At 63.1% G+C, this 115,343-nt stretch carries 111 protein-coding genes (2 of these 111 running past the window's edge); 46 read left to right on the top strand and 65 right to left on the bottom strand.

The genetic code is table 11. The annotated features are described in order from the left end of the window. From nirB to AC3WQS_RS07730, 3 genes are all read right to left on the bottom strand, one after another. Positions 1-1,067: the beginning of a nitrite reductase large subunit NirB gene (gene nirB, locus AC3WQS_RS07740; protein ID WP_477994306.1), read on the bottom strand. 1,435 nt of this gene lie to the left of the window's left edge; 1,067 of the gene's 2,502 nt are visible here — the first part of the coding sequence; its start codon is at positions 1,065-1,067; its stop codon lies off the left edge, out of view. Positions 1,068-1,116: 49 nt separating this feature from the next. Further along, positions 1,117-2,517 (bottom strand): MFS transporter, encoded by a 1,401-nt coding sequence (locus AC3WQS_RS07735; RefSeq protein ID WP_085989607.1) that lies wholly within the window; start codon positions 2,515-2,517, stop codon positions 1,117-1,119. A gap of 113 nt (positions 2,518-2,630) precedes the next feature. After that, complete coding sequence (locus tag AC3WQS_RS07730) at positions 2,631-3,893, bottom strand: MFS transporter (RefSeq protein ID WP_019747810.1); 1,263 nt, start codon at positions 3,891-3,893, stop codon at positions 2,631-2,633. 93 nt (positions 3,894-3,986) lie between these two features. Between AC3WQS_RS07730 and AC3WQS_RS07725 the strand changes: the two genes are divergently transcribed. Further along, the gene (locus AC3WQS_RS07725) at positions 3,987-4,667 is read left to right on the top strand and encodes a FadR/GntR family transcriptional regulator (RefSeq protein ID WP_336504751.1); all 681 of its coding nucleotides are present in this window, start codon (positions 3,987-3,989) and stop codon (positions 4,665-4,667) included. On the opposite strand, the gene AC3WQS_RS07720 is transcribed toward AC3WQS_RS07725, so the two are convergent. From AC3WQS_RS07720 to AC3WQS_RS07710, 3 genes are read right to left on the bottom strand one after another with little or no spacing between them, the layout of a single operon-like run. Next, the gene (locus AC3WQS_RS07720) at positions 4,664-5,518 is read right to left on the bottom strand and encodes a TIGR02569 family protein (RefSeq protein ID WP_007731227.1); all 855 of its coding nucleotides are present in this window, start codon (positions 5,516-5,518) and stop codon (positions 4,664-4,666) included. The genes AC3WQS_RS07725 and AC3WQS_RS07720 overlap by 4 nt on opposite strands. 45 nt (positions 5,519-5,563) lie before the next feature. Next, complete coding sequence (gene moeZ / locus AC3WQS_RS07715) at positions 5,564-6,751, bottom strand: adenylyltransferase/sulfurtransferase MoeZ (RefSeq protein ID WP_019747808.1); 1,188 nt, start codon at positions 6,749-6,751, stop codon at positions 5,564-5,566. Between the two features lie 47 nt (positions 6,752-6,798). Next, positions 6,799-7,845, bottom strand: a complete 1,047-nt coding sequence (locus tag AC3WQS_RS07710) for a DUF3152 domain-containing protein (protein WP_153212496.1) — start codon at positions 7,843-7,845, stop codon at positions 6,799-6,801. A 329-nt stretch (positions 7,846-8,174) separates the two neighbouring features. Here AC3WQS_RS07710 and fasR point away from each other — a divergent pair, with 329 nt between their 5' ends. Beyond that, entirely contained in the window at positions 8,175-8,846 is a 672-nt protein-coding gene (gene fasR, locus AC3WQS_RS07705; RefSeq protein WP_003942309.1) for an HTH-type transcriptional activator FasR, read from the top strand. A 69-nt stretch (positions 8,847-8,915) separates the two neighbouring features. On the opposite strand, the gene AC3WQS_RS07700 is transcribed toward fasR, so the two are convergent. Next, positions 8,916-9,146, bottom strand: a complete 231-nt coding sequence (locus AC3WQS_RS07700; protein ID WP_003942312.1) for a DUF3107 domain-containing protein — start codon at positions 9,144-9,146, stop codon at positions 8,916-8,918. Between the two features lie 107 nt (positions 9,147-9,253). Beyond that, complete coding sequence (locus AC3WQS_RS07695) at positions 9,254-9,949, bottom strand: ferritin-like fold-containing protein (protein WP_029255047.1); 696 nt, start codon at positions 9,947-9,949, stop codon at positions 9,254-9,256. A 400-nt stretch (positions 9,950-10,349) separates the two neighbouring features. Here AC3WQS_RS07695 and AC3WQS_RS07690 point away from each other — a divergent pair, with 400 nt between their 5' ends. Continuing rightward, positions 10,350-11,954, top strand: a complete 1,605-nt coding sequence (locus tag AC3WQS_RS07690; protein WP_446696447.1) for a DEAD/DEAH box helicase — start codon at positions 10,350-10,352, stop codon at positions 11,952-11,954. A 9-nt stretch (positions 11,955-11,963) separates the two neighbouring features. Beyond that, on the top strand, positions 11,964-13,166 hold the full coding sequence (locus AC3WQS_RS07685) for an Rv3212 family protein (protein WP_446696165.1): 1,203 nt from the start codon (positions 11,964-11,966) through the stop codon (positions 13,164-13,166). A gap of 15 nt (positions 13,167-13,181) precedes the next feature. Here the strand turns inward: AC3WQS_RS07685 and AC3WQS_RS07680 are convergent, their stop codons facing one another. Further along, entirely contained in the window at positions 13,182-13,979 is a 798-nt protein-coding gene (locus AC3WQS_RS07680; protein ID WP_003940948.1) for a ParA family protein, read from the bottom strand. A gap of 71 nt (positions 13,980-14,050) precedes the next feature. On the opposite strand from AC3WQS_RS07680, the gene AC3WQS_RS07675 reads away from it, so the two are divergent. Both AC3WQS_RS07675 and AC3WQS_RS07670 read left to right on the top strand, forming a co-directional pair. Further along, positions 14,051-14,674 carry an acid phosphatase gene (locus tag AC3WQS_RS07675; protein ID WP_019747801.1) on the top strand — a complete coding sequence of 208 codons (624 nt, stop codon included), beginning with the start codon at positions 14,051-14,053 and terminating at the stop codon, positions 14,672-14,674. 17 nt (positions 14,675-14,691) lie between these two features. Then, positions 14,692-15,171 (top strand): GNAT family N-acetyltransferase, encoded by a 480-nt coding sequence (locus AC3WQS_RS07670; protein ID WP_003940724.1) that lies wholly within the window; start codon positions 14,692-14,694, stop codon positions 15,169-15,171. Positions 15,172-15,197: 26 nt separating this feature from the next. On the opposite strand, the gene AC3WQS_RS07665 is transcribed toward AC3WQS_RS07670, so the two are convergent. Next, positions 15,198-15,668: a membrane protein gene (locus tag AC3WQS_RS07665; RefSeq protein WP_019747799.1), complete on the bottom strand. Its 471-nt coding sequence runs from the start codon at positions 15,666-15,668 to the stop codon at positions 15,198-15,200. A gap of 41 nt (positions 15,669-15,709) precedes the next feature. Between AC3WQS_RS07665 and AC3WQS_RS07660 the strand changes: the two genes are divergently transcribed. Both AC3WQS_RS07660 and AC3WQS_RS07655 read left to right on the top strand, forming a co-directional pair. Beyond that, entirely contained in the window at positions 15,710-16,666 is a 957-nt protein-coding gene (locus AC3WQS_RS07660) for a diacylglycerol/lipid kinase family protein (RefSeq protein WP_019747798.1), read from the top strand. 255 nt (positions 16,667-16,921) lie between these two features. Then, positions 16,922-17,176: a WhiB family transcriptional regulator gene (locus AC3WQS_RS07655; protein ID WP_003940950.1), complete on the top strand. Its 255-nt coding sequence runs from the start codon at positions 16,922-16,924 to the stop codon at positions 17,174-17,176. Positions 17,177-17,295: 119 nt separating this feature from the next. Here AC3WQS_RS07655 and AC3WQS_RS07650 read toward each other — a convergent pair whose 3' ends face one another. Continuing rightward, positions 17,296-18,798 carry a sensor histidine kinase gene (locus tag AC3WQS_RS07650; RefSeq protein WP_019747797.1) on the bottom strand — a complete coding sequence of 501 codons (1,503 nt, stop codon included), beginning with the start codon at positions 18,796-18,798 and terminating at the stop codon, positions 17,296-17,298. Positions 18,799-18,806: 8 nt separating this feature from the next. Beyond that, a complete protein-coding gene (locus AC3WQS_RS07645) occupies positions 18,807-19,022 on the bottom strand; it encodes a biotin/lipoyl-binding carrier protein (RefSeq protein ID WP_007731208.1) in 216 nt (71 codons plus the stop codon). Positions 19,023-19,158: 136 nt separating this feature from the next. On the opposite strand from AC3WQS_RS07645, the gene AC3WQS_RS07640 reads away from it, so the two are divergent. After that, the gene (locus AC3WQS_RS07640) at positions 19,159-19,233 is read left to right on the top strand and encodes a 50S ribosomal protein bL37 (RefSeq protein ID WP_022597109.1); all 75 of its coding nucleotides are present in this window, start codon (positions 19,159-19,161) and stop codon (positions 19,231-19,233) included. 103 nt (positions 19,234-19,336) lie between these two features. On the opposite strand, the gene rsrA is transcribed toward AC3WQS_RS07640, so the two are convergent. Together rsrA and AC3WQS_RS07630 are read right to left on the bottom strand one after the other, a co-directional pair. Beyond that, positions 19,337-19,618 (bottom strand): mycothiol system anti-sigma-R factor, encoded by a 282-nt coding sequence (rsrA, locus tag AC3WQS_RS07635; RefSeq protein ID WP_003940722.1) that lies wholly within the window; start codon positions 19,616-19,618, stop codon positions 19,337-19,339. Then, entirely contained in the window at positions 19,615-20,313 is a 699-nt protein-coding gene (locus AC3WQS_RS07630) for a sigma-70 family RNA polymerase sigma factor (RefSeq protein ID WP_019747795.1), read from the bottom strand. The genes rsrA and AC3WQS_RS07630 overlap by 4 nt, the downstream gene beginning before the upstream one ends. 207 nt (positions 20,314-20,520) lie before the next feature. On the opposite strand from AC3WQS_RS07630, the gene ybaK reads away from it, so the two are divergent. Together ybaK and AC3WQS_RS07620 are read left to right on the top strand one after the other, a co-directional pair. Beyond that, entirely contained in the window at positions 20,521-21,015 is a 495-nt protein-coding gene (gene ybaK / locus AC3WQS_RS07625; protein WP_031330963.1) for a Cys-tRNA(Pro) deacylase, read from the top strand. Between the two features lie 24 nt (positions 21,016-21,039). Continuing rightward, positions 21,040-21,753 (top strand): SIMPL domain-containing protein, encoded by a 714-nt coding sequence (locus tag AC3WQS_RS07620; protein WP_021332569.1) that lies wholly within the window; start codon positions 21,040-21,042, stop codon positions 21,751-21,753. A 3-nt stretch (positions 21,754-21,756) separates the two neighbouring features. On the opposite strand, the gene AC3WQS_RS07615 is transcribed toward AC3WQS_RS07620, so the two are convergent. Beyond that, on the bottom strand, positions 21,757-22,509 hold the full coding sequence (locus AC3WQS_RS07615) for an SOS response-associated peptidase (protein WP_070386889.1): 753 nt from the start codon (positions 22,507-22,509) through the stop codon (positions 21,757-21,759). Positions 22,510-22,558: 49 nt separating this feature from the next. Here AC3WQS_RS07615 and aroA point away from each other — a divergent pair, with 49 nt between their 5' ends. Both aroA and rsgA read left to right on the top strand, forming a co-directional pair. Then, entirely contained in the window at positions 22,559-23,872 is a 1,314-nt protein-coding gene (gene aroA, locus AC3WQS_RS07610; protein WP_020969225.1) for a 3-phosphoshikimate 1-carboxyvinyltransferase, read from the top strand. Next, entirely contained in the window at positions 23,821-24,858 is a 1,038-nt protein-coding gene (rsgA, locus tag AC3WQS_RS07605) for a ribosome small subunit-dependent GTPase A (RefSeq protein WP_007731200.1), read from the top strand. The genes aroA and rsgA overlap by 52 nt, the downstream gene beginning before the upstream one ends. A gap of 92 nt (positions 24,859-24,950) precedes the next feature. Here rsgA and AC3WQS_RS07600 read toward each other — a convergent pair whose 3' ends face one another. The 6 genes from AC3WQS_RS07600 to AC3WQS_RS07575 all read right to left on the bottom strand — a co-directional run bounded on the left by AC3WQS_RS07600 (position 24,951) and on the right by AC3WQS_RS07575 (position 31,181). After that, on the bottom strand, positions 24,951-26,192 hold the full coding sequence (locus AC3WQS_RS07600; RefSeq protein WP_019747790.1) for a fatty acid desaturase family protein: 1,242 nt from the start codon (positions 26,190-26,192) through the stop codon (positions 24,951-24,953). 138 nt (positions 26,193-26,330) lie between these two features. Beyond that, positions 26,331-27,593 (bottom strand): fatty acid desaturase family protein, encoded by a 1,263-nt coding sequence (locus AC3WQS_RS07595; RefSeq protein WP_020907111.1) that lies wholly within the window; start codon positions 27,591-27,593, stop codon positions 26,331-26,333. Positions 27,594-27,617: 24 nt separating this feature from the next. Next, entirely contained in the window at positions 27,618-28,736 is a 1,119-nt protein-coding gene (locus AC3WQS_RS07590; protein WP_492712691.1) for a ferredoxin reductase, read from the bottom strand. 92 nt (positions 28,737-28,828) lie between these two features. Continuing rightward, a complete protein-coding gene (locus tag AC3WQS_RS07585; protein ID WP_020969223.1) occupies positions 28,829-29,329 on the bottom strand; it encodes a DUF6912 family protein in 501 nt (166 codons plus the stop codon). 23 nt (positions 29,330-29,352) lie between these two features. Continuing rightward, positions 29,353-30,762, bottom strand: a complete 1,410-nt coding sequence (locus tag AC3WQS_RS07580; RefSeq protein WP_003940935.1) for a WS/DGAT/MGAT family O-acyltransferase — start codon at positions 30,760-30,762, stop codon at positions 29,353-29,355. After that, on the bottom strand, positions 30,756-31,181 hold the full coding sequence (locus AC3WQS_RS07575; protein WP_099697343.1) for an HAD-IA family hydrolase: 426 nt from the start codon (positions 31,179-31,181) through the stop codon (positions 30,756-30,758). Before AC3WQS_RS07575 ends, AC3WQS_RS07580 begins: the two co-directional genes overlap by 7 nt. Before the next feature lie 55 nt (positions 31,182-31,236). On the opposite strand from AC3WQS_RS07575, the gene AC3WQS_RS07570 reads away from it, so the two are divergent. Further along, complete coding sequence (locus AC3WQS_RS07570; protein ID WP_046379867.1) at positions 31,237-31,830, top strand: Rv3235 family protein; 594 nt, start codon at positions 31,237-31,239, stop codon at positions 31,828-31,830. A gap of 52 nt (positions 31,831-31,882) precedes the next feature. Here AC3WQS_RS07570 and secA read toward each other — a convergent pair whose 3' ends face one another. The 18 genes from secA to AC3WQS_RS07480 form a co-directional block, all read right to left on the bottom strand. Next, positions 31,883-34,726, bottom strand: a complete 2,844-nt coding sequence (gene secA, locus AC3WQS_RS07565) for a preprotein translocase subunit SecA (RefSeq protein ID WP_046378336.1) — start codon at positions 34,724-34,726, stop codon at positions 31,883-31,885. A 130-nt stretch (positions 34,727-34,856) separates the two neighbouring features. Then, positions 34,857-35,537 (bottom strand): ribosome hibernation-promoting factor, HPF/YfiA family, encoded by a 681-nt coding sequence (gene hpf, locus AC3WQS_RS07560; RefSeq protein WP_003940893.1) that lies wholly within the window; start codon positions 35,535-35,537, stop codon positions 34,857-34,859. Positions 35,538-35,712: 175 nt separating this feature from the next. Beyond that, positions 35,713-36,444 (bottom strand): ComF family protein, encoded by a 732-nt coding sequence (locus AC3WQS_RS07555; protein WP_355332465.1) that lies wholly within the window; start codon positions 36,442-36,444, stop codon positions 35,713-35,715. Positions 36,445-36,495: 51 nt separating this feature from the next. After that, entirely contained in the window at positions 36,496-38,274 is a 1,779-nt protein-coding gene (gene lpqB, locus AC3WQS_RS07550; RefSeq protein ID WP_019747782.1) for an MtrAB system accessory lipoprotein LpqB, read from the bottom strand. Beyond that, positions 38,271-40,010, bottom strand: a complete 1,740-nt coding sequence (gene mtrB, locus AC3WQS_RS07545) for an MtrAB system histidine kinase MtrB (protein WP_019747781.1) — start codon at positions 40,008-40,010, stop codon at positions 38,271-38,273. Before mtrB ends, lpqB begins: the two co-directional genes overlap by 4 nt. Then, positions 40,007-40,684, bottom strand: coding sequence for an MtrAB system response regulator MtrA (gene mtrA / locus AC3WQS_RS07540; protein WP_003941013.1), 678 nt, complete (start codon positions 40,682-40,684; stop codon positions 40,007-40,009). The genes mtrB and mtrA overlap by 4 nt, the downstream gene beginning before the upstream one ends. Before the next feature lie 116 nt (positions 40,685-40,800). Beyond that, positions 40,801-41,442 (bottom strand): dTMP kinase, encoded by a 642-nt coding sequence (locus tag AC3WQS_RS07535; protein ID WP_019747780.1) that lies wholly within the window; start codon positions 41,440-41,442, stop codon positions 40,801-40,803. Between the two features lie 80 nt (positions 41,443-41,522). After that, positions 41,523-43,001 carry an adenosylhomocysteinase gene (gene ahcY, locus AC3WQS_RS07530; protein ID WP_021332564.1) on the bottom strand — a complete coding sequence of 493 codons (1,479 nt, stop codon included), beginning with the start codon at positions 42,999-43,001 and terminating at the stop codon, positions 41,523-41,525. Positions 43,002-43,061: 60 nt separating this feature from the next. Beyond that, complete coding sequence (locus AC3WQS_RS07525; protein WP_021332563.1) at positions 43,062-43,703, bottom strand: TetR/AcrR family transcriptional regulator; 642 nt, start codon at positions 43,701-43,703, stop codon at positions 43,062-43,064. A 48-nt stretch (positions 43,704-43,751) separates the two neighbouring features. Further along, positions 43,752-43,934, bottom strand: a complete 183-nt coding sequence (locus AC3WQS_RS07520; protein ID WP_003940894.1) for a rubredoxin — start codon at positions 43,932-43,934, stop codon at positions 43,752-43,754. Continuing rightward, the gene (locus AC3WQS_RS07515) at positions 43,931-44,116 is read right to left on the bottom strand and encodes a rubredoxin (RefSeq protein WP_492713527.1); all 186 of its coding nucleotides are present in this window, start codon (positions 44,114-44,116) and stop codon (positions 43,931-43,933) included. The genes AC3WQS_RS07520 and AC3WQS_RS07515 overlap by 4 nt, the downstream gene beginning before the upstream one ends. Continuing rightward, positions 44,116-45,342, bottom strand: a complete 1,227-nt coding sequence (locus tag AC3WQS_RS07510; RefSeq protein ID WP_492713526.1) for an alkane 1-monooxygenase — start codon at positions 45,340-45,342, stop codon at positions 44,116-44,118. Before AC3WQS_RS07510 ends, AC3WQS_RS07515 begins: the two co-directional genes overlap by 1 nt. Positions 45,343-45,453: 111 nt before the next feature. Continuing rightward, the gene (locus AC3WQS_RS07505) at positions 45,454-46,950 is read right to left on the bottom strand and encodes an amino acid permease (protein ID WP_019747776.1); all 1,497 of its coding nucleotides are present in this window, start codon (positions 46,948-46,950) and stop codon (positions 45,454-45,456) included. A gap of 86 nt (positions 46,951-47,036) precedes the next feature. After that, positions 47,037-47,996: a cation diffusion facilitator family transporter gene (locus AC3WQS_RS07500; protein WP_019747775.1), complete on the bottom strand. Its 960-nt coding sequence runs from the start codon at positions 47,994-47,996 to the stop codon at positions 47,037-47,039. A gap of 28 nt (positions 47,997-48,024) precedes the next feature. Then, positions 48,025-49,287 (bottom strand): mannose-6-phosphate isomerase, class I, encoded by a 1,263-nt coding sequence (manA, locus tag AC3WQS_RS07495; protein ID WP_492713525.1) that lies wholly within the window; start codon positions 49,285-49,287, stop codon positions 48,025-48,027. Further along, complete coding sequence (locus AC3WQS_RS07490) at positions 49,288-50,382, bottom strand: tobH protein (protein ID WP_211917015.1); 1,095 nt, start codon at positions 50,380-50,382, stop codon at positions 49,288-49,290. A gap of 163 nt (positions 50,383-50,545) precedes the next feature. Then, complete coding sequence (locus AC3WQS_RS07485) at positions 50,546-51,919, bottom strand: phosphomannomutase/phosphoglucomutase (RefSeq protein WP_492713524.1); 1,374 nt, start codon at positions 51,917-51,919, stop codon at positions 50,546-50,548. A gap of 127 nt (positions 51,920-52,046) precedes the next feature. Further along, positions 52,047-52,433 carry a DUF3499 domain-containing protein gene (locus AC3WQS_RS07480; RefSeq protein WP_007731177.1) on the bottom strand — a complete coding sequence of 129 codons (387 nt, stop codon included), beginning with the start codon at positions 52,431-52,433 and terminating at the stop codon, positions 52,047-52,049. An 80-nt stretch (positions 52,434-52,513) separates the two neighbouring features. Here AC3WQS_RS07480 and AC3WQS_RS07475 point away from each other — a divergent pair, with 80 nt between their 5' ends. Next, positions 52,514-53,002, top strand: a complete 489-nt coding sequence (locus AC3WQS_RS07475; RefSeq protein ID WP_003940797.1) for a metallopeptidase family protein — start codon at positions 52,514-52,516, stop codon at positions 53,000-53,002. Positions 53,003-53,157: 155 nt separating this feature from the next. On the opposite strand, the gene AC3WQS_RS07470 is transcribed toward AC3WQS_RS07475, so the two are convergent. Continuing rightward, positions 53,158-53,436 carry a WhiB family transcriptional regulator gene (locus tag AC3WQS_RS07470; RefSeq protein ID WP_020907098.1) on the bottom strand — a complete coding sequence of 93 codons (279 nt, stop codon included), beginning with the start codon at positions 53,434-53,436 and terminating at the stop codon, positions 53,158-53,160. A 380-nt stretch (positions 53,437-53,816) separates the two neighbouring features. Here AC3WQS_RS07470 and cofD point away from each other — a divergent pair, with 380 nt between their 5' ends. From cofD to AC3WQS_RS07455, 3 genes are read left to right on the top strand one after another with little or no spacing between them, the layout of a single operon-like run. After that, on the top strand, positions 53,817-54,809 hold the full coding sequence (gene cofD, locus AC3WQS_RS07465; protein WP_492713523.1) for a 2-phospho-L-lactate transferase: 993 nt from the start codon (positions 53,817-53,819) through the stop codon (positions 54,807-54,809). Next, the gene (locus AC3WQS_RS07460; protein ID WP_070386883.1) at positions 54,806-56,191 is read left to right on the top strand and encodes a coenzyme F420-0:L-glutamate ligase; all 1,386 of its coding nucleotides are present in this window, start codon (positions 54,806-54,808) and stop codon (positions 56,189-56,191) included. The genes cofD and AC3WQS_RS07460 overlap by 4 nt, the downstream gene beginning before the upstream one ends. Positions 56,192-56,194: 3 nt before the next feature. Further along, positions 56,195-56,755 (top strand): NUDIX hydrolase, encoded by a 561-nt coding sequence (locus AC3WQS_RS07455; protein WP_019747768.1) that lies wholly within the window; start codon positions 56,195-56,197, stop codon positions 56,753-56,755. On the opposite strand, the gene AC3WQS_RS07450 is transcribed toward AC3WQS_RS07455, so the two are convergent. The 4 genes from AC3WQS_RS07450 to rfbD are packed head-to-tail and all read right to left on the bottom strand — an operon-like array spanning position 56,746 to position 60,425. Beyond that, complete coding sequence (locus tag AC3WQS_RS07450) at positions 56,746-57,516, bottom strand: SGNH/GDSL hydrolase family protein (RefSeq protein WP_019747767.1); 771 nt, start codon at positions 57,514-57,516, stop codon at positions 56,746-56,748. The two genes, AC3WQS_RS07455 and AC3WQS_RS07450, sit on opposite strands and share 10 nt — an antisense overlap. Before the next feature lie 32 nt (positions 57,517-57,548). After that, the gene (gene manB / locus AC3WQS_RS07445) at positions 57,549-58,631 is read right to left on the bottom strand and encodes a mannose-1-phosphate guanylyltransferase (protein ID WP_019747766.1); all 1,083 of its coding nucleotides are present in this window, start codon (positions 58,629-58,631) and stop codon (positions 57,549-57,551) included. Continuing rightward, complete coding sequence (locus AC3WQS_RS07440) at positions 58,628-59,542, bottom strand: glycosyltransferase family 2 protein (protein ID WP_019747765.1); 915 nt, start codon at positions 59,540-59,542, stop codon at positions 58,628-58,630. The genes manB and AC3WQS_RS07440 overlap by 4 nt, the downstream gene beginning before the upstream one ends. Positions 59,543-59,585: 43 nt before the next feature. Continuing rightward, the gene (gene rfbD, locus AC3WQS_RS07435) at positions 59,586-60,425 is read right to left on the bottom strand and encodes a dTDP-4-dehydrorhamnose reductase (protein WP_020907092.1); all 840 of its coding nucleotides are present in this window, start codon (positions 60,423-60,425) and stop codon (positions 59,586-59,588) included. Between the two features lie 66 nt (positions 60,426-60,491). Between rfbD and AC3WQS_RS07430 the strand changes: the two genes are divergently transcribed. Beyond that, a complete protein-coding gene (locus tag AC3WQS_RS07430; RefSeq protein ID WP_473242978.1) occupies positions 60,492-62,024 on the top strand; it encodes an LCP family protein in 1,533 nt (510 codons plus the stop codon). A gap of 53 nt (positions 62,025-62,077) precedes the next feature. Continuing rightward, complete coding sequence (locus AC3WQS_RS07425) at positions 62,078-62,791, top strand: TIGR03089 family protein (protein ID WP_019747762.1); 714 nt, start codon at positions 62,078-62,080, stop codon at positions 62,789-62,791. Between the two features lie 3 nt (positions 62,792-62,794). Here AC3WQS_RS07425 and AC3WQS_RS07420 read toward each other — a convergent pair whose 3' ends face one another. The 7 genes from AC3WQS_RS07420 to AC3WQS_RS07390 all read right to left on the bottom strand — a co-directional run bounded on the left by AC3WQS_RS07420 (position 62,795) and on the right by AC3WQS_RS07390 (position 70,205). Then, the gene (locus tag AC3WQS_RS07420; protein WP_031333156.1) at positions 62,795-65,245 is read right to left on the bottom strand and encodes an ABC transporter permease; all 2,451 of its coding nucleotides are present in this window, start codon (positions 65,243-65,245) and stop codon (positions 62,795-62,797) included. Then, entirely contained in the window at positions 65,242-66,039 is a 798-nt protein-coding gene (locus AC3WQS_RS07415) for an ABC transporter ATP-binding protein (RefSeq protein WP_021343705.1), read from the bottom strand. The genes AC3WQS_RS07420 and AC3WQS_RS07415 overlap by 4 nt, the downstream gene beginning before the upstream one ends. Before the next feature lie 134 nt (positions 66,040-66,173). Then, positions 66,174-66,866, bottom strand: a complete 693-nt coding sequence (locus AC3WQS_RS07410; RefSeq protein WP_019747759.1) for a response regulator — start codon at positions 66,864-66,866, stop codon at positions 66,174-66,176. 35 nt (positions 66,867-66,901) lie between these two features. Further along, positions 66,902-68,089, bottom strand: a complete 1,188-nt coding sequence (locus AC3WQS_RS07405; protein WP_019747758.1) for a sensor histidine kinase — start codon at positions 68,087-68,089, stop codon at positions 66,902-66,904. Positions 68,090-68,124: 35 nt separating this feature from the next. Beyond that, positions 68,125-68,502 carry a hypothetical protein gene (locus AC3WQS_RS07400; RefSeq protein WP_020907086.1) on the bottom strand — a complete coding sequence of 126 codons (378 nt, stop codon included), beginning with the start codon at positions 68,500-68,502 and terminating at the stop codon, positions 68,125-68,127. Between the two features lie 7 nt (positions 68,503-68,509). After that, complete coding sequence (gene purE / locus AC3WQS_RS07395) at positions 68,510-69,022, bottom strand: 5-(carboxyamino)imidazole ribonucleotide mutase (protein WP_047890252.1); 513 nt, start codon at positions 69,020-69,022, stop codon at positions 68,510-68,512. Beyond that, positions 69,006-70,205, bottom strand: a complete 1,200-nt coding sequence (locus AC3WQS_RS07390) for a 5-(carboxyamino)imidazole ribonucleotide synthase (protein WP_020907084.1) — start codon at positions 70,203-70,205, stop codon at positions 69,006-69,008. The genes purE and AC3WQS_RS07390 overlap by 17 nt, the downstream gene beginning before the upstream one ends. 191 nt (positions 70,206-70,396) lie before the next feature. Here AC3WQS_RS07390 and AC3WQS_RS07385 point away from each other — a divergent pair, with 191 nt between their 5' ends. Next, entirely contained in the window at positions 70,397-71,014 is a 618-nt protein-coding gene (locus AC3WQS_RS07385) for a GtrA family protein (protein WP_021332550.1), read from the top strand. 26 nt (positions 71,015-71,040) lie between these two features. Here the strand turns inward: AC3WQS_RS07385 and AC3WQS_RS07380 are convergent, their stop codons facing one another. The 5 genes from AC3WQS_RS07380 to AC3WQS_RS07360 form a co-directional block, all read right to left on the bottom strand. Further along, complete coding sequence (locus AC3WQS_RS07380; RefSeq protein WP_019747754.1) at positions 71,041-72,363, bottom strand: sensor histidine kinase; 1,323 nt, start codon at positions 72,361-72,363, stop codon at positions 71,041-71,043. A 26-nt stretch (positions 72,364-72,389) separates the two neighbouring features. After that, positions 72,390-73,070 carry a response regulator transcription factor gene (locus AC3WQS_RS07375; RefSeq protein WP_003940916.1) on the bottom strand — a complete coding sequence of 227 codons (681 nt, stop codon included), beginning with the start codon at positions 73,068-73,070 and terminating at the stop codon, positions 72,390-72,392. A 37-nt stretch (positions 73,071-73,107) separates the two neighbouring features. Continuing rightward, the gene (locus AC3WQS_RS07370; protein WP_021343702.1) at positions 73,108-73,674 is read right to left on the bottom strand and encodes a PH domain-containing protein; all 567 of its coding nucleotides are present in this window, start codon (positions 73,672-73,674) and stop codon (positions 73,108-73,110) included. Positions 73,675-73,748: 74 nt separating this feature from the next. Then, a complete protein-coding gene (locus tag AC3WQS_RS07365) occupies positions 73,749-74,324 on the bottom strand; it encodes an HdeD family acid-resistance protein (protein ID WP_003941007.1) in 576 nt (191 codons plus the stop codon). Positions 74,325-74,442: 118 nt separating this feature from the next. Further along, positions 74,443-75,297, bottom strand: a complete 855-nt coding sequence (locus tag AC3WQS_RS07360; RefSeq protein WP_020907080.1) for a biotin--[acetyl-CoA-carboxylase] ligase — start codon at positions 75,295-75,297, stop codon at positions 74,443-74,445. A gap of 115 nt (positions 75,298-75,412) precedes the next feature. Here AC3WQS_RS07360 and AC3WQS_RS07355 point away from each other — a divergent pair, with 115 nt between their 5' ends. Genes AC3WQS_RS07355 through AC3WQS_RS07345 form a run of 3 tightly spaced genes read left to right on the top strand, consistent with a single transcriptional unit; the run spans position 75,413 to position 78,048 of the window. Then, positions 75,413-77,053 carry an acyl-CoA carboxylase subunit beta gene (locus AC3WQS_RS07355; protein WP_003940853.1) on the top strand — a complete coding sequence of 547 codons (1,641 nt, stop codon included), beginning with the start codon at positions 75,413-75,415 and terminating at the stop codon, positions 77,051-77,053. Next, entirely contained in the window at positions 77,050-77,391 is a 342-nt protein-coding gene (locus tag AC3WQS_RS07350; RefSeq protein WP_019747751.1) for an acyl-CoA carboxylase subunit epsilon, read from the top strand. The genes AC3WQS_RS07355 and AC3WQS_RS07350 overlap by 4 nt, the downstream gene beginning before the upstream one ends. 15 nt (positions 77,392-77,406) lie before the next feature. Then, a complete protein-coding gene (locus AC3WQS_RS07345) occupies positions 77,407-78,048 on the top strand; it encodes a Maf family protein (RefSeq protein WP_492712086.1) in 642 nt (213 codons plus the stop codon). A gap of 123 nt (positions 78,049-78,171) precedes the next feature. Here the strand turns inward: AC3WQS_RS07345 and AC3WQS_RS07340 are convergent, their stop codons facing one another. Continuing rightward, positions 78,172-79,476 carry an HNH endonuclease signature motif containing protein gene (locus AC3WQS_RS07340; protein WP_492712087.1) on the bottom strand — a complete coding sequence of 435 codons (1,305 nt, stop codon included), beginning with the start codon at positions 79,474-79,476 and terminating at the stop codon, positions 78,172-78,174. 63 nt (positions 79,477-79,539) lie between these two features. Continuing rightward, positions 79,540-81,237, bottom strand: coding sequence for an MFS transporter (locus AC3WQS_RS07335; protein WP_492712088.1), 1,698 nt, complete (start codon positions 81,235-81,237; stop codon positions 79,540-79,542). A gap of 150 nt (positions 81,238-81,387) precedes the next feature. Here AC3WQS_RS07335 and AC3WQS_RS07330 point away from each other — a divergent pair, with 150 nt between their 5' ends. From AC3WQS_RS07330 to AC3WQS_RS07290, 9 genes are all read left to right on the top strand, one after another. Then, positions 81,388-82,881: a condensation domain-containing protein gene (locus AC3WQS_RS07330; RefSeq protein ID WP_020907077.1), complete on the top strand. Its 1,494-nt coding sequence runs from the start codon at positions 81,388-81,390 to the stop codon at positions 82,879-82,881. Next, complete coding sequence (locus AC3WQS_RS07325; RefSeq protein ID WP_020907076.1) at positions 82,881-84,344, top strand: condensation domain-containing protein; 1,464 nt, start codon at positions 82,881-82,883, stop codon at positions 84,342-84,344. Before AC3WQS_RS07330 ends, AC3WQS_RS07325 begins: the two co-directional genes overlap by 1 nt. 118 nt (positions 84,345-84,462) lie before the next feature. Next, positions 84,463-85,368, top strand: a complete 906-nt coding sequence (locus AC3WQS_RS07320; protein ID WP_019747746.1) for a sulfurtransferase — start codon at positions 84,463-84,465, stop codon at positions 85,366-85,368. After that, a complete protein-coding gene (locus AC3WQS_RS07315) occupies positions 85,365-85,781 on the top strand; it encodes a SufE family protein (RefSeq protein ID WP_019747745.1) in 417 nt (138 codons plus the stop codon). The genes AC3WQS_RS07320 and AC3WQS_RS07315 overlap by 4 nt, the downstream gene beginning before the upstream one ends. Positions 85,782-85,785: 4 nt before the next feature. Continuing rightward, positions 85,786-87,186 (top strand): condensation domain-containing protein, encoded by a 1,401-nt coding sequence (locus AC3WQS_RS07310; protein ID WP_046378325.1) that lies wholly within the window; start codon positions 85,786-85,788, stop codon positions 87,184-87,186. Positions 87,187-87,324: 138 nt separating this feature from the next. Beyond that, on the top strand, positions 87,325-89,121 hold the full coding sequence (locus tag AC3WQS_RS07305) for an acetyl/propionyl/methylcrotonyl-CoA carboxylase subunit alpha (RefSeq protein ID WP_019747743.1): 1,797 nt from the start codon (positions 87,325-87,327) through the stop codon (positions 89,119-89,121). Between the two features lie 76 nt (positions 89,122-89,197). After that, positions 89,198-89,623, top strand: coding sequence for a DUF1707 SHOCT-like domain-containing protein (locus AC3WQS_RS07300; protein ID WP_029255031.1), 426 nt, complete (start codon positions 89,198-89,200; stop codon positions 89,621-89,623). Further along, a complete protein-coding gene (locus tag AC3WQS_RS07295; protein WP_492712091.1) occupies positions 89,623-89,973 on the top strand; it encodes a hypothetical protein in 351 nt (116 codons plus the stop codon). Before AC3WQS_RS07300 ends, AC3WQS_RS07295 begins: the two co-directional genes overlap by 1 nt. Then, entirely contained in the window at positions 89,970-90,332 is a 363-nt protein-coding gene (locus AC3WQS_RS07290) for a VanZ family protein (RefSeq protein ID WP_020969195.1), read from the top strand. The genes AC3WQS_RS07295 and AC3WQS_RS07290 overlap by 4 nt, the downstream gene beginning before the upstream one ends. Here AC3WQS_RS07290 and AC3WQS_RS07285 read toward each other — a convergent pair whose 3' ends face one another. Beyond that, positions 90,333-91,133, bottom strand: a complete 801-nt coding sequence (locus tag AC3WQS_RS07285) for a tyrosine-protein phosphatase (RefSeq protein WP_492712092.1) — start codon at positions 91,131-91,133, stop codon at positions 90,333-90,335. It lies immediately after the preceding gene. A 116-nt stretch (positions 91,134-91,249) separates the two neighbouring features. Here AC3WQS_RS07285 and uraD point away from each other — a divergent pair, with 116 nt between their 5' ends. The 6 genes from uraD to AC3WQS_RS07255 all read left to right on the top strand — a co-directional run bounded on the left by uraD (position 91,250) and on the right by AC3WQS_RS07255 (position 97,968). After that, entirely contained in the window at positions 91,250-91,768 is a 519-nt protein-coding gene (gene uraD / locus AC3WQS_RS07280) for a 2-oxo-4-hydroxy-4-carboxy-5-ureidoimidazoline decarboxylase (RefSeq protein ID WP_020969193.1), read from the top strand. Further along, the gene (uraH, locus tag AC3WQS_RS07275; RefSeq protein WP_492712093.1) at positions 91,765-92,094 is read left to right on the top strand and encodes a hydroxyisourate hydrolase; all 330 of its coding nucleotides are present in this window, start codon (positions 91,765-91,767) and stop codon (positions 92,092-92,094) included. Before uraD ends, uraH begins: the two co-directional genes overlap by 4 nt. Positions 92,095-92,158: 64 nt before the next feature. Continuing rightward, positions 92,159-93,076: a factor-independent urate hydroxylase gene (pucL, locus tag AC3WQS_RS07270; protein ID WP_024487453.1), complete on the top strand. Its 918-nt coding sequence runs from the start codon at positions 92,159-92,161 to the stop codon at positions 93,074-93,076. A 53-nt stretch (positions 93,077-93,129) separates the two neighbouring features. After that, the gene (locus AC3WQS_RS07265; protein ID WP_232816936.1) at positions 93,130-94,443 is read left to right on the top strand and encodes an 8-oxoguanine deaminase; all 1,314 of its coding nucleotides are present in this window, start codon (positions 93,130-93,132) and stop codon (positions 94,441-94,443) included. A gap of 7 nt (positions 94,444-94,450) precedes the next feature. After that, positions 94,451-95,260 (top strand): FAD binding domain-containing protein, encoded by an 810-nt coding sequence (locus AC3WQS_RS07260; protein WP_492712095.1) that lies wholly within the window; start codon positions 94,451-94,453, stop codon positions 95,258-95,260. Then, positions 95,257-97,968, top strand: coding sequence for a molybdopterin-dependent oxidoreductase (locus AC3WQS_RS07255; RefSeq protein WP_492712096.1), 2,712 nt, complete (start codon positions 95,257-95,259; stop codon positions 97,966-97,968). The genes AC3WQS_RS07260 and AC3WQS_RS07255 overlap by 4 nt, the downstream gene beginning before the upstream one ends. Here AC3WQS_RS07255 and lat read toward each other — a convergent pair. Together lat and AC3WQS_RS07245 are read right to left on the bottom strand one after the other, a co-directional pair. Then, positions 97,965-99,293 (bottom strand): L-lysine 6-transaminase, encoded by a 1,329-nt coding sequence (lat, locus tag AC3WQS_RS07250; protein WP_492712097.1) that lies wholly within the window; start codon positions 99,291-99,293, stop codon positions 97,965-97,967. The two genes, AC3WQS_RS07255 and lat, sit on opposite strands and share 4 nt — an antisense overlap. Before the next feature lie 66 nt (positions 99,294-99,359). Next, positions 99,360-99,824: an Lrp/AsnC family transcriptional regulator gene (locus AC3WQS_RS07245; RefSeq protein ID WP_019747732.1), complete on the bottom strand. Its 465-nt coding sequence runs from the start codon at positions 99,822-99,824 to the stop codon at positions 99,360-99,362. A gap of 30 nt (positions 99,825-99,854) precedes the next feature. Here AC3WQS_RS07245 and hglS point away from each other — a divergent pair, with 30 nt between their 5' ends. After that, the gene (gene hglS, locus AC3WQS_RS07240; protein WP_256063539.1) at positions 99,855-101,171 is read left to right on the top strand and encodes a 2-oxoadipate dioxygenase/decarboxylase; all 1,317 of its coding nucleotides are present in this window, start codon (positions 99,855-99,857) and stop codon (positions 101,169-101,171) included. Then, positions 101,168-102,673 carry an L-piperidine-6-carboxylate dehydrogenase gene (gene amaB / locus AC3WQS_RS07235; RefSeq protein WP_492712100.1) on the top strand — a complete coding sequence of 502 codons (1,506 nt, stop codon included), beginning with the start codon at positions 101,168-101,170 and terminating at the stop codon, positions 102,671-102,673. The genes hglS and amaB overlap by 4 nt, the downstream gene beginning before the upstream one ends. Here amaB and AC3WQS_RS07230 read toward each other — a convergent pair. Genes AC3WQS_RS07230 through AC3WQS_RS07220 form a run of 3 tightly spaced genes read right to left on the bottom strand, consistent with a single transcriptional unit; the run spans position 102,624 to position 105,827 of the window. Next, positions 102,624-103,409 carry an alpha/beta fold hydrolase gene (locus AC3WQS_RS07230; RefSeq protein WP_113683021.1) on the bottom strand — a complete coding sequence of 262 codons (786 nt, stop codon included), beginning with the start codon at positions 103,407-103,409 and terminating at the stop codon, positions 102,624-102,626. The two genes, amaB and AC3WQS_RS07230, sit on opposite strands and share 50 nt — an antisense overlap. Next, complete coding sequence (locus AC3WQS_RS07225; RefSeq protein WP_492712103.1) at positions 103,406-104,470, bottom strand: isopenicillin N synthase family dioxygenase; 1,065 nt, start codon at positions 104,468-104,470, stop codon at positions 103,406-103,408. Before AC3WQS_RS07225 ends, AC3WQS_RS07230 begins: the two co-directional genes overlap by 4 nt. Then, positions 104,451-105,827 carry a uracil-xanthine permease family protein gene (locus tag AC3WQS_RS07220; protein ID WP_492712105.1) on the bottom strand — a complete coding sequence of 459 codons (1,377 nt, stop codon included), beginning with the start codon at positions 105,825-105,827 and terminating at the stop codon, positions 104,451-104,453. The genes AC3WQS_RS07225 and AC3WQS_RS07220 overlap by 20 nt, the downstream gene beginning before the upstream one ends. 134 nt (positions 105,828-105,961) lie before the next feature. Here AC3WQS_RS07220 and AC3WQS_RS07215 point away from each other — a divergent pair, with 134 nt between their 5' ends. The 3 genes from AC3WQS_RS07215 to AC3WQS_RS07205 are packed head-to-tail and all read left to right on the top strand — an operon-like array spanning position 105,962 to position 108,713. After that, complete coding sequence (locus tag AC3WQS_RS07215) at positions 105,962-106,525, top strand: helix-turn-helix domain-containing protein (protein ID WP_003940980.1); 564 nt, start codon at positions 105,962-105,964, stop codon at positions 106,523-106,525. A 57-nt stretch (positions 106,526-106,582) separates the two neighbouring features. Then, the gene (locus tag AC3WQS_RS07210; protein WP_492712107.1) at positions 106,583-107,587 is read left to right on the top strand and encodes an acyl-CoA dehydrogenase family protein; all 1,005 of its coding nucleotides are present in this window, start codon (positions 106,583-106,585) and stop codon (positions 107,585-107,587) included. A gap of 34 nt (positions 107,588-107,621) precedes the next feature. Then, positions 107,622-108,713: an N-formylglutamate amidohydrolase gene (locus tag AC3WQS_RS07205; protein WP_492712108.1), complete on the top strand. Its 1,092-nt coding sequence runs from the start codon at positions 107,622-107,624 to the stop codon at positions 108,711-108,713. A 37-nt stretch (positions 108,714-108,750) separates the two neighbouring features. On the opposite strand, the gene AC3WQS_RS07200 is transcribed toward AC3WQS_RS07205, so the two are convergent. Then, on the bottom strand, positions 108,751-110,082 hold the full coding sequence (locus AC3WQS_RS07200; protein WP_020907057.1) for an anaerobic C4-dicarboxylate transporter family protein: 1,332 nt from the start codon (positions 110,080-110,082) through the stop codon (positions 108,751-108,753). A 106-nt stretch (positions 110,083-110,188) separates the two neighbouring features. On the opposite strand from AC3WQS_RS07200, the gene AC3WQS_RS07195 reads away from it, so the two are divergent. Both AC3WQS_RS07195 and AC3WQS_RS07190 read left to right on the top strand, forming a co-directional pair. Further along, positions 110,189-114,736 carry an ATP-dependent helicase gene (locus tag AC3WQS_RS07195; RefSeq protein ID WP_492712110.1) on the top strand — a complete coding sequence of 1,516 codons (4,548 nt, stop codon included), beginning with the start codon at positions 110,189-110,191 and terminating at the stop codon, positions 114,734-114,736. 48 nt (positions 114,737-114,784) lie between these two features. After that, positions 114,785-115,343: the 5' portion of a DNA-formamidopyrimidine glycosylase family protein gene (locus tag AC3WQS_RS07190; protein WP_492712111.1), read on the top strand. The gene runs 233 nt beyond the window's last position; the window shows 559 of its 792 coding nt (coding positions 1-559); its start codon is at positions 114,785-114,787; its stop codon lies off the right edge, out of view.

Raw genomic sequence — 115,343 nt, 5'->3', positions numbered from 1 at the left:
TACGTCCCCTTGGACGCGTCGCTGAGGACAACTTCGAGAGCGCCCGGTGAGGTCGCCATCGCGTCACCGAAACTGGCGACGTCGACGCCCATGAGCTTGAGCTTGGTGGACATGTCGGCGCCCGGGAAATCCGCGGCCCCGCCGAGCAGACGATCGGCCACGATCTCGGCCGTCGTGTAACCGGGAGCAACCAGACCGTAGCAACGGCCTTCCACCGCAGCACATTCGCCGACGGCATAGATGTTCTCGTCCGAAGTCACACAGCCGAGGTCGGTCAGAATGCCGCCGCGCTCCCCCACTGCGATGCCGGCGTCGCGGGCCAGCTGATCACGCGGACGAACTCCGGCGGAGAAGACGAGCAGCGCAGCGTCGATGGTGGAGCCGTCGGAGAGTTCGACCACAATTCCGTTGTCGGCCTGCGAGATTCCCGCCGTCCCGACTCCGGTGTGAACGGTGAGACCGAGTTCGGTGACGAGGCGAGCGAGCAGTGCGCCGCCGCCCTCGTCGACCTGCATCGGCATCAATCGCGCATTGTGTTCGACGACGTGTGCCGTCATTCCCATGAGCGAGAGAGCATTTGCGGCCTCGAGTCCGAGAAGACCGCCGCCCACCACGACGCCGACAGCGCCAGGACCCGCCTTCTCGGCGGCGGCCCGGATACCGTCGAGGTCGTCGAGGGTGCGGTAGACAAAACATCCGTCGCCGTCGTGCCCCGGTACGGGAGGCACGAACGGATACGAACCGGTCGCCATCACCAGAGCGTCGTAGGAGATCGTCTCGCCGGTTGTCGTCGTGACCGTGCGTGCATCTTTGTCGATCGAGAGCGCGCCTTCCCCCACTCGGAGGTCGACCAGGCTGTCACCGACGTAATCGTTACCGGCCAGTGCCAATTCCTTGGGGTCCCACGCTCCGACGTACGAGGACAGCCCGACTCGGTCGTACGCTGCGTACTGCTCGTCGCAGAGTACGGTCACCGACCAGTTGTTCGCTTCGTCGCGCGAACGCAGTGCCTCGACGAATCGGTGTCCGACCATTCCGTGTCCGATGACAACAACCGACTTGCTCATGACGCCTACTTCCTGAGGTACGAGATAGTTCTGAGATTCCGCGGACCGCTCACGCCGTGACTGCGACTTTCGCCTCGTCGACGTCTGTGGTCAGCGTCGACGGCTTGCGCAGGAAGACGAACCAGGTGACTGCGATGCAGGCGATGTAGAAGGCCAGGAACACCCAGAAGGCCATGGTCGCCGACTTCGCGGGGCTGCTGTACGACGCGCGCAGCACCAGGTTGATGCCGACGCCGCCCAAACCGCCTACCGCACCGGCAAATCCGATGAGAGCACCGGAGATACTGCGCGACCACGTTGCCTTCTCGCTTCGATCCATGTGGTCGAAGCTCTGAGCCTTCGCCTCGAAGATCGCCGGGATCATCTTGTAAACGGATCCGTTTCCGATGCCGGAGAGCAGGAACAGGGCGATGAATCCGAGAACGAATGTCACCATGATTCCGGCGCTGGCGACGCCCGCGGTGTTGTCGTCCATCGTTCCGGCCGTCACGAGGATCGATGCAGCGAATGCCATGGCGACAAACGTCCACATGGTGATCTTGCCGCCGCCGATCCGGTCGGCCAGTTTGCCGCCGAGGGGCCGGGCGATCGAACCGAGGAGCGGACCGATGAAGGCGATCTGTGCTGCATGCAGCGCGGCCGCGGCCGGAGTGGCACCGCCGGCGAGGAAGTTGATCTGCAGAACCTGACCGAAGGCGAAGCTGAATCCGATGAAGGAACCGAACGTACCGATGTACAGGAAGCTGATCACCCACGACTCGGAGAACTTGAGTGCCTTGGCCATCGAGCGCAGGTCCGACTTCTGGTTGCCCAGGTTGTCCATGAACAGCGCGGCACCGACGGCAGCAGCGGCAATGAACACGAGATAGACAGCGCACACGATCCACGGAGCACGGTTACCGACGGTGGCGATCACCAGCAGACCGATCAGCTGGATCATCGGTACACCGATGTTGCCGCCGCCGGCATTGAGACCGAGCGCCCACCCCTTGAGGCGTTGCGGGTAGAAGGCATTGATGTTGGTCATCGACGACGCGAAGTTGCCGCCGCCGATACCTGCAGTGGCCGCTACCAACATGAACGTGGTGTACGACGCACCCGGGTTCATCATCAGGTAGAGCGTGAGAAGTGTTGGTACGAAGAGGAACAGCGCACTCATGACGGTCCAGTTACGACCGCCGAACCGTGCGGTGGCAACCGTGTATGGAATGCGGAGGACCGACCCGACAAGTGTGGGCACTGCGACGAGGAAGAACTTTCCGGCCGCGTCGATGCCGTAGATATCCGTCGGCATGAACAACACCATCACGGACCAGATCGACCAGATCGAGAAGCCGACGTGTTCGGCTACCACTGACCAGATCAGGTTCCGCTTCGCGATGTCCTTGCCGCCGGATTCCCAGGCGTCGACGTCCTCTGCATCCCAATGCTCGATGTAATGACTCACCAGGGCCTCCTGAATATGTTGGAGACCCAAAGGTAGAAAACGGTTATTGCGCCGGTGCTGCGTGCGATGACCGCGAAGTCAATTGATCCTCACCCGGTAACAAGACCGGGTGTGAGCTAGTTTTTCGCAGGTGCGTGCCAGGAATCCTCGAGCATCCGAGGCTTGCATGCCTGGTAGGCGCCCAGGAGCACCACGATCACCGCGACGACGAGCAGGCCGAACGGCGCAGCGTATCCACCGGACACGTCGTGGAAAACGCCGAACAGGAGCGGACCGAGGCAGGCAACGGAGTAGCCGATGCCCTGGGTGAAGCCGGACAGTGCCGAGGAACCGATGTGCGAACGAGTACGCAGGTTGATCAGCGTGAGCGACATCGGGAACGTGCTCGGACCGAGGCCCAGGACGACAACCCATACGACCGGCGCCGCCATCGGGGCAAAGTACAGCCCGCCCATGCCGACCAGGTAGCAGACGGCACACGCGATCACGACAGGGAATGGATTGGCCATGCGGGCGCACAGCGTCGGTGCACCGAAAGCTGCGACGAGCCCGATCACCGAGAACATTCCGACCATCGTTCCGCCGAAGGCATCACTGGCTCCGGCGTCACGAAGGATCGAGGGAATCCACGTGAACATCGAATACGTGATCAGTGAGGTCATGCCGAACATGCCGGCCATCCCCCAGGCCACGGGAGAACGCCAGACCTGACCGCGTGGCTGTTCTGCCACTGCCGCAACCGAATCCGATGCATTCTCGACGGACCCGGCTTCGTTCGCGCGAGCCTTGCGCGAACGAGCGAGGGTGATCAACCACGGCACTGCTGCGGCGAAGCCGAAGGCGGACCACCAGCCGATCGAGAACCGCCACCCGAAGGCGTCGGCAACCGGGACTGCGACGAACGCCGGAACGATGGTGCCGATCTGCACGGCCACGATGTAGACCGAACTCATGGTGGCGAGGCGATCCGAGAAGTACCGCTTGACCAACGGCGGGATCACGACATTGCCGATTCCCATGCCTGCCAGTGCCAAAGCCGAGAGGGCCAGCAACGACCATGTCTGAGACATCATGGCGCGCAACAGCATTCCGACGCCGGCCATGAGCATCGCGACGAGGGCCGTTCGCTCGAGCCCGATACGTTTCGCGATGGCGGGAGTGATGAGACCGAAGATGGCGAACATTGCGGTCGGAACCATGCCGAAGACACCGACGATCGAGGCGGAGAAGCCGATCTCGTCGCGAATCTCGGCCGCCAAGGGCGAGAACGAGGTCACCGCAAGTCGAAGTACGAGCGCAGACATCGCAATCGCAGCGAAAACGAGCACACGGCCTTGTATCAACGAGCGGGTTTCGGTTCTCTCCAGTTGAGCAGTCACCGGGAAATCATAGGATGACCGGACGAACTCGCACAAGCGCGGTAATCTAACGTCACATTCACACCACTTACCCGGACCCGAGGAAACAACCACGTGCAACCCGTTCGACGCGCAAGTCTCATCTCGCAGGTCACCGAACAACTCCGCAACGAGATCCGGAGCGGAACCTGGCCGATCGGTTCCAAAATCCCCACCGAACCGGAACTGTCTGAGCTGACCGGGACCGGTCGCAATACCGTGCGCGAGGCGGTCCAGGCGCTCGTTCACGCCGGAATGCTGGAACGTCGTCAGGGATCGGGCACCTACGTCGTTGCTGTCTCCGACCTCGGTGGCACTCTCGGCAACTACTTTGCCGGCGCCCACCAACGGGACGTACTCGAACTTCGGCGCGCACTCGACATCACCGCGGCCACCCTCGCCGCCGCACGGCGAACCGAAGACGACATCGCCGAACTGACGCGACTACTCGAGCTTCGCACCGCGTCATGGGAGGGTCAGGACATCGACGCTGCCACCACCGCGGACGTCGCCCTGCACCGAGCAATCGTCGCGGCCAGCCACAACGAGGTCTACCTGGAGTTCTACGACTCCCTGCTCCCCGTCATCGAGACCACGATCCAACAGCACATCGATGCAACCGGCGAAGGATTCCACTCGCAGCACGCAAACCTCGTCAACGCTGTCGTCGACGGAAACACCGTGGCCGCCTCGAACGCCGCACGCGAGCTGTTCGAGGGCCTGGTCTCGGACTTCGGTACCGGCACCCCGATCTAGAGCAGCAAGCGCACGATGTCGGAAGTACGGGCCAACCCCGGGAACGCGTCCGCCGTCGAGCGCGGATGCAGAACATGAACTGCCAGGCGGAACATCACCGCACGTAGAAGCATCTGCGGCCACTCGGGGAGATCTTCCCACCGGCCGACCAGTGCCTCGTCGGCACCGCCCCACGAGATCGCGTCGACCACAGCGACGGCAGCGGCCCACGCAGCCGGTCGCCAATACGGCGTGATGTCGGTGATTCCGGGGGCCATACTGCCCGAGAACAGCACCGTCCCGAACAGATCGCCGTGCACGAGCTGGTCCGGGCTCTGCACCGGCTTCCGCAAAGTAGCGAGCCCGGCAATCAGTTCCAGACTTTTGCGACCGTCAGGAGTGGGCGTCTCGAGTTGCTCGACGCCCTTCGCGATCCTCAGCGGAACCGTTTCCCATGCCGCGCGATCAGCGGCGACGAATACGTCGACCTCGGCCCACGGCGGCACCGGCGGTTGTGCAAGGAAGCGCGGGCGCTCGAGCGAGGCCGTCGCCGCATGCAGTCGACAGGACATCGAGACCACTTCGTCGTGACGTGGTTCCGGCGATCCGACGATGAATGTGTCAGCGCGCCAGCCCGAGACGACGTAACGACCGTCAGTCGAACGCACCGGTCGAGCCAGCCGAACGCCGTCGACTTCGAGGTTCTCTCGCACCTTCGCCGACCACGCTGCGCGGGCATGATCCGCGACTGCTGAAAGGACGACGTCTCCACACAGCCACCCGCCGTCCCAATCCGCACCGAGTGGGATGGGATCGACTTCACGGAGGCCGAAGGTGGAGCACACGTGCTGGGGAGGTTGGCCTGTGCTCACACCCCAACGCTACCGGTGCGCGGCGCCGCCTCCCGCGAGGCGCGCCTAGTAGACCGGCAGACTCGCATCCACCTGGTTCGCCCAGGCGATCGCGCCGCCTTGAACGTGAACTGCGTCGGAGAAACCGGCGTTCTTGAGAAAGGCCAGTGCCTCGGCCGAACGAATGCCGGTTTTGCAGTACAGAACTATCTGCTTGTTCTGCGGCAACGTCGCCAGAGCTTCACCGGAAAGGATGCGGTCCTTCGGGATCAGCACCGCCCCCGGCAGATGCATGATGTCCCATTCAACCGGTTCTCGTACGTCTACCAGCTCGATCGATCGTCCCTCGCCGATCATGGCCTCCAGCTCCGGCGCCGTGATCGTCGAGCCGACAGCAGCAGCGCTCGCCTCTTCGGACACGACACCGCAGAACGCGTCGTAGTCGATCAAGGCGGTGACCGGCACGCGGGTCGGATCACGCTGAAGGCGGATCGTCCGGAACGTCATCGCAAGAGCGTCGTAGATCATCAGGCGCCCGAGAAGCGGTTCGCCGATCCCTGTGATGAGCTTGACCGCCTCGGTCGCCATGATCGAACCGACGGTCGCAGGCAGGACTCCGAGCACACCACCCTCGGCGCACGAGGGGACCATGCCGGGCGGCGGCGCCTCCGGGTAAAGATCGCGATAATTCAGTCCCGCGCCGTCCGGGGCGTCTTCCCAGAAGACCGAGACCTGCCCTTCGAAGCGGTAGATCGAGCCCCACACGTACGGCTTTCCGGCGATGACGGCGGCATCGTTGACGAGGTACCGCGTCGCGAAGTTGTCCGTACCGTCCAGGATCAGGTCGTACTCCGAGAACAGTTCGACCGCGTTGGAGTTGTCCAGGCGGAATTCGTGCAACCGGACGTCGACGTGCTCGTTTATCTCGAGAATCGACTCCTTCGCGCTGACCGCCTTCGGGCGTCCGACGTCGGAGCGTCCGTGAATCACCTGACGCTGCAGGTTCGACATGTCGACCTCGTCGAACTCGACGATCCCGATGGTGCCCACTCCTGCGGCCGCGAGATAGAGCAGTGCAGGCGAACCCAATCCACCGGCGCCGATGAACAGGACTCGCGCATTCTTGAGCCGCTTCTGGCCGGTCATGCCCACGTTCGGGATGATCAGGTGCCGGCTGTATCTGGCAACTTCCTCCCGGCTCAACTCGGCTGCCGGCTCCACCAGTGGTGGCAATACGACGGGTGTTGCAGACACCGCGAAACACTCCTAGTTCAAGACGAGATCAGGGATTCTCGATCCGGTCACGCTCGGGGGTACGGCCACGGATTGAAGCGGCACGTGAGTCCGTTCATCGGAACGACGCCCTCGGGATCAAGCCTAGCGATGTCGTTGTTCGCGGTTCCGAAGGTCTGCTGCATCATGATCGGTGCGAGTCCGCCTTCGGTCTCGCACGGCTGATGAGCGGCGTATCCGATGGCATGGCCGACCTCGTGATTGATCTGATACTGCCGATACGAGCCGATGTCACCCTGGAACGAAATGGCGCCTCGCACCCATCGCGGTTCGTTGAGCAGGACTCGGTCCATGCTCGGGTTGTAGCAGGATCCTTCGAGTTCGATCTCGTATCCGCAGCCTTCACGGATAGTCATCTGCGAGGTCAAGGAGATCCGGAAGTCCGGCTCGCCCGCGTCGACGCGCCGGAACGCGACCTTGGGATCATTGGTCCAACTCTTCGGATTTGCCAGCGTCTGATCGACCATGCGTCCGTACGATTCGTCACCGCCGAAACCGGTCGTGTCGACGCCGTCCTCGATCTCGACCGTGTACGTGAACTCGCGTTCGGTTCCCTGTCCGACCTTGCCCGTCGTACCCGGTACGACGTGCCACGTTCCGCCGCCCGCGACGGTGAACGGACCACCGTCGGGGAGAGCGCCGGACGGTATCGACGACGCAAAGGTTCCGTCTCCGGCCGGCGGCGCACCGATGACGTCGGTTCCGTCGGTGCTGTGTGCGAGGTCGGCAGTAGCCGACGTCTTGCTCGCGGTGTCTGTGGCGTCCGGACGTACTGCGTCGACGATCACAAGGATGGTGAGCACCACGAGAACCGGAATCGCGTAGGCCCGCCAACCGTATGTCGAGACGAAGCGCCCGAGCTTGCTCTGCTTTCGCGCTGCCCGGTCCGGCCGCGGATTACGCGGGGTTCGGCCCACTTCTCGTTTGGTCGGATCCCACTGGGCACGCAAGGGCTGATGGGAGGAAATGCCGCGATAGTCGCGTTCGCCGTAGGCACGATCATCCGGCACCTCTGGCCGACGTTCGTCGCGGGGCGCTCCAGTTCCGCTACGCATTCGACGTTCCTCACGTTCAGGGTTCTGCGTAGTTCGTCCACGCATGCGCGGTCCCCCTGGGTCAGTCACGTCGTCCAGAATCTCACACACGGCAAGTCGCTCGCCCGGGCTGACCGAAACATGCTGGTCCTGGCGTGTCATGGCAACCCGTCCTGTAACGAGAAAGACCGCTGGTCTCGCTCACCGAGGCACGCGCGACTCGCCCGGGCGACACACGGTATCGTTCATTCGGCTACGACCGGTGTGACGGAGGATACTGGCGGGTACGCACACGCGACTCGCGGATCCGCGCGCCGACCGAATTTACTTTTGCTCAGATTGGAAGCGACATGACAGAACTCGCGGATCGGACAGACTCCGATCGCGGTACAACGGCTGGCAAGCCTGCCGGAACACGTCGCAGCACCCGACTCCCCCGCGATGCGCGCCGCCTCCAGCTCCTCGCAGCTGCAAGTGAGGTATTCGTCGCGAACGGGTACCACTCGGCCGGCATGGACGAGATCGCCGAGTGTGCCGGTGTCAGCAAGCCAGTCCTGTACCAACACTTTCCAGGCAAGCTCGAACTGTATGTCGCAGTCCTGCAGAGTTATGTCGACAGCCTCATCTCGGGTGTACGCCAGGCCCTGCGATCGACGACGGACAACAAACAGCGTGTCCGCGCCGCAGTCCAGGCGTTCTTCGACTTCGTCGACAACGACTCGCAGGGCTTCCGCCTCGTGTTCGAGTCCGACATCATGGGCGAACCTCAGGTCCAGACACGCGTCGAACAAGCCACCGAAGCCTGCGTCGACGCCGTGTTCGACCTGGTCAGTCAGGATTCCGGACTCGATCCGTACCGCGCGCGCATTCTTGCGGTCGGTCTGGTCGGTGCCAGCCAGTTCACGGCGCGGTACTGGCTCGAAGCCGCGCGGCCGATCCCCAAGGAAGAGGCCGTGGAAATCACCGTGACACTGGCGTGGGGCGGTCTCTCACACGTGCCGCTGCAGGCCGAAACCAAGTAACCGGAACCCGAACGAGAATGGGCGGGCAGTCTCACGACTGCCCGCCCATTCTGCTGTTACAGCTACGCGTCAGACGGTAGGCGCGAATCCGACCTTGCGGATATCGGACGGACCGATCTCCACGTACGCCACACGAGAAGCCTGCACCAGGAACTTGCGGCCCTTGTCGTCGACGAGAGCCAGAACCGGCTCGCGGCCACCGAGGACAGCCGCGACCAGTGTCTCGACCTCGTCAGGGGTCTGTTCGCTGTTGACGATGAGCTCACGCGGGCTGTCGATTACACCGATCTTGACCTCCACGGTCAACCTCCGAACTGTTCGTGAATTACATCCGTTGTCGACGCAAGGCTAATGCAGCAGCGACCGCCCACGCTCCTCTGCACGCTGTGCCCAGAGCGAACAGGCACCTAGACGAGTCCGAGAATCGCCATCCGCTCGGCGTGCTTTGCCTGCATACCGTCGAACAACGCGACAACTCCGTTGAGGTCACCCGAGGCCGAGATCACCAGATCCGTGAGGTCCTCACGCTGCGCCAGCACGAACTGTGCCTGCGTGATTGCTTCACCCAGTAGACGGCGCCCCCACAACATCAGCCGGTCCTTGGCGCGGGTGCTGGCCTCCACTGCTGCCTTCACCTCGAGCACCACGAACTCCGAGTGGCCCGTCTGGGACAGCACGTCCTCGACGATCTCGGCGACATCCGCCGGGAGGGAGTGCCCGATCTCGCGGTAGAAATCGGCAGCGATTCCGTCGCCGACGTACGCCTTCACGAGCGATTCCAGCCACGTCGACGGTGTCGTCGACGCGTGATAGTTGTCGAGGGCACGAACGAACGGGTCCATGACGGCAAAGATCTCGTGGCCACGTTCCGTCAGCGCCGTTTCCAGAGTCTCGAAGTGGTCCATCTCGGCGGCGGCCATGCTGGCGAACGCCACCTTGCCTCGCAGGTCCGGTGCCATTTGTGCGTCCTCCGCCAACCGGTAGAACGCCGAAATCTCGCCGTAGGCGAGAACGGCAAACAAATCGATCACGCCGGGGTGATCGGAAGCGACTCGGCCTCCGGTTCCAGCGTCCGTCGAAGCATCAAGATCGTGTGCGCCCATGACTACGAACTGTAGTGCTTCGACGGCCGACGCGACCGCCAAGGACCGCATGTCCGATTCGGTGATCTTCGACATGTCATCGCGAGAGGCGGACAACGTGCAGCTACAATGGTCTTGGGAGTTCGCCGGTTCCCCCGGCTCTTATGGTTAGCCGGGACGGCTGCTTTAGGTCAGCCGACACGACTGTGCTCACGCGGACCCCACCGATAATGTGCGCGCACCTGCATCGACGGTTGTTGCCCGCTTCGCCGAGATCTCCGGACGGTTCGAATTCGTCCGAGTGGAATTCAGTGCTGAGGCGTAGGCATGACCGAAGAAAAAGAGGGCATCGACATCGGCCGATTTACGGCCTGGCCCCTTACCTTGTGCGTGCGTACCGCCACGAGGAAAGGCTAGTCCCCTGAGCAAGATCACTGTCGACCATGAAGACGAAGCAACCGAGAACACCGTTTCCGTCCAGCTCGACGACACCCATGTACCCCCGAGCTTCGCCGAACTCGGTGTCCGCGACGAAATCGTCCGCGCACTGAACGAGATCGGCATCGAGCGCACCTTCGCCATCCAGGAACTCACCCTTCCGTTGGCTCTCGCCGGTGACGACCTCATCGGTCAGGCCCGCACCGGAATGGGCAAGACCTTCGGTTTCGGCGTCCCGCTCCTGCATCGCATCGTCACCGCCGAGAACGGCACGGCTGTCCTCGACGGCACGCCACGCGCTCTGATCATCGTTCCCACCCGCGAGCTGTGCATCCAGGTCGCTCGCGACCTCGAGAACGCCAGCAAGTACCTCCGAGTCGGCGACCGAGGCCTCCAGGTTCTGCCCATCTACGGCGGTCGGCCGTACGAGGCGCAGATCTCGGCACTGCAGAAGGGCGTCGACGTTGTCGTCGGCACCCCGGGTCGCCTGCTCGACCTCGCCAACCAGTCGCACCTGATCCTGGGCAAAGTGGGCGTTCTCGTCCTCGACGAGGCCGACGAAATGCTCGACCTCGGATTCCTCCCCGACATCGAACGCCTCATGGGCATGGTCCCCGACAAGCGTCAGACGATGCTCTTCTCCGCCACGATGCCCGGCCCGATCATCACCCTGGCTCGCACCTTCCTGACGCAGCCGACGCACATCCGCGCCGAGGAAGCCGAATCCTCCGCAGTGCACGACCGCACGAGCCAGCACATCTACCGTGCGCACGCTCTCGACAAGGCCGAGATGGTCGCCCGTGTTCTGCAGGCCGAAGGCCGCGGCGCGACGATGATCTTCACCCGCACCAAGCGCACAGCCCAGAAAGTCGCCGACGATCTCGCCGAGCGCGGCTTCTCCGTCGGTGCCGTCCACGGTGACCTCGGACAGATTGCCCGCGAGAAGGCCCTGAAGGGCTTCCGCAACGGCAAGGTCGACGTGTTGGTCGCTACCGACGTCGCCGCACGCGGCATCGACATCGACGACGTCACCCACGTCATCAACTACCAGTGCCCCGAGGACGAGAAGACCTACGTCCACCGCATCGGTCGTACCGGCCGCGCCGGACGCACCGGCATCGCTGTCACGCTGGTCGACTGGGACGACATTCCTCGCTGGCAGCTCATCGACAAGGCACTGAGCCTCGGAATCCCCGATCCGGTCGAGACGTACTCGAGCTCGCCGCACCTCTACGAAGAGTTGTCGATTCCGGCCGATGCCAAGGGCACTGTTCGCAAGGCCAAGCCCGCCCCTGAGAAGGCTGCAACCGACAAGGCAGCAACGGACAAAGCGGACGCGCCGAAGACGGCCGACGCCGACGGCAACGAAGAGAAGGCCGCGCCTCGTCGCAACCGGACTCGCCGCCGTACCCGCGCCGGTGCTTCGACCGACGCCACGACGTCCACCACCGCCGGCGCCACCACAGCTCCCCCTTCGGCACCGGCGGCAACCGCTACCGAGAACTCGGACGAAGACGGAGCGGCCAAGCCGCGTCGCCGTCGGCGTCGTCGCCCCGCGGCTTCCGCGACGGCAGGCGCCGCAGAGTAAGCTGCCGATGTGCTGGCTCCCGAAAGGCGTACTCGCTCAGATGTGATCGGTGCGCTGGCAATCGCGCTGGCAGTAATCGTGGCGGTGACCGTGGTGTGGTTGCGCAGTGATGCGCGCGGAACCACCTCGGTCACCGCCGAATCTCCACTCCCACCTCTGTCGACGTCGGTGTTGTTACCCGACATCCTGAAGCAGGCGTGGGAATCTCCCAGTGCCGACTCGACGGCACCGATCACCGTCGGAAATGCCGTCGTCACCGCCGACGGTTCCGAAGTGATCGGCCGCGACCCGGCAACAGGCGAAGAAGTGTGGCGATACGCGCGCAACATTCCCCTGTGCGGTGCGATCGGTTCGTGGGATCGCGTCGTCAGCGTCTATCAGGACGATCGCGGTTGCTCTCAGGTCACGTCACTGGTCGCCGACACCGGCGCCCGAAAGGACCAGCGCAACAGCGACGCCGATTCCGCGGTCACCTTGTCGGCGGACGGCACCTATCTGATCTCACGCGGCAGTGAGCGAATGGAACTGTGGCGCTCGGACCTCGTCCGAACTCTCGAGTACGGCAGGGTCGACGCGAAGGTCAATCCGAACAAGCAACCCCGCACCGGATGCACGCTGCTCGACGCTGCGTCGAGCGCCAACCGAGTCTCGGTACTCGAGCGTTGCCCGGGTGAAGCCTCCAACAGGTTGACGGTGATGAACCCCGCACCGAAGGACGCCCAGGAACCCGAAGAGTACGGATCCTCGATTCTCCTCGACTCCGAAGGCGCCCGCCTGCTTGCCGTGGCCGGCGAGAAGACGGCCGTCTACCTCCCTGCCGCCAACGGAACCGCTTCTCGCATCACCATTTTCGACGGAACCGGCAATCCGATCGTCGACTATCCGATCGAGGGAGCGGTGACCGAAGGGGCCCGCACCCACGCCGACAAAGCTTCGATCACCTGGTGGACCGGCTCGCAGACCGTCAACCTCCGCCTGAGCGATCTGGCTCCGACGTGGATAGTCAACGGAACGTCCGGGCCCGGAAGCATGGTCGCCGGTCAGATGCTCATCCCCGTTCCGGGCGGCATTGCAGCCGTCAGCCCGTCGGACGGAGCGGTGCAGCGCATGATCGCAGTCGACCGCGGTGAGACGACGACGCCGATCGTGCTCGCCAGTGCGGGCGAGACGATTCTGGAACAGCGCGGCGATACCTTGTTCGCGCTGCGCTAGAAGCTCTCACCTTCCTCAGAGCGCCAGTTCCGGCGCGAAAGTCACGACTTCATTTCCAGCCCAATGCTTTACGAGATTGTCGGCGAGTTCTCGATAGGCATCCGCGCCCTTGTTCTTTCGCCCGGCAAGGACCGTCGCGCCGGAAGCAGAGGCCTCGGCGAACTTGACGGTCCGTGGAATCGGCGGCGCCAGAACGGCGAGGGAGTAGCGGTCACTGACGTCAGCGAGTACGTCGCGACTGTGCGTGGTTCGAGCGTCGTACAGAGTCGGAAGTGCGCCGAGCAGAACAAGATCCGGGTTGGTGATGGCTTGGACTTCACGAACCGTACGCAGCAACTGTCCGACGCCGCGGTGTGCGAGGGTTTCGCATTGCAGTGGAACCAGAACCGACTGCGCCGCAGTCAATCCGTTGAGTGTGAGCACACCCAACGACGGTGGGCAGTCGATGATGATGACGTCGTAAGAACCCAGGAGCGGAGACAGCGCCCGCTTGAGCGCGAACTCTCGACCGGGTCGCATCAGGAGCAGCGCTTCGGCTCCCGCGAGATCGATGGTGGCCGGCAGGAGATCCATACCGTCGTCCGTTTTCAGCACGGCGTCGACCGCGTCGAGATCACCCGCCAGGACCTCGTTGACCGAACGCTCGAGGCGATCCGGGTTGTGTCCGAGCGAGAACGTCAGGCAGCCCTGCGGGTCGAGATCCACCACCAGAACTCGTTGTCCGAGCGCGGACAAAGCCGCACCGAGAGAAGCGACGGTAGTGGTTTTAGCCACGCCGCCCTTTTGATTTGCCACTGCGAGAACCGTCGTCACACGTAGATCCTTGCGCACTTCGCGCCAGGAGGCGAGCTACACACGCGAGGCAGCCTGCAATGATGGTCGACATGACCTCCCAGTCCGCCCCCTCGTCGATCCCCCTCGGTGCTCGCGTCGTACTCATGCGCCACGGTGAAACCGAGTGGGCACGCACCGGGAAACACACGGGCCGGACCGAGGTTCCGCTGACTCCGCTCGGCGAGATGCAGGCAACCGCGACCGGAAATCGCTTACGAACCCTCGACCTCCGGAACCCCATGATTCTGACGAGTCCGCGGCTGCGCGCACAGTTGACGGGTGATCTCGCCGGCCTGCCGGAAGAGCGAACCTGGGATGCACTTTCCGAATGGGACTACGGCGACTACGAAGGCCTCACGACGCCCGAGATCCGCGCAACGGTGCCCGATTGGACCGTCTGGACACACCCGTGCCCCGGCGGCGAGCAGACCGATCAGATCCATGCCCGCACCGACATGGTGCTGTCGATGGTGCGTTCGCAGCTACCCGAGCGGGACGTGATCCTGATCGGGCACGGCCACTTCTCACGCGCGCTCATCGCCCGCTGGCTCGAGCTCCCGGTCACCGAAGGAAAGCGTTTCGCGTTGTTCCCGGGCGCTTACACGGTTCTCGGTTACGAGCACGGCGCCAGCCACCTCGTCCATCACAACGTGCCGCCGCTCGTGGAGGCTTGAGGCTTAAGATTCTCCCCATGATCCGACGCGCCACGCCCGCAGACGTCCAGCCGATCACCGACATGATCTACGAGTTGGCGGACTACCAGAAGGCCCTCGACGAGTGCACCGTGAAGGCGGAACAGATCGGCGAGGCATTGTTCGGGCCGGCCGCGACGGCCTTCGCGCACGTCGCTGTGAATTCGGCTGACGACGTCGTCGGCATGGCGCTGTGGTTCCGCAATTTCTCCACGTGGGACGGCGCCCACGGCATCTACCTCGAAGACCTGTACGTCAAGCCCAGCCAGCGCGGATCAGGCCACGGAAAGGCTCTTCTGGCCGCGCTCGCCAAGGAGTGCACCGACAACGACTACACCCGGCTGTCCTGGTCGGTGCTCAACTGGAACACGCCCTCGATCAAGTTCTACGAGTCACTCGGTGCCGACGCGAAGACGGAGTGGACCACGTATCGCCTGACCGGCACCCACCTCGGAGCTCTTGCCGCCGAAGCTGAGTAGGACTGAAGCAGGGTAGGCGTTCCGTCCTACTTGTCCCGCGGCTCTTCGGTCTCGTCCGGGCGTCCCTCTTCCGGCGACACCTCGTCTGCGTACGCTCCGTACTCCGCTGCCATCCATCGAGACGTCGGAGCCGAGAACAGGCAGCCCAGAGCGCCGAGAACGACGACACCCAGAACGATGCCGAGCGGCACCTGATGCGAATCGGTCAGGAGCGACCAGGCGACCGGCAGGAGCAGCAACTGCGCGACGACGGCGATTGCCCGGCCCCACCGGCGACCCGTCAGCAAAGCGATCCCGGCAGCCAACACCGCGCCGCCGAGGATCGCGACCCAGGCAGCAAATCCGTATCCGTTGGTGACGCTCTGATCGTGGCCGGTCGCGCCGCGAATCACTGCGACGATCGCGAACCCGGCGGCAACCAGCCCTTGCAGCGTCACGAGGGCACCTGCCCATGTGACTGTCTTGGGCAGGGCGTTCGGACTGGCGGTATTCGGCACGAGGCCAGCCTAGAACACGACACCGGATAGGCTCATGCCCCGTGCGCGCACTGCTGATCGTCAACCCCAATGCCACCTCCACCACCGCTGCCGGTCGTGACCTGTTGGCACACGCCCTCGAGAGTCGGGTGCGACTTACTGTGGCGCACACCACACATCGGGGACACGCTGCCGAACTGGCGCGCGAAGCCCACGAAGACGGCTTCGGCTCGGTGATCGTCCACGGCGGCGACGGAACGGTCAACGAAGTGGTCAACGGACTGCTCGGGTCACCGCATCCCGCGTCGATGAAATCGGTTCCGGTCGGTCCGATCCCGACGATCGCTGTCGTCCCGGGAGGCTCGGCAAACGTTTTCGCGCGCTCACTCGGTATTGCCGCCGACCCGATCGACGCCACAAACCAACTCGTCGATCTACTCTCGGAACGAACGAGACGCCGAATCGGGCTCGCACACTGCGACAACCGTTGGTTCACGTTCAACGCCGGAATGGGCCTCGACGCCGATGTATGCGAAGCCGTCGACGCCAGCCGTAAGAACGGTGACGCCGCCACACCCGCCCGGTATGTCCGAACCGCAATCGCGGCGTTCTTCCGTGCCAAGCGAGCCGAGCCCGCCCTGACAGTCCACCTCCCCGATCAGGATCCCGTCTCCGGAGTCCACTACGCGTTCGTGTCGAACTCGAGCCCGTGGACATATCTGGAAGAGCGTCCCGTACACACCAATCCGGGAACGACCTTCGACAGTGGACTCGGCATCTTCGCCATGACGAGCACCAAAGTCCTACCGTCTCTGCGGGTTGTGCGACAGCTCCTCGCACGCGGCGCAGAACCGAAATCGAAGGTCCTTCTACGCACCGACGACGTCCCGACAATCACCATCGAATCGTCGCGACCGATCGGACTGCAGATGGACGGCGACTACATCGGACTTCGCGAAAAAGTCGAATTCACCTCGGTCCCGGATGCACTGGAAGTGTTCGCACCGATTCCGACGTGAGTCAGGCAACACGTTTGACCTGCAAAAACTCTGGTGCCGAATAGTCGAAATCGGGTAAAATGCCGGTGACGCCCAGGTGGCCGTCAGGTGTGTCACAAATTAGTGAGTTGGCCCACGAACCCGTTCAAACCTATTGACATACCGCGAGTTCGTGAAAGCATTCACAAGTAACAGTGCGGAAACATTGATGACGCACACACAAACTCATTGGTACCAAATGGTGTGAATACACACCCAATTAAGGAGCGAAAAAAGATGGACTGGCGCCACAACGCAATCTGTCGCGACGAGGATCCCGAACTGTTCTTCCCGGTGGGAAACAGTGGACCGGCCCTCGCTCAGATCGCTGATGCCAAGGTTGTCTGCAACCGCTGCCCCGTCACCGCCGAGTGCCTGTCCTGGGCTCTCGAGTCCGGTCAGGATGCAGGCGTCTGGGGCGGAATGAGCGAAGACGAGCGTCGCGCACTCAAGCGTCGTAACGCACGTACCCGTGCACGCACTTCCGTCTAGGTATAACCGAGACGTTCGACTCGCGGCGGAGAACAGCCCCTCCGCACAGTCGAAGACGACAGCCCGACACCACATGGTGTCGGGCTTTTTGTCTGCTCGAATCGCTAACGCTGCTCGAATCAGTAACGCGCAGTGCGTCTACCGAGCGGCACACGCAGAACCGCGTCGGTGCCGCCACCGCTTCCCGGGTGCAGTCCGAGCGAGCCACCGAGTTCGGCGCCCAGCAAAGTCCGCACGATCTGGAGTCCGAGCCGATCGGACTTCTCGAGGTCGAAGTTCTCCGGCAGGCCGCGCCCGTTGTCGTGGATGATCACGTCCAACCAGCGCGCAGAACGCTCGGCGCTGAGTGTGACCGTGCCGGTCACTCCCGGATCGAAAGCGTGCTCGATCGCGTTCTGCACCAACTCCGTCAGCACCATGACCAGCGGGGTGGCGCGCTCGGCGGAGAACACTCCGAAACTGCCCTCACGCCGAATCGCCACCGGCACACCCACTCCCGCGACATCGGAGAGCATGGGAACCAACCGGTCGATCACCTCGTCGAGATCCACCTCTTCGTCCACCGACATCGACAAGGTGTCGTGAACGAGGGCGATGGACGTCACGCGCCTCACCGACTCTGTCAACGCCTGTCGCGCTTCGTCGTTGCCGGTTCGCCTGGCCTGTAGACGCAGAAGCGCCGCGACGGTTTGCAGGTTGTTCTTCACTCGATGGTGAATCTCGCGGATGGTTGCGTCCTTGCTCAGGAGAGCGCGATCACGACGCTTGACCTCGGTGACGTCGCGGACGACGACCGCCGCACCGACATGCCGGCCGCCCGGCTTGAGAACCAGGGCTCGCAGCAGAACGGTCGCCCCGCGCGCCTCGATCTCCATACGGCGACCGGGCTTGTCCGCCAACGTATCTCGGATGTATCCCGCAGCTTCCTGAGACTCGAACGGGTCGGTGACCAACGAACGGGTCAACGCCGCGAGGTCTTGGCCCACCAAATCCGAACTCAGACCCATCCGGTGATAGGCCGAGAGCGCGTTCGGGCTGGCATAGACGACGGTGCCTTCGGTATCGAGACGGATGAAGCCGTCGCCCGCACGTGGGCTCGAGTTCGTGTCGGAGCGCGATTCTCGGATCGGGAAGGTTCCGTCGCTGATCATCTGACACAGGTCTTCGGCGCAATCGAGATACGCGAGCTCGAGCGGACTCTGCGCTCGCTGGTGCGACAGGTTGGTGTCGCGGCTCAGAACCGCGATGACTCGCCCGTCCAGACGCACCGGAACGGCTTCCCGACGCGGCGGCATTCCTTCACGCCACGTCTCGTCTTCCCCGCGCACGACGCGGCCCTCGACGAGAGCGCGAAGAACCTGCGGGTGCTCGGACTCGGAAACGACCGTTCCGACCGCGTCCTCCGGAAAAGCCGTCGATGCCGTTGTCGGCCGGCAATGCGCGACGCAGATGACCGTCCCCTCGGATCGGTTCTTCTCCGATTCGGTGCCCACCCACAGGAGAACGTCGGCAAAGGAGAGGTCGGCGAGCAGTTGCCACTCCCCCACGACGCGCTGGAGATGGTCGACCGCCGCACCGGGAAGATCGGTGTGTTCGGCGAGGAGGTCACTGAGAGTGGACATCGTCCGGCTTAGGAGATCACGGCGATCAGATCGCCTTGCTGAATCACGTCGCCGACCTTGACGCCCACCGTCGTCACCGTTCCCGGAACCTCGGCCAGGACGGGAATCTCCATCTTCATGGATTCGAGGATGACCAGGGTGTCGCCGTCCGCAACGACGTCTCCCTCGCTCACGACGACCTGGTAGACCGTCGAAACCATCTCGGCGCGCACGTCTTCTGCCATCGTGAACCTCACTTCTGTCGGAACTGCACTCTGACCACGAAAATACGTCGACGGATCACTCGATCGACCTGCCAATGGAACCACACCGGCATCGGCGTGAAACAATGACGCGAAAGAAACAGAAGGGAGACCAATCATGGGTAAGCGTGGTCGTAAGAAGCGCAGCCGTAAGGGCAACGCCGCTAACCATGGCAAGCGTCCAAACGCCTGACATGTAGCGCAACAAAACGTCCGAGGGGCGGGGAAGCATTGCTTCCCCGCCCCTCGGACGTTACTGCCTTCCGACTGCTGCCGCTCAGATCTTCGCTGACGGGCTAGCTGTCGGTTTCGGTAGTCGTTATGACGATGGTCCGACGCAACTCGACGGTGAGCCGCTGACGCAGGCTTTCCGGCGCGTGGTCTCCACCGCACTTACGGTTGATCAGGCTCTTGACCTTCTCCTCGATCCCGTAGGCCTCGAGGCACGATCCACAATCGTCGATATGACGCTGCAGGCGAGCACGACTCGAATCGTCGCATTCACCGTCGAGCATCAACCAGACGTCGGCGATGACTGCCGAGCAGTCGAGCCTTTCGAATTCGTCCTGCTCACTCATCGTGTGACACCTTCCGTCTCGGTGGCTGCGACTGTGGCTGTGTCGACCGCGCCGTCCCGATTGAATCCCCGGTCTTTTGCGACATCGGCCAAAAGACCACGCAATTGCTTGCGACCACGGTGCAGTCGCGACATCACCGTTCCGATGGGTGTGCCCATGATCTCCGCGATCTCCTTGTACGGGAATCCTTCGACATCGGCGTAGTACACGGCCATACGGAATTCCTCGGGAAGCGACTGCAGCGCCGCCTTGATGTCGTCGTCAGGCAACGCGTCGAGCGCCTCCACCTCGGCCGATCGCAGCCCCGTCGAGGTGTGCTCGGCGGTGGCAGCCAACTGCCAGTCGGTGATCTCGTCCGTCGGATACTGCGCGGGTTGGCGCTGCTTCTTGCGGTACGAGTTGATGTAGGTGTTCGTGAGAATCCGGTACAGCCAGGCTTTCAGGTTGGTACCGGCACGGAACGAACGGAAAGCGGTGTACGCCTTGACGTACGTCTCCTGCACGAGATCCTCGGCATCAGCCGGATTCCGCGTCATGCGCAGGGCAGCGCCGTACAACTGGTCGAGCAGCGGGAGCGCGTCGCGCTCGAACCGGGCAATCAACTCATCCGCAGTTTCGGGCGTTTCGGACACAGCGCCGTCGATAGGTTCAGTTACCCCTGACGGTTCGTCCTTGGGCCGGTCGTGTTCCAGCACTCTGATCCCTTCACTAGCCGTAGGGATCAAGGTTACCGCCAACTGAAGATCCGACCCACGGGCCGGTGGTGGCTCACACACAGCCAGCACGGTCGCTCCTTCGCTTCTCGGGACAAGTTTCATCAACTGGTACCAACACGGGAGTCTGCGACTCTGTTCCCGGCCTGGTCGGATGTACCTGTCGGCGATCCACATAGGGTGTTCCTCATGGCCGGAACAGCGACCCCTGCGACCGTACTTCTCGACAAGTCGAAGACACCGCACCGCGTTCACAGCTACGACCACGATCCTCGCGCCGAATCTTTCGGCGACGAGGCGGTCACTGCACTGGCAGAGTCGACAGGCGTCGAGGCCGCACAGATCTTCAAGACCTTGGTCGTCAAACTCGACACCGGCAAGCTCGCCGTCGCGGTCCTGCCGGTCCCGAACAAGCTCTCGCTCAAAGCCGCAGCCGCTGCCCTCGGTGCAAGCAAAGCCGTCATGGCCGATCGCGCCGAAGCCGAGCGCTCGAGCGGCTACGTCTTCGGCGGTATCTCACCGCTCGGCCAACGCAAGAAACTGCCGACCGTGATCGATGCGTCGGCGCTCGACTGGGACCGCATTCTCTGCAGCGCCGGTCGACGCGGGCTCGAGATCGAGCTGGCTCCGACGGACCTCGCGCAGTTGAGTGGCGCGGTCACGGCGCAAATCACGGCGGGCTGAGTATCCGGTCGCTACGGTCTCACCATGCGACCACACCTGAAAACTCTTGCACTGACCGCTGCAGCGGCAGCTCTCACCGTCTCGCTGACGGCCTGCGGGAGTTCGGACAATGCCGCCAAGGAAGTCACGGTAGTCGGATCAGGGCAGGTCCGCGGGGCGCCGGACATCCTCAATGCCGACATCGGCATCGAGGTGGTTGCCCCGGATGTATCGGGAGCGGTCTCGGAGGCGAATGACAAGGCCCGTCAGATGATCGACGCGATAGTCGCCGCCGGTGTGGCCCCCGAGGACGTGCAGACAAGCGATCTGTCCGTCCAGCCGCAGTACGACGCCAGCGGCGGACCGTTCGTCGGCGGCAACGTGACCGGCTACCGGGCAACCAACTCGGTACGAATCGTCGTGCGCGATCTCGACAAGGCCTCTTCTGTCCTGGACGCCGGCATCGCGGCGGGCGGAAACGCGGCACGGCTCGGCAACGTCGCCTTCGCCATCGACGACGACTCTCAGCTTCTGGCCGACGCTCGCACCCGGGCCTTCGAGGACGCGAAGAACCGTGCCGAGCAGTACGCGGATCTGTCCGGTACGTCGCTCGAGAACGTCGTGACCATCACCGAGGCACACGACACGAGTGGCGGTCAGACCATGCGCGCTCCCGACGCCTCGATGTCCGACATGGTTCTCGCCCCGGGAACCCAGCAGGTCTCGTTCGAGGTGACCGTTACCTGGGCTCTCGGCTGACCACTAGAGCAGGCTGATCTGCTCGCCGGCACGGTCGACGTCCGGCTCGATCAACTCGTGCCCGTTGTTCTTGACACTGTTGACCAGCGGCCGGACTCGATCGACGTCGATCCGCTCGAAGAGGTCCGGTACCGGTTCGAGCAGAGCCGAATCGACGGTGTTGTCGGGGTCGAGCCACGCCTCCCAGCGGTCACGAGGCAGGGCGAGGGGCATGCGGTCGTGAACCTGCTCGAGGTGACCGAGAGAGTCGACTGTGACGATCGAGCAGCTCAGGACGGGGCTCGTGTTCTCGACCCTCGGGTCCCGCCAGGCAGACCACACGCCCGCCATGAACAGCCGTGATCCGTCGTCGGGGTGCATGTAGTAAGGAATCTTCGCTGCCTTTTTCCCGCCGGTGGCCTCGGTCTGCCACTCGTACCACCCGTCCATGGGGACCAGGCAACGCTTGAACTTGAAGGCGGTCCGAAACGCCGGCTTCTCCGCCAGCGAGTCGGCGCGGGCGTTGAACAGGACCGGGCCTTTGCCCAGTTCCTTGGTCCACGACGGCACCAATCCCCATCGCATCCGCCGAATCCTCTTGGTCGGATCGCTGTCGGGGTTTTCCCGATCGTGGCGTTCGACGACGGTCAACACCTCGGTCGTGGGGGCCACGTTGTAATCGGCTTCGACGGGCGCCGAGTGGTCCGTCTCGTCGAGCGCATCGAGTTCCACCGCCAGGGTGGCCGGGTCCGCTGTGGTCGCATACCTTCCGCACATGACACCCAGGGTGGCACGGTTTCGACCATTCCCCCACCGATGAGAGAAGATGGACCATGTGAGTCTGAGTCTGTGGAGCGCCCCGAGGGCCCAAGCACCCGTCGATGCAGTGGTGACGCTGCCCGGATCCAAGTCCATCACCAATCGAGCTCTGATTCTTGCCGCACTTGCGGATGGCCCGTCCACGATTACCGGTGCACTTCGCAGCCGTGACGCCGACCTGATGATCGCAGCTCTGCGTGACCTCGGCATCGGCGTCGAGGAAGCCGGCGATCCGACCACGCTTCGCATCACCCCTGGGCCCCTGCGCGGCGGCGAGGTCGACTGCGGCCTGGCCGGCACCGTGATGCGCTTCCTGCCGCCGCTCGCCGCGATGGCCGACGGCATCGTCCGTTTCGACGGCGACGAGCAAGCACGCACCCGCCCCCTCGGCACCATCTTGGAGGCACTGCGCGGTCTCGGCGCTCGGATCGAGGGTGACGCACTCCCGTTCACCGTCACCGGAACCGGATCCCTACGCGGAGGAACGGTCACCATCGACGCATCCGGTTCGTCGCAGTTCGTCTCCGGTCTGCTGCTCTCGGCTGCCGCCTTCGAAGAGGGTGTCACCGTCCACCACGACGGCAAGCCCGTCCCGTCCATGCCACACATCGACATGACCGTCGAGATGCTCCGCCAAGCCGGAGTCTCCGTGACGACACCAGCCACGGGCGGAGACGCAGACACGTGGCGGGTGGCACCGGGGCCGGTGCGCGCCGTGGACTGGGCGATCGAACCCGATCTCTCCAACGCCACACCGTTCCTGGCCGCAGCCGCTGTTACCGGCGGAACCGTCAGCGTCCCGATGTGGCCGTCGTCGACGACGCAGCCCGGCGACGCGATCCGCGGGATCCTCGCCTCGATGGGCGCCGACGTCACTCTTGCCGACGGCGTGCTGACCGTTCGCGGCCCGGAGAAACTGCGCGGCATCGACATCGACCTCCACGACGTGGGAGAGCTGACCCCCACCGTCGCGGCCCTGGCCGCTCTCGCCGAGGGCACCTCGCATCTACGAGGTATTGCACACCTGCGCGGGCACGAGACCGACCGCCTGGCCGCCCTCGCCGACGAGATCAACAAGCTCGGCGGTTCCGTCACCGAAACCGACGATGGCCTGACGATCGTTCCCGCGGAACTCCATGGCGGACAATGGCTCTCGTATGCCGACCACCGCATGGCAACAGCCGGCGCCATCATCGGCCTGGTCGTCGACGGCGTCGACGTCGACGATGTCGGAACCACAGCCAAGACACTGCCCGGCTTCGAGAACATGTGGATCGACATGCTCGAGAGTTCGCCGGCGACACCGAAGGCAAGCTTCTGAGTCCGCGGCAGTACGACGAGTCCGACGTCCGGGTACGTCCCGGCCGCGGATCCCGCCCCCGTACGAAGACTCGGCCCGAACATCTCTCGGCCGAATCGGGGATGGTGGTGTCGAAGGATCGTGGCCGTTGGGGTTGCGTCCTCGGCGGCGATCCCGACCGACTGATCGTCACGATGCGTGCCCGCGAACTTGGCCGAACCCCCATCGTCGTCGGTGATCAGGTGGACATAGTCGGCGATCTTTCCGGCAAAACCGATACCCTCGCCCGCATTGTCCGGGTTTCCGAGCGTTCAACGGTTCTGCGACGGACGGCCGACGACACTGATCCCTTCGAACGCATCGTCGTCGCGAACGCGGAGCAGTTGCTCATCGTCGTGGCACTCGCCGATCCCCCACCGCGCACCGGTTTTGTCGAGCGCGCACTGGTCGCCGCCTACGTGGGTGGCCTGACACCGATCGTCTGTCTGACCAAGAGCGACCTCGAACCACCCGAGGAATTCGCGAGCACTTTCGCCGACCTCGACATCCAAGTGGTCGTCGCCGGTCGCGACGACCCCCTGGACGAACTGACGCAGATCCTCGAGCACAAGTTGACCGCCCTGATCGGACATTCCGGCGTCGGAAAATCGACATTGGTCAATCGCCTTGTCCCCGATGCCAATCGAGCGGTCGGCATCGTATCCGGCGTCGGCAAGGGCCGGCACACATCGACGCAATCGGTGGCACTCCCCCTCGCCGGTGGCGGTTGGGTGATCGACACCCCTGGCATCCGTTCGTTCGGTCTGGCGCACATCTCGCCCGAGAACGTGGTGGCTGCATTCTCGGATCTCGCTGCGGCGATCGAGGATTGCCCGCGCGGATGCACGCACCTCGGGCCGCCGGCAGACCCCGAATGCAAGCTCGACCTGCTGGAGGGCAAATCCGCTCGACGCGTCGTCGCTGTGCGACAACTGCTGGAAGCGATCAAGTCCAACGATCAGTACTGAGCGACACCCCTTAGCGAGAACAGCAAAGCGGCCCGGCACCATGTCGAATGGTGTCGGGCCGCTTGTTGTGTCTGGTCAGCGCAGGCGGGAAATCAGCGCAGGCCGAGGAGGCTGCGCAGCTTTCCACTCTTGCGCTTACGTGCGATGGCGCTCTTGAGACCGTTACGACGCCCGGTCACGGGATCGACAGTCGACGTCAGTTCGCCGTCGAACATCCGCTCCGACGCCGTCTCGGGCGCATTGTCGACGGTGTCCTTGAGGTACTTGTTGGGCAGCGACAGCTTGGCGATGGTGCGCCAGGACTTGGCGTACTGCACGGCAAGTGGGCCCGTCGTGTACGGCAGGTCGTACTTGTCCGCGAGCTGACGCACCGTGACCGCGATGTCCTTGTAGCGGTTGCTGGGCAGATCGGGGAACAAGTGATGCTCGATCTGGTAGCTCAGGTTGCCCGTCATGAAGTCCATGAGCGCGCTGCCCTCGATGTTGGCGCTACCGAGCATCTGACGCAGGTACCACTGGGCCTGCGTTTCCTTGTCGATGTCTTCCTTGGTGAACTTCTCGGCACCGTCCGGGAAGTGACCGCAGAAGATGACCGCGTTGGTCCACACGTTCCGCAGGGTGTTGGCGGTGAAGTTGGCCGACAACGTGCTCTTCCACGCCGGGCCGGTGATGGCCGGGTAGATGACGTAGTCGCGCAGGACCTGCTTGCCGATCTTCTCGCCGACCTCGCGGAGCTTGCGCTGGGTCTCTTCCTTGTCGGCGCGGCCCTTGGCCACCTTGCCGAGCTCGAGGTGCTGTGCGGCGATGCCGTACTCGAAGAACAGCGCGAGCAGCGTGTTGTAGACCAGATTGCCGGCGTTGAAGGGCTTCCATCGCTGATCGCGGGTGACGCGCAGGAGTCCGTATCCGACGTCGTCGTCCATTCCGAGGACGTTGGTGTACTTGTGATGCAGGTAGTTGTGGGTCTGCTTCCAGTGCGCAGACGGACCGGTGACGTCCCACTCCCACGAGGTGGAGTGGATCTCCGGGTCGTTCATCCAGTCCCACTGACCGTGCATCACGTTGTGCCCGAGTTCCATGTTCTCGATGATCTTCGAGAGCGTCAGCAGGCCAACTCCGGCGAGCCACGCCGGACGGCGACGGCTGGCGAAAAGCACTGCGCGGCCGCCAATTTCGAGTGAACGCTGCAGGCGAATGACGTTGCGCACGTAGCGCGCGTCCTTCTCTCCGCGCGACTCCTCGATGTCGCGACGAATCGCGTCGAGTTCGCGGCCGAGCGCCTCGATGTCGGCGTCCGTGAGATGTGCATATTCCTTGACATCTGCAATCGCCATGGAAAGCCTCCTAGCAGTGAGTTAGGCGCAAAGTAGTAAGTGCAGAACGATCATGACTTCGAATCGTTCAGATCAACTGCACCTACTGTAGCGTAACTTACGGCACCGTAGGTTAGGTTTTTCCCGATGTAACCTATATCACTTCCGGCGCTTCGGCATGCGAGAACGCGCCTGCGACTTGAGTGCGGTCAACAATCCGAGGCGCTTGCCGGTGACCGGATCGGTACGCAGGTCCTCGACCATCGCCATGGCTGCGTCCCGGAACCCTGAGTCACGGAACCGTAGTTCCGAGGACGTTTCCGGAGCATTGTCCGAGGTCGCAGTCAGCCACTTGTCCGGCAAGGCCAGCTTGTGGATCGTGCGCAGCGCAAGGAGATACTGCTTGAAGAGCGAACCGGTGGTGTACGGGAGATCGAACTTCTCACATAATGCACGCATCTTCACGGCAATTTCGGGGTAGCGGTTGCTCGGCAGATCAGGGAAGACGTGGTGCTCGATCTGGTAGCTCAGGTTGCCACTCATGAGTCCCATGAGCTTGCCCGAATTGAAGTTCGCGCTACCGAGCATCTGGCGCAGGTACCACTCGTGACGAGTCTCCTGCTCGAATTCGGCAACGGTGAACTTCTCGGCGCCGTCCGGGAAGTGACCACAGAAGATGACAACGTACGCCCACAGGTTGCGCACGAGATTCGCGGTGGCATTGGCCGTCATCGTCGACTTCCACGCTGGCCCCGTCAGGGCGGGGAACAAGATGAAGTCCTTGCCCACCTGACGAAAGATCTTGCGCGCGAAGTCTTTGTTCGCCTGCGAGTTCAGTTGCCCCTTTTCCGCGCCCTCCAACTCGGCTGCCGCCGTGAGGTCGTGCAGCGCGATGCCCCACTCGAACGTGGCCGCCAAGATCACGTTGGCGATCGGCTGGAAGAGGTTGATCGGCTTCCACGGCTCGTCACGCGTCATACGCAGGATCCCGAAACCGAGGTCCTCGTCCATCCCGACGACGTTGGTGTACGTGTGGTGCTGGTAGTTGTGGGCACGCTTCCAGTGCTCGGAAGGACCGGTCTGATCCCACTCCCACGAAACGGAGTGAATCTCGGGATCGTTCATCCAGTCCCATTGCCCGTGCATGACGTTATGCCCGAGCTCCATGTTCTCGATGATCTTCGACAGGCTCAGCAGGGTCGTCCCGACCAGCCATGCCGGTCGGTACCGACTGCCGAACAGCGCGATACGCCCACCGAGTTCCAACGCCCGCTGGACGCGAATGACGCGACGAATGTAGCGGGCGTCCCGGATTCCACGAGAGTCTTCGATGTCGAGTCGAATCTGATCGAGTTCACGTCCGAGAGCTTCGACATCGGCCTCGGTGAGGTGCGAAAACTCTTTGATATCGGTGATGGCCACCGTGGTCCTCCGTGTGCCTAGAAGCTATGCGTCCAGCGTACAGTCGCCGGCGGCAGCGGAGATGCACGTCTGAATCCGCTCGCCCTCCGCGTGCTGTTTTCCCGAGCGTAGGTCGATTGCGTGGCCGGCGACGAGAGGCACGACACACGTCTGGCAGATGCCCATGCGGCAACCGAAGGGCATCAAGGCGCCGGACTGCTCGCCGGCTTCCAGAAGCGTCGTCGCGCCGTCGACGGTGATCGTCTTACCCGACTTCTCGAACGTGACCGTGCCGCCGTCCGCCGAGGCGTCGATGCGTGAAACCGCGAATCGCTCCATATGGAGTCGATCCTCGATGCCTTCCGCCTTCCAGACGTCTTCGAGCTCGTCGAGCAACGGAAGGGGTCCACACGCCCAGGTGTGGCGCTCACGCCAGTCGGGGCAGACCGTGTCGAGAGAACTGAGTTTGAATTTTCCGTCGCGGCGAGTGAGCTGAACGTGACTCACGAAGTCCTCGTGCTCGGCGTGCAGTGCCGTGAGTTCGTCGGCGAACATCACGTCGGATTCCGTCGGCGCCGAGTGGATGTGCATGACGTCGGGCAATTGACCGCGCCGGTTCATCGTCCGCAACATACCCATGACGGGAGTGATGCCACTGCCGGCGGTGATGAACAGGATCTTCTCCGGCGGCGGATCCGGCAAGGCGAAGTTGCCCGAAGGCGTGGCCAGTCGAACGATGGTTCCCGACGGCACGGCCCCGCTGACGAGGTGGCTCGAGAGAAAGCCCTCTGGCATGGCCTTGACCGCGATGGAAATGCGCTTGTTCTCCCAGTTGGGAGGCGAAGTAAGTGAGTACGACCGCCAATGCCAGCGGCCGTCGATATGCAGACCGATTCCGATGTACTGCCCCGGCTGGTAATTGAAGTCGAATCCCCAACCAGGCTTGATAAGAATGGTCGCCGAATCCGTGGTCTCGGGCCGGACTTCGACGATCTGTCCACGCAGCTCGCGGGCAGACCACAACGGATTTGCGAGGTGCAGATAGTCGTCGGGAAGCAATGGTGTGGTCAGCCGAGCCGCCGCACCACGAAGCAGATTGAGCTTCGACCGCGCTGCCGGAACTACCGACGCTGCCGGTGCCTCGATCCAGTCCTTCAGACCCATCAGACCTCCACCTCTCACCTTCCGAACCCACTGCCTACGGTACCGTAGGTTATCAGGTTACGGTACCGTAGGTTACTTCACGGTAAGCACATTCACAGCAGGTCGAGCAAGAACGGCAACTCCTGCGCGGCGTACCACGCCAACTCGTGGTCCTCCGCGTCGCCGAGCGTGAACTCGGCATCGGCGTCACCGAGATCCGCCGCGTCGACTATGCCAGCAGCGCGCTCGATGTCCGATTCTGCCTGTTCGAGGTCGACATGCACAGATGCAACCTGAGCCATCGTCACAGGACCCGCCAATCGAACTACAGAATCGTCGAGATCGGGACGCAACTTCACATCTGCATCGTCGACGTCGGCGGCAACGACAGCACGCCGGAAGGTGACGTCACCCTCCGTTCCGGCGATCAGCCGCAGCGACGCACGCGCAGCCTCACCCATGGCGACCTCGGCCAACTCGTCGTCATCGCCCGCCGCGTACGACTCACGCAGAGTCGGGGTGACCGCAAAAGCCGTCCGGCTCATCGGGTCGAACTCCTGATCTGCGACCAACTTCTGCAAAATCTCGACCGTCGCCGGTACGTACACCCTCATGAGACCACCTTCATGCTCGTTCGTCACCGACTCGCATCCGTCAATTCCTCGAGTGACTCGAAGATCAGCGAACGAACGACGTCGACGTCCGACATCGCGTCACGGTCGGCATTCAAACCGTAGTAGACATTTCCGTCGTACGACGTCAGGGCGATGCTGAGTGTCTGATTCTTGAGCAGTGGCGACACCGGATACATCTCCAGCATCCGAGCCCCACCGAGGTAGAGCGGGAACTGTGGCCCTGGCGCATTGGTGATCATCAAGTTGAACATTCGCTGCGACAGACTACTGGCCGCACGGGAGCTCATCGCATGCAGCGTCGCCGGCGCAAACCCGGACATTCGCACCATCGTCTGCGCGGTGACCCGCCGACCCTGACGCGCGAATGCCTCCGTCGCATGCGCCACGTGAGAGAGCCGAACAACCGCGTTGGGTTCACCGACAGGCAGGTCGATGAGGAACGAGGAAACATGCCCCGGCGCCTGCGGATCGTCGACGTCGGGACTCTCGGGGCCGTCCGTGTACACCGACATGGGCACCATCGCCCGCACGATGGTCGCCTCGGTCACCGGCTCACCACGCGAGAGCAGCCAGTTCCGCATCGCACCTGCGATGACGGTGAGAATCACGTCATTGATCTCGCACCCGTACCGCGCGCGAATACGTCGATAGTCCTCGAGAGACGTCTTGGCCACCGCAAGGCGTCGATTGCGCGAGATGGTGGCGTTGAGCGGGCTCGACGGGGCCACCTGGGTCGCCGTTCGAACCACTTCTGCGAGTTTCCCGAGTGCACTCACAGCCTCGGTGACGGATGTGGTCACGTCGTTGAACGCTGCACGCGCCCGTGCGATCCCCTCCCCCGGGCTCGTCACGAGATCTGCCATTGCACTGACCAACAGGCTGGTATCGCTCGGCGGCCTGGCGGGCATCCACAATTCTTCGGGGCCTGGCGCTCGATTCTTCTCCGGATCGAAGATCACCTGACTGATCTCTGGAGCCGCCTCGCCGTCCACCAACGACGAATGAGACTTCGTGAAGATGGCAAATCTGTTTCTGGTCAGCCCCTCGACCAGGTACATCTCCCACAACGGCCTCGTGCTGTCGAGTGGTCTCGACGTCAGCCGCGCGATCAGATCCATCAGCTGTTCGTCGGAACCTGGTTTGGGCAGAGCCGATCGGCGTACGTGATAGGTGATGTCGAAATCCGAGTCGTCCACCCAGACGGGGCGGGCCAGGCCGAACGCCACCTCACGCACTCGCTGGCGGTAACGCGGAACCGATCCGAGCCGCTCTTCGACCAGACGAAGCAATTCCTCGTGATCGATCCCGTTTCGCAGTTGCCGGAAGATCCCCAACGAGCCGACATGCATCGGCGTCGTCCCGGCTTCGAGGAAGTAGAAAGCAGCATCCTGAGTCGTCAGTCTGTTCACCATGGCTTCGTGCCCCCTCCGTCGCCGAGATCGAACAGAATCGACAACTCCTCGATGGTCGATTCCGAGCCGACGTGGTGGACCCCGACCATCCCGACTGCCACCGCCGCCCGGACGTTGATTTCGAGATCATCCACGAAAACGAAGTCCTCCGGCTCGACGCCCAAACGACTCGCCGCCAACAGATAGATCTCGGCGTCGGGCTTCGCCATCTCGACATCACCGGACAAGATCACGTCGTCGACCAAGACCCCGTCTCCGAGATCCCGCAACCACTGAGCATTGGCACCGCCGGGATCGTTGCTGACGATTCCCGTCACGATTCCGCGGGCCTTCACCGCGCGCACGACCGCGCTCAAGCCGTCGAGATCCGATCCCGGACCGAACAGCACGCCACCGACATCCAACAGAAGTCCCCGCACGCCATCACCCTAAGTCGCGATGGTGATCACGGCGACATCTCGAGCGTTTCGTGTCATGCTTCTCACCATCGCTCGGGGGAGCGAAGTCCGAGACGACCATCTCGGACGCACGATCATCCGGGGGGATGTCATGGAGCAGGACTGCACAATCATTCTCGAGCCGGCACCACAATTCGAGCCTCACGCGCATACCGTCGCGCTTACGCGGCCGCAGTGCCGACCCGACCGAGCGCAGTGCCGAACCGACCGAATGCTGCGTCGCCCACGAAAGACACCACACAACGGGACGTCGTCCAGTGCCGGTTTCACTCACGTGCTGGAACCGCAGTTGGCGGGTGCCGACATCTTCTGGAACCGATCACTTCGCCTGGTTCTCGAAACCGTCGACCGGCGACGAAATCCGCGGCAACTCAAGGGCGTATTGACGCCGTCCGTCCTGGAAGTTGTTTCGCGACTTTATACTTCGGAATTTTCGGCCCGGAAGCTGGGCGGCGCGGCCGTTCACCGCACCCACGTTCAAGCAGTATCGAAGAGTACCGCCGAAGTCTGTGCGACGTACACACGAGGCACGCAGACATTTGCCGTCGCGGGTCGGATCGACCATACAGACGGAACAGGCTGGACGGTCACCGCACTACACGTGGTGTGACCGTCCAGCCTGCTGAGTACTAACTGCGCTGGTAGCTCAGCTGTACTGAACCTCAGCGCTTGCGCTTGGACTTCGGAGCTCGATTGCTCTTCGACTGCGTCCGTGCTGCTTCACGACGTTCGCGGCGCGAGGCCGCCCCGTCACCGGAGTCGGCGGCCGAGTCACGCGTTGCCTTCGCCTTGCCGTCCTCGTCCGGGCCGGTGTACGTCAATCGCGACGGACCTTCGTCGTCAAGTCCCTTGGCGCGCAACGCCGTCGGGGCAGCAGTTCCGGTTGTCCTGGCTGCGGCTTCCTGCGTCGGGAGCGGCTTGGGCGCCGTGGCGGACGCCGCAGCGGCCGAGCCGGCCGTGACGGAGATTCCGCTCGCGGGCTGCGCCGGAGCTGCCTCGACCTGCAGGTTGAAGAGGAATCCGACGGACTCTTCCTTCAATCCGTCGAGCATGCCGATGAACATGTCGTAACCCTCGCGCTGGTACTCGACCAGCGGATCGCGCTGGGCCATCGCACGCAGACCGATTCCCTCCTTGAGGTAATCCATCTCGTAGAGATGCTCTCGCCACTTGCGGTCCAGGACCGAGAGGAAGACACGACGCTCGAGTTCACGCATACCGTTTTCGCCGGCGATCGCATCGATCTCGGCTTCGCGCTTCTTGTACGCCGCGTGGGCGTCTTCGAGCAAAGCGGTTCGCAGATCGTCACGGCTCAGGTCACTGTTGATGCCTGCGCCGTCCTCCCCTGCCAACGTCTTGTGATCGATGCCGACCGGGTAGAGCGTCTTGAGCGCGGTCCACAGCTGCTCGAGATCCCAGTCCTCGACGTATCCCTCGGCGGTCGCACCGTCGACGTAGGCGGTGACCACGTCAGTGATCATCTGCTCGACCTGGCCCTCCATGTCCTCACCCTCGAGGATCTGGCGGCGCTCCTTGTAGATGACCGTTCGCTGCTGGTTCATGACCTCGTCGTACTTGAGGACATTCTTGCGAATTTCGAAGTTCTGCTGCTCGACCTGAGTCTGAGCGCTCTTGATGGCCTTCGAGACCATCTTGGCTTCGATCGGGACGTCGTCGGGAAGGTTGAGGCGCGTCATGATCGACTCGAGGGCCGAACCGTTGAAGCGACGCATGAGCTCGTCACCGAGCGAAAGGTAGAACCGCGATTCGCCTGGATCACCCTGACGTCCGGAACGACCGCGCAACTGGTTGTCGATACGACGCGATTCGTGACGCTCGGTGCCCAGAACGTACAGGCCGCCGGCGTCGCGGACCTTCTCCGCGTCTGCCTTGACCTCAGCCTTGACCTCGTCCAGGACTGCGTCCCAGGCTGCTTCGTACTCGTCCGGCGTCGTGACCGGATCGAGGCCCTTCTTGCGCAGCGCGATGTCCGCGATGATGTCCGGGTTACCACCGAGAACGACGTCGGTACCACGGCCGGCCATGTTGGTCGCGACGGTGACCGCACCGGAGCGACCGGCCTCGGCGATGATGGTCGCTTCCTTCTCGTGGAACTTCGCATTGAGGACGTTGTGTGCAACGCCGCGCTTGGTGAACTGCTTGGACAGGTACTCCGAGCGCTCGACGCTGGTGGTACCGATCAGGACGGGCTGGCCGTTCTCGTGGCGCTCGACGACATCGTCGACCACCGCGTCGAACTTGGCTTCCTCTGTCTTGTAGATGAGGTCGCCGTTGTCGACTCGGACCATCGGACGGTTGGTCGGGATCGGGATCACACCGAGGGTGTAAGTCTGGTGAAGCTCGGCAGCTTCCGTCTCGGCGGTACCCGTCATGCCCGACAACTTGTCGTACAAACGGAAGTAGTTCTGCAGCGTGATGGTGGCGAGAGTCTGATTCTCAGCCTTGATCTCCACCTTCTCCTTGGCCTCGATCGCCTGGTGCATGCCCTCGTTGTAGCGACGGCCGACCAGCACGCGGCCGGTGAACTCGTCGACGATGATGACCTCACCGTCGCGGACGATGTAGTCCTTGTCCTTGGTGTAGAGCTCCTTGGCCTTGATCGCGTTGTTCAAGTAGCTCACCAGCGGAGAATTCGCGGCTTCGTACAGGTTGTCGATACCGAGCTGGTCCTCGACCAGTTCGACGCCCGCCTCGTGCACACCGATGGTGCGCTTGCGGATGTCGACCTCGTAGTGGACGTCCTTCTTCAGCAGCGGCGCGATGCGAGCGAACTCGCTGTACCACTTGCTGGAGCCGTCGGCCGGGCCCGAGATGATGAGCGGGGTTCGGGCTTCGTCGATGAGGATCGAGTCGACCTCGTCGACGATGGCAAACGCGTGGCCACGCTGGACCAGGTCGTCCAGCGAATGCGTCATGTTGTCGCGCAGGTAGTCGAAGCCGAACTCGTTGTTGGTGCCGTACGTGATGTCGGCTGCGTAGGCGACGCGGCGCTCAGCCGGCGTCATGCCCGAGAGAATCACACTGGTCTCGAGGCCGAGGGCGCGGTGAACGCGACCCATCCACTCGGAGTCACGCTTGGCGAGGTAGTCGTTGGTCGTGACCACATGGACGCCGTCACCGGCGATCGCGTTGAGATAAGCCGGAAGAACCGACGTCAGAGTCTTGCCCTCACCGGTCTTCATCTCGGCGACGTTGCCGAAGTGCAGGGCCGCGCCACCCATGATCTGCACGTGGAAGTGCTTCTGGTTGATCACGCGCCACGACGTCTCACGGGCCACGGAGAATGCCTCGGGCAGCAACTCGTCGAGAGTTTCCCCCGCGGCATAGCGCTCACGGAACTCGGTGGTCTTGGCTTTGAGTTGCTCGTCTGTCAGGCCTTCGACATCGGGCGACAGAGATTCCACATGCTCGGCGATGTGCTTGAGCCGCTTGACCATGCGACCTTCACCAACACGGAGCAGCTTCGATAGCGACAGCGACGGCACAGTCTTCTTCGTCCTCAATCTTCGGCGACAGGGGTCACACACTGAAAATCCGGCCGGGGTCCGAAAACTCCGGCCGGATTCCATGGTAGGCGCTACCGGCGGCGAGCGAGCAAACCCACCACCGATTGGGTCATGTCAGGCGGATCAATCCGTAGTCGAAAGCGTGACGACGGTAGACGACGGACGGCTTGTCCGACTCCTTGTCATGGAAGAGAAAGAAGTCGTGTCCGACCAATTCCATCTCGTACAGAGCGTCGTCGATGGTCATCGGCTCGGCCGGGTGATCCTTCGTGCGGACCACGCGTCCCGGGCCGTCGTACTCGTCCGGCTCTTGGCCGTTCAGCGAAATGTCCGGTGTGACTCCGAGTGAGTCTGCGTCGACGAGGGAGGCGGTTGCCTCCGCGACGGACACCGGTCGCTTGTCGCCGTAATGGACCTTCTTGCGGTCCTTGGTTCGACGGAGGCGACTCTCGAGCTTGTCGATCACCGATTCGAAGGCGGCGTAGAAGCTGTCTGCGGACGCTTCGGCTCGGGCCACCGGGCCTTTACCTCGAGCGGTGATCTCGACGCGCTGGCAACTCTTGGCCTGTCGTCGGTTGCGTTCATGTTGAAGTTCCACGTCGAAGTGGAATATGGAGGGGTCGAAGTGTTCGAGTCGCGCCAGCTTTTCCGAAACGTAGATTCGGAAGTGATCGGGGATCTCGACATTTCGTCCCTTGACTACGACGTCGGATCTCGGAGCTGCGGCATTCTCGGAACGCTCGATGGTGGCGTCCTCGATGAAAAACGAGGCTTGCGAAGGGGTCGTCACTCGTACCTCCCAATTACGGCCCCGCCCCACGGTGGGCGGCGGCAAATTCTGCAAGTACCGAGAGGGGATCCGCCCGGCACCAGTATCGAAGTACCACCTCCTACCAGTATTTTCGGGTGTGCCGCCGACGCTAGTACGTAACGCGCGCGAGTGCCACTGTTCCAACGAAATTCATCTAAGCCCCTGCAAGAACAAGCACGAGAGTTGTCCGAATCCCACTGAGCGCGAGAGCCCGAACCGACTCTGCCGCAGTCGCTCCCGTGGTCAGGACGTCGTCGAGCAGGACGATGTCGCCGTCCCCGACAATCGAAGAGACTGCAGTGGTGTCGAGAGACACATGACCGTTCACATTGGTCACCCGGTCGGCCGCGGACAGTCCGACCGAGTCACGTACGCCTCGCGTCATCCGGAGAATCGGACAGACACGTACCGGACGCCCCTCGACGGAACCAACTTCCCGCTTTTCGCGCACACTCTCGGCTATCCGGCGAACCGGATCACCCCCGCGAGAACGCGCCGCTCGGGCGCGTGTGGGAGCCGGCACCAGCACGATCGGATTGCGACTCACGACGCCGACCTCGCCCCACCGTTCCAGAGTGGCCAATGCGCCGGCCACAGCGATCCCCAGAGGCATCGCGAGGTCCCGACGACCCCGTTCCTTCATCTCGATCACACTGCGCCGCCTTGGGCCGTCGTAGCGGCCGAGTGCCCAGACCGGCACGCCCGGGTCTACGCGCGGACTCAATTGAACCGGATGGTCACGCAGCAGTTCCGCGCACTCACCGCACCACAGCGTCCCCGTGCGGCCACACCCACCACACTCGCGTGGCAACAGCAGATCGAGCAATCCGGCACCGAATTTCTTGTCCCCCATGGCCGAATCATGAATCAGAGCACCGACATGCATCAGAGCACAGACATGCATCAGAGCACAGACATGCACCAGAGCACAGAGACGTCAGCCAGGTAGAACCGGAATCGCCTTCTGTCCGGTCAGCACAGTCACTTCACGCCAGCGTCGATCCCCGGCGGGGTCGTTGTTGTTCAGTTGGAACACCGCACGCGCGTCGGCGACGTACTCGGTGGTCGGCGACGCATCCACGGAGGTGACGGGAGCGGTCAGGTTTCCACTCGGCAGCGCGTCCATTCGTGAACCGTCTATGGCGACCTGGACGACCGGTATGTCGGCTCCACTGCGCGCGATCACGATGGTGTCGCTGTTGCTCCAGTCGAGTGAGAGCGCGGTACTGCCCAAGCCGGACGCCACCGCACGCGGACTCGTCAGGGCGTAGACCCCGCTGGGTGTGCGCACGACCACGGCCAGGTAGACCTTGCCGTCGATGATCATCGCGGCTCGCACGCCGTCGCGAGAGAGACGCAATTCCGAGATCGTGGAGCCGACCGACGTCAACGCCCCGACATCGACGTTGGTGACCGACACCCGACCGGTTCCTGGTTCGCGGACGACCCGAACGACGGTATTGCCGTTCACGGCCGCCCAGACCGCGTTGTTGTCCAGCTCCCACGAAGGTCGGGTGATGGCGCTGCCTTCGAGCACCGGAGCGGAACCATCGCCGTATGTACCGAGCGACAAGTCGAACCGGGTGGCTGGATCCGGCCGAGCCGTGTCTGCGACGGCTGCGACCAACTTGCCGTCCCGCGAGAGAGCAGCCGCCGTGAGGTTGCCCGCATTGCCCGCGAAACCGGGCACCGGAGTCGCCTCCTGCTCGCTGACGCTCACCAGTGAACCGTTGCGCAGTGCGTGCAGTCCGACGGTCGCACTCGTGGTGGCCAGCGGGTTGGTGGACGCGACGTCGGCGGTGGTCCAGCCTTCCGCATGAGCAGCGTCCAGCGGTTCGCCGTCGATCTCCAGAACGTACGGTCCCGCGACATCGGCATTGGCGAGCGTCCAGATGACTTGCGCTGCAAACAAACCGCGCGTCGCAGCATCCATCGGGTTGTCCAGACGGAAGTTGATGCGCACACCGCCGAGACCGACTCCGACCTGTCCCGGCTTGCCGTCGGCCTTGGTGATCGGACCGATCACCGACACGCCATTGCCGAGTTCGTTTCGTACAGCCGGCGCCAGCGCTGCCTTCGGTCCGTCGATCATCAGGCCGATCAGCTGAGCTGCCACCTGGTCCTGTCCGCCGGAGATCCAGCGAAGGTCGGGGACGACTGTCTGGCTGGTCGGGTCGAGGAAGAACAACGACTTCCGCTGATATGCGCCGAGGAACTGCGGACGCTCCATGATCACGCCGGGTGGCAGATCGCTGATACGCCATTCGCCATCGGTCAACGTCAGCGTCATCTTCGCTTCGAAGCTGCCCTCTTCGGGGACGTACAGCCCGCCGGGGTCGAGGCGACCGACCTTGTTCACACGAATCGTGTACACCGCTTCGGAACTGGTTCGCGACGCCGACAGGGTGTCGATCTTGTCGACGATGACGGCACTGGCCGCGTCGTCCCAGCGCGCCGAGGCGTCTTTGGTGAGGTACTGACGGGCTGCGGCATGCCGGTTGGACGGATCGGTACTCGCCTTGACGAAGTCACGTACCAGCAAGTCCGGCTCTCGCCCCGATGCCGGTGATTCGACGGAGGTTCCGGGCACAGCTGTTGCCAGAGTTCCGATTGCCTGCGGCGAGGAGGATTCCGGCAAACTCGCGCACGCGCCGGTCAGCAACAGCACGCTGAGCGTTGTTGCGAGAAGTGCCAGACGGCGGCGGGTTTCGATCATGATCGATCCCCACCGTTGGACTCGTTCCGCGAGTCCGATTCGCGCGGAGTCGGCAGGGACGACGTGACCTCGCCGACGGTATCGGCGACGATGTCGGCTTCGCTCGGCGTGCGGACGAACTTTGTGGTCGTCGGCTTGAGTGGTAGTGGGCTCGACACGACTTTCTTGCCACGGGTGCGCGAGAGCGTCAGCCGGAAGCAGGCGCCGACTCCCGGTTCGCCCCAGGCCTCGAGCTTGCCGTCGTGCAGATTCGCGTCTTCGACGCTGATCGCGAGGCCGAGTCCGGTGCCGCCACTGCGGCGCACGCGGGACGGGTCCGAGCGCCAGAACCGGTTGAAGACCAACTTCTCCTCGCCCGGACGCAACCCGACGCCACTGTCGCGGACGATGAAGGCGAGGGCATTGTCGTCGGCGCGAAGGCGAAGCAGAATCGGCTTCCCCTCACCGTGGTCGATGGCGTTGGCCAGGAGATTTCGCAGGATGCGTTCGACGCGGCGCGGATCGACATCCGCCATGACGGGCTCGTCCGGCATGTCCACGATCAATTCGGTGCCGGATTCGCGGGCGAGATGGCGAACCGTGGAAACGGCCGCTCGCGCACACATACGCACGTCGAGTTGTTCGGATGCGAGTTCCGCGACACCGGCGTCGTGGCGGGAGATCTCGAGGAGGTCCGCCAGAAGCCCCTCGAACCTGTCCAGTTCGGCGACAAGCAGTTCCGACGACCGACGCAGCATCGGGTCGAGGTTCTCGCTGCCGTCGTAGATCAGGTCGGCGGCCATGCGGACCGTGGTCAGAGGTGTGCGGAGTTCATGGCTGACATCGGAGGTGAAGCGTTTCTGGAGACTGCCGAACTCCTCCAGCTGGGTGATCTGTTTGGACAGACTCTCGGCCATCTCGTTGAAGGACATGGCCAAGCGCGCCATGTCGTCCTCGCCGCGGACCGGCATTCGTTCCTTGAGTCGGCCGTCTGCGAAACGCACCGCGATTCGTGAGGCCGATCGGATGGGAAGCACGACCTGCCTGGCAACCAACAGCGAAATCGCAGCCAGGAGCACCAGCAACACGGCTCCACCGATCAGCAGGGTGCTTCGAACAAGCGACAGACTCCGGTCTTCGCTTGCGAGCGGGAAGATCAGGTACAGCTCGAGTCCCGATATCGACGACGCGGTGGGGCTACCGATGATCAGCGCGGGACCGGAGTAACCGTTCGGGTTGGACACCGTCGCGAATTGGTAGCTGATCTGGCCGCGTTTGACGAACTCGCGCAGGTTGTCTGGGATTTGATCGACCGGTCCCGAACTCGTCGGCTGGCGCGGCCCGTCCCCGGGCACGATGAGCACCGGGTCGAAGGTGCCGGCCGACCCGGAGGCCTGGCCCGAGGTCTGGTTTCGACGGCTCGTCAGTCCGGATGCAGCGCTTTCCAATTGAACGTTGAGCGCCGTCGAATCGTCGACACCCGCGAGTTGGTCTTCGACGATGCCGCGGGCACGGTCCATTTCTTCGGTTGCCGCGGTGATCTTCGTTTCCAACAGTCGATCGGTGATCTGGCTGGTCAGCACGACACCGAGAATGACGATGACGATCAAGGACAGCGTCAAAGTCGAGACGACCACTCGCAACTGGAGCGAGCGTCGCCACGTGTGCGCGAGGGTGTTGCTCATCGAGTGACACCACCGCAGAAATGGCGTCAGCCGTCGGTTGAGACGACGACGCCACCTGGAAACTCCGCTCACGGCGGTCCGGCCTTGTAGCCGACCCCCCTGACCGTCAGAACCACTTCGGGATTCTCGGGATCAGTTTCGACCTTGGCGCGCAAACGCTGAACGTGCACGTTCACCAGACGGGTGTCGGCGGCGTGGCGGTATCCCCACACCTGCTCGAGGAGGACTTCACGGGTGAACACCTGGCGCGGTTTGCGCGCCAATGCGACCAGCAGGTCGAATTCGAGTGGTGTGAGCGAGATCTGCTCGCTGCCGCGGCTGACCTTGTGCGCCGGAACGTCGATCACGATGTCGGCGATGCTCAGCAGCTCGGCCGGTTCCTCTTCGGTGCGGCGCAGGCGAGCGCGAACTCGCGCCACCAATTCCTTCGGCTTGAACGGCTTCATGATGTAGTCGTCCGCACCGGATTCGAGGCCGAGCACGACGTCGACGGTGTCGGTCTTGGCCGTCAACATCACGATGGGCACACCGGAATCCGCACGCAGAACCCGGCATACGTCGATCCCGTTCATTCCGGGAAGCATGAGATCGAGCAGGACGAGATCGGGGCGCGTCTCACGCACTGCCGCGAGCGCCAGGGTTCCGTCGCCCACCACGTAGGGATCGAAACCCTCACCACGCAGCACGATCGTGAGCATCTCGGCGAGTGCCGTGTCGTCGTCGACAACCAGAATCCTTGGTTTCATATCCCTATCGTTGCATCTCGGAGCGATGAATCAGACCGTTACGAGGCCGTGCGGCGTGCCGCGTCTTTCCCTCTACTGTGCCGGAAAGTTCGAATCCCGGCTGCCAGGGTGACCGATCACGCGAAATCCGCGAGCCTGCGTGCCAGATCTGCCGGGTCCGTCTCCGGCCCCACGATCCACCAGGGTGAGGCCCAGTTCGTCGCTGCCAACTGCTTGTAGAGCTCACCGGTTCTGGCCTGCAGACCGCCGTCGCGCTCGTAGGCGTCGAGCTGACGCGACGCGTCCTGGGCCTCACGGGAGCGGGCGCGCTGCTCGGCCAGAGCTACCGGCACGTCGAGGTACAGCTGCAGGTCGGGAGCGGGGAGAGCGAGACGACCCAACTCCAATTCACGGATCCAGGCGACCATCTCGCCGTCCACGCCCTGATGCACGCGCGCCGCGTTGTAGGCAGCGTTGGAGGCAACATAGCGGTCGAGGAGAACAATGTCGTTGGTGGACAACAGTTCCGAGATCCGATCCGCAGCACCAGCGCGGTCCAAGGCGAACAGGACCGCCATCGCGTTCACGGATTCGGCCAGGTCTCCGTGTGATCCTTTGAGCGCCTCGGCAGCAAGATCCGCGTGGATCGACTTTCCGTACCGCGGAAAATCCAGAGTCGCGATCGACGTGCCGCCGCGGCGGAGTTCGGTCTCCACTTTGCCGATCAACGTTCGCTTTCCAGCTCCGTCGAGGCCTTCCAATGCCACCAGTGTTCCCACGGCGGACAAGCCTATCCCCCGGCCTGCTTGCGCAGACCGGGGGACGGCGGGCACTACATTCTCAGCGACGAATCGCCGGGTCAGTAGCGGTAGTGCTCCGGCTTGTACGGGCCTTCGACGTCGACGCCGATGTACTCTGCCTGATCCTTCGTGAGCTTGGTCAGCGTGCCACCGAGTGCCTCGACGTGGATCTTGGCGACCTTCTCGTCGAGGTGCTTCGGGAGGCGGTAGACCTCGTTGTCGTACTCGTCCGGCTTCGTCCACAGTTCGATCTGTGCGATGACCTGGTTGGAGAAGCTGTTGCTCATCACGAACGACGGGTGGCCCGTCGCGTTGCCGAGGTTGAGCAGGCGGCCTTCGGACAGCACGATGATCGAGTGGCCGTCGGCGAAGGTGAACTCGTCGACCTGCGGCTTGATGTTGATCCGCGTGACGTCGCCGGACTTCTCGAGGCCTGCCATGTCGATCTCGTTGTCGAAGTGACCGATGTTGCCCAGGATGGCCTGGTGCTTCATGGCCTTCATGTGCTCGAACGTGATGATGTCCTTGTTACCTGTGGACGTGATCACGATGTCGGCCCAGCCGATGGCCTGCTCGACTGTCTTGACCTCGAAGCCGTCCATGAGCGCCTGAAGGGCGTTGATGGGGTCGACCTCGGTGACTGCGACGCGAGCGCCCTGGCCACGAAGTGCCTCGGCACAACCCTTGCCGACGTCTCCGTAACCACAGACCAGCGCAGCCTTGCCGCCGATCAGAACGTCGGTGCCGCGGTTGATGCCGTCGAGCAGCGAGTGGCGTGTGCCGTACTTGTTGTCGAACTTGCTCTTGGTGACCGAGTCGTTGACGTTGATCGCGGGGAACGTGAGTTCGCCGGCAGCGGCAACCTGGTACAGACGCAGAACGCCCGTGGTGGTCTCCTCGGTGACGCCCTGGACGGACTCGGCGATCGCAGTCCACTTGCCCTTGTCAGCGGCGAGCGACTGACGCAGAAGCGCAAGGAAGACCTTGTACTCGTCGGAATCCTGGTCGTCGTCCGTCGGCGGCACGACGCCGGCCTTCTCGAACTGTGCGCCCTTGAGCACCAGCATGGTGGCGTCGCCGCCATCGTCGAGAATCATGTTGGCGGGCTCGCCCGGCCAGGTCAGCATCTGCTCCGCTGCCCACCAGTACTCTTCGAGGGTTTCACCCTTCCAGGCGAAAACCGGAACGCCCTTGGGCTCTTCCGGGGTGCCGTGCGGACCGACGACGATGGCGGCGGCAGCATGATCCTGCGTGGAGAAGATGTTGCACGAAGCCCAGCGGACCTCGGCGCCGAGCGCCGTCAGCGTCTCGATCAGAACCGCGGTCTGAATGGTCATGTGCAGCGAGCCGGAAACGCGAGCGCCCTTGAGCGGCAACACCTCTGCGTATTCGCGACGAAGCGCCATGAGGCCGGGCATCTCGTGCTCTGCCAGACGGATTTCCTTGCGACCGAACTCCGCGAGCGAAAGATCTGCAACTTTGAAGTCGATGCCGTTACGGCTCTCGGCCACGGGCGTTGTTGAAACTGAGGTCGTCATCTGCCTCTCCTGGTTGACGTGCAAACTATGCACAAGCCTATCGGTGTACCAGGCTATCGGTTAGACGCCCTCTCCCGCCCGCCCCTCTACTGCGCGACCCTCTCGCGCCACGTCGATGAATGGCCCGAGCAATGTGCCCAGATCCTCCGCCACCGAAACCTCGGACTCCGGCGGCATCGAAATGTAGCTGAGCCCGAGACGCGCAATCGCCCTGGCCAGAATCCCGGCATCGGCGGGTGACGCCTGAATCCACCCTCGCTGGAAGCTCTCCGCAAGCCGCGACGACGCGCGTTCGATGATGACCGCGCTGTCAGTGGTGATCAGGCGAAGAAGGTCCGGCTTGGCCTCACCGGTGAGCAGAGAGATCACCAACGGGTCGGTTGCGCTGGAGGCGAAAAACGATCCGAAGCCCGCCGTCAGTGCCTCGACTGCACGTCCGTCGTTCGCCACCATGGCCTCGTCCACCGCATCGACGAATCCGTCGGCAAGGCGAAGCGCGTATGCCTCGGCAAGCCCTTGCCTCGAACCGAACTCGTTGTAGAGCGTCTGACGACTCACACCGGCATGCTTGGCCAGAACTGTCAGCGTCACCTCGGACCAGTCACGCTCGGTCAACAACTCACGCATCGAATCGAGCACCGACGTACGCAGCAGCAGGCGCGACGCTTCTTTCTGCGGCAGACGAGTTGGCGTCGAAGTCATGGTGACGACACTACCGCCGCGCTCAGGTCCGTTCGAGGCCGACGCAACTCACCGCCGCTCGACCTCCACCATGAAGAAGTCGCTCTTCGCCGCGCCGCAGTCCGGGCAACTCCAGTCTTCGGGAATGTCGTCCCAGCGAGTTCCCGGTTCGATACCGTCCTCCGGCCAGCCGACTGCCTCGTCGTACTCGAAGCCGCATTGCGCGCACTGATACAGCTTGTAGTCGTTCATGATTCACTCCCTGCCGTTGCCGGCATCGGCTCGAAGTCCAGCTTTTCCCTCACGCCGCAGTCCGGACAGCACCAGTCGTCCGGCACGGCATCCCACGGCGTGCCCGCCGGAAACCCTTCTCGTGGTGCACCCTCCGATTCGTCGTAGACGTATTCACACACCGGGCATCGATAGCTGCTCATCACGCTGCTCCGTACCGAGCAAGGATGCGATCACGCTTGGACGGCTGAACGTTGACGCGGGTGATGTCGCCGCCGTAGTGCGCAAGGACCTTGGGATCCATTACTTTTCGCCACAGCGGCGGAACGTAGGCGAGCATGATCATGCTCGCGTATCCACTGGGCAGGTTGGGTGCACCGTCCATGCTTCGAAGCGTCTGATAACGACGTGTCGGGTTCGCATGATGGTCACTGTGACGCTGGAGGTGATACAGGAAGATGTTGGTGCAGATGTGATCGCTGTTCCAACTGTGCTCCGGTGCGGCGCGCTCGTACCGCCCACTGTCCAGACGGCGACGCTTCAGTCCGTAATGTTCGAGGTAGTTGACGGTTTCGAGCAGGCAGAATCCGAAGACGGCCTGCAGCACCAGGAACGGCAGCACCGAGAGCCCGAAAACGGCGACGAGGACACCGAAGAGTACGACGGACATCAACCACGAATGCAGGACGTCGTTGCGAATTGTCCACGGCTTCTTACCCAGTCGATCGAGCCTGGCTTTCTCCAGGGACCACGACGAGCGCAGAGATCCCCACACACTGCGCGGCAGGAAGGTCCAGAAGCTCTCGCCGAAGCGAGACGACGCCGGATCCTCGGGCGTGGCGACCCGCACGTGGTGTCCACGATTGTGCTCGATGTAGAAGTGGCCGTAAAACGACTGCGCCAGAGTGATCTTCGACAACCAGCGCTCGAGATCGTCCTTCTTGTGACCTAGTTCGTGTGCGGTGTTGATCCCGATTCCTGCGACGCAACCGATACTGATCGCCAGACCGATCTTGGAGGTCAGCCCCAGTCCCCCGTCGATTCCGAGCCAGGACAGGTCGGTCGCCGACCAGAGATAGCAGGCCAGGACCAGGCTGGCCAATTGGAACGGTATGTAGATGTAGGTGCAGTACCGGTAGTACTTGTCGTTCTCGAGGCGCTCCATCACCTCGTCCGGCGGATTCTCGCCGTCCGGACCGAAGAAGATGTCGAGGATCGGGAGCAGGATGTAGACGAGCAACGGCCCGATCCACCACCACACCGGCGAGACCTCGTTCCACCCGAGACTGTTGAACAACGCGACCAATCCGACGGCAATGAAGACCGCCGTCGGCGGCACCAGGCCGAGCAGCCAAAGATATCTCTTCTTGTCACGCCACTGCTCGGGCGGGAGTGTCTGCCCGGACTGCGAGTTCACGTGCGTCGACACGGTCTACCTCCTCGATTCGGACCGACTCGACAACTGTGAGTCAGTTCACCCCGAGATAGACAGTACTACGCTATTTGTACAAGTGATAGACAAATCATAATCTTTGTACATTTACTCGATTTCGCCGCGTTCACGCTTCCCGATCAACGAATGCTGCCTGCTGTAGGCGAAGTAGATGACAACACCGAGGGCCATCCAGACCACGAACCTCATCCAGGTCTCCACCGACAGGTTGAACATCAACCAGAGACACGCGAGGACAGCCAGGATCGGGATCAGCGGGACCAGCGGCACCCTGAACCCGCGGGGTAGGTCCGGCCGCGTCCGACGAAGCACGAGAACCCCCAACGACACGAGAACAAACGCGAACAACGTGCCGATATTGACCATTTCCTCGAGGGTGCCGATCGGGAACACTCCGGCGAGCACCGCGACCACAACGCCGACCAAGATCGTGATCCGCACGGGAGTTCCGTGCTTGCCGGTCGGCGCCAGGCGTCGCGGCATCAGACCGTCGCGTGCCATCGCGAAGAGCACCCTGGTCTGCCCGAGCATCAGCACCATCACCACGGTCGTGAGACCGGCCAACGCGCCGAACGAGATGACGTTTTTCGCCCACGTGATGTCGTGGAAGGCGAATGCCGTTGCCAGGTTGGAAGTATCGCCCTCGAGTTCGGTGTACTTCACCATCCCGGTCAACACGAGTGTCACTGCCACGTACAGAACCGTGACGATCAAGAGCGAGCCCAGGATGCCGCGTGGCAACGCCTTCTGCGGCTCCTTCGCCTCCTCCGCAGTCGTGGCGACGACGTCGAAGCCGATGAACGCGAAGAACACCAGACTGGCTGCCGCGAGCAATCCGTACCACCCGAATGTGCTGCCACCGGCCCCGGTCACGTACGAGAACAACGACTGGTGGATGCCCTCTCCCGTCGAGCCCGGCTCCGACGGCGGAATGTACGGCGAGTAGTTGTCGGTGTCGATGTAGAACAGACCGACGATGATCACCAGCAACACCACCGCGACCTTGATCGCCGTGATCACCAGTGACACCCTCGAAGAGAGTTTTGTGCCGGTCGCGAGCAGGATCGTGATGACGGCGATCACCAGCACCGCACCCCAGTCGAACGAGATCGGCCCCAACTCGACGATCGGGCTGCGTGAACCCATCACTTCGCCGAGGTACAGCGACCAGCCTTTTGCCACCACCGAAGACGCCAAGGCGAATTCGAGGATGAGATCCCAGCCGATGATCCAGGCGACGAATTCGCCGAACGTCGCGTACGAGAACGTGTACGCGCTACCGGCAACCGGGACCGTCGACGCGAACTCGGCGTAACACAGCGCTGCCAGTCCGCAGGCGATTGCCGCGATGACAAAAGCCAGGGAAACCGACGGCCCGGCGACGTTTCCCGCCGTCCGAGCCGTGAGTGTGAAGATGCCCGCACCGATGACCACTGCGACACCGAACACCGTGAGATCCCACGAGTTCAGCTCTTTCCGGAGTTTGGTTTCCGGCTCGTCGGTGTCCTTGATGGACTGCTCGATCGATTTGGTTCGAAACAGCTTCGACCGTCCAGATCCGGCCTGCTCGTCCTTGACAGCCATTGCCGCCTCCTTGCTGGGGACCAGCAGGTCCCACCATGGGCAAGTAGAGAGATGGCATCAGCCTAAGCCCGCAGGCGCGGCTTTGTTCAGGGTTTGTCGGGAGCCTGTAGATCTGTTTCAGGGCGATCTCCTGCGCTGAGACGATCCAGGTCCGGCTCGAGGTAGATCACCCGCGCCGCAGGCACTGCAGCGCGCACGCGAGACTCGGCCTCGTCGATCGCCGTCGCCACATCCGAGATCGTCGATCCGACCGGCACCGCAACCTTGGCAGCAACAAGGATCTCCTCGGGACCGAGGTACTGCGTCTTGCAATGAATGACGCGTTCGATACGAGTTCCGTCGACCAGTGCGTTGAGGATCAGTTCGGTCTCCACCGCCGTTGCGCCTTCACCGATCAGCAGCGACTGCATTTCGATGATCAGAATGACCGCGATGATGCCGAGCAGGACACCGATGCACAGAGTTCCGATGCCGTCGAAGACCGGATTTCCGGTCACCATCGTGAGGCCGACGCCGCCGAGTGCAAGGACGAGACCGATCAATGCGCCGGTGTCCTCGAGCAACACAACCGGGAGTTCCGGGCTACGAGAGGTTCGGATGAAGTTCCACCACGACGCATTTCCCTTGAGCGGTCGTGATTCCTTCGCTGCGGTCCGGAAGCTGTAGCCCTCCAGGCAGATCGCGATGAACAGGATCGCGATTGCCACGAAAGCCGAATTGAGTTCTTCAGGATGCTGAATCTTGTGAATACCTTCGTAGATCGCGAACAGCGAACCGAGGGTGAAGAGCACCAGTGCAACGACGAACGAATAGAAGTATCGGTTGCGCCCGTAACCGAACGGGTGCAGTTGATCTGCCTCACGTTCTGCCTTCTTCTGCCCCAAGAGCAACAAACCCTGATTGGACGTGTCGGCCACCGAGTGCACCGATTCGGCGAGCATCGACGACGATCCGGTGATCAAGAATCCGGCGAACTTGGCTACGGCAATTCCGGCATTGGCTCCGAGGGCCGCCAGAATTGCCTTCTTGCCACCATGAGCCGACACAATGTCTCCTCGCTATCGACCGAGATTCCTATCGACCGACCACTGCACTGAAAACCTGCGCAGTCGGGGTTCGTGTGGTCAGGTGTACTACGGGCTCGTCGGCAGCAATCCACGCGGCTCGGCCCCGATCGAGGTCGAGAGTGTCGGCACCGCACGTCGCAGTGACCGCGCCGTCGGTGCAGATCAGAATCCGCGGGCCGCCGGCTTCGACAACGAGGTCGGTGGCATTCGAGTCGAACTCCAGACGCGTCAAACGAAATTCAGGTGCGGGCGTGACGTACTCGTATCTACCTGACCCTGACTGACCTGATCCTGGCTGACCTGATCCTGGCTGACCTGATCCTGGTGAAGGGGCCGGATCGAGCACTTCGATATCGGCCCCGACGAAGTCCAGAACCCTCAACAGTTCGGGCACGTCGACGTGTTTGGGCGTCAGCCCGCCGCGCAGCACGTTGTCGGAGTTGGCCATGATCTCGACCGCGAGTCCATGGAGATACGCGTGGAGATTTCCCGCAGCGAGAAACAGTCCTTGGCCGGGCTCGAGTGTGACGCGGTTGAGCAGCAGTGCCGCCAGAACGCCGGCGTCGCCGGGGTACGCCTCGCTCAATTCCAGCGCGGTACGGATCTCGGTCACGAATTCGGCGTCGTGGTGCGCGACGTAGGTGATGCACCCGGCAAGCACGGCAGGGAGCAACGTCCCGAGCACCGTGGACGGCAGCGTGATCCATGTCGTGAACAACGCCCGGAGTCCGTCGGAATCGGGTTGGCCTTCGAGCAGACCGATGTACGGCTCCAACTCGTCGACGGCCAGAGCGCGCAGCAGTTTGACAGTCCGCGTCGGCTCGCGGAATCCGGCAAGCGCTTCGAATCTGCTCAGCGCGACAACAAGTTCGGGCTTGTGGCTGCCGTCCTTGTAGTTGCGAATCGGCGATTCCATGGGAACGCCGAGTGCGTTCTCACGACGAAAACCCTCGTCGGCTTGAACGGCGCTGGGATGCGCCTGAAGCGACAGCGGCTCTTCCGCCGCAAGCAACTTGAGCAGGAATGGGAGTCGCTCACCGAATGCATCGAGGTTCTCACGGCCGAGTTCACGCTCGGGTTCGCGGTGCAGAACCTCGAGCAACGACTCGCTTCCGGATTCGGTGATCACGCGCGCCGGGTCACCCGGGTGCGCGCCCAACCACAACTCCGCTTCGGGATGATTCGACGGGGTCGCAAGACCGCGTAGTTCGGCAATTGCCGTTCGCGAGCCCCACGCGTAAGAACGAAGTGCACCTTCGAGTTCACGCACTTACTTCGCACCGCCCGTCAACTGCACGTACGCCGCGGCCATGTCTACTCGAGACGCCAACACGAATACCTGCTCCATCTCCGATATCACCACGTTGGTCTGGTCTTCGTCTGCCGCCACCACCAGATCGGCGTCGGCCAATGCGTCCATCCGGCGTCTCGCCTCCCCGCGCGTGGATTCGGTCGCGAAGACGAACGCCCGCGCCGGCGGGGTCGGCAGTGCGCCGTCCAGTTGCGGATCGTGAAAGAACGGGTCGTGGAACACCGAATCACGCGAAGCTGCGTCCGGCGCGAACAGAGCTCGTGCCGAACGAATCACCTCCGACATCTCGGCGGCAGCGGCATTCAGGCCCGAGCTCATCAGCGAAACGCTCGAGAACTCTGCGAGTGCTGTTGTCACGGAACCACTCCCACATAGAACGACTCGCCGGCCGCTCATTCTGGTGGCCAACGACTTGGCCGGGTTGTGGAATACCTCGTTGGCCGGCCCGTCCCGCATCGCCTCCGCATCAACGGCGTCGGCGATTCGACCGAGCACCGCCGAACGGTCCTCGATCGATCCCTTGCCCTCGATTTCGGCGGCAACGGCGAGGAAGACGGCGAGGAACCGCGTCATCGTGTGCCTCGGCGAGGCGTAGAGCCGCGGCGGCAACGACATGGTGCGCCCGGCCGCCACAGCCCGCATGGGCCCCTCGTCCGGAACGGCGACAACAACTTCGGCGCCACGGCGAACTGCACTGTCGACGGATTCGACCAGGCGCGGATCACCGGCATCGTCACCGGCAACGACGATCACGTCCAACGGTCCGGCCCACGACGGCGTCCGGTCGAGTACGAGGAGCGGACAACCGACCGAATCTCCGACGAGAGCAAGCGCCATCCTGGCTCCGTGCCGAGCGCCACCGGCACCGGCAATCAGCACGACGCTGCGCGGGCGCAGGCCGGCCAGCCGAGAGATCACACCCTCGCCGACGGCCGATGCGGTGGCCCGAATCTGTGCGCCCCCCATGGCCACAGACCGCAGTAGCCCTTCCGAATCGGCAGCCGACAAACCCTCGCTGTCGTCGAGGTCGAGAAGCGGCATCGGCGCTGTCATCTCACCGCACCCCCTTCTCCGTTAGCAGTTCCCGCACCATCCAGCATTCCAGCTCTACGCGGTCCGTGGTGGCAAAGCCCTCGTTCCCGAGGCAGTCGTTCCCGAGATAGTCCCCCAACTATCCCAGGGCTTCGGCTCACCGACAAACCGATCAGACTCGGATTCAAGCCCGGACGATCGCCAGAATTTCGTTCACCAATGCGTCGACATCGGCGGACGTGGGTGCTTCGACGTTGAGTCGCAGCAAAGGCTCGGTATTGGACGCGCGCAAGTTGAACCAGGCATTTCCCTCGAGACTGACTGTGACACCGTCGAGGCGATCAACCGACTCGGTGCGGTCCGCGAATGCTGCCAGCACAGCGGCAGTGCGATCGGCCGCGTCAGCCACCGTGGAGTTGATCTCACCCGAGGCCGCGTAGCGGGTGTACTCCGCCATCAACTCGGAGAGCGGACGGTCCTGCTCGCCCAGTGCGGCGAGTACGTGCAACGCCGCGAGCATGCCGGAGTCGGCGCCCCAGAAATCGCGGAAGTAGTAGTGAGCTGAGTGCTCGCCGCCGAAGACGGCACCGGTCTCGGCCATCTCCTGCTTGATGAACGAGTGGCCGACTCGGGTACGGATCGCGACGCCGCCGAGTTCTTCGACCAGTTCGGGCACTGCCCGCGACGTGATCAGATTGTGGATGATCGACGCGCCCGGTTCCTTCGCGAGTTCGCGCTTGGCGACAAGTGCCGTCACCGCGGACGGAGAGACGGGGTCGCCCTTCTCGTCGACGACGAAGCAACGGTCCGCGTCACCGTCGAAAGCCAAGCCGATGTCTGCTCCGGTCTCACGCACGTAGGCCTGCAGGTCGACGAGGTTGGCCGGATCGAGCGGATTGGCTTCGTGGTTGGGGAACGTGCCGTCGAGCTCGAAGTAGAGCGGGAGGACTTCGAGAGGCATCGGCCCGAATACGGCCGGCGCGGTATGGCCGCCCATGCCGTTTCCTGCATCGACTGCGACCTTCATCGGGCGCAACGCAGCCAGGTCGACCAATCCGCGGAGGTAGCTCGCGTATTCCTCGAGGACGTCCTTCGTGCCGGCGGTACCTGCCGGTCCGTCGTACGCGGGAACACCCGAGACGACCTCGGCGGAGATGACTGCCAGGCCGGTGTCCTGACCGACGGGCTTGGCGCCGGCCCGGCACATCTTGATGCCGTTGTACTTGGCCGGATTGTGGCTCGCCGTGAACATCGCGCCCGGGCAGTTCAGCAAACCGGATGCAAAGTAGAGCTCGTCGGTCGACGCCAATCCGATGTAGACGACGTCGAGTCCTTGAGCGAGCACGCCGTCACCGAAAGCGGAAGACAGTGTGGGCGACGATGCACGCATGTCGTAGCCGATCACAACCGTCGTGGCTGCGCCGGCCTCGTCACGGACCAGACGGGCGAACGACGCTCCCACGTCGCGGACAAAATCTTCGTCGATCTGCTCACCGACCACGCCGCGCACGTCGTACGCCTTGATGATTGCAGCAACCGACTCGGCTGTTCGCCCCACTGAAAACTCTCCTTGTGCATGCACCCTCACAGACGAGAACGTCCGGGCGCATGGCGTCCGGAGATTCGCAGTACTCGGGTGTGGAAGTACTCGGTCGAGCCTAGCGTCTGCGGCGACGAATCTCGCGTCAGTTGGATGGGTCGGGCAGTACGCGGAGGTGTCCACGACGCCCTGTACGGGCAGTACTCGGTGCTGCGGGACGTATGTCCTCATCTGCGTCGACGTTGGACTTGCTGCGATCTCCGAGACCGGCTTCACGTACAGCTTCGGCCAAAGCGGTCAGATCGTCTTCGTCGGGAGTGCTCGACGCGAATCCGCCTTCGTGGCGGACGAGTTCCCAGCCCTTGGGGGCGGTGATTCGAGAGCCGTGAGTGTCACACAAATCCCATGAATGGGGCTCGGCGACGGTTGCCAGCGGCCCGACAACCGCAGTGGAGTCCGAGTAGACATACGTAAGCGTCGCGACGGCGGGGTTCTTGCACCCGGGGCGGCAGCAGCGACGCAGAGATCTCACAGGTACGGAGCCTAGCCCTCCCCACGTCCGGAACCTACTCGGACACACCGAGCAGTTTCTTCTGTCGTAATCTGGGCGCCATGCCACAAGCTCGCCGCCGACGCTCGGTCACCACTCGTTCCATCGAGCGACACGGCCGTGGCCTGCGCGGACCACTACTTCCCCCGGAGGTGCCCGCCAGGCGTACCCGGGCTGAGAAGTTCGATCTCCTGGTGCTCGACGCCTTCTCGCCCGTCGACCTCGCGTGGCACGACCGGTTGACGAAACTCGACATCGCGGTGGACGAAGTTCCGAAGATTCACGCGCACGATCCGGAGTCCGTCACATGGCCGCCGGAGGTCATCGCAGACGGCCCGGTTCCACTGTCACGACTGATTCCGGCCGGAATCGACCGTCACGGAAATACGACTCGCGCAAGAATTGTGCTGTTTCGCCGCCCATTGGAGCAGCGCGCGAAGGATCCGGAAGAACTCACGGATCTGGTGCACGACGTGTTGGTCCATCAAGTCGGCACGTATCTGGGCGTCGACCCACAGGTCATCGACCCCACACTGCCCGACGAGGACTGACGCACCGTCAGACGAAAAAACTGATGTCACACGAAGAAGTAAATCCACACGAAGAACAAAACAGTCGTTGCTTGACCTGCAATTCCCCGTTGCAGGTCAGACTTTCGAAGACCGCCCGTCAGCCCCGACGCTGACAGAACCGATTCAGCAGCAGATCAGATGATCCCCCGCTTGAGTCGCCGACGCTCGCGCTCGGACAACCCTCCCCAGATTCCGAACCGTTCGTCGTTCGCGAGCGCGTACTCGAGGCACTCGTCACGAACTTCACAACCGAGGCAGATCCGTTTTGCTTCCCTCGTCGATCCACCCTTTTCAGGGAAGAACGCTTCGGGATCGGTCTGCGCGCAGAGAGCACGCTCCTGCCACTGATCCTCGATGGTGTCGAACAATTCTTCGAAGCCGGTGACGAGACTCAGCACTGGCCGAGTACTCATACCGTCGAACTCACTGCTGCAGGCACCTTCTGCTGCGCCTGCTCGGGAATCGGTCTGCGGTTCGTCGCTTACTGTCATTGCGAGAGAACTGATCTCGACATTTTCATTGGGCATCGTTCCGCCTCCTCACCTGTAATAGCGCAGAATTTTCACTCCATCTTCAACCCCACCCCGTCGACCGTTCGAAACTGTGTTCGAAACCGGCCCCGCTGCAAGTGAACTCACAAGTAGCGGTTGGAATGACACATTTGAGATTACACACGTCCAGCGTGTCGCGGTCAAGCTAAACGAGATGAATCCATTAGTATTCCGGCCCCCAATTGACGGGACCTTCTGCCCGCCAGACACGACGACGCGCCGACCGCCTAGGCTCTGATGTCGTGAACGTGACTGTATTGGTTGGCGGCGTCGGCGGGGCCCGTTTCCTTCAAGGTGTGCAAAATGCGCTCGGAATCGCCGGTGGTGAATCCCTCGAGAAATACGAAGGCCCACATCGCATCACGGCCGTCGTCAACGTCGGAGACGACGTCTGGATGCACGGTCTGCGCATCTGCCCCGATCTGGACACTTGTATGTACACACTCGGCGGCGGTATCGACACCGAACGCGGGTGGGGGCACGCCGGCGAAACCTGGAATGCGAAAGAAGAACTCGCGGCATACGGAGCGAAGCCGGACTGGTTCGGCCTCGGAGATCGCGATATCGCAACGCATTTGATTCGCAGCCAGATGCTCCACACGGGATATCCGTTGTCCGCGATCACCGAAGCATTGTGCAATCGCTGGAATCCGGGTGTCGCACTGCTTCCCGTGAGCGACGACCGCAGCGAAACACACGTTGTGATCACCGATCCGGAAGACGGTGAACAGAAGGCGATTCATTTCCAGGAGTGGTGGGTACGCCATCGAGCACAGGTGGAAACTCACAGCTTCGCTCACGTCGGCGCCGAGCAGGCCAAGCCCGCGCCGGGGGTGGTCGAGGCGATCGACGGTGCCGACATCGTGCTGATCGCACCGTCCAATCCCGTCGTGAGCGTCGGCGCGATCCTCGCGGTGCCCGGCATTCGCGGAGCCCTGCGGACCACCGCGGCCAAGGTTGTCGGCCTCTCCCCCGTCATCGGTGGAAAACCGTTGCGCGGCATGGCTGACGAGTGCCTCGAAGTGATCGGGGTCGAGACGACTTCCGAGGCGATCGGTCGCCACTACGGAGCTCGCTCGATCAACGGCATTCTCGACGGCTGGCTCGTCGACGAAGGTGACACGGCCGACATCGACGGGGTGAACGTGCGAAGCATCCCACTTTTGATGACGTCCCCCGAAGAGACCGCAAAAATGGTTCGAACGGCTTTCGAGATCGCCGGAGTCGAACTGTGACCGAGCCCGGAACCGAAGCAAGCCGCGACAGAAATCACTCTCCCGGCGATCACTCCCCCGGCGCCGCAATCGAAGTCATTCCCGTGCTCGGCCTTCCCGAGTTCCGGCCCGGAGACGACTTGGCCGCCGCTGTCGTCGACGCGACACCGTGGCTCGAGAACGGCGACGTCGTTGTCGTCACGAGCAAGGTGTTCTCAAAAGTCGAGGGTCGCATCGTTTCCTCGCCGACCGATCCGGAAGAGCGCGACGCAGCACGACGCCTCCTGGTGGATCAGGAAGCCGTCCGCGTCGTGGCCCGCAAGGGCCGCACTCTGATCACCGAGAACAAACTCGGCATCGTGCAGGCCGCATCGGGCATCGACGGCTCCAACGTCGACGGTGCCGAACTCGCCCTGCTCCCCGTGGATCCCGATGCGAGCGCAGCGGGGCTGCGTGCCCGAATTCTCGAGAGCACGGGCAAGTCCGTCGCCGTCGTCGTGACCGACACGATGGGTCGTGCGTGGCGCAACGGGCAGACCGATGCCGCGATCGGTTCCTCCGGCATTCCGGTCCTGCACGGCTACCTCGGGGCACAGGACAGCCAGGGCAACGATCTGATCGTCACCGAGATCGCGATCGCGGACGAGATCGCCGCTGCGGGCGATCTGGTCAAGGGCAAGCTCGGCGGCGTTCCCGTCGCCGTCGTGCGAGGACTCCGATTCGAGGACGACGGTTCGAGTGGCCAGGATCTGATCCGTCGCGGCCCGGACGATCTGTTCTGGCTGGGAACCGAGGAGGCTACGGCGATGGGCCGCGGCCAGGCGCTGCTGTTGCGTCGGTCGGTTCGGCAGTTCGCAGGTGATCCCGTCGACGCGGAGATCATTCGCAGCTCGATCGCCGAGGCACTCACCGCTCCAGCACCCCACCACACGAGGCCTGTTCGATTCGTGTGGCTGCGGACCGCGTCGGTCCGCACGTCGCTCCTCGAGCAGATGCGTGAGAAGTGGGCCGCCGATCTGCGTGCGGACGGTCGTAGCGACGAATCCGTCGACGCGCGGGTTGCCCGCGGAAACATCCTGTTCGATGCCCCCGAGGTCGTCATTCCCTTCTGCGTGCCCGACGGCGCACACAGTTATCCGGATGCCCGACGTACCGCGGCGGAGTCCACGATGTTCACCGTCGCTGCCGGCGCGGCAGTGCAGGGACTGCTGGTCTCGCTGGCCACACGCGGCGTGGGAAGCTGCTGGATCGGATCGACGATCTTCGCCGCCGACCTCGTACGCGAACAACTCGATCTCCCGGCCGATTGGCAGCCACTCGGCGCAGTCGCAATCGGGTACCCCCTCGAACCACTGACTCCGCGCACGGTCTCCGCCCCCGGGGACGCGTTGGTGGAGCTGTAGGTCATGTCAGCCGAATCGCTGCACGCCTCCGCCAAGGGCGTCCTGGAGGGCTGGTCGACGTCCTCCGAAGCGGACGAGTCACTGCGGCACACGATGCTCGCGTTCCTCGATTCGGCTCCGGACGGCTGCCTTCGTCGCCATGCCCCAGGACACATCACCGCGTCGTCTCTGGTTCTCGACGAGAGTGGCTGCCACGTCTTACTGACCCTGCATCCCAAGGTGGGCAGGTGGATTCAGCTCGGAGGTCACTGCGAACCCGACGACGAGACGGTAGTCGATGCGGCATTGCGGGAGGCTCGTGAGGAGTCCGGAATTCACGACGTTCGGATAGACGCGGACCTACTCTCCGCCCACACACATCCGATCACGTGCTCACTCGGGGTCCCGACCAGACATCTCGATCTACGGTTTCTTGTTGTGGCGCCGGACAATTCACATATCGTCCGCAGCGCGGAGTCCACCGACCTCCGGTGGTGGCCGGTGGACGCGCTACCGCCGACTGCCGAACGCGAGACCATCGACCACCTGGTAGCGCTCGCCCATCAGCGCAAGAATCAGGACTGAATCGGAGACAGCTCGGGTTGCTTGGCGCTCACGCCGTCGCCCGAAGATGTTCCCTTCACGCGCCGAGCTACCCACGGCACCAAGAACTCTCGCGCCCATTGACGATCCTCGCGACGAGTTTCCGCTTTCGTGAGAACCGGCGCAGGCCCGAGGTCGGGCGCGATCAATCCGTGTTCGACGCCCAGTACGTCGAGCACCCGCGTCGCCATGTTCTCGTGCCCGGCGGGCGACATGTGGAGGCGATCCCAGTCCCACATCCGTAGGTCCTGATATTCGGAGAATCGCCAGAAGTCGACGAGGGTCGCGCCGTGGCGGTCCGCTACCTCGCGAACAAGCTCGTTGTAAATCGCCAGGCGTCCGCGGAGCTTGCCGAAGAAGGCGGACCATCCGGTGTCGTATGCGGTGAACATGAGAACCTGCGCACCGGAAGCAGTGAGCTGGCCGATTGCCGAATCGTAGCGGGCGACCATCGCGTCGATGTCGAGCTTCGGACGCATCATGTCGTTTCCGCCGGCGTAGATGGTCACCAGATCGGGCTTCAACGCCAGAGCGGGTTCCAACTGCTCGTCGATGATCGGTCCGAGTAGGCGACCACGAATCGCCAGGTTGGCGTAGCGGAACTCGGGGTTGTTCACCGCCAGCTGCTCGGCCACTCGGTCTGCCCACCCGCGCAGACCGTTGGGGAATCGTTCGTCGGCGTCGCCGACGCCCTCGGTGAACGAGTCACCGAGGGCAACGTAACGGCTCGGAAGAGAAGTCATACCCGCCAGTATTCCAGTAGGTCAGCTAACGATCACACATCTGTGCTGAAGCGCACGCCACCGTCCGGCAGCGTCACCCCCGGCCACACACGTGCGCCGCGCAACAATTCGCACCGCGCACCGATGTCCGCGCCGTCTCCGATGACGGCGTCGCGGACCAGTGCTCGTGGTCCGATACGGACGCCGAATCCGAGGATCGATCGTTCGACTACCGCACCGGCTTCCACAACGGCGCCGTCGAAGAGAATCGCACCGTCGAGGCGCGCACCTGCGCCGACTTCTGCGCCACGGCCGACAACCGTGCCGCCGATCAGGACGGCGCCAGGCGCAATTCCCGCCCCGGGGTGAACGAGCGACTCGCCGCGCGGACCTTCGAGAGCCGGCGAAGGCGCGATGCCTCGCACCAGGTCGGCGGAACCGCGAACGAAGTCCTCGGGGGTTCCCATGTCACGCCAGTACGACGAGTCGACGTGGCCGAACACCCGCTTGCCCTCGGCCAGGAGATTCGGGAACACCTCGCGCTCGACCGATACCGGTCGTCCCTCCGGGATCTGTTCGATGATCTCGCGCTTGAAGACGTAGCAGCCGGCGTTGATCTGATCCGTCGGCGGATCCTGGGTCTTCTCCAGGAATGCCGAGACTCGTCCGTCCTCGTCGGTCGGAACACAACCGAATGCACGCGGGTCTCCCACACGAACCAGGTGAAGTGTCACGTCGGCGTCCGTCTTCTCGTGGGTCTCGAGAATGGCGTTCAGGTCGGTGCCACCGAGCACGTCACCGTTGAACACCATGACGTTGTCGCCGCGCAACTTCGGGAGTACGTTGCGGATTCCGCCACCGGTGCCCAGCGGCTCGGTCTCGAAGACGTAGTCGATCTCGAGCCCCATCTTGGAGCCGTCGCCGAAGTAGTCCTCGAATACCTCTGCCTTGAAAGATGTTCCGAGCACCACGTGCTTGATACCGGCAGCCTCGATCCTGGCAAGCAGATGCGTCAGGAACGGAAGGCCGGCGGTCGGAAGCATCGGCTTGGGCGCCGACAGCGTCAACGGACGCAGCCGAGTGCCCTTGCCGCCTACCAGGATTACGGCGTCGGTCGGATTCGGATCGGACATCATTTTCCCCCGTGGTTCGAAACTGATGGGTTGTCGGTCGAGTCGTCGGTGCGAGCGCGCTCGCGAACAGCAGAAGCTACGGCGATCTTGGACCGCACGGCCAGGCCACCGCGCAAGGCAAGTCGCAGCGGAGCCTGCCACCAATGCGGATGACGATCAGCCTGGAACTGGTATGCGCTGCGATGATGAGCGGGCAGCATCAGTTCCGGATGCCGGCCTGCCGCATGGCCTTTGGCATGGGTCACGACAGCGGAGGGAACAAAGACATTGAGCCACCCGGCTTTTCCGAGGCGATCACCGAAATCGACGTCCTCCATGTACATGAAGTATCGCGAGTCGAACCCGGAGATGGCGTCGAAGGCATCACGTCGGACCAACAGGCACGACCCGGAAAGCCAACCGACGGAGCGCTCGGTGACGGCCTCGTTCTCCTGACGGTAACGGGCAGTCCACGGGTTCTTCGGCCACACGGTGCCGAGCAACGCGTGCCCGACGCCCGAGGTGATGTCGGGCACCGTTCGTGCCGACGGATAGACGCTGCCGTCCGGTTCGAGGACCTTCGGCCCCAGTGCACCGGCCCTTGGCCACCGATTTGCCGCAGCGACCAATTCGTCGAGTGAACCGGGTGCCCATTGGACGTCAGGATTGGAAATCACGACAAATTCGATCGACGAATCGATCTCCGCCACAGCCCGATTTATCGCTCCGCCGTAGCCGATGTTTCCCCCTGTACGAAGCAGACGAACATGCTCGTACTTGGCATCCGCCGCCTCCGGCGCACCATCGGTCGACCCGTTGTCGGCCATGATGACCTGGGGTTTTTCTGTCGTCGCCGCGGCGAGCGTGCTCAAGAAATTCTCGAGATGCTCGCCTGGGGAGTACGTCACCGTTACCACGGCCAGCTTGGGACTCACGCCGGTCAGCCTAGCCGCCCACGGGCACTGCCCCGAACAATGCTCACGCCAGAGCGGCGTGCAGAGCCTCTCGCCACGGACGCAGCGGCGTCATTCCCGCGGTAACCCACGCGCGCTCGGACAAAACCGAATATGCCGGGCGGGGCGCAGGGCGCACGAAGTCCGCGCTGCTGCACGGGCGCACCCGCGCCGGGTCTGCTCCGATCTCCTCGAACACCGCTCGCGCCAACTCGTACCAACTGGCTTGCCCGCCGTTGGTCAGGTGGAATGTCGACGCACCCGTGAAGTCCCGCAGCGCGAGTTCGACGATGCCGCCGGCCAGATCGACGCTGTACGTGGGTGACCCGATCTGGTCGTCCACGACGTTCACGAATTCTCGTTCGGCTTCGAGCCTGCGCATCGTGGCGACAAAATCCGTACCGACACCCGAATACACCCACGCGGTACGGACAACGGCCACGTCGGCGCCCGACTCTCGTACTGCGATCTCGCCGTCCAGCTTGGTTCGGCCGTAGACCGTCGCGGGACCGGTCGGTGCATCGACGTCGTATGGAGTGCTCGCGTCACCCGGAAAGACGTAGTCCGTCGAAACGTGGATCAACCGCGAACCGGCACGCGCACACGCTCGCGCGAGATTCAGCGGTCCGATCTCGTTGACCGCCCTCGCTGCCTCCTGGTCTGTCTCGGCGGCATCTACTGCCGTGTACGCAGCGCAGTTGATCAGCACCGAATCGGGCGAGACGAAGTCGTCGACCGCGCGACTGTCTGTGATGTCGAGCTCGCGGGAACCGACGGCCGTCACAGTGTGACCCGCCGACGTTGCGAGAGCATCGATACGTGTTCCGAGCTGCCCTCGGGCGCCGGTGAGCAGGATATTCGTCACATGGTTGAGTCTGGCACGCCGCGTCGAGGTACCCGCGGCCGAGCATCGGACCAGTAACCTGAAGGGGTGTCCCACCAGCAACCGCAGCGCCGCGCGCGTCCACGACCTGCGCCGATTCGGACCAAGACGAGCCCGGCTCGCATAGCGGTCGCGGTGCTCTCCGTGCTCGTACTGCTGGTCACCGGGTTCGCATGGCGAGGTGTGGACTCGTTGAGAAACAGCCTTGCCACTGCAAGCGGACTCGGCCTCGGTGGGGGCAAGGACGGAGCCATCGACATTCTGATGGTGGGAACCGACAGTCGCACCGACGCACACGGCAACCCGCTCTCACAAAGCGAGCTCGACTCGTTGCGCGCTGGTGAGGAAGTTGCGTCCAACACCGACACCATCATCTTGATCCGCGTCCCCAATGACGGAAGTTCGGCAACCGCGATCTCGATTCCCCGAGACGCGTACGTCAACGTCCCCGGTATCGGTATGTCGAAGATCAACGCCGCGTTCGGTGCCACCAAGGAAACCGAGCGACTGAAGTTGGTCAACAACGGGTCGTCCGACAGCGACGCAGACAAGAAGTCGACGGAAGCCGGCCGGACCGCGCTCATCGGAGCGGTAGGAAATCTGACCGGCATCACCGTCGATCACTACGCCGAAGTCGGTCTACTCGGATTCGTCCTGCTGACCAACGCAGTGGGCGGAGTCGACGTCTGCCTCAACGCGCCAGTCGACGAACCGATGTCCGGAGCCAACTTCGCAGCCGGGAAACAGACACTCGACGGCGCCGACGCGCTGAGCTTCGTGCGACAACGACACGACCTTCCTCGCGGCGACCTGGACCGGATCGTGCGCCAGCAGGTGTTCATGGCGTCCCTCGTCAGTAAGGTACTGAGCGCAAAAACCCTCAGTGACCCGGGCAAGCTCAGTCAGTTGACCTCGGCCGTTCAGCGTTCCGTCGTCATCGACGACGACTGGGACATCATCGAATTCGCCAAGCAGTTGCAGAATCTGGCCGGCGGAAAGGTGCAATTCGAGACCATTCCCGTTCTCGACATCAACGGCATGACCGATTACGGCGAGTCCATCGTCAAGGTCGATCCCAAGGCCGTCAAGAAGTACATCGCCGGATTGGTCGGCGCCGACAGCGAGGACTCGGAGGAGACCTCCGAGGCACCGACCACCGTGAATGCATCCTCGATCACGGTCGACGTCGCTAATGCCAGTGACGTCGCGGGGTTGGCCAGCGGGGTTTCCGAGGCATTGAGTGCCCTCGGGTACAAGCAGGGACAGGTCGGCAACAACACCGGCTCCGACGTCTCCGAATCGACGGTGTTCGCAAAGTCCGCGGACGACGACGCTACACTCGCGGTGGCCGAGGCACTCGGCGGTCTGACGGTCAAGGCGGATTCGTCATTGTCCTCGGGCAAGGTTCGGGTTGTCATTGCCGAGGACTACAGCGGACCGCAATCCGCGGACGCGGTATCCCCGTCCGAAGGCGCGACAAGCACGACTGAATCGGCGAGCACCACCGAGACCAGTCCCACCCCTGCCCCTCCCGGTCCGCCGATCGACGCAGCCTCCAACGGCCCGCGCTGTGTCAACTGAAAACTGTGTGAACTGAAAGCGGTGTGAACTGGACGGCTGCGTAAGCTGATTACGTGCCTTCGCCTGTAGACAACCTGACCGACGCCCTCCTCGGACCGATCCTGGCTGCCGACCCGGCCGGCCCTCGCGTGACCTACTACGACGACGCCACCGGCGAGCGCATCGAATTGTCTGCGAGCACTCTGGCCAACTGGGCGGCAAAGACAGCGAACATGGTTCGGGACGAGTTCGCCCTCGAGCCCGGCGGCAAAGTTGCCGTGCTGCTTCCCGCGCACTGGCAGAGCGTCGCCGTCTTGCTGGGTGTGTGGTGGGCAGGCGGTGAGGTCGTCCTCTCCCCCGACGCCGACGCCGAACTGGCTTTTGTCACTGCCGACCGTCTGGACGATGTTGCGGACGTACCGGAAGTAGCCGCACTCTCACTCGACGCGTTCGGCAAAGGTTTGAGCGATCTTCCGCTCGGCGTCGCCGACTACGCAACCTCCATTCGTGTCCACGGCGACCAGTTCCGTAGCGCCGGAGCCGGTTCGGCGCTGGAAGGCCGGTCCGTAGCGGACACGATCGACGCCGCACGGGCATCGTCGAAGAACGTCGAATTGGCGTCGACGGATCGTGTCCTCTCCAGCCGCACGTGGGACACGGCAGACGAATTGATCGACGGGCTTCTGGCCGTTCTCGCCGCGGGCGCCTCACTCGTGCAGGTAGCCCACCCGGACGCGGAAGCTACCGCGCGCCGAGTGGGCACCGAGAAGGTCACGAAGCAGTTCTGAACGCTAGCTCGCGAGAGCTGTCACCGGTGACACCAGCCCCGCCCTCCTAGCGGGGAGCAGTGACGCGATCACACCGCAGATTCCGCCGATCAACACGATGGCTACCAATTGCGCCCACGGCACTGCGCTGAGGGCGACGTCCTCGATCCCGAACACCGAGGCGGTACCGGCTACACCGAACACCATCCCGAACAGCACTCCGATCACCGATGCAACTCCTGCCACCAGCAGTGCTTCCCAGATCAACATGGCTCGAATTCCCTTCTTGGTCAGTCCGAGTGCGCGAAGCAGTCCGGATTCGCGGCGCCGTTCGAGAACCGACAGTGCCATGGTGTTTCCCACCCCGATCAGAGCGATCAACACCGCTACCGACAGCAACCCGGCAACCACCATGAGCATGGTGTCGAGGATCGAATCGAGAGCCGAGCGCATTTCGGTCATTCCTTGAACATCGCTGCCCGGAGCTTCCTGGCGTGCCAGTTCGGTGATGCGGTCGGTGGCAGCGAGCGCCTCTTCGTCGGTGTCCGTCCCCAACCTGACCCAGTAGGAATCGGTGGTCGGCGCAGTGGCCGCTGCACCCAGATCGCCTCGATCCAACAGCGCTGGTTGACCTTTCACACCCTCGACCACGCTGACGTTGACGGCACCGCGATCTCCGCGCACCGTCGCCGTCTCGCCCACCGAGAGTTTGTATTCGGTCAGGTCAGCGGGCGAGAGCACCAACTGACCGGCCGCGGGTACCGAGATCTCGGTACGCAGAACATCTTTCACCTGGGCAGCGTCGACGCCGAATCCGGTCAACGAACCGCGCCCGTCGATCGTCAGTTCGGCCTTGTCCAGACCGCTCACCGCGCCGACGCCGTTGACCGCGGCGATGTCTGTGCCCAACCCTGCGGGAAGCGGTGCCGAACCGGAACTGCTCACCATGACGTCGACGGGGAATTGACTGTCCATCGCCGCAGGTGCGGCTTCCTTGACCGTCGCGATTCCCACGACGAGCGTGCTCGTCAAGGCCACACCGATCAACAGGGCCGTGGCTGTCGCCGAGGTCCGGCGTGGGTTCCGACCGGCGTTGCCTGCTGCCAGGCTTCCCACCGGACCGATCAGTCTCGCCAGCACTCCGCCGGCGGCATTGATCAGCGCGGGCACGATTCGCCCGGACAGTGCTGCGATCCCCAGGAACGAAAAGAGTCCACCGGCAGTCGCCGCCGGCACCTGCTGATTCGTCACTCCCAGGACGGTCATCGCGATGCCCGCGAGCAGTATCACGACGCCCAGAACCCGGCGCACGACCGATACCTGAACGCTCTCGGGCTTGGACTCCATCGGCTGCAGTGCCGCGAGCGGGGAGAGCCTCGTTGCCGCCCGCCCGGGCGCAGATGCAGCGAGCATCGTCATCACGATGCCAACGGCAAGACCGACCAGCACGGTCACCGGGGTGACGCTCAGTGACGAAAGAGGCACCGGCACATCTGCGGCCGTTGCTACGCGACCGATCGCCCAGGCAAGTCCGACACCGAGTCCGACGCCGATCACCGAGGCGATCACGCCGACCGCAGCGGCTTCGCTGCGAATGCTCCGGCGAACCTGTTTGGCTGTGGCGCCGACGCATCGCAGCAACGCGAGTTCCTGAGTGCGCGCGGCGAGCAGAACGGCAAACGTATTGGCGATCACCAGCGCGGCAACAACAACGGCAATGGCACCGAAGGCGAGCAACACCGTGCTGAGGATCTTGGTGCCACCCATGTATTCCGCTGCCGCGTTGTCGGTGGCTTCTTCTCCCGTCAACACGGTGGAGTCCGCGGGCAACGCGCTCGCGATCGAATCCACGAGTTGTTGCTGAGAGCGCGAACCGTCACCGGCGACACGGAACTCACGTTTGGCGCTGTCCCCGGCCCACGCGCTCACCTGCTCGGCGGTGGTGAATATCTTGATCCCGCCCAGTCGTTGCGCCGAACCGGAGAGATCGACCAGCCCGACCACCTGCGCGGTGGGCGCAGCGGCACCGACCGTCGAATCCCTTGCCGTGACAGCGATTCGGGCACCCGTCGGTATCCCGGAGTCCGCGCTCACCAACACCTGCCCCAGACCGGCCGGAAGCGAACCCTCCGACAAGTTCTCCCAACGCAATTCGGGATTGTCGGCGATCGAGAGAGCATCCCCGTAGGACGCGCCCTTTGCCTCGGAGTCGACGCGAACATACGTCGACACGTCGTCGGCGACTGCCGAGACGCCCGGCACCGCACTCAGCAGTGCTTCCGTCACGCCTGGACCGGAGGCGACGACATCCGTGGTTTCGTATTGCGTCGCAAGTGATTTACTCACACTCGCATCGACCGTCGAGCTCAATGTCAAAGTCGCGACGATGTATCCGACTGCGATCACCACGGCGAGTATCGAAGCCACATAGCGCCCGGCATGTGCCCGCGCCTGGGCAAAGGCCAGACCCCTCATCGCAGTGCACCCGAAACTGCAGGAACATCAGCCAGGTCGTCGGCACCGAGTGCTCGCATGGCACCGATCACCGAGTCGACGGTGGGACGGTCGATCTCTCCGGCAATACACCCGTCCGCGATCAACACGACTCGGTCCGCATACGACGCCGCCACCGGATCGTGTGTCACCATGACAACCGTCTGACCGGTCTCCCGAACACTGGTGCGCAAGAGGCCCAGAACCTCGGTCCCGGAACGGGAATCCAAATTTCCCGTGGGCTCGTCGGCAAAAATCACGTCGGGCTGCGGCAGTAGTGCGCGGGCGACAGCTACACGCTGCTGCTGACCACCGGACAACTCGTGCGGCAGGTGGTCGAGGCGCTTCGACAGGCCCAGTTTCCCGATCACCTCGTCCATCCACTCGGGCGAGGGTTCACTACCCGCCAGCTTCATCGGCAGCAGCATGTTCTCCCGAGCAGTGAGCACCGGCAGCAGGTTGAACGCTTGGAAGACGAATCCGATTCGCTCGCGTCGAAGTTCGGTGAGTTCCGTGTCGCCGAGTTTCGTGACTTCGGTGTCGCCCAGGAAGACCTGTCCGCCCGAAACCGTGTCGAGCCCGGCCAGACAGTGCATGAGCGTCGACTTTCCGGAGCCGGACGGGCCCATGATCGCGGTGAACCGCTCACGACCGAAGTCCACGTCGACCCCGCCGAGCGCGTGAACCGTGGTCTCACCGGTGCCGTACACCTTGGTGACACCGCGGGCAGTGATCGCCGGCACTGCGGCTGGTTCCGTCGTGGTGTGCGCATGCATTTTTTGCCCTCCGTAAAGCTTCTCGCTATGACGGAATCGACGTTATTGCAGCGCAAGTGGTCTCCGCGTCGGAGCGCGGGGCGATCTTGGAGAGCCCGGTGTCATCCCGGGGTAGGACTGAACAGGGCTGCGCGTCAGCCCTCGGTTCCCAGGAGATCTGCGCGCCGGACAAGTCCGATCTGGAAGGCAAAGACGACGGCCTGCACACGATCACGTGAATGAGTCTTCGAAAGAACCCGTCCGACATGGGTTTTCACTGTCGTTTCGGAGACGTGGAATTTTGCGGCGATCTCCGAATTCGACAGCCCGTACGCCATGGCCTCGAGCACCTCGACCTCGCGCGGTGTCAGCTCTTCGGGCAACTGCGATTCGGGCGCCGAACCTTCCAGGAGAGGTCCGACGTGCTGAAGCAGTCGCCGAGTGGCCCGAGCTTCGATCACCGCGTCCCCGCGATGCACGGTGCGGATGGCGTCGAGCAACTGTTCCGGTGGCACGTCCTTGAGCAGGAAGCCGCTGGCGCCCGCCCTGATTGCCGACATCACGTACTCGTCGTTGTCGAAGGTGGTGAGCACCACGACCTTCGGCGCATCGGGGTCGGCCAGGAGCCGACGGGTCGCCTCGATGCCGTCCATCTTCGGCATCTGGACATCCATCAGGACGACGTCGACATGACGGGCCGCCAACTCGGTCAAGGCCTGCTGACCGTCCGAAGCCTCGACCACCACGGACAAATCCGGCTGCGAGTCGATGACCATTCGAAAACCTGCGCGGACCAGCTGCTGATCGTCGATCAGTGCCACTGCGATCGGAGCCACGTGTTCGTCCATGCCACTCACCTTAAGACCTTCAGACGTTTCAAGACCTACCCAGACGTTCGTTCATACGGCAGGACGGCCCGGACACTGTATCCGCCGCCTGATTTCGGCCCGGCGGTTACTTTGCCTCCGTGCAGTTTGGCGCGCTCGGCCATTCCGATCAGGCCCTGCCCGCCTGGTGACGATTCGACCAGCGCGGCGCTGCCGCCTCGTCCGTCGTCGGTGATGCCGAGAACGAGTTCGGTTTCAGCCCAAGTCATCTCGACGCTCGCCTGTGCTCCTGGCCCCGCATGTTTGAGAACGTTCGTCAGCGATTCCTGGACGATGCGATAGGCCGTCAACCCCGCACCCGCAGAGAGTTCGCGTGGTTCACCGGTCACACTGACGGCGATGTCGAGTCCGCTGCTGCGTAACTCGTGGAAGAGACTGTCGATATCACCGGCGCCCGGGATCACCGAGAAATCCCGGGGCGTGTCCTCACGCAGGACGGACAGAAGCGATCGCATGTCGGTCAACGCTTGGCGACCGGTGGAGGCAATGGTTTCGAGCGCCTGGATTGCAGCCTGAGGATCCTTGGCCGCGCTGTAGCGTCCGCCGTCAGCCTGAGCGATGACAACGGTCAACGAATGCGCGACGATGTCGTGCATCTCGCGCGCAATCCTCGAGCGTTCGCTGATCGTCGCGATTTCCGCTTCCTGCGCACGCTCGAGTTCGAGCAACCGTGCGCGCTCGGTCAGACCTTCCAATTGTTTGGTGCGAACTCGACGCAAATCACCGAACGCCCAGACCGCGAGCATGAAGATCATGACGGCCACGGACTGCATGACCTGCGAAGACACCGGGATTCCGTCGTAGCCGAAGTATCGAACAGTTCCGGCAATCGAGCCGAGCAACGCGAGCACCAGGCCGGTGAGCGAACTCCACCGAGCGCCATAGGCGGCCAGCGCGTACAGGGAGATGGGCACGACAACGGCCGATGCGAGCAGTGTGTTGCCGATGAAGATCACGTGTAGAACTGCGAACCCTGCGATCACCATGCCGGAGAGTTCGGGGCGCGAGCGTCGCCATGCCAACGGAACGGTCATACCCAGCGAGACGAACACCGCCAGCGGACTCGCCTCGACCGCAACGACAACGCTGAACAGTGCGGCAACCGTCGCAATGCAGATGTCCACACCGCGAGCATGTTCCGCGCTCCAGCGGACGAAGCGTTCACTAGTCGGAAAACGAGCCATGCCGCCAAGAGTAGCTTTTACTGACGAGCTTTCACTCAGGTGCGGTAACCGCCGTCTTCGAGACCGGCCTCGATTTCGAATCGGTTCCGCGGACCGCGATGACGCAACTCCTCACGCAGGTACAGCAGCCCGAATACGATTCCGTACCTGGCCCATTGGTCCGCGTGAACGGCCTCGTGGCGAAGGACGGATCGAGTCGTGTTTCGCCGGGTGAGGTACACACCACCGAGAGTTGTTCCGCCTCTGGCGAACCCGCCGCGCAGCCCGGAAGCGACAAAGATCCCGGACTCGTCGTCGAAGCGGATGTCCGCGCCGAGAATCCCGGCGTAGAACAGCGCGACGCGAGTGACGAATGCGGACTGCGCGCTGCCCCGACTCGCTCGGATCAGCGGCAGCCCACGCCGTGCGCACACGAGAAGATCAGCCCAGCAGTTTCTCGCGAAGCGCCTTGTCCTTGTCGAGCACCATCGCCTCGAGGCTCTCCTGGAAAGCCACCATCCGCTGCTGCAGTGCGGGATCCGAAGCGCCGAGGATCCGAGCAGCCAACAGACCGGCGTTGCGAGCGCCGCCGATCGAGACCGTCGCCACCGGGACGCCGGCCGGCATCTGCACGATCGAGAGGAGTGAATCCATACCGTCGAGGTACTTGAGCGGCACCGGAACACCGATGACCGGCAACGGCGTAGCCGAGGCAACCATGCCCGGAAGGTGCGCGGCGCCACCGGCACCGGCGATGATGACCTTGATTCCGCGGCCCGCGGCTTCCTTGGCGTAGTCGAGCATCCGCTGAGGCGTGCGATGCGCCGAGACGACACCGACCTCGAACCGGATACCGAACTCGGCCAGAGCTTCGGCTGCAGCTTCCATGATCGGCCAATCCGAATCGCTGCCCATGATCAGGCCGACCTGCGCGCTCTCACTCACCGTGTACATCCCATCCGTCGGTCCAAACTGCATACGAAAGCCAATGTGCTGCGCGCTCGGCGCGTTCCCGAACTGCGGCAACGTAATTCGGGTCGTCGATGGATCCGGCGCCGCCGACGATGTTGACGTGGCCGATCTTGCGATCCTTGCGCTCACCCTTGCCGTACAGGTGGATCTTCGCATCGGGCATCCGCGCGAAGAGGTGATGGACACGCTCGTCCATCGTCATCTCGGGCGCTTCCGGCGCACCCAGAACGTTTGCCATCACCGTGACCGGCGCGATCGGCGAGGTGTCGCCGAGCGGGTAGTCGAGAACGGCACGCAGATGCTGTTCGAACTGAGAGGTGCGTGCGCCGTCCATCGTCCAGTGACCGGAGTTGTGCGGGCGCATTGCCAGCTCGTTGACCACGAGAGTGCCGTCAGTCGTCTCGAAGAGTTCGACGGCCATCGAGCCGACGACACCCAACTCGGAAGCGATGCGTAGCGCCAATTGTTCGGCTTCCTCGGCAACGGCACTCGAAAGGGCGGGGGCAGGTGCGATCACGACGGCGCACTGGCCGTTGCGCTGAACGGTCTCTACGACCGGCCACGTAGCGCCCTGTCCGAACGGCGACCGCGCAACCATGGCAGACAGTTCCCGACGCATCGAGACCATTTCCTCGACGATCAGCGGAACACCCTTGTCCAACTGCTCGGTGACAATGGCTTCTGCTTCGTCCTGATCATCGGTGATCCAGACGCCCCGGCCGTCGTAGCCTCCGCGGGTTGCCTTGATGACAAGCGGCCAACCGTGTTCGGCACCGAAACGCACGACGTCTTCCGCCCACGTCACTTCGGCGTACGCGGGTACAGGTGCGCCCAGTTCGGCAAGTTTGCGACGCATCAGCAATTTGTCCTGAGCGAAGATCAGAGCCTGCGGCGGAGGCTGAACGTTCACGCCTTCGGCAACAAGAACCTCGAGATGTTCGGTCGGCACGTGCTCGTGGTCGAACGTCAACGCGTTGGAACCGACCGCTGCGCGGCGAAGAGCGTCGAGGTCGGTGTGGCTACCGAGCACGACATCGGGGCTGACCTGAGCTGCCGGCTCGTCCGCAGTCCCGGAGAGCACTCGGAGCGTCTGGCCCAGGGCCACCGCCGCCTGGTGAGTCATCCTGGCCAACTGTCCGCCACCGATCATGGTGACGACGGGCATGGATGCTTTTGCCGGTCGAGGGGTGGTCGGGCGGGCGGGGATCTGCGCGGGATCGTTGTTGCCGGTCACGGCTCTCTATGTTGTCATGTGCCGCGTTCGCCCGTTCATTCAGCGTTCCCAATCTGTGATTCTGCTGATGAATCCGCGGCAAATTGGTGGTAACGCGGTTTCGTTTCGTAAACTCATCTGTTGTGCCATTTGTCGACGGGGTCATTGCCCGCATACCCCAACCGTTTCGTGACATCGCTCTGCGTCACAGCGAGCTGATCAAATTCGCGATCGTCGGCGGAACTACCTTCCTGATCGACTCGGGCATCTTCTACACACTCAAGCTGTCGATCCTCGAATCCAAGCCGATCACGGCCAAGATCATCGCCGGCGTCGTCGCGGTGATCGCGTCGTACATTCTCAACCGCGAGTGGTCGTTCAAGAACCGTGGTGGCCGTGAGCCAGCGCACGAAGCTGCTCTGTTCTTCATCATCAGCGCCATCGGCGTCGTCATCAGCTTCATCCCGCTCTACATCTCCAGTTACGTCTTCAACCTGCGTGTACCCGAAGTCAGCTTGGCGACGGAGAACATCGCCGACTTCATCAGTGCATATGTCATCGGCAACCTGCTGCAGATGGCGTTCCGATTCTGGGCCTTCCGCAAGTTCGTGTTTCCCGACGAGAATCCGGAACCGCTCGAACTGTCCGACACCACAGGATTGTCCGAAACCACAGCGTTATCCGAAACCACGGCGTTATCCGAAACCACAGCGCCTGACCCGGTCATTCCTGATGCCGAAGAGGAGCTCGGGCACTCCTGAGTTTTCCGTCTGCGCGAGCCTTTCGGTCAGCGCGGTTCGCGGTGCGGAACGACGTCCGCGGTCGGCGCAGTGTTGGCCACCGGCAGGAAGACCGCGAACAAGGCAGGCTTACGCCTCTGCAGTTCCAGTCGGCCCCCGTCGGCTTCGATCAGTGCACGTGCGAGTGCCAACCCGACGCCGGTGGACCCGGCCCCCGAAAATCCTCTGTCGAAGATGTGCGGTGCAAGGTCGTTCTCCACGCCCGAGCCTTCATCGGTGACCTCGACGCACACCATCGAGTCACGACGAGACGAACTGCGACCGGTACCGTCGATCAATCGGACAGACACCGTGCACGTACCTTCACCGTGTTCGAACGAATTGTCGACCAGCACGGAAACAGCTTCACGCAGACGCGAACCTGTGGTCGCGGCCATCACCGCGCGATCGCCGCGTAGGCGGAGCCTGCGTCCCTCTCCGTCGAACTGAGCCTGCCAGTCGCGGGTCACCTGTTCCAGCTCGCCGACTACCGACACCAGACTCGCCGATGACCCACTGGTGCGCGACGAGCGAATCAGGTCGTCGATTCCGTCGGTGAGCCTGTCCACTTGCGCCATGGCTTCCTCGGCCTCGTTCACGACGTCAGGATCTTCGTGAACGGACAACTCGTCCAGGCGCAGCCGCACTGCAGTCAGTCGACTGCGCAGTTGATGCGAGACGTCCGCAACCAGCGCGCGCTCTCGTTGCAGCCGCACCGAAATCTCCACAGTTGCCGCGTCGAGGACGTCGGACACGCGGTCCAGTTCGGGGATGTCGTGCCGACGAGGATCCGGCCGGAAGTCACCTTCGGCGAGGCGTGCCGCCCGGTCGGCCACATCCTGCAGCGGATCGGCAAGCCGACGTGCAGTGACCACAGCGACCACGGTGCCTGCCGTGATGGACAGAAGCACGAGCACACCGACGGCCATCACCGCTTGCTTCTGCTGGGTGCGCAAGTTCTCCGACGGCACCTCGAGGCGCAACGAGCCGGACGTTCCCATCGCGAGCGATTCGACGAGTGCGTTCTTGACCGTCGCCTCACCGACGTCGACGCGTGCAGCGCCGTCGACGACGGTCGGATACACGACGACGAGGCGCCCGTCGTTCGGGGTGAGAACCTTGAGCGAATCGGTGTTCAACGCACCTTCGACGAGCCCGTTCGTCCCCTCTTGCGCGATGACCTCAGCGGCCATCCGGTCGAGGCGCACCCGGAGATCACTTCGCGTCACGTCCTCCACCCAGAGCCACGCCGTGTAGATCAGCGGAACTCCCAGCAGCAACGCCGTCATGATCACGACAGCGAGAATCGACTGCAATATGCGACGCCGCATGCCGGCAGTTCCTGATTCTCGAGAAGTTAGTCGGTGTTGATTCGGAAACCGACACCGCGGACGGTGGCAATTCTGCGTTCCACAGCGGGGCCCTCGTCACCGATCTTGCGGCGCAGCCACGACATGTGCATGTCGAGCGTCTTCGATCCACGAAGCTCGACGTCGCCCCACACCTCACGAAGGATCGTATCGCGCGATACTACTTCCCCGGCATGTTCGAGGAGGACCCGCAGAAGTTCGTATTCCTTGTTGGCCAAGGCGATTTCGGAGCCGTTGACGAGTACGCGTCGTGCCGCGGGCTCGAGCCTGATGCCACCGACCTCGACGATCGTGTCCTCGCGGCCACCGTGGCGACGCAGGAGTGCTCGCACACGTGCCATCAACTCGGCGAGACGAAACGGCTTGCTGACGTAGTCGTCTGCGCCGGCGTCCAACCCGACCACGAAGTCGACTTCGTCGGTTCTGGCGGTCAACATCAGCACGGCGAGCGAGGTGCGATGCGCACGAATCTGTCGACAGACCTCGAGGCCGTCCATGCCCGGAAGGCCGAGATCGAGAATCAACAGATCGAAATCACCTTCGAGCGCCTGCTGCAACGCAGCGGGTCCGGTCGGTTCGACCGTCACCGAATACCCTTCACGCCCAAGTGCGCGGGAGAGGGGTGCGGCAATGGCCTCGTCGTCTTCGGCTAGCAATACGGCAGTCACACGAACAGACTACGGACAACACGCCTTTGCACGTTGATTACCAGCCATTTCGATCGTTCGGGTCGTCGTTTTCACCCGCCGGCCGCTGCGGTGGCTGCGATGGTGGCTGCTGCATGGAATCGAAAACCTGGTGATACAGCAGGGCGTGAACGTGCTCGACGTCAGGAATGTCGTCGAACTCGAGCGGATCGTCACTGGCAGAGGCGATGACCAGAGTTCCGGTCTTGAGCATTCGATCGATCAAGCCGTGGCGGAACTGAACATTGCTGATCCGCCCCATGGGGATGTCGATACCGGTATGCGTGAGCACTCCGTGGCGTATGAGCACTCGCCGATCGGTGACGATGAAATGCGTGAACTTCCAGACCGTGAACGGCGCAACCGATCGCCAGGCCACGACACCGAGCCAGATGATTCCGATGGCGATGGACGACACGGTGCGAGCCGTGCCGTCCAATCTCGTCTGTGCGAGGCCCAACAAGAACCCGGCGACGGCCGTCGCAAGCACGAACGTCAGCGCCGGAAGCACCAACATCTTCCAATGAGGATGGCGATGCAGTATCAGTTCCTCGTCCTGAGCGAGGGCGTCTTCGGGATATCCCATGACGGGAAGTCTGCCATCCCGCACCGACTTTCAGGCACACCGACTTTCAGGCACACCCACGTTCAGGGCAACGCTCAGGGCTGCGCGATCTTTCGCAGCACCAACGGGGTCACGACGATGATGATGCCGTACAGCACCATCCACACGCCGACCACGATGCGGAAGACGTCGAGCGAGAGTTCGGGCTGCAGAAGGACGATTGCACCCGCGACGATGCTGATGACTCCGAGCACGATCGACAGACCGCGATCGACGGTGTGCCCGGACGCCGCGTCGACCAGATCGAGAACGCCACGGAATACCCACCAGGCACCGATCACCAATGCGATCAGAACCACCGTCTGCAAAGGGCTACGGAGAACCAGGAATCCGAGGAGCACTGCCAACGCGCCGGAGATCGCGACAAGCGTCCGAGTTCCACCCGAAGCCGTCACGTCCGCGAACGAACGGATGATCTGGACGATTCCGAATCCGAACAACTGAATCGCAATTACCACCGCGACCACGAAAAGGGTGGCATCCGGCCATGCGAGTACGGCGATACCCAGGCCCAATGTGAGGACACCGAGCAGCACCGTCACACCGGTGAGTACGCGGCGAGCGCTCTCGGCCGTCTCGGCTTCGGTCGGAACAACGATCGGTGTGGTCATGACGCCCCTAGGCAGCTCAGTAAATCCCGCAGTTAAATGAAATGAAGGACGGACGGTTGGTTCGAAAACCGGCCAGGGCCAAAAATTAGCACTTTGGTGCCAGAAAATCCGGCAAGGCTCACGATTCGGCTACCGGGGCGGCCCGAAGGTGCGTGATATCACCCGCAGCGACCGCAAAGGTCTCCCCATCTGTTCCCTCGATTTCGATGACAACGCGGCCGGAAGTGTCGATGTCGGTCGCGATACCGAACACCTCCTTGTCGCCCGGCAAGACCGCGCGGACTCGTTTGCCCAGCGTCCCGCAACGCTGCCGGTATTCGGCAGCCAACACAGATGTATCCCATTTCGATGATTCCCAAGCACGGAATTGCGTCGCCAACTCACGGGCAATTGCTCGAACGAGGGTGTCGCGGTCGACAGTCGATGCTTCTTCGATGAGGAGTGATGTAGCGGTCGGGACGGGCAGCTCCTCGACACCCAGGCTCACGTTCAACCCGATGCCCACCACCACCGCGGGATCGGGCGCTGTCCTTGCCACCTCGGCCAGAATTCCGGCGACCTTCTTGTCACCGATGAGAACGTCGTTCGGCCACTTGAGTTCTGCGGGCACTTCGGCCACGTTCCGCAGCGCGTCGACGACCGCGATTCCCGACAGTAGCGGGAGCCAACCCATGTCCGTGAGATTCATTCCGGGCATCGACAGCAGAACCGACATCGAGATCTGCGCTTGCGGCGGACTCACCCAAGTGCGCGAATGACGGCCGCGGGCACTCGCCTGATACTCGGCGATCAGAACGTGACGGTCGGCATCCGGATCTGCCGCTCGCGCAAGGAGATCCGCGTTCGTCGAACCGGTCTCCTCGACAACGTCGAGGCGGTTCCAGAAAACGCGCGCGTCGTCGTTGTCACTGCGCACGAGTGCGCGTCGTAGGGCATTGCCGTCGAGGGGCGGGCGGTTCAAGTCGGTCCACATAGCCCCAGCCTATGACGACAGCGAGAATGTACTGGTCAGTAGCTTGAGCCTGCAAGACAGCGACAATCGGACCTGCCTTCGAAGCCCCCCACGCACTCTCGTTAAGCTCACGTCCATGACCACTGTCCAAGAGCCGAACGCGCCGGAGGCGGCGGCCGCACCCGATATCCACACGACCGCGGGAAAGCTCGCGGACCTGCGGAATCGCCAAGCCCAGGCGCAGGCACCGAGCGGCGAAGCCGCCATCGACAAGGTGCACGCCAAAGGCAAGCTGACCGCCCGCGAGCGCATCACCGCCCTCCTCGACGAGGGCTCCTTCGTCGAACTCGACGCACTGGCACGGCACCGAAGTGTGAACTTCGGTCTCGCTGACAACCGCCCGGTCGGCGACGGCGTCGTCACCGGTTACGGCACCATCGACGGCCGCGACGTCTGTGTCTTCTCACAGGACGCCACCGTTTTCGGCGGATCGCTCGGCGAAATCTACGGTGAGAAGATCGTCAAGGTCATGGACCTCGCGATCCGCACCGGTCGCCCCCTCGTCGGCATCAACGAAGGTGCAGGCGCGCGCATTCAGGAAGGCGTCGTCTCGCTCGGCCTTTACGGCGAGATCTTCCACCGCAACGTCCAGGCCTCGGGTGTCATCCCCCAGATCTCACTGATCATGGGACCCGCCGCCGGCGGCCACGTCTACTCCCCCGCACTGACCGACTTCGTCGTGATGGTCGACGAGACTTCCCAGATGTTCGTCACCGGCCCCGACGTCATCAAGACAGTCACCGGCGAAGACGTCACGATGGAAGACCTCGGTGGTGCTCGCACCCACATGGTCAAGTCCGGAGTCGCCCACTACGTCGCTTCCGGCGAGCAGGATGCCCTCGACTACGTCAAGGACCTGCTCAGCTACCTGCCGTCCAACAACCAGGCAGCAGCTCCCCGCGGCGAGATCACCGACCCGATCGTCGGTTCGATCGAAGACAGCCTGACCGCTGAGGACATCGAACTCGACACCCTCATCCCGGATTCGGCCAACCAGCCGTACGACATGCACGAGGTCATCCGTCGCATCCTCGACGACGACGAGTTCCTCGAGGTCCAGGCCGAGCGCGCGATGAACATCATCGTCGGTTTCGGTCGCGTCGACGGCCGCTCGGTCGGCATCGTCGCCAACCAGCCCACCCAGTTCGCGGGCTGCCTCGACATCGACGCCTCGGAGAAGGCCGCACGCTTCGTGCGTACCTGCGACGCGTTCAACGTCCCGATCATCACCCTCGTCGACGTTCCCGGTTTCCTTCCCGGAACCGAGCAGGAATACAACGGCATCATCCGTCGCGGCGCGAAGCTCCTCTACGCGTACGGCGAAGCAACGGTCGGCAAGATCACGGTCATCACCCGCAAGGCTTACGGCGGAGCGTACGACGTCATGGGCTCCAAGCACATGGGCGCCGACGTGAACCTGGCATGGCCGACCGCTCAGATCGCCGTCATGGGTGCATCCGGAGCTGTCGGATTCGTCTACCGCAAGCAGCTTCTCGAAGCCGCGAAGAACGGCGAAGACGTCGATGCATTGCGCCTCAAGCTGCAGAACGAGTACGAGGACACCCTCGTCAACCCGTACGTCGCCGCTGAGCGCGGATACGTCGACGCTGTCATTCCTCCGTCGCACACCCGCGGACAAATCGTTTCCGCATTGCGACTGCTCGAGCGCAAGGCCGTTTCCCTTCCGCCCAAGAAGCATGGGAACATTCCCCTATGACCGCAACCACCGAGGACATTCTCAGCGAAGATGTCGCGCTGGCGGAGACTGCACCGACCAACGGTGCGGTCGTCGAGGGAAGCGCGACGGACGCTTCGCTCACGGAGCTGACCGAGACGTCGACCTCCGACGCGTCGGTCATCAAGATCGTCAAGGGTTCGCCCACCGACGTCGAGATCGCGGCACTGGTCAGCGTGCTTGCCGCGGCTGCCGGCAGCGGTCAGGCTCCCGAGTCGAATGTTCCCGCGGAGACCTGGGGCGATCCGACTCAGTTCCACCGCACGCGTGCGCCGTTCTCGCCGTACGCGTACCTGAACCCCGCGATCCGTCGCAGCTGACGATCACTTGCTGACGTGACTCAACTGGTTCTAGCTTCAGCGTCCCCGGCTCGCCTCGCAGTTCTGCGGGCGGCCGGGGTTTCGCCGCTTGTGCGTGTCTCCGGCGTCGACGAGGACAAGATTGCCGACAACCTCGGCCCCGACGCCGCTCCCGAAAAAGTCGTGACGGTGCTGGCGGAGGCCAAGGCCGCCGAGATCGTTCCCGGCCTCGCCGCCGACAATCTCGCCGACGTAGTCGTTGTCGGGTGCGATTCGATGCTCCTGATCGACGGGCAACTTCAAGGCAAGCCAGGCAGCGTAGACATCGCCCGAAAGCGATGGGCCGCAATGGCCGGACGCAGCGCCACTCTCTTGACCGGGCACTGTGTCCTACGCGTCGCCGACGGCCGCATCGTTCGCATGGCCTCGGATCACAGCGCAACAGTGGTTCATTTCGCGCAACCGTCCACCGAAGATCTCGAGGCATACCTGGCAACGGGCGAACCGCTCCAAGTCGCCGGAGCATTCACGCTCGACAGTCTCGGCGGCTGGTTCGTGGAGAGGATCGAGGGTGATCCCTCGAGTGTCATCGGTATCGGATTACCTTTGGTACGAACACTTCTCGAGCGTGTCGGGGTTTCCGTCTCGGATCTCTGGCGCACGCAGAGCATCTTCTGACACGATTTCTCCAAGCACGTTTTCTCCACGCACGTTTTCTCCAAGCACCACTGACCAGCCTCGCATCGGGTTAATGCCGGTGCGAAGCTGGTCGTTTTGTTGTCGCCGAAGAGGTTTGCCCCCTCAGGTTTTGAATGTGGTGTTCGCCGGCCGCGGGTGCTGGCCGGGGTCGATCGAGGGCGGTGGGATGAACCAGGGTTTGTTGTCGACCCCGATGCGGATCACCCATTTCCCGACGAACCCGGACTTGCGGTGCATCAATCGATGATGCGAACGGCACAGCAGGACAAGGTTGCTCATCACCGTCGGCCCGCCGTTCGCCCAGTGCCGGATATGGTGCGCATCCGTCCACGCGGGCACGCACGCGCAGCCCGGGAACGCGCACCCCTTGTCCCGGGCGATCAACGCCACGCGCTGCTCCGCAGAGACCAACCGTTTCCCGGGTTTCGCATCGAGTGGCGCCCCGTGATCGTCGAGCAGAACAGTCGAGAGGAAACAATCGCACCCGAGAAGCCTGGTCTGCGATACCGACAGTGGCCCCAGCCAGGGCATGTGACCGACATCGAGATCCGACACAGCCACTCCACCACCATCGGGCGAGGGTGCGGCGGCGCAGTCCCGGTGCTCCGCAAGATCACGGGCGTTGATGTGCACGTTCACGTGCGGACGCTGACCACCATCGACACCGGTCTTCGCGCAATCCAGATACCGCCGAATCAGTTCCGTGAACCCGTCCGCCGTCCGCTTCGCCGCAGACCGAGCATCGGGGGTTCCATCGGGTGCCGGGGTGGGCATCGTCAGGTTCGACAACGCCGACAACAACATTTCCCCGGTGAGGGCATCGAAATCTCCGCGCACCACCACCCGACCGTTCAACGTCGACGCGATCCGGAGCTCGTTCCGATCGGTATCTTCGGCGGGCGGAATCTCATCGGATTCGAACACTCGCTCCAAGGTCGCGATCACGTTCCGTACCTTCGTGGTCGTGGCCTCCACCCCCGAGGCAGCAGCCAACAACAAATCGATACAGCGAGGGAGCGCCTCCTCCGGCATGCCCTTCGGTGGTGACTCGCAGAACGCCACGATCAACACGGCATGATCGAAGGAGCAGTCCCCGTCATCGAATCGGGCCGCCACTGCCGGAAACGGGCGTAGCGCTGCACCGAGGGCGGCGATCTTCTTCCCGTCCCGGATTTGCAGCATCGTGTTTGCCGCCAACCAGCAACCCACCCCGCGGCTGGCAATCACCTGATCATCCGGCCGCATCGACAACTCGTCCACCACCGCCACCCGCACCGCCTCGAGACGAAGAATCTCCGCGCTCGCCTCGATAGCGGCAGCACGCAACTCAGAAGCAGTCAACCGCCACAGACGTCCACGCAACCCCACCGCAGAACCAGACACCACATCCGACAACAAGACACTCATTGAATCCCCCGATCCCCTGAACACAGGCTACTCGAACACCCGTTCGAGTCAAGGGTATTTTTTTCAGACTGGGGAATTGACCCGCGGCAGGGCGGTCGAGGCCAATCCGATGCCGAGCGCAATTGCGGCGATGATCGCGAGCACGCGGCGTTGGGCTTCGAGAAACGCTTCGCCGGCCGCCGCGCGAGTAGATGCGTACGCGGCATCAACTGCCACTTGAACGGCTTGGCGCCCGGCGCCGGCAGTTCCTTCGCGGCGACATTCCGGCGCCACCTCCATCGGTGTTCCGGATGCCAATTGACTTGTCGCGCAATCGACAAATGCCTTTTCGGCGATGTCGACCAGGCCGGGATTCACGCCGGCAGCTTCAAGATTCGCAACGTACTCGGGCCGCTCCCCCTGCACTGCTTGCGGAGCTTGCCCCGCAACGAGCGAGAAGAACACCACTCCGATCAGGGCCAGTCCGATCGAGCTGCCAACCTGCTGAACGGTCGGTAGCAGTCCCGACACCGAACCCGCGTGCGCGGGTTCGACCGTCGCGAGGATCGCGGTTTGCAGTGGCGCCACGAACAGTCCGAGCCCTGCGCCCCCGAGGAGGAGAGGACCGGCGAGCGCGAGCCAGCGTGGATCAGTTCCTTCGTGCTCGAGGATGACCGACAACGCGATCAGCGAGGCGGCAAAGACGACCATCCCCAAGATCAGGACGCGGTTTCCAAGCATCCGGTACACCGCGGATGAGAGAACCGCAGCCACGCCCATGCCGACGGCCCACGGGAGCGTCATCACGCCCGCTCGCAATGCGGAAAACCCGAACCCGAACTGAAGCGTGAGACTGATGGTGAAGATCAACGAAGTCAGGGTTCCGAAGAATACGAACGCAAGAACCGCGCCGATCGCGAAGGCTCGGTCACGGAAAAGCTCCAGACGAAGGACCGGATCGCCGCCTCGTTTCCCCAGACGCGATTCGTAGAGCACAAACGCCAATGCCACCGGCACCGACATCGCGAGCATGACAACAAGACCTGTGGGCCATCCACGCGCCCTTCCCTCGGCCAGGGGAAGGATCAGCAGGAACAGCGCCAGCGATGACAGTGCGGCGCCGATGAGGTCCAGTGAGCGCACATGCTCAGCGCGAGCATCAACGAGATGGAAATACCCGAGAATCAAGGCGGCGATGCCGATCGGAATGTTGACGAAGAAGATCAGGCGCCAGCCCCAGTCGAAGAGATTCCACTCGATCAGCAGCCCGCCGATCAGAGGCCCACTGACCGTTGCGAGCCCGATGGTCGCACCGTAGATCCCGAACACTCGCGGATGCCTGGCCTTCGGAAACAGACCCGAGATGATGGCAAACGTCTGGGCGGACATCGAACCGGCCGCCAACCCTTGCAAACCCCGGAAGACGATCAACATCGTCGCGCTCTGAGCGAGCCCGCACAGCAACGAGGCCGCGACGAATACGAACAGGGCGGTCAGAAAAACAACCCTACGACCGAACAGGTCCCCCAACCTGGCCGCGGTGATCAACGAACACGCAAAAGCCAGGATGTACACGCTGACCATGAGCAACTGCGCCGATACGCCTGCTTGAAGATCGACGGCGATACTCGGAAGCGCGACGTTGACGATCGTCGCGTCGAGCAACTGCATGAACGCCGCCGCCAGACTCGTCGCCAACCCGAGCCAGGGCGTCAGAGAACCAGCTCGCCGTCCGCCCTTGTGGTCGGCGCCGACAGCGTCACCTAAAGGGTCCGGAAGCACCGAATGATCCTAATCGAACAGGACGCTTCTAGAACCTGTTCTTGTTTAGATTGTAGTATTTCGGACAATTCAGTCCCCCAGATGGGATAGTTCGTCGTCTGCCCATTTTCAGAGCAGGCTTCTCGACGACACACGCAGGAGTTCTACTCGATGGATCTGAACTTGATCACCCATTGGCACCCGCTTCCTGGACGGGTAATCGAATGGGGCGTCACGCATGCTTCCGCTCAACGAGCCGCCGAAGCCGAGATCGACCGAGAACTACCCCCGACCACGATGCAGGATCGCCACCTGCGACGCGCCCGCGTCACCGCAGAGAAAGGCGATCCGCAGTCTCCGTGGATCGGTATCGCCTTCGATTTCGCAGGAACACTCGACCGCGACGCCATGACGCGAGCCCTGCAGCGCTACGTCCGTCGCCACGACACGCTGCACAGCTGGTTCTCCTTCGACGAAGCAACCACCGACGCTGCGGACACCGCGTTCGAGGTCCGTCGACACGTGGTGCCGGTCGAGAGCATCGAACTCGAGTACCGCGTCGGCGACGACGTCTCCGAATCCGAGGCGATCCGCGCACTCGTCGCAACCAAGTTCGCAACGGAAACCAGTGCCCTTCAGTGGCCGGCCTTCGTGTTCGGCGCCGTCGAGCACCACCATGCCGACCTCGAAGCCGATCCGAGCTTCACCCTGTTCCACGCAGTCGACCACGCCCATTCGGACATGAACTCGATGGTGCTGATGTACGCGGAATTGCGTCAGCTCTACGCCGCGGAAACGACCGGGTCACATCCCGAACTAGGCCCCGCGGGAAGTTACGCACAGTTCGGTCGCGTCGAACGCGAGCGAACAACCGAACTGACTATGCAGTCCCCCGAAGTGCACCAGTGGCTCGGTTACCTCATGCGCAGCGGCGGCTCGTTCCCCGGATTTCCGCTCCCGCTCGGGGCGGAAGACGCGCCCAAACCGGCTATCGGTTCACGCTTCGACCTGGCCGACGACAATGAGTGCGAAAGGTTCGGTGCGGTCTGTAAAGCCAACGGCGCCAACTTCATCGGTGGAATATTCACCGCCCTCGCGATTGCGGAATTCGAACTGGCCGGACGCGACAAGTACATCGCCCTCTCGCCGGTCAGCACACGAACCGAGGCCGACTCGTTTGCACAGGGCTGGTACATCAACCTGATCCCGGTCGGCATCGACGTCGACGACAAGCGACGCTTCACCGAGTTGGCAAAGCTCGGGCAGCAGGGGTACCACGACGGCAAGGCACTCCTCGATGTCTCTGTGCAGCAAGTCATCGACCTGGTTCTGTCGAGCTTGGCCGAGTCGGATTCCGCACCCGGCGGATTGTCGAAGACGCTCACCCCACCGCCGATCGTCTCGTACATCGACGGCCGCCGCATGCCGGATCCATACAGTTACGCCGAGACGAAGGCAACGGGAATCGTCGGCGGCAAAGAGACGCAGATCGCGTCGATGTGGATCAACCGGATGCACACCGGTACCTGGATCGCCGTGTCCCACCCTGACACCCCCATTGCCCACGAATCGGCCACCCGCTTCGCCGAGCACGTCTCCAAGATCATCAAAACTGTTGCAGCTCAGGGCGACTACTCGTTCTCGGCACCAGAGGGAGCGTCCTGATGCATGTCACCTCGATCGATCGATACGGACTCGAGCCCGGAATCGTCACCGAATGGTCGCTCCAGCCCGCGGACGGCGCCGTCACCGAGTCGGAAGTACCACCGTCGTACAACCAGCATTTCCATCTCGAGACTGCGCGAACACACGGCATGGGCCGGAGTGTGTGGATGGCAGCCGCATTCGACCTTCCCGGAGAACTGAATCGGCCCGCACTCGATCTCGCGCTGCGCCTGTTCATCAGTCGCCATGACACTCTGCACACAGGATTCGAGGTGGGCGAGTTCACCACCACCCGAATGGGACTCGATCCCGACGGCACACACATCGAGACTTCGGAACCTGTGAAGTTCGATTCGACCGAAGACCTCCGAGCGCACCTCAAGAAGCGATTCACGACGGTATGCGATCCACTGACCTTCCCCGCCTACACGTTTGCCACGGTCGAACGCGAAGAGCACTACACGGTCCTGAGCGCCTTCGATCACACCCTCGTCGACGGCTACTCGCTGGTCATCGCCCTCGGGGAACTGCGACAGATCTACGAGGGACTGATCGCCATACCCGAACTGACCGACCACGAGGCCGTCGACGCAGTGATGAGCCGACTGGGTGACCCGGGAAGTTTCGTGCGGTACTGCGAACTGGAGGCCGACGCCCTGCTTCCCGTCGACAACGACCCTCGAATCCGAGAGTGGGCAAGGTTCTACGAGATTTGTGGTGGCACATCGCCGAGTTTCCCCTTGGATCTCGGCGTCGAGGCAGGAAAGCCCGCGCCTCAGGGCGCCGATGTGCGCGTGCTGCTCGACGAGGAACTGACCGCGACGTTCGACGAGATCTGCCTATCCGCCGGCGGTAGCGTGTTCACCGGAATCCTCACTGCGATGGGACTTTCCGTCCACTCGTTCACCGGACAGGCGACGCTTCCACTGCAATTCCCGCTGCACATCCGCAAAGATCCACGCTGGGCCGACGCCATCGGCTGGCTCACCACGAGCGCGCCGATCACGGTCCAGATCACTCCCGATGCGGATTTCGGTGCATCCCTTGCACATACGCACGCGTCGTTCCGAGTTGCGTTGACGCTCGAGGGCGTCACCATGGCCCAGGTTCGAGATGCTTTGGGCGACAAGATTCGACGCACGCGCACCGACGTCTTCATGGTGTCGTACATCGATTACCGCAAACTACCCGGCACCGACGATCATGATCTCCTCAACGCTCATCACATCAGCAATGTGACGGTCGCCGACGATGCCCAGTTCTGGATTTCGCGAACGAACCGTGGTCTCTCGCTGCGTTCGCGCTTCCCGGACACCGACACGGCAAACGAAACCATGGTGAATTTCCTCACCGATCTCGACCGGATTCTGAGGGAAGTCTGCGCCCGGGGCGTGACGCCGATCGGAAGTGTCACCGAACAATTGAGAGATTCGAGCGTCGGGGCAGGAACACCGAGGATTTAGGGTCGGCAACGGGTACGAGCAGGCAGAACCCGCTTCCGGGCGTCTCCCCTTGCGCGCAGCGCATAGAATCGATCAAGTCCGTGTTCGAACCGAACGATTCGTCTTCAGGAGTACGCCCGTGCCCGTTGCCCCCGATCCCTCAACCGCGTTTGCCGAGTTCGCGCATCCCGACCGGTTGGTCTCGACGGAATGGCTCTCGGCGAATCTCGGTACGCCGGGCCTCAAGGTCGTCGAATCCGATGAAGACGTGTTGTTGTACGACGTCGGCCACATTCCCGGCGCAGTGAAGATCGACTGGCATCTCGACCTCAACGATCCGGTCACCCGCGATTACATCGACGGTGCGAAGTTCGCAGAGTTGATGAACCGCAAGGGCATCAGCCGCGACGACACCGTCGTCATCTACGGCGACAAGAGCAACTGGTGGGCCGCCTACGCACTCTGGGTCTTCACTCTGTTCGGCCACGAGGACGTCCGTCTTCTCGACGGTGGCCGCGATGCGTGGATCGCCGAGAACCGTGACACCGCATTCGACGTTCCCGACATCACGTCAACGGATTACCCGGTCGTCAAGCGCAACGACGCTCCCATCCGCGCATTCAAGGACGACGTACTTGCACACTTGGGCGACGGGCCGCTCATCGACGTGCGATCTCCGCAGGAGTACACCGGCGAGCGCACCCACATGCCCGACTACCCCGAAGAGGGTGCGTTGCGCGGTGGACACATTCCCAGCGCTCTCAGCATCCCGTGGGCGAAGGCAGCGGCACCGGACAGCCGCTTCCGCACCCGCACCGAACTCGGCGAGATCTACGGCGGTCTGTCGGCCGACGACAACATCGTCGCGTACTGCCGCATCGGTGAGCGTTCCAGCCACACCTGGTTCGTGTTGACCCATCTTCTCGGCTACCCGAACGTTCGTAACTACGACGGTTCCTGGACAGAGTGGGGCAATGCAGTGCGCGTCCCGATCGTCCAGGGCGAAGAGCCCGGCGCAGTTCCTTCCTCCGTATCGGCGTCATGAGCACTCTTCCTTCGGCTCTGGCCGAGATCGTCGACGACTTCGCAGCCGTCGGCGCCTCGGACAAGCTCACCCTTCTTCTCGAGTTCAGCCGAGAGCTACCGCCGTTGCCGGCGGAGCTCGAGCAGAGCGCGATGGAGCCGGTCCCCGAATGTCAGTCGCCGCTGTTCCTCTCGGTCGACGATTCGGATCGCGACAACGTCCGTCTGTACTTCAGCGCGCCCCCCGAGGCTCCCACGACGCGTGGTTTCGCATCGATCCTCGCGCAGGGGCTCGACGGTCACAGCGCGGACGAGATCCTCGGTGTACCCGACGACTTCTATTCGGCGCTCGGTCTCGCAGAAGCTGTGAGCCCGCTCCGTCTGCGCGGAATGTCGGCCATGCTCGCGCGCATCAAGCGGCACTTGCGGGGCTGAAAACATGGAGTTCACCGAACTGGCCGACTATGCGATTCCGGCCGGCGCACTCGTCGAATGGTTGCCGTGCGCAACCGGGCCTTGGGTTCCGGATCCGCGGCCCGTCTCCTACATTCACGAGGCACATCTCAACCGTTCCGCTGCAGGCGCGGGCGACAAGTCTTGGCTGGGAACAGCTTTCGAGATTTCCGGCCCGCTCGACGTCGATGCGTTCCGAGTCGCCCTCGGCCGCTGGATCGACCGTCATGAAGTTCTGCGCTCGCATACCGTCCTCGAGCCCTCGAGTGGCGAGATCACCCGGCACACCGTCCCGATCGGCGGAATCGACATCGGGGTCGTCAGCCACGGCTACGACGCGTCCAGCCAGGACAACTTCGACCACCTTCACCGCCTGTTCGACGATTACGCGTCCCCGCACAGTTGGCCGTCGTACGTCTTCGCGACGTTGACGCCCCGCGGTGGCGACGGTCCGTTCACCGTGTTCTTCGCGGCGGACCACTCGATCATCGACGGTTTCTCGATCGTGCTGGTCGCTCACGAGATTGCAGCGCTGTACCGCGAGGCCTCGACCGGCAGCGCTGCAAATCTGTTCCCGGTGGGCAGCTACGTCGATTTCGGTGCCGTCGAACGCGAGCAGATGGCCGACATGGAAGCCGAGAAGGCTGCGGTGGAGATCTGGCGTAAGGCTCTCGGAACGGACGGGTTACCCCAGTTCCCGCTACCGATCGGTGAACGCGGAACCGATTCTCAGAACGGCCTGTCGACCTGGCTGCTCGACGCCGAGCAGTCCAAGGCCTTCAGTTCGACGTGTGCAGCCGCCGGCGTGGGGTATTTCGCCGGACTACTCGGCGGACTTGCGGCCGTAGGTCGCGAAGTCGCGGGATCCGATCAATTCGAGGTCGTGACGCCGGTTCACACCCGCAGCGCTCAGGAGTGGGCGGGTGCGCTCGGCTGGTTCGTCGGACTGTGCCCGGTCGAGTTCGCCGTTGGATCGGACTGTTCGTTCGGCGACCTCGCGACACGCGCCGCCGAATCGATCGCTTCGGTCAAGCCTGCCGCCGCGGTCCCGTTCGATCGGATCGGTGAGCACCTCGAAACCCCGATTCGACCGCGATTCGTGGTGTCCTACATGGACGTTCGCTTTGTACCCGAGGCCGCACAGTGGCCCGAATGGAACGCCAGAGCACTTCGAAGCAAGGCATACACGCACGACGTCTACATCTGGATCAACCGCACACCCCAAGGCCTCAATCTCGCAGTCAGGTATCCAGGCAACGAGACGGCGAACGCCGCGGTTCACGCCTACGTGGCCACACTGCGCCGGACCGTCGAAGAAATCGTCGCCGAACCGGACACCGGCACCTCCGGCAGCTACTCATCGGTAGTTTTCGAAACCGTTTCCTAAGCCGGAGTGGGCTTTAGCGATCCGGTTACAGCCAGCGCCGAAGCGATGCATACACTCCGAAGTGATGCCAATCCCCCGATGGTGAAATCCCAGAGGAATACACCGCGGAGACAGACTATGCGAACCACAGGAGGCTCAGTGCCCAGTCATGCCAGCGCGCACATTACGAAGGTGCTTGTCGCGAACCGCGGTGAAATCGCGGTACGGGTCATCCGGGCGGCCAAGGATGCCGGCTACGGCAGCGTTGCCGTTTACGCCGAGCCCGACGCAGAAGCGCAGTTCGTGAAGCTCGCAGACGAGGCATTTGCCCTCGGCGGACAGACGTCCGCCGAGTCCTACCTCGTGTTCGACAAGATCCTCGATGCCGCCAAGAAGTCCGGCGCCGACGCCATCCACCCCGGCTACGGCTTCCTCTCCGAGAACGCCGACTTCGCCCAGGCCGTCATCGACGCGAACCTCATCTGGATCGGCCCGTCACCGCAGTCCATCCGCGACCTCGGCGACAAGGTCACGGCACGCCACATCGCAGAACGCGCGAAGGCTCCGATGGCTGCCGGCACCAAGGACCCCGTCAAGGGCGCAGACGAGGTCGTCGCATTCGCCAAGGAATACGGCGTACCGGTTGCGATCAAGGCTGCCTTCGGCGGCGGTGGACGCGGCATGAAGGTCGCCCAGACCATCGAGGAAATTCCCGAGCTGTTCGAGTCTGCCACCCGTGAGGCCATCGCAGCCTTCGGTCGCGGCGAGTGCTTCGTCGAGCAGTACCTGGACAAGGCCCGCCACGTCGAGGCTCAGGTCATCGCCGACCAGCACGGCAACGTCGTCGTCGCCGGTACCCGCGACTGCTCACTGCAGCGTCGCTTCCAGAAGCTCGTCGAAGAGGCTCCGGCTCCGTTCCTGACGGACGACCAGCGCGCACGCATCCACGCGTCCGCCAAGGCCATCTGCAAGGAAGCCGGCTACTACGGCGCCGGAACGGTCGAGTACCTGGTTCAGGGCGACACCATCTCCTTCCTCGAGGTCAACACCCGCCTGCAGGTCGAGCACCCCGTCACGGAAGAGACCGCGGGCATCGACCTGGTGCGTCAGCAGTTCCTCATCGCCAACGGCGAAGAACTCTCCATCAAGGAAGATCCCACCCCGCGTGGACACTCCTTCGAGTTCCGCATCAACGGTGAAGACGCCGGCCGCGGCTTCATGCCCGCCCCCGGCCCGGTCTCCGTCTACCGTGAGCCCACGGGCCCCGGCGTCCGCGTCGATTCCGGTGTTGTTGCCGGCGACGTCATCGGCGGACAGTTCGACTCCATGCTCGCCAAGCTCATCGTCACCGGCGCCACCCGCGAAGAAGCCCTCCAGCGGGCATCGCGCGCTCTGGCCGAGTTCGAAATCGACGGCCTCGCGACCGTCCTCCCGTTCCACCGCCACATCGTCGAGAACCCGGCATTCGTCGGTGACGGCGAGAAGTTCGACATCTACACCAAGTGGATCGAAACCGACTGGGAAAACACCATCGAGCCCTACGCCGGTTCCGGTGCACCGGTCGACGACGAGGACGAGGCTCTGCCGCGTCAGAACGTCGTCGTCGAGGTCGGTGGACGTCGCGTCGAGGTTTCCCTCCCGGGCCAGTTCTCGCTCGGCAACGGCGGCGGCGCAGCATCCGGTGCCATCCGCAAGAAGCCGAAGGCACGCAAGCGCGGCGGCGCCGGCGGCGGCGCAGCATCCGGTGACGCCGTCACCGCTCCGATGCAGGGCACCGTCGTCAAGGTCGCAGTGACCGAAGGCCAGGAAGTCGCAGAAGGCGACCTGATCGCGGTCCTCGAAGCCATGAAGATGGAAAACCCCGTCAACGCGCACAAGGCCGGTGTCGTCACCGGACTGTCCGTCGAGCCGGGTGCAGCAATCACGCAGGGAACGGTTCTCGCAGAACTGAAGTAAGGCCTCCGGCCCCGTGCGCCTTTCCGGTAGTCCCCACTACCGGAAAGGCGCACAGTCGTTTGAGTAGGCTGTAACGATGGCTGACGTCCCCGACATTCGCATCGGCACTGCAGAACGCGAGCAGGCACTCGATCTCCTGAGCGAGCACTTCGCCGCAGGCCGCCTCACCGTCACGGAGTTCGACGAGAGAAGCGGAATCGTCAGTGCCGCAACAACTCGCAGTGAACTCGTTCCGGTGTTCGCCGATCTACCGGGCAACTATCAAGCTCCAGGCACCGCTCCCCTGTCGATGGTGACACCTCCCGCCGCACCGGCGGAGCGACGATTCAACCCCGACTGGTCCGGACGCGTCATGGCCGTCATCCCGATTCTCGCGGTGATCCTGTTCTTCGTCACCGGCACCTGGTTGTGGTTCCTCGCGATTCCCCTCGCCGGTGCACTGCTGTTCGGTACCGACAGGGAACGCAAAGCCAAGCGTCGCCGCGAGCGGGGCTCCGACTGATGGAGCCGATCGAGATCAACGCAGGCGGATGGTATCTGCGAGCACTGCGCGCAGACGAGCGTGTGGACGACCGCCCTGCCCTTGCCGACGGCGGTATCACCGACCCCGATTACGTGAGTCGGCGGAGCGCTCAGTGGCACGAAAACAGCGTCTACTCCTGGGCCGTGTGCCAGCCCAACACCGGTGAGCTTCTCGCCGAGGTCGTTCTGACGCCTCTCGACTCCACCGCCCTGCTGACCGGATGGGCCCGCGACGGGCACACCGAGGCGCTCACGACAGCCGCCGACGCCGTCACCAGATTCGCCGAAGGTGCACTCGGACTCGTCGTCGTCGAGGGGCAGACGAATTGAAGAACAACCGATACTGGCCGCTGGCGATCGCCGTGGTCATTGCCCTGATCATGCTCTTCTCCCCGGGCTCCACCGTCCCGTCGAGCCCGGAGAACACCGACAAGATCACTCACACGTTGATGTTCGCGGTGCTGGCGATCACCTCGTTGCACGCCCGGATCCCGGCGTGGCTCACCGCGGTGTGGCTCGTGATTTTTGCTGCGACGTCCGAGGTTCTTCAAGCAGCGCTGCCCATTTCGCGTTCCGGTTCGATCTGGGACGGCACCGCCGACCTGCTCGGCATCGCCATCGGGATCGGTATCGTCAGCCTCGTGATGCGGCGTCGAACGGCCCGCGACGACGAGCCGAGCAGGTCCTGATCAGCTGAGCAGGTTGCTCCGCAATTGTTCCTGGGTCGACGCGTCGATCTTCAGGCCGTCGGTGAAGTAGGCCTCGATCGATCCGTGGACCTGCGCGAGCTCTGCCATCGACGCCTCCAGGTACTCGCGCCTGACACCGAGGACACCTTCGAGCAGGGTCGGATCGATACCCTTGGCCTCGAATCGCTCGAGGAGCGGCGCGAACATCGGCAACAGAACCTTGTTGGTTTCGAGGTAGTCCGCGAAGACCGCGTCCTCGGAGGCACCCAGGAACAGCAGTAGCGCGGCTGCGGCCCAGCCCGTGCGGTCTTTGCCCGTGGTGCAGTGAATGAGTGCCGGCGAGCTGGGCGGCTGCGCCAAGTCGACGAACAGTTGCCGGTACGACGCGACCGCACTCGGCAAGGTCACGAAATCGCGGTAACTTCCCTGAAAGTACTCGAGCGCCTGGCCGCTACCCAACGCTTCGGCAGCAAACGCCGGGTCGGCGATCATCTGCTGCATTTGAGCCGGAATGGCGCGATACTGCTTGTCCGCCAATACGTCCAGGCCGAGTTCTCGGATTCCGTCCGGCGTCAGATCCGGCGCCGCCTCGCGTTCGGACTCGGTGCGCAGATCGTAGATCGTGACGATGCCCAGATCGGCGAGGGTCTGTGCGCCCTCCGCACTGAGCGATGCCAGATCGGTGGAACGAAACACACTCCCGGTGCGGACGGTGCCACCGAAGCTCGATTCGGGGCCACCGATGTCTCGGAGGTTCGCCAGGGACGGTACGACGGAAGACAGCTTGGGAGTATCGGTCATACCTAAGAATGTATCTGTCACCGGAAAAGGGCGGCCGGAGAAATAAGATCGAGACACATCATCTCCCGTAATTGCTGCGCTACAGATCCGTAACATGCTCAAGTAATCCTGTGGACATGCCTACAACGAATTCCAGTGGTCTCGGAGCCTTCGATGCGCTCGGTGACCACCAGGCAGTCGCGGCGCTGCTCGAGTGTTGCCATTCCGCCGTGTGGGCACAGGAAATCGCCTCGTCTCGCCCGTTCACCGATCTGGAAGCTCTGTTCGACAAAGCAGATGCCGTGCTGGCCGAGCTTCCCGAGTCCGAAATCGACGACGCTCTGTCCGGCCACCCACGAATCGGTGAGCGAAGCGAAAGCGCGGCCTCGACCCGTGAACAGTCGGAAGTCTCGTCCGCGACAGAAGACGTCCTCGCGGAACTTCGACAGAAGAACGCCGAGTACGAAGAGACATTCGGCCATGTTTACCTGGTCTGCGCGTCGGGGAAATCTGGAACGGAGCTCCTCGACATCCTTCGAGGCCGTCTCCGAAACGACCCGGCGACCGAGCGTTCCGTGCTTCGAACCGAATTGGCCGCCATCAATCGAATCAGGCTTGCCCGTCTGATCGATTCACTCGCCGGAGGCGCAGCATGAGCAAGACCCTGAGCACGCACGTTCTCGACGCGACGACGGGCATTCCCGCGGCGGGGATTCGCGTCGAACTTCGTGATCGAGACGGCGTCACGATCACCAGTGCTGAGACCGACTCCGACGGCCGCATCCCCGAACTTGCTCCTGGTGGTCTGGTCACCGGTCACTACACCCTGACTTTCGACACGGGAACGTATTTCGAGATCAACGGACAAGAGAACTTCTACCCGGAAGTGACAGTGACCTTCCGGGTGGACGACACGGCGCGGGGCTATCACGTCCCACTGTTGCTGTCGCCCTTTGCTTATTCCACCTATCGCGGGAGCTGAACACGTGACTACCGAAAACATCACGACCGGCAACATCACGACCGGTGTTACAAGCACCGACCGGTTGAGCGGATCCATCGAACTTACCGGTCACCAGTACGGCAAAGCTGAGAACAGGGTAGTCCGAATCTACCGCGACACTCCTCGTCACGAGATCCACGACATCAACGTCTCCACCTGCCTGCGTGGAGATTTCGCCGACGCGTACCTCACCGGCGATCAGTCGAAGGTTCTGCCGACCGACACGCAGAAACAAACGGCCTATTCCTACGCCAAGGAAAAGGGTCTGATCTCGATCGAGACGTACGGACTCGAACTCGCCCGTCATTTCGTCGACGACATCGAACCGGTCAGTGGCGCGCGGATCGAGATCGAGGAATACGCTTGGGAGCGTGCGATTGTCGACGGCAGCGAGCACGACTACACCTGGATTCGGAAGGGTCAGGAAGTTCGGACGGCGTCGATCACAATCTCCGATACTGGGACAGCCGATGCCGGGACGTGGGTGATCGGCGGTTTGAAGGACCTGGTGATCCTCAAATCGACCGGTAGTGAGTTCTCGGGTTTCCTCGAAGATCCGTACACGATCCTCGAGCCGACAGACGACCGCGTCATGGCGACGACGTTGGTCGCCCAGTGGCGATTCGTCACCACCGACGTCGACTGGGAATCGGTCTACGTGGGTATCAAGGCACAAATCGTCAAACAGTTCGCGCAGGTGCATTCACTTGCCTTGCAGCAGACGCTCTTCCACATCGGCAAGGCAATTCTCGAAGAGTTTCCGATCATTGCCGAGGTTCGACTGTCGGCACCCAACAAGCATCATTTCGAATATGCACTCGGCCGCTTCGGAGTCGAGAACGACAACGAGGTGTTCCACGCCGCCGATCGTCCGTACGGGTTGATCCAAGCTGCGGTCAGCCGATCCGACGCACCAGACGCGGGGCCGTCGTGGACACCCTATTCAGGCTGGTTGTCGTGACCGACCCGGCCCTCGGGACCACTCTCGTCGTCGCCAATGCCCATGTGGTCACGATGGACAGCGAGCGTTCCGAGCACCCCGACGGCTACGTCGTGATCTCGGGCAACAAGATTGTCGACGTGGGGGCCGGAAAGGCTCCCGTGTACCCCAATGCGCACGTGATCGACGGCAACGGTTGCCTGATCACGCCCGGTCTGGTGAACACACATCATCATCTCTACCAATGGATCACCCGTGGCCTGGCAGCAGACTCGACGCTCTTCGAGTGGCTGACCACGCTGTACCCCGTCTGGGCGGGTATCGACGCCGACGCCGTCCACGTGGCGGCCACCGGCGGACTCACCTGGTTGGCAAAAACCGGATGTACGACCACCACCGACCACCACTACGTCGTTCCCCGCGACGCCGGCGACGTTTTCGAAGCCGAGATCACCGCCGCTGCGCAGGTTGGCCTTCGATTCCACCCGTGTCGTGGGTCGATGGACCTCGGTCAGAGTTCCGGCGGCCTGCCACCGGATCACGTCGTGGAAAAACTCGACGACATCCTGACCGGCACGCAGTCGGTGATCGACCGCTGGCACGATCCGAATGCGGGGTCGATGCTGCAGATCGCGGTAGCTCCCTGCTCACCCTTCTCGGTGACGGAGTCACTGCTCCGAGAGTCCGCGACGCTGGCCCGCGAAAACGGCGTGCGAATGCACACGCATCTCGCCGAGACGCTGGACGAGGAAAGCTTCTGCCGAGAGCTTTTCGGTTGCACGCCGGTCGAATACATGGAACGCGTCGGCTGGGTGGGCCCGGACGTCTGGTACGCACACGCAGTCCATCTCGACGACGCCGGTATCGAGACGATGGCGCGAACCGGAACTGCCGCGGCACACTGTCCGACCTCCAATGCGCGACTGGGGGCCGGTATCGCCCGTGCCGCCGATCTGGTGAAGGGCGGGGTCACCGTGGGGCTCGGTGTGGACGGCGCGGCGAGCAACGAAGCATGCAGTCTGATCGAGGAGTCTCGTCATGCGCTTCTGTTTGCTCGCGCCAAGGGCGGACCGCAGACGATGACGGTGCGAAAAGCCTTGGAATTGGGAACGATCGGCGGCGCACGAGTTCTGGGCCGCGAGGGCGAAATCGGATCGATCGAGGTCGGAAAACTTGCCGACCTGGCGGTGTGGAAACTCGACACCGTCGCGCATGCCGGCATCACCGATCCGGTGGCGGCGCTCGTACTCGGCTCGACGCCCCCGCTGAAGTTACTACTCGTCAACGGGCGAATCGTAGTTGCCGACGGACGAGTCACCACCGTCGACGAGGACGTCGTGGCCTCGGATGTCGCACGCGCACACCGCGACCTACTCGGAAAGGCTTGAGGCAGCGATGGATCTGCACAGCGTCGACGAAGTTCTGGTGCCGCGGACCCGCGCCGAGCTCCCCTGTGCCTCACCCGGTATCGGGTTCATCGGCGGCGGCACCTGGCTGTACTCGGAACCGCAGCCGCACCTGACCACTCTTGTCGACCTTGCGGGCTTCGACTGGAAAGCTGTCGCGGTCGGCGATCTCGGTCTCGAAATCGCGGCCACCTGCACCATCGAGGAACTGTGCCGCGCCGATCTTCCCACCTCATGGTCCGCCGCAGCGCTGTTCCAACACTGCGCCGACGCACTGCTCGCATCATGGAAGGTGTTGCGATACGCGACCGTCGGCGGCAACATCGCGCTCTCCTTCCCGGCCGGAGCGATGACGACTCTGTGCACCGCTCTCGATGCCGAACTGACGATCTGGCGTCCGGACGGTACCGAATACTCAGTCCCCGTAGTCGATTTCGTCATCGACGATTCTCGCAACGTGCTCGGCCCCGGCGAGATCATCCGCAGTATCCGGATTCCCGTGCATGCACTGACCGCACGTACCGCGATGCGAAAACTGGCACAGACGTCACTCGGGCGATCGGCCGTAGCCGTTGCCGGACGCTGCGGTGCCGACGGTTTCACACTGGCGATCACCGCCGCGACCCGCCGTCCGTACGCTCTGAAATTCGACGAACTCCCCGACGCCGCTGCACTTGCGGATGCGTTGCACTGCAGGATTCCGGAAGACGCCTACTTCACCGATGTCCATGGAACTGCGCCGTGGCGGAAGGCGATGACTGACCTTCTCGCCGAAGAAATCCGAGGTGAACTGGAATGAAGTACTCGGTGGACGGAGTTCCCCGCGACGACCAGCCCCGCCCAGGACAGTGCCTGCGAACCTTCCTCCGCGAGCACGGAGCGAACTCCGTCAAGAAGGGGTGCGATGCCGGAGACTGCGGCGCCTGCTCGGTTCTGGTCGACGGACACCCCACCCATTCGTGCATATTTCCCGCCCACCGCCTCGGCGGCCGCGACGTCGTCACCGCCGGCGGCCTCGGAACACCGGAGAAACTTCACCCCATTCAACAGGCATTCGTGGACGCCGGTGGATTCCAATGTGGTTTCTGTACAGCGGGAATGGTAGTCACCGCATCAGCGCTGTCGGTCGAACAAAAATCCGATCTCGCGTGCTCGATGAAAGGTAACCTGTGCCGCTGCACCGGTTATCGGTCCATTCGTGACGCCCTCGCGGGTACATCCAATACCGAGACCGCCAAAACAGGCGGGGCTCAGGGGCGTTCCATCGCAGCCCCGGCGTCCGCACGCATCGTCACGGGGACCGAGCAGTACACCATGGACTTCTCCCCGGGTGAGAAGCCGATCGGCCTGCTTCACGTCGCAGTACTCGGCAGTCCGCACGCACACGCACACATAACCCGGATAGACACGGCAGCAGCGGAAGCGGCGCCGGGCGTCGCCGCGGTCCTCACCTTTCAGGACAGTCCGGACGTGCTGTTCTCGACCGCCCGGCACGAGGACCGCAACGACGATCCGGACGATACGCGGGTGTTCGACAGGACCGTCCGTTTCCGCGGCCAGCGCGTCGCCGCGGTCATCGCCGAAACCCCGACGCAGGCGGAACGTGCACTCTCGCTGATCGAAGTCGACTACGAGGTACTCGACGCGGTATTCGAACCAGATCTGGCGCGTTCCCCCGGCGCTCCGCTCCTGCACGGCGACAAAGACGAGAGCTCGCGGATCGCAGAAGTCCCTCGCAACGTGGTTGCCGCGCTTCACGATGGTGTCGGCGATCTGGACCGTGCGCTCGCGGATGCCACTGCAGTCGTCGAAGGTACGTGGAAAACTGCGCGAGTCCAGCACGTGGCCTTGGAAACTCACGGCGCAGTGGGGTGGCTCGACGAGGACGGCCGTCTCGTCATCAGAAGCAGCACACAGGTGCCGTTTCTGGTTCGGGACGAATTGGCGCACATCTTCGATCTCGATCGCAGCCGAATCCGGGTGTTCGCCAAGCGGGTAGGTGGAGGTTTCGGCGGGAAGCAGGAACTACTCACCGAAGATCTGGTCGCACTCGCCGTCCTGCGAACGGGTAAGCCCGTTGCTTACGAGTTCAGCCGCAGCGATCAGTTCACCATCGCACCGTCACGGCACCCGATGCGAGTTTCGGTTCGCGCCGGCGCCGATGCCGACGGAAATCTCACTGCACTGGCCATCGACGTCCTTTCCGACGCCGGGGCGTACGGGAACCATTCGATCGGAGTCATGTTCCACGGTTGCGCCGAATCCATGGCGGTCTATCGCGCTGCAACCAAACGCGTCGACGCCGAAGCGGTCTACACGAACAACGTTCCGTCCGGCGCCTTCCGTGGTTACGGGCTCGGCCAGATCATCTTCGCCGTCGAGTCGGCCATGGATCAGCTCGCTGATCGTCTCGGCATGGACCCCTTCGAGTTTCGGCGGCGAAACGTCGTCGTACCCGGAGACGATTTTGTCGACTGGCACGTCGAGGACGGTGATCTCGAATTCGGCAGCTACGGACTGGACCAGTGCATCGACCTCGTCGACAGTGCACTGTCGAGCGGACGCGGGGAGGCTGCACCGGCAGGGTCGCGTTGGCAGATCGGCCGGGGCATGGCAATTGCCATGATCGCGACGATCCCGCCGCGTGGTCACTTCTCCGACACCACTGTCGCACTCGAGGCCGACGGTCGGTACGTGGTGAACATCGGCACCGCTGAGTTCGGCAACGGAACCACCACGATTCACCAACAGATCGCGGCCACCGAATTGCGGACGACAGTCGATCGCATCACGATTGTTCAATCCGACACCGATGCAGGCGGATACGACACCGGAGCATTCGGGTCGACGGGAACGGTGGTCGCCGGCAAGGCGCTCCTGATCGCCTGCGAGCGCCTTCGCGAGCGAATACTGACCCGTGCGGTGCGATTGAGTGGCCGCGGCGCGCAGATCGACGATCTTTCGCCGGACGGGGTCGAAACGTCCCACGGTTGCCTCGATTTCGCGACGCTACTCGAAGGTGGCCCGCTCGCCGCTGACGGTCGCCACGACGGAACACCGCGCTCGGTCTCGTTCAACGTTCACGGTTTTCGCGTTGCCGTCGACACGGATACCGGCCGGGTGAAGATCCTGCAGTCGGTTCAGGCCGCCGATGCCGGCACCGTCATGAACCCGGCACAACTGCGAGGGCAGGTGGAAGGCGGTGTGGGACAGGCCCTCGGCGCTGCACTGTCGGAGGAAATCGTCATCGAAGAAGGCCGAGTGATCAATCCTCAGCTACGCAATTACCACGTTCCACAGATCGGAGATTTGCCGATCACCGAAGTACTGTTTGCCGACACGTACGACAAACTCGGGCCTTTCGGCGCAAAATCGATGAGTGAGGCCCCCTTCAATCCGGTAGCACCGGCGTTGGCAAACGCGATAGCCAACGCGTGTGGAGTGCGTATGTACTCCACACCGATGACACCGGATCGAGTGTGGAGCGAACTCCAGGCCAGAGCCTAGACTTCGCGCTCGAGCACTCGCTCGACTGCGTCGACCGCGTCGTCCAACTCACCGGTGGTCACCGTCAGCGCGGGACGGAATCTGATTCCTCTCTTCCCGGTTGGCAGTATCATCACATGCTCGTCTTCTCGCAGTCGCTGGACGACGCGATCACGAAGGTCACTGTCCGCCAACGTAATCGCGCACATCAGACCACGACCGCGCGGCTCGGTCGCCGCCGCGTAGCGCCCGCAGACTTCGGTCAACCGGGCAAGGAGATGCGCACCCGTGAATCGCGCGCGGTCGATCAGTCGGTCCTGCTCGATGACTTCGAGTATCCGCCGGGCGCGCACCATGTCGGTGAGGTTGCCACCCCACGTCGAATTGATCCGGGAACTGACGTGAAACACATTGTCGTGCACTTCATCCGCTCGACCGCCGGCCATGATGCCGCACACCTGCGTTTTCTTACCGAAGGCCACCACATCCGGATGCAATCCCAATTGCTGATAGGCCCAAGCGGTTCCGGTGATTCCGCATCCCGTTTGCACCTCGTCGAGAATGAAGAGGGCGTCATTCTCACGACACAGCTCTTGCATCGCCTGCAGGAATTCCGGCCTGAGGTGATGGTCACCGCCTTCGCCTTGGATCGGCTCGGCGATGAAACAGGCTATATCGTCGGGGTTGTCGGAAAACGCTCGGCGCGCTTGCTCGAGAGCTTGCCTCTCCGCAGCTTCGACATCGCGACCGTCTGCGAGATACGGCGAGTCGATCCGGGGCCAGTCGAACTTGGGGAATCTCGCGACCTTGCCCGGTTCGGTATTGGTGAGCGACATCGTGTATCCGCTACGACCGTGGAAGGCCTCGGTCAAATGCAGGACCTTCGTCCCCAGATCGCTTGACAATCCACGGCTTTCGTTCAACCGACTCTTCCAGTCGAAGGCAACCTTGAGCGCATTTTCCACCGCAAGTGCCCCGCCGTCCACGAAGAACAAATGTGGGAGCGCCGAATCCCCCAGGACCCGAGCGAAAGCCGCAACGAAGCGCGCCATAGGCTCGGTGTAGATGTCGGAATTACTCGGCTTGTTGGAGGCGACAACGGCCAATTCCTGCTGGAATTCCTCGTCGTCGGCGATCGCCGGGTGATTCATCCCCAGGGCGGAAGAGCCGAAGAAACCGAACATGTCCAGAAACTCGGTGCCGTCTCGCAGGTCGCGGAGATACGAACCCTGCGACCTTTGCACATCGAGAATCAGATCGAATCCGTCGACGAGAATGCTGGCCTTCAGCACCTCGTAGACCGGAAAGAGCGCACTGTCACCGAAGTCTCGCATCGCAGTACTCATACTGCGAAGATTATGTCAATTTTACGAAAGTGTCGATAGGAGGCCGCAAAAGTTACGGAAGACCCGTCATTCGTCGTAAAAAGTTTGTAGGATGATGGTGCTTCGCGTGTTGACGTTGGCTGCCGTACGGATCTCCTGCAGCAATCGTTCCAACGCGCGAGGTGACGCCACCCGGACCAGGAGGACGTAGCTTTCGCTCCCGGCCACGGAGTGACACGAGACGACGGCCGGTAGATGACGCAAGCGAGCAGGCGCATCGTCGGGCTGCGAAGGATCGAGAGGAGTGATTGCGACAAATGCGGACAGATTATGACCGAGTGCCTCCGGATCGATCTTCGCCGAGTAGCCACGGATCACCTTGCGAGACTCCAATCGACGCACTCTCGACTGGACTGCAGAGATCGAGAGTCCTGCCTTCTCAGCAAGACTCGCGAGAGTGGCACGGCCGTCCAAGACCAATTCACGCATCAAAAGTCGATCGGTTTCGTCGACCGGAACCCCGGCAGCGTCACTGGTTTCTGTTTCTCGCACCTGCGCAGGCTAACGCAATCGGACATTCGTATGGTTGAAACCTGGGAGCTACGTGCACGGTTCGCAGCGGCCCTCGCCAAGATGTATGGCGACGAGGTCCCCGCTTACAACACCTTGGTAGATGTAACGATGCAGGTGAACCGCGATTTTGCCACCGAACACCCGGATTCGGCGGAGCGCCTGGGCAGCCTGGCGAGAGTCAGCGCCGAGCGTCACGGCGCCATCAGACTGGGGACTCTCGACGAACTACGTGACGTAGCCACCGTCTTCGGCGGATTCGGTATGTTTCCGGTCGGCTACTACGACCTCCGGCTCACCGACTCCCCCATTCCCGTTGTCTCGACGGCGTTTCGCCCCACCGAACCTGCCGAACTCGCCCGTAACCCGTTCCGTGTTTTCACTTCGGTACTGACCGGCTCCGATTCCAGGTTCTTCGACACCGACCTCGAGCGTCGGATCACCGGGTTCCTGCGTCGCCGCACCCTGTTCTCTCCAGAACTTCTGCAGTGGGCACGGCAAGCGAACCGCGAGTGCGGCCTACCGGAGCCCGAGGCGACACAATTCGTCGAAGCGGCGACCTCGGCGTTTCGGCTCGGCACCGATCCCATCGACGCCGGTTGGTATCGCGAACTTGCCGCGATCTCACCTGTCGCCGCAGACATCGCCGGCCAGGGCTCGACACATGTCAACCACCTCACCCCGCGAGTGCTCGACATCGACGAGTTGTACCGCCGAATGACCGAGCGCGGCATCACCATGATCGACCGCATCCAAGGCCCGCCGAGGTGGAATGGACCGCCACTGCTTCTGCGGCAGACATCGTTTCGCGCACTCGCCGAAGACAGACGTTTTCGCCGGCCGGACGGATCGGTCACCACAGAACCTGTCCGCGTCAGATTCGGCGAGGTCGAGGCACGCGGAATCGCGTTGACCCGCGGCGGGCGTGCAATCTACGACCGACTGATCGCAAGGCCCGCGGACGCCGACTGGGACAGCGAATTTCCGCACACCGAGGACGGATTGGACGACGCGGGGTTGGCGTACTTCACGTACCGAAACGAAGGAACTGTTGTCGTCCGCGACCCGATCGTCTACGAGGACTTCCTACCGGCGTCCGCGGCCGGGATCTTCGCGTCCAATCTCGATTCCGTGACCGGATTCGTTTCCGATGCGCCCGGCGCCGAATACGGGCAGGATCGATTGGAGGGCGCCATCGACCGCACCATCGAAGATCCGTTCGAGCTGTACCGCGCACAACAAGAGGCATCACGTGCCCTGCTTTCTCCCGCCAACAACCACTCCCGCCTACAAACACTTCCGCCTTCAAACACAGAGGACTCCCCGTGAACCTGCCTGATCCTTCGAGCCTCGCTGATCGCGCCGAGAGAGCCCTCGCTGCCTGTGGCGTCGAGGGGCCCGCCGGTGATCTGAGCGCACACACGCCGATCACCGGCACACAGCTGCGTACGGTCCGGCAGCACTCCGGCCGAGAGGTCGACGACGCCGTCGAGGCGGCTCATCGAGCGTTCCTCACCTGGCGCACCGTCCCCGCTCCGGCGCGCGGCGCGGTGGTGCGGCGGCTGGGCAGCCTACTTACCGAGCACAAGGAGGATCTCGCGGAGATCGTGACGCTGGAGGCAGGCAAGGTCACCTCGGAAGCTCTAGGCGAGGTACAGGAGATGATCGACATCTGCGAGTTCGCGGTCGGTCTCTCCAGGCAGCTCTACGGGCGCACCATGCCGTCCGAACGTCCCGGCCACCGGTTGTCGGAAACGTGGCACCCGCTCGGCGTTGTCGGGGTCATCTCTGCGTTCAACTTTCCGGTAGCGGTGTGGTCGTGGAATACCGCCATTGCTCTGGTCTGCGGCGACTCCGTCGTCTGGAAGCCTTCGGAAACCACTCCGTTGACCGCTCTGGCATGTCATGCGCTCCTGCGGCGTGCGCTCGCGGATTGTGAAGCACCGATCGACGTGCACCAGTTGGTCGTCGGCGGACGTGACGTCGGTGAGGCGCTGGTGGACAACCCACTCGTGGCCTTGGTCAGCGCCACGGGTTCCGTGCGGATGGGCCGCGCCGTGGCTCCGCGGGTCGCCGCGCGCTTCGGACGAAGTCTTCTGGAGTTGGGTGGGAACAACGCCGCGGTCGTCACGCCGTCGGCGGATCTCGAGCTTGCCGTGCGCGGAATTGTCTTCTCCGCCGCGGGAACTGCCGGGCAGCGCTGCACCTCACTGCGCCGACTCATCGTTCACGAGTCGATCGCCGACAACGTCGTCGATCGCATTGCGTCCGCGTACGCGCAACTCCAGGTCGGTAGTCCCTTCGATTCCGGTGTTCTGGTCGGACCGCTGATCAACGAAGCCGCGTACGAGGCAATGCAGAAGTCCCTCTCGGCCGCGCGCGGCGACGGCGGAACCGTGGTGTGTGGCGGTGATCGCGTCGGCGAATCCGGGTTCTACGTGACACCTGCTCTCGTTCGCATGCCCGCACAGACCGAGGTGGTACGGGCGGAAACATTTGCACCCATCCTCTATGTCTTGACCTACACCGACTTCGACGACGCTATTGCGCTGCACAACGGTGTACCTCAAGGACTTTCATCCTCGATCTTCACACTCGATCAGCGAGAAGCAGAGCGCTTCCTCGCCGCCGACGGCTCCGATTGCGGCATCGCGAACGTGAACATCGGAACGTCCGGTGCGGAGATCGGCGGCGCATTCGGCGGCGAGAAGGAGACGGGCGGCGGACGCGAATCGGGTTCGGATTCATGGAAGGCCTACATGCGCCGAGCCACCAATACCGTCAACTACTCGGACCAGTTGCCGCTGGCTCAAGGCGTCGAGTTCGGCTGAACGCGTTCTGGGCAAAATCGGCGATCGCTTCGATCAACTCCGGGAGCGCCGACAACTGCGGGGCGTGGTCGGTGTCCAGGCTGACCACCTGGGCACCGGGAACAAGTTTTTGCATGGCACGTTGAGCTTCGATCGGCACGGTTCGATCGAGCGTGCATTCGACATACAAACGCGGGACGGTTCCGAATCGTTCTTCCGTCCAGACGGGTGCCATCAGGCGGGCCGACTCCAGTTGTGGAACGAGCATGCGGGCGGCGAAGATCGCATCAGCCACCGGCGCTTCGTGGAAGAACACAGCGGCACCGGCTTCGGGCGGAACCACCGTCGCATTCCCGTCGTCCACGGGGACCAACCAACGTGAGATCCCGACCGGACTTGCCAGACCGACTTCGATGCAGAGCATCCCGAAGTCCATCTGCGATGGAAGCATCATCCCCGCGACGTAAACAAGACCCGCTACCCGCGAAGGCAGTAACTCAGCCACCTGCGAGGCCACGATGCCTCCGCCGGAGTGACCGACGAGGGTGCACTGCCCGTCCAGGGACTCGACGACTGCCACAACATGTTCGGCAACTACGTCGAGATCGATCACGTCGTCGGGGTTCCAACTTCCCGAGCCTGGAAGCTCCACCACAACGGGATTGAAGCCGGCCGATGTCAGTGGGCCACACACACGATCCCAGACCCAACCGCCGGCCCACGCTCCGTGGATGAGGACGATGTTCCGTGCACTCACTGCTTGATCTCGAGCTCTGCAGCCGAAAGTACCCGAGCCGCCTCACGACCTGCGGCGGCGTTGGACTTTCCCTGCCTCGACCCGGCCAATTTGGCCTTGATGTGATCGCGAACGGTAATGGATTCGTACTCCAAGCCGGAGTCGTCCTGAAAACTCGGCAGAGTCGCAATCACCGCGTCGACGTTTCCGTCGTGGAAGAAGGCCGCCGATCGCCGACGCTTGATGGTGCCGTTCACCACCGGAGGCGCAACTCGGTGCAGCGTGGACATCCACCTGTCGTTGGTCAGTCGCGCGGTGAGATCCCCGAGATTGACCAGTAGCGCGCCGTCGACCGGCCAGACATCGTGCCAGCGTCGGTCGCTCCCGAGTACTTGCAAACCTTCGACCTGATCCGCCCACAGCACGGTGACCAGCCCGAAATCGGTATGTTCGCCCATACCCTTCAACTCACCGTCCAATGTCACCGTCCCTTCGGGTAATGCGTAGTTGTTCATCCGCAGTACGTCGATGGAATGGTCGGTGATCGACTCGAAGAATCCTGGGGTCAGACCGAGCGCATCTTCGAAAATGGTTGTCAGTGTGCGTGCCACCCGCTCGCCATGGGCGTAGTAATTCTCCACTCGTTCCGTGAAACCTGGCACTGCGGGCCACAGATTGATTCCGTAATCCTCCTCCGACAGTTCGAGTTCGGTGAATGATCTGGCTTCGGTTCCGACGTTGAAGGCCTCGAAGAAGTCATTCATCCGAGTCGCGGATTCGACGCCGAGGCTCAAGCTCAGCGACTCGCTCTTGGGCGGGCTGTATCCACGATTCGCGCCCTCGATTCGGTAGCCCGTTTTCGTCTCCATCGGCAGCCCGAAGAAGTCGTCCATGGCTTCGGCGAGGCCGGAAGAAACATCGGCCGGAACGCCGTGGCCCCGAATCTGGATGAAACCGACAGTCCGACAGGCATGGTCGACTTCGGCGGCTACTCGCGCCTTGTCCTGGTCGGCACCACCGAGTACGTAGGGCGAGATGTCGATGACGGGAACTTCGAAGGGATCAGACTGGGACGATGGCACTGGCGTCTCCTGCAGAGGTGGTAGCGGGTTCAGGAAGGCTCTCTCGCGATCGCCTCGCGAGTTCACCGAGTCGGGTGTGATTGAACAGCAGATTGAGTGAAAAGGCAGAGGCCGCAGCCAAGGTGATGCCGCTACCGAGGAGGATCTGAGCCGAGGAGGGGAATCGCTCGAACATCCCCTCCGCAAATTCCGGCAGAATACCGATTCCGACGGACACAGCAGCGATCGTGGTGTTGATCGGGTCACTGAGATCGACCTTGCGCAGTGTGTTGATTCCGACCACGGCGACAGTGGAGAACAAGATGATTCCGACGCCGCCGACCACCGGATCAGGCAGGGCTGCAACTACTTCACCCATTCGCGGGATGAGGCCGAGGACGATCAGAATGGCACCGCTGGTAGCGGTCACGTACCGGCTGTACACCCGGGTCGTGGCAACGGCGCCGACATTCTGCGAGAAAACGGTGTCGACAAAGGCATTGAAGATTCCGCCCAGAACTCCCGACATGCCGTCGGCCACCAGCCCGCGTGCGAGATCTGCTTTTTTCAAAGGCTTTCCGGTGATCTCGCTGACCGCCAGCATGCTCGCCGTCGATTCTGCGAAGACGACTGCCATGACGATACTCATCGCCACCACGGCGGTGACGGGAAACTCCGGAGCGCCGAAGTGGAACGGCATCGGGAAGCCCACCCAGGCCGAGCCGCCGACGCCACTCAGATCGATCAGACCCATCGGGATGGCGATCACGGTACCGATCACCAGTGCCATCAGTACACCGAGTTGCGTCCACATCCCGCGACCGAGGCAGATGAACGCCACCGCGACCACAACGACTGCGGCAGCCAGCGCCAGATTCTTCGGATCGGCGAACGACGGGGAGGTCGGGTCGTTTCCGACGATCAGTCCTCCCGCGACACCGATCAACGAGATGCCGATGACTGTGAGGACGACGCCGGTGACCAGGGGTGGGAAGTATCGGACGATTTTGGCGAACGGGACGGCCAAGGCTATGCCGACCACGCCACCGACCAGCATGGACCCGTACACGGCCTGCAGGCCGTACTCCTTGGCGATCAGAATCATCGGCGTCAGCCCGGCGAACGTCGCACCGCAGACGATCGGCAGGCGGACACCGGCAACCTTGCCGACGCCCAGGCTCTGAATGATCGTGATGATGCCTGCAACGAGCAAGTCCGCACTGATCAGCATCGCGACCGTGCTGCGGTCCAGCCCGACTGCGGCACCGAATACCAGCGGAACCGTGATGCAACCGGTGTACATGATGAGGACGTGCTGAAGAGCAAAAGCAGACTGGCGGGCAATGGGGAGCCGCTGGTCGACTGGATGGATGGCCATGCGCCGATCTCCGTCCGAAGCTGGAAGTGTTTCGTGTACGGGACTATTCAGCACGTCGATAATTTCTTACCGTGGTCGAATTTGTTTCGTCTGTGTAATCAAAACTTTCACCAGAGCACTGCTATCTTCGGCACATGGACGACGACCAGAGAGCGATAGCGACCGCAATCGGGGCAGCCGTGCGGACAGCGAGAAAAGAAGCCGGTTTGACGTTGCGTGAGGTTGCCGTGAAGTCAGGGTTGTCGCAGCCATTCCTGAGCCAAACCGAAAACGGGCACGCAGTACCCAGCGTCATGAACCTTCACCGCCTCGCGCAATCGCTCGGCACCACGGCGCACTCACTCTTGGCACAGGGCGAGCGAACTCCGTCCAGCCTCGTCCGCGCCGGCGAGGGGCGAACCTTCGAACTGGCACACGATTCGGTGATCCGATTCTGCTCGACCGGCTCACGGACCATGGAACCCAACGAGATCACGGCAGCACCTCACTCCGAGGCAGGTGAGCACACCGAACATGCCGGCGAAGAATTCATTCACGTTCTCGAAGGATCTGTCGAGGTCGAGGTCGGGCTGGACGAGCACCACGTTCTTCATGTCGGCGATACCCTCCTCTACACCTCGACCATCCCGCATCGGTGGTTCAATCGCACCGCTGCAGTTGCGAGATTCCTCATCGTGAGTTCACCGCCGTCCTTCTAGATACGCCACCGCTGCAGTTCCACACCACAACCCCGGCTCGCGGCTTACCCTGACAGCGTGACCAAGTGGCCGGAACTTGCGCGTGAGATCGCCGATACCGTTCTGTTTCCCGTCGCCGACAGCGTCGACGCCGACGGAGAAATCCCCAGCAGCCATTTCGACGCGCTCGCCGCCGACGGCTTCTACGGCATCGCCGCCCTCGGTGACGGTGGCCCCAGCAGCGAAGAACTGGTCGAGGTCCTCGAAACCTTGTGCGGCGGTTGCCTCGCGACGACGTTCACCTGGATGCAGCATCACGGCGTCGTCGGAGCCCTGGCAGCGAGTACCAATACGTCTCTGCGCGAACAATACTGGGACGGTCTGGTTTCCGGCACGATTCGCGGTGGGGTTGCCTATGCCGGCGCCATCCCCCGCCCACCGCTCCTGTGGGCCAAGCGGGTGAACGACGGCTACGTCCTCGACGGGATCGCACCCTTCGTCACCGGTTGGGGCATCGTCGATGTTCTCTTGGTGTCGGCGCGCGACGAGTTCGACAATTCCATCGTTCATTCCGTCGTACCGGTGGGCGAGGCCCCGGGTCTGACGATCGAGGAGCTTCCACTGATCGCGGCGCGCGGGAGCAACACCGTCCGAATCGTGTTCGACGCTTTCGAAATTCCCGATACCGACGTCTGTGCTGTCGTCAGCGACGAACAGTTCCAGAGCACCCAACTCCCCGGCTTGTGGCTCAACGGCGCGATGGCCATGGGCATCACCCGCCGCGCCGTGACCGAACTCACGGATCTGGGAGTCGACGCCGACGCGTTCGAAGAACAAGCCGCCCGGGCGCGCGCCGATCTCGATGCAGCACTGCGCGGCGGCGGCGACATGTCGGCCGCACGCGCCCGCGCATCGGAACTTGCGATACGAGCATCGGCCGCGCTCGTCACCGCGACCGGAAGCCGCGCCCTCGTCGGCAGCAACACCCCCGAGCGGCTCATGCGAGAAGCCACCTTCACTCTTGTCGCGGCTGGTCGACCGGAGATCAAGACAGCTCTCGTGGAACGACTCAGCGGATACTGAGTCTGCACGGTTACACTCGATTACGCTGGGGCTCATGACCAGTGGAGAACCAGTACTCATCCCGGCCGGAACCGTGTTCACGCCGGAGGACCTGACGTTCTATGCCGATCGCGACTCCCGCAGTCTCGACGACGCCATCGCCGAAGCCGACCTTCTTGTCAGTTGCCCACACTCGGGTTCCGCGATTCCAGCAGAACTCTCACGTTTTCTCGCACCCGAGTTCACACAGCGGCTGCAATTCGACTTCACCGACATGTCCACCAGTCCCATCGTGCGCCGTTGGGCCGAAATCGATTCGCGCATCGTGTACGTGGAGAATCCGCACCCTCGCATGATTCGCGATCCCAACCGTGCGAAGCCCGAAAACCTGGAAGCGTCACTGCGCGAAGCCTTCGCCCGCGTCCACAAGGCCGGTGCAGGCAACAAAGCAGACCTCACCGGCGTCGACGCAGTTCGCCCTGTCACCTTCTCGTTCTACCCCCTGTTGCTCGAGCCGACCGACGACGCGGGCTGGAAGAACCTCGCCGAGACCTTCACCGAGACAGCCGAACACGGTTTGGGTGTCTACGAAAGAACTCGCGACGCACTGATCGAAGCCATGGTGGAGAAGAGCTTCGAACTCGGTCGATCGTTCACGACGTTGTCGTTCCACGACACGATGAACCACACCACCCGGCGGGACGGCGCCGTCAATGTCGAACGGCCGGAAGCAGATCAACTCCCCGACGTCGTCGCACTCTCCAATCGTGGCGACCACCACGGCAATCGACGCGGCGACAATCCCGTGACGATGGATCCGGAGCACATTCGCACACTTGCGGTCTCACATCGCAAGGGATTTCAGGTCGACGATCCAGATGCCGTCGCTCTCAATCAGCCGTACCTCGGCAGTTTCGAAATCATCCGAGCCGGAGCCAGATTCGCCGAATTGAGCGCCCGCGCCGCCGAAGCCGGGATCACGTTGAGTGCGGTTCAGGCCGAATTCAAACGAGAATTCCTACTGGGGAACGAACTGGCCGCATACATCATGGAACCCGGCCTCGACTGGCCTACACCCGACGCCGAACGGGTGGACCAGCTCGCCCACGCGTGCAAGGCGAGCTGGGACCACTACCGCAACAGCTGACTCAGCGATATCACTCAGGCTGACTCAGCGGTATCACTCAACCGAGTACCACTCCGAACACCGCGCCGGCCGCAATCGTCGTGACGGCCAAGATGATGGTCGGCAGGAAGAACGAGTGGTCGACGAGCTTGGAGCCGAGCTTCGTGCTGCCCGAGAGGTCGAAGTTCGCAGCTGCGATCTGTGAACCGTTTGTCGGCAACAGATAGACACCGGCAAAGGCTCCGGCCCACATGCCGCTCACCAGGCCGGGTGCAATCCCGGCAGCGAGACCGATCGGCACGATGGTCCTCGTCGCGGTCGACTGGCTGGTCGTCAGGACACAGACCAGGAAGACACCGAGCGCGAAGATCCATGGCGCGGCGTTGACCCAGTCGCCGACGGTGCTCGTGATCAGCTCCGAATGTGCGCTGATGAACGTGTCCGTCAGCCATGCCAGACCGAACAGCGCGATGGCCGAGACCATGCCGGCACGGAACACCGTCGACGAGGGCACGTCGGCAACGTTCGGGCGGCACACCAGCAGGATCAACGTACCCACGACGAACATCAGCATTTCGATGATCGGTGTCATCCCCATCGGGGAACCGTCGGCGGCTTCGGGGCGAATTCCCTTGAACAGGCCGAAGATCACGATGGCCAGAACGCCGGCCAGAAAGATCAGTGCCGCGTTTCGTCCGGTCTTCGTCGAGACGAGTTCGGTCTTGGACGCTGCACCAGGTCCGGCCAATTCGCCCGACTTCATCTTCGCCTGTATGTCCGGGTCGTCGTCGAGATCCTTACCGAGCCTGTTGACCGCGATGGAGGAGAGGACGATGCCGACGACAGCGGCCGGGAAGGTGATCTTGATGATGTCGATGAGTTCGAAATCGTAAGGCGGCACGTCGGTCAGCGTGACCATCGCCGCCATCGCCGCGGACACCGGACTACACGCCAGCGCCACACCGGTCGAGACAACCGACAGCGACAGCGGCCGTGACGGCCGCACACCGTTCTTGTACGAGACGTCGTAGATGACGGGGAGCAGCGGGTAGAGGATGTTGGACGTACCGGCACCGACCGAGAACAGGAATGACACCAACGGCGCGATCAGCGTGATCTGTTTCGGGCGAGATTCGATCAACTTGGCCGCGATGGTGACCATCCAGTCGATACCACCGGCCGCCTGCATCATCGACGACGCGAGGACAACGGACAGGACGATGAGGAGAGCGTCGACCGGCGGACTGCCGACGTCCTCTCCGAAGACGAACACGAGGACGGCAACACCTGCGCCGCCCCACAGACCGAGAGCGACACCGCTCGATCTGGTACCCATGACAATCGCCCCGAGCACTACCGCCAGCTCGAGGACAATCTTGACTGCTTCCATCAGGCACTCGCCTTCTCGATAACAAGAGAATCGCTATAACAGGGCAAATAGTATGCTCTGCACTTCGGCTGCGGGCACGAACACGCTGTCGGTGGGAAGGGGCAATATGGTGGTCGTGACCAATGTCCTCGGTAGGTTCTCGCCCGCCACACGCGAGTGGTTCGGTGGCGCGTTCAGCGCTCCGACTGCTGCGCAGCTCGGTGCCTGGGAATCCATCGCAAGTGGCTCTCACACACTTGTCGTCGCACCCACCGGCTCCGGCAAGACATTGTCGGCGTTCCTGTGGGCTCTCGATCAACTCGCCGCGAAGGACGAAGGCGAACGCGCCACCAAAGTCCTCTACATTTCGCCACTCAAAGCGCTGGGCGTGGACGTCGAACGGAACCTTCGCGCGCCGCTGGTCGGCATCACACAGACTGCGAAACGTCTGGGCCTCACCCCGCCAGAGATCACCGTCGGTGTTCGTTCCGGCGATACGTCACAGGCCGATCGGCGCTCGTTGATCAAGCGTCCTCCGGACATCCTGATCACGACGCCGGAGTCGTTGTTCCTCATGCTCACCTCCGCTGCCCGGGAAACACTGGTCGGCGTCGACACCGTGATCGTCGACGAGGTTCACGCGGTGGCGGGTACCAAGCGCGGCTCGCACCTTGCGCTCTCTCTGGAACGTCTGGACGGCTTGCTCGAGCGTCCGGCGCAACGCATCGGATTGTCGGCCACTGTCCGTCCTCACGAGGAAATCGGGCGGTTCCTCGCCGGTTCGGCACCGATCCGAATCGTGGCACCGCCTGCCGCCAAGACCTTCGACCTCACGGTCCGTGTCCCCGTCGAGGACATGACCGAATTGGGTATCGCGACGCCCGCCGACGGTTCCGAATCCCCCACCCCGCAAGCCGGTTCGATCTGGCCCCACGTCGAGGAACAGATCGTCGACCTCGTGCTCGATCACCGATCGTCCATCGTATTCGCCAACTCTCGTCGCCTCGCCGAACGATTGACGGCCAGGCTCAACGAGATTCATGCAGAACGCATCGGTCTGGCCGTCGAGAAAACACCTCGCCCGCCCGCGCAGATCGGAGCTCCCACCGAGGTCAACTACGGCGCAGAACCCCTCCTTGCTCGCGCCCACCACGGATCGGTCAGCAAAGACCAGCGAGCCCTCATCGAAGACGATCTCAAATCGGGTCGATTGCGATGCGTCGTCGCCACCAGCAGTCTCGAACTCGGAATCGACATGGGCGCCGTCGACTTGGTCATCCAGGTGGAGGCGCCGCCCTCGGTTGCCAGCGGCCTGCAACGTGTCGGTCGCGCCGGCCACCAGGTCGGCGAGATCTCACGAGGCGTCGTCTTCCCCAAACATCGCACCGACCTGATTCACTGCGCGGTGACCGTCGAGCGCATGGTCGAAGGCAAGATCGAGGCGATGGCCGTTCCCGCCAATCCCCTCGACATCCTTGCCCAGCAAACTGTTGCGGCCACTGCACTCGAGCCGATCGACGTCGACGACTGGTTCGAGACGGTGCGCCGAAGCGGTTCCTTTGCAACGCTTCCCCGTTCGGCCTACGAGTCGACTCTGGATCTGCTCGCCGGGCGGTACCCCTCGGACGAGTTCGCCGAATTACGTCCGCGCCTGGTCTGGGATCGCGAGTCCAACACTCTGACGGGCCGCCCCGGTTCGCAGCGCTTGGCAGTCACTTCCGGCGGCGCCATCCCCGACCGCGGCCTCTTCACGGTCTACATGGTCGGTGAGAAAGCATCAAGAGTCGGCGAACTCGACGAAGAAATGGTCTACGAATCCCGGGTAGGCGACGTCTTTGCGCTCGGCGCCACCAGTTGGCGGATCGAGGAGATCACCTTCGATCGGGTTCTGGTCAGCCCCGCCTACGGCATGCCCGGTCGTTTGCCCTTCTGGCATGGCGACGGACTCGGTCGCCCTGCCGAACTCGGACAGGCGTTGGGACAATTCGTTCGAGAGACCGCGCTGGGTAACCAAGCCGACGTCGTCGAGCGTTGTCGCGTGGGCGGGCTCGATCACAACGCCACAACCAATCTGATCCAACTCGTCGGTGAGCAGAAGAATGCCACCGGGCAGGTCCCGTCGGATCGAACATTGGTTGTCGAGCGCTTCCGCGACGAACTCGGCGATTGGCGTCTGGTGCTGCATTCCCCGTACGGCCAACGGGTTCACGCACCGTGGGCCCTCGCCATCGGGGCCCGCTTGCAGGAACGATACGGCGTCGATTCCAGTCCGACGGCCTCCGACGACGGCATCATCATCCGTCTCCCCGACACCGAGAACGAACCTCCCGGCGCCGAACTGTTCACCTTCGACGTCGAGGACATCGAAGATCTGGTCACCCAGGAGGTGGGTGGCTCGGCATTGTTCGCCTCCAGATTCCGCGAATGTGCCGCCCGCGCACTGCTTCTCCCACGCCGCAATCCCGGCAAGCGTGCTCCACTGTGGCAGCAACGTCAGCGGTCGGCGCAACTGCTGGACGTCGCTCGCAAGTTCCCGACATTCCCGATCCTGCTCGAGACCGTGCGTGAGTGCTTGCAGGACGTCTACGACCTGCCGGCACTGAAGGAATTGTTCGGCAAGATCGAACGGCGCCAGATTCGAATAGTCGAAGTGGAGACGCCCTCGCCTTCACCGTTCGCAAGTGCGCTCCTGTTCAACTACGTGGGCGCGTTCATGTACGAGGGCGACAGCCCCCTGGCCGAGCGACGCGCCGCCGCACTGTCGTTGGACTCCACGCTGTTGGCCGAACTCCTCGGCCGCGTCGAACTGCGCGAGCTGCTCGACGCCGGAGTGATCGAGCAGGCAGAACGTGAACTGCAACGGCTCGCTCCGGACCGCAAGGCCAAGGACCTCGAGGGCGTCGCCGACCTCCTCCGTATGCTCGGCCCGCTGACCACAGAAGAAGTCACCGAACGCTGTCTCGAGGATCCGGTCTCGTGGCTCGACAAGTTGGTCGCAGACAAACGTGCCCTCCACGTCTCCTATGCGGGCGAGAGCTGGTGGACCGTCGTCGAAGATGCAGCGCGCCTTCGCGATGGACTCGGCGTTCCCCTACCCATCGGGGTTCCGGCCGCGTTCATCGAGCCGGTCGATCAGCCACTCGACGACCTCCTGAGCCGATACGCACGCACTCACGGACCATTCACTCTCACGGATGCGGCTGCACGCTTCGGTATCGGAGTATCCGTCGCGCGTGACGTTCTCGGTCGGCTCGCGCTCGAAAAGCGTGTTCTCGAAGGAGAATTCCGCCCGTCTGCAACTGGGAGCGAATGGTGCGACGCCGAAGTCCTGCGCCGCTTGCGGCGTCGCTCGCTCGCCGCGGCACGGCAGGAGGTCGAGCCGGTCAGTACCGCAACGCTCGGACGTTTCCTTCCCGGTTGGCAGCATGTGGGCGGCACGCTGCGCGGAATCGACGGTGTTGCAACGGTAGTCGATCAACTTGCCGGCGTTCCGATTCCGGCGTCCGCTCTCGAATCGTTGATCCTGCCAAGCCGAGTCGCCGACTACTCCCCCGCGATGTTGGACGAACTCACCTCGACGGGTGAAGTCCTGTGGTCCGGATCCGGAGCAATCTCCGGCAAAGACGGGTGGGTATTGCTGCACCCCGCCGACCTGGCACCGATCACGCTCAATTCGCCCGCCGACACCGACGTCTCGGAGTTGCAGAAGCGCATCCTCGACCTGCTGTCCGGCGGCGGTGCCTACTTCTTCCGCCAGTTGGTCGACGCGTTGCAAACTACGGAGTCGGCTGCAGACACGGTCGACAGTGCGGTGACGACGGCACTGTGGGAGTTGGTGTGGCTCGGACACATCGGTAACGACACCGTGGCACCGCTGCGCGCACTTCTCTCGGACACCACCAGAACCACCACAAGTCACCGATCGCCTCGACGTGTTCCTCGTGCCCGTCCGTACCGCGGAATGGCGCGCGCTTCCACCCCGGCGCGCACGGGACCGGCAACCGCTTCCGGTCGGTGGTTCCAACTGCCGGCCATCGAACCGGACCCGACCATCCGGGCGCACGCCACGGCTGATCTGTTGCTCGAACGGTACGGCGTCGTCACCCGCGGATCGGTGATGAGCGAGAACGTGCCGGGCGGTTTCGCGTTGATCTACAAGGTACTGAGCACGTTCGAGGACAACGGGCGCGCTCGACGCGGATACTTCGTGGACACCCTGGGCGGCGCTCAATTCTCGACGCCTCCCGTGGTCGACCGATTGCGCACGTTCGGTGATTCCATCGAGGGGCGCCACACCTCCTCGGCTGCAGTCACTCTCGCGGCGTGCGACCCGGCCAATCCATACGGCGCCGCACTACCGTGGCCGGCGTCGGGGGGCGAAGAGTCACCCGGACACCGGCCCGGGCGTAAGGCGGGAGCACTGGTGGTTCTGGTGGAGGGCGAGTTGGTTCTGTTCGTCGAGCGAGGCGGTCGCACCATCCTGACATTCACCGACGACGGTGGAACTTTGCGCCTGGCAGCACTGTCGCTTGCCCAGAAGGTGACTTCTCGCGCTGTCGACAAATTGGTAGTGGAGAAGGTCGACGGAGAGACCATCCACGGCAACGATTTTGCTCCCGTCCTGGTCGAAGCCGGCTTCGCGGCCACCCCTCGCGGATTTCGGTTGAGGTCATGAGGATTGAGGTCATGATGGTTGCGATCGTGAAGTGCTGGAGCGGCGACCATGCCTGAGGGCGATACCGTGTGGCGGGCCGCCAACGATTTGCGCGCTGCCCTGGCCGAGAAGGTACTCACCACCTGCGATGTCCGCGTTCCTCGCTATGCCACCGTCGATTTATCGGGACATCGTGTGGATTCCGTCGCCAGCCGCGGAAAGCATCTGCTGATCCGCGTGGGCGAAGCGTCAATTCACACGCATCTGAAGATGGAGGGTCAGTGGCAGATTTATCGCCCCGGCGAGCGCTGGCGCAGACCCGCCCATCAAGCGCGCATAATCTTGGCCACCGAAGACTCTGTAGCAGTGGGCTTTTCACTGGGAGTCACCGAGATCCTCGAACTGGGGCAGGAACAGGAGGCCGTCGGGCACCTCGGACCGGACCTGCTCGGGACCGATTGGGACAGTTCCGTGGCCGTCGAGAATCTTCGCGCTGCAGACTCCGTACCGATCGGAATCGCGCTCCTGGATCAGCACGTGATGGCCGGACTGGGCAACGTGTACCGCAACGAGATCTGCTTCCTACGAGGCATTCACCCGAAGACGCCGACACACCGCGCCGGGAACC

The organism is Rhodococcus sp. FW305-130 (assembly GCF_058788335.1).
The sequence above is the reverse complement of the archived record's forward strand: the minus strand, read 5'-3'. Positions and strand labels throughout refer to the sequence as shown.

What these genes read in the sequence shown, in the direction of transcription:
- AC3WQS_RS07710 (WP_153212496.1), bottom strand. Translation starts at nt 7,845, where the DNA reads ATGCGTAGCGGAACTGGAGCGCCCCGCGACGAACGTCGGCCAGAGGTG.
- fasR (WP_003942309.1), top strand. Translation starts at nt 8,175, where the DNA reads ATGACAGAACTCGCGGATCGGACAGACTCCGATCGCGGTACAACGGCT.
- AC3WQS_RS07695 (WP_029255047.1), bottom strand. Translation starts at nt 9,949, where the DNA reads ATGGGCGCACACGATCTTGATGCTTCGACGGACGCTGGAACCGGAGGC.
- AC3WQS_RS07675 (WP_019747801.1), top strand. Translation starts at nt 14,051, where the DNA reads ATGACCTCCCAGTCCGCCCCCTCGTCGATCCCCCTCGGTGCTCGCGTC.
- AC3WQS_RS07670 (WP_003940724.1), top strand. Translation starts at nt 14,692, where the DNA reads ATGATCCGACGCGCCACGCCCGCAGACGTCCAGCCGATCACCGACATG.
- AC3WQS_RS07655 (WP_003940950.1), top strand. Translation starts at nt 16,922, where the DNA reads ATGGACTGGCGCCACAACGCAATCTGTCGCGACGAGGATCCCGAACTG.
- AC3WQS_RS07650 (WP_019747797.1), bottom strand. Translation starts at nt 18,798, where the DNA reads ATGTCCACTCTCAGTGACCTCCTCGCCGAACACACCGATCTTCCCGGT.
- AC3WQS_RS07645 (WP_007731208.1), bottom strand. Translation starts at nt 19,022, where the DNA reads ATGGCAGAAGACGTGCGCGCCGAGATGGTTTCGACGGTCTACCAGGTC.
- rsrA (WP_003940722.1), bottom strand. Translation starts at nt 19,618, where the DNA reads ATGAGTGAGCAGGACGAATTCGAAAGGCTCGACTGCTCGGCAGTCATC.
- ybaK (WP_031330963.1), top strand. Translation starts at nt 20,521, where the DNA reads ATGGCCGGAACAGCGACCCCTGCGACCGTACTTCTCGACAAGTCGAAG.
- AC3WQS_RS07620 (WP_021332569.1), top strand. Translation starts at nt 21,040, where the DNA reads ATGCGACCACACCTGAAAACTCTTGCACTGACCGCTGCAGCGGCAGCT.
- AC3WQS_RS07615 (WP_070386889.1), bottom strand. Translation starts at nt 22,509, where the DNA reads ATGTGCGGAAGGTATGCGACCACAGCGGACCCGGCCACCCTGGCGGTG.
- aroA (WP_020969225.1), top strand. Translation starts at nt 22,559, where the DNA reads ATGGACCATGTGAGTCTGAGTCTGTGGAGCGCCCCGAGGGCCCAAGCA.
- AC3WQS_RS07600 (WP_019747790.1), bottom strand. Translation starts at nt 26,192, where the DNA reads ATGGCGATTGCAGATGTCAAGGAATATGCACATCTCACGGACGCCGAC.
- AC3WQS_RS07590 (WP_492712691.1), bottom strand. Translation starts at nt 28,736, where the DNA reads ATGGGTCTGAAGGACTGGATCGAGGCACCGGCAGCGTCGGTAGTTCCG.
- AC3WQS_RS07585 (WP_020969223.1), bottom strand. Translation starts at nt 29,329, where the DNA reads ATGAGGGTGTACGTACCGGCGACGGTCGAGATTTTGCAGAAGTTGGTC.
- AC3WQS_RS07580 (WP_003940935.1), bottom strand. Translation starts at nt 30,762, where the DNA reads ATGGTGAACAGACTGACGACTCAGGATGCTGCTTTCTACTTCCTCGAA.
- AC3WQS_RS07570 (WP_046379867.1), top strand. Translation starts at nt 31,237, where the DNA reads ATGCTTCTCACCATCGCTCGGGGGAGCGAAGTCCGAGACGACCATCTC.
- AC3WQS_RS07555 (WP_355332465.1), bottom strand. Translation starts at nt 36,444, where the DNA reads ATGCATGTCGGTGCTCTGATTCATGATTCGGCCATGGGGGACAAGAAA.
- lpqB (WP_019747782.1), bottom strand. Translation starts at nt 38,274, where the DNA reads ATGATCGAAACCCGCCGCCGTCTGGCACTTCTCGCAACAACGCTCAGC.
- mtrA (WP_003941013.1), bottom strand. Translation starts at nt 40,684, where the DNA reads ATGAAACCAAGGATTCTGGTTGTCGACGACGACACGGCACTCGCCGAG.
- ahcY (WP_021332564.1), bottom strand. Translation starts at nt 43,001, where the DNA reads ATGACGACCTCAGTTTCAACAACGCCCGTGGCCGAGAGCCGTAACGGC.
- AC3WQS_RS07525 (WP_021332563.1), bottom strand. Translation starts at nt 43,703, where the DNA reads ATGACTTCGACGCCAACTCGTCTGCCGCAGAAAGAAGCGTCGCGCCTG.
- AC3WQS_RS07520 (WP_003940894.1), bottom strand. Translation starts at nt 43,934, where the DNA reads ATGAACGACTACAAGCTGTATCAGTGCGCGCAATGCGGCTTCGAGTAC.
- AC3WQS_RS07515 (WP_492713527.1), bottom strand. Translation starts at nt 44,116, where the DNA reads ATGAGCAGCTATCGATGCCCGGTGTGTGAATACGTCTACGACGAATCG.
- AC3WQS_RS07505 (WP_019747776.1), bottom strand. Translation starts at nt 46,950, where the DNA reads ATGGCTGTCAAGGACGAGCAGGCCGGATCTGGACGGTCGAAGCTGTTT.
- AC3WQS_RS07490 (WP_211917015.1), bottom strand. Translation starts at nt 50,382, where the DNA reads ATGACAGCGCCGATGCCGCTTCTCGACCTCGACGACAGCGAGGGTTTG.
- AC3WQS_RS07475 (WP_003940797.1), top strand. Translation starts at nt 52,514, where the DNA reads ATGCCACAAGCTCGCCGCCGACGCTCGGTCACCACTCGTTCCATCGAG.
- AC3WQS_RS07470 (WP_020907098.1), bottom strand. Translation starts at nt 53,436, where the DNA reads ATGAGTACTCGGCCAGTGCTGAGTCTCGTCACCGGCTTCGAAGAATTG.
- AC3WQS_RS07455 (WP_019747768.1), top strand. Translation starts at nt 56,195, where the DNA reads ATGTCAGCCGAATCGCTGCACGCCTCCGCCAAGGGCGTCCTGGAGGGC.
- AC3WQS_RS07450 (WP_019747767.1), bottom strand. Translation starts at nt 57,516, where the DNA reads ATGACTTCTCTTCCGAGCCGTTACGTTGCCCTCGGTGACTCGTTCACC.
- manB (WP_019747766.1), bottom strand. Translation starts at nt 58,631, where the DNA reads ATGATGTCCGATCCGAATCCGACCGACGCCGTAATCCTGGTAGGCGGC.
- AC3WQS_RS07420 (WP_031333156.1), bottom strand. Translation starts at nt 65,245, where the DNA reads ATGAGGGGTCTGGCCTTTGCCCAGGCGCGGGCACATGCCGGGCGCTAT.
- AC3WQS_RS07415 (WP_021343705.1), bottom strand. Translation starts at nt 66,039, where the DNA reads ATGCATGCGCACACCACGACGGAACCAGCCGCAGTGCCGGCGATCACT.
- AC3WQS_RS07410 (WP_019747759.1), bottom strand. Translation starts at nt 66,866, where the DNA reads ATGGACGAACACGTGGCTCCGATCGCAGTGGCACTGATCGACGATCAG.
- AC3WQS_RS07405 (WP_019747758.1), bottom strand. Translation starts at nt 68,089, where the DNA reads ATGGCTCGTTTTCCGACTAGTGAACGCTTCGTCCGCTGGAGCGCGGAA.
- purE (WP_047890252.1), bottom strand. Translation starts at nt 69,022, where the DNA reads ATGTACACGGTGAGTGAGAGCGCGCAGGTCGGCCTGATCATGGGCAGC.
- AC3WQS_RS07390 (WP_020907084.1), bottom strand. Translation starts at nt 70,205, where the DNA reads ATGCCCGTCGTCACCATGATCGGTGGCGGACAGTTGGCCAGGATGACT.
- AC3WQS_RS07380 (WP_019747754.1), bottom strand. Translation starts at nt 72,363, where the DNA reads ATGCGGCGTCGCATATTGCAGTCGATTCTCGCTGTCGTGATCATGACG.
- AC3WQS_RS07370 (WP_021343702.1), bottom strand. Translation starts at nt 73,674, where the DNA reads ATGGGATATCCCGAAGACGCCCTCGCTCAGGACGAGGAACTGATACTG.
- AC3WQS_RS07365 (WP_003941007.1), bottom strand. Translation starts at nt 74,324, where the DNA reads ATGACCACACCGATCGTTGTTCCGACCGAAGCCGAGACGGCCGAGAGC.
- AC3WQS_RS07360 (WP_020907080.1), bottom strand. Translation starts at nt 75,297, where the DNA reads ATGTGGACCGACTTGAACCGCCCGCCCCTCGACGGCAATGCCCTACGA.
- AC3WQS_RS07355 (WP_003940853.1), top strand. Translation starts at nt 75,413, where the DNA reads ATGACCACTGTCCAAGAGCCGAACGCGCCGGAGGCGGCGGCCGCACCC.
- AC3WQS_RS07350 (WP_019747751.1), top strand. Translation starts at nt 77,050, where the DNA reads ATGACCGCAACCACCGAGGACATTCTCAGCGAAGATGTCGCGCTGGCG.
- AC3WQS_RS07340 (WP_492712087.1), bottom strand. Translation starts at nt 79,476, where the DNA reads ATGAGTGTCTTGTTGTCGGATGTGGTGTCTGGTTCTGCGGTGGGGTTG.
- AC3WQS_RS07330 (WP_020907077.1), top strand. Translation starts at nt 81,388, where the DNA reads ATGGATCTGAACTTGATCACCCATTGGCACCCGCTTCCTGGACGGGTA.
- AC3WQS_RS07325 (WP_020907076.1), top strand. Translation starts at nt 82,881, where the DNA reads ATGCATGTCACCTCGATCGATCGATACGGACTCGAGCCCGGAATCGTC.
- AC3WQS_RS07315 (WP_019747745.1), top strand. Translation starts at nt 85,365, where the DNA reads ATGAGCACTCTTCCTTCGGCTCTGGCCGAGATCGTCGACGACTTCGCA.
- AC3WQS_RS07310 (WP_046378325.1), top strand. Translation starts at nt 85,786, where the DNA reads ATGGAGTTCACCGAACTGGCCGACTATGCGATTCCGGCCGGCGCACTC.
- AC3WQS_RS07300 (WP_029255031.1), top strand. Translation starts at nt 89,198, where the DNA reads ATGGCTGACGTCCCCGACATTCGCATCGGCACTGCAGAACGCGAGCAG.
- AC3WQS_RS07295 (WP_492712091.1), top strand. Translation starts at nt 89,623, where the DNA reads ATGGAGCCGATCGAGATCAACGCAGGCGGATGGTATCTGCGAGCACTG.
- AC3WQS_RS07285 (WP_492712092.1), bottom strand. Translation starts at nt 91,133, where the DNA reads ATGACCGATACTCCCAAGCTGTCTTCCGTCGTACCGTCCCTGGCGAAC.
- uraD (WP_020969193.1), top strand. Translation starts at nt 91,250, where the DNA reads ATGCCTACAACGAATTCCAGTGGTCTCGGAGCCTTCGATGCGCTCGGT.
- uraH (WP_492712093.1), top strand. Translation starts at nt 91,765, where the DNA reads ATGAGCAAGACCCTGAGCACGCACGTTCTCGACGCGACGACGGGCATT.
- AC3WQS_RS07265 (WP_232816936.1), top strand. Translation starts at nt 93,130, where the DNA reads ATGGACAGCGAGCGTTCCGAGCACCCCGACGGCTACGTCGTGATCTCG.
- AC3WQS_RS07260 (WP_492712095.1), top strand. Translation starts at nt 94,451, where the DNA reads ATGGATCTGCACAGCGTCGACGAAGTTCTGGTGCCGCGGACCCGCGCC.
- AC3WQS_RS07255 (WP_492712096.1), top strand. Translation starts at nt 95,257, where the DNA reads ATGAAGTACTCGGTGGACGGAGTTCCCCGCGACGACCAGCCCCGCCCA.
- lat (WP_492712097.1), bottom strand. Translation starts at nt 99,293, where the DNA reads ATGAGTACTGCGATGCGAGACTTCGGTGACAGTGCGCTCTTTCCGGTC.
- hglS (WP_256063539.1), top strand. Translation starts at nt 99,855, where the DNA reads ATGGTTGAAACCTGGGAGCTACGTGCACGGTTCGCAGCGGCCCTCGCC.
- AC3WQS_RS07220 (WP_492712105.1), bottom strand. Translation starts at nt 105,827, where the DNA reads ATGGCCATCCATCCAGTCGACCAGCGGCTCCCCATTGCCCGCCAGTCT.
- AC3WQS_RS07215 (WP_003940980.1), top strand. Translation starts at nt 105,962, where the DNA reads ATGGACGACGACCAGAGAGCGATAGCGACCGCAATCGGGGCAGCCGTG.
- AC3WQS_RS07205 (WP_492712108.1), top strand. Translation starts at nt 107,622, where the DNA reads ATGACCAGTGGAGAACCAGTACTCATCCCGGCCGGAACCGTGTTCACG.
- AC3WQS_RS07200 (WP_020907057.1), bottom strand. Translation starts at nt 110,082, where the DNA reads ATGGAAGCAGTCAAGATTGTCCTCGAGCTGGCGGTAGTGCTCGGGGCG.
- AC3WQS_RS07195 (WP_492712110.1), top strand. Translation starts at nt 110,189, where the DNA reads ATGGTGGTCGTGACCAATGTCCTCGGTAGGTTCTCGCCCGCCACACGC.